General features: G+C 46.4%; 101 protein-coding genes, 12 tRNA genes, 11 rRNA genes, 1 other RNA gene and 1 other annotated feature (2 of these 126 only partly in view). Of the genes, 101 read left to right on the top strand and 24 right to left on the bottom strand.

Annotated elements, in window-relative coordinates; genetic code table 11:
- Window positions 1–95, top strand: partial view of a YtoQ family protein gene (locus DMO16_RS16375; protein ID WP_061973127.1) — the 3' portion only. It extends 349 nt beyond the left edge of the window; 95 of the gene's 444 nt are visible here — the last part of the coding sequence; its start codon lies off the left edge, out of view; it ends in the stop codon at window positions 93–95.
- A 191-nt stretch (window positions 96–286) separates the two neighbouring features.
- Here the strand turns inward: DMO16_RS16375 and rpsR are convergent, their stop codons facing one another.
- The 6 genes from rpsR to DMO16_RS16345 all read right to left on the bottom strand — a co-directional run bounded on the left by rpsR (window position 287) and on the right by DMO16_RS16345 (window position 3,948).
- On the bottom strand, window positions 287–520 hold the full coding sequence (rpsR, locus tag DMO16_RS16370; RefSeq protein WP_053356327.1) for a 30S ribosomal protein S18: 234 nt from the start codon (window positions 518–520) through the stop codon (window positions 287–289).
- Between the two features lie 58 nt (window positions 521–578).
- Entirely contained in the window at window positions 579–1,088 is a 510-nt protein-coding gene (gene ssb, locus DMO16_RS16365; RefSeq protein WP_061973125.1) for a single-stranded DNA-binding protein, read from the bottom strand.
- Between the two features lie 27 nt (window positions 1,089–1,115).
- A complete protein-coding gene (gene rpsF / locus DMO16_RS16360; protein WP_061973123.1) occupies window positions 1,116–1,403 on the bottom strand; it encodes a 30S ribosomal protein S6 in 288 nt (95 codons plus the stop codon).
- Window positions 1,404–1,594: 191 nt separating this feature from the next.
- Window positions 1,595–2,692, bottom strand: coding sequence for a redox-regulated ATPase YchF (gene ychF / locus DMO16_RS16355; protein WP_129478637.1), 1,098 nt, complete (start codon window positions 2,690–2,692; stop codon window positions 1,595–1,597).
- Window positions 2,693–2,874: 182 nt separating this feature from the next.
- The gene (locus DMO16_RS16350) at window positions 2,875–3,072 is read right to left on the bottom strand and encodes a DUF951 domain-containing protein (protein WP_061973117.1); all 198 of its coding nucleotides are present in this window, start codon (window positions 3,070–3,072) and stop codon (window positions 2,875–2,877) included.
- A gap of 75 nt (window positions 3,073–3,147) precedes the next feature.
- Window positions 3,148–3,948, bottom strand: a complete 801-nt coding sequence (locus tag DMO16_RS16345) for a mechanosensitive ion channel family protein (protein ID WP_082635877.1) — start codon at window positions 3,946–3,948, stop codon at window positions 3,148–3,150.
- 386 nt (window positions 3,949–4,334) lie between these two features.
- Between DMO16_RS16345 and yyaC the strand changes: the two genes are divergently transcribed.
- Window positions 4,335–4,976, top strand: a complete 642-nt coding sequence (gene yyaC, locus DMO16_RS16340) for a spore protease YyaC (RefSeq protein ID WP_061973114.1) — start codon at window positions 4,335–4,337, stop codon at window positions 4,974–4,976.
- A 76-nt stretch (window positions 4,977–5,052) separates the two neighbouring features.
- Here yyaC and DMO16_RS16335 read toward each other — a convergent pair whose 3' ends face one another.
- The 13 genes from DMO16_RS16335 to rpmH form a co-directional block, all read right to left on the bottom strand.
- Window positions 5,053–5,532, bottom strand: coding sequence for a GNAT family N-acetyltransferase (locus tag DMO16_RS16335; protein WP_129478635.1), 480 nt, complete (start codon window positions 5,530–5,532; stop codon window positions 5,053–5,055).
- Between the two features lie 81 nt (window positions 5,533–5,613).
- Window positions 5,614–6,348, bottom strand: a complete 735-nt coding sequence (locus DMO16_RS16330; RefSeq protein WP_061973108.1) for a DUF554 domain-containing protein — start codon at window positions 6,346–6,348, stop codon at window positions 5,614–5,616.
- A gap of 67 nt (window positions 6,349–6,415) precedes the next feature.
- A complete protein-coding gene (locus DMO16_RS16325) occupies window positions 6,416–7,261 on the bottom strand; it encodes a ParB/RepB/Spo0J family partition protein (RefSeq protein WP_061973105.1) in 846 nt (281 codons plus the stop codon).
- Window positions 7,242–8,015: a ParA family protein gene (locus DMO16_RS16320; protein WP_061973102.1), complete on the bottom strand. Its 774-nt coding sequence runs from the start codon at window positions 8,013–8,015 to the stop codon at window positions 7,242–7,244. The genes DMO16_RS16325 and DMO16_RS16320 overlap by 20 nt, the downstream gene beginning before the upstream one ends.
- 159 nt (window positions 8,016–8,174) lie before the next feature.
- Window positions 8,175–9,029, bottom strand: coding sequence for a nucleoid occlusion protein (noc, locus tag DMO16_RS16315; RefSeq protein ID WP_061973100.1), 855 nt, complete (start codon window positions 9,027–9,029; stop codon window positions 8,175–8,177).
- A 134-nt stretch (window positions 9,030–9,163) separates the two neighbouring features.
- The gene (rsmG, locus tag DMO16_RS16310; protein ID WP_129478633.1) at window positions 9,164–9,880 is read right to left on the bottom strand and encodes a 16S rRNA (guanine(527)-N(7))-methyltransferase RsmG; all 717 of its coding nucleotides are present in this window, start codon (window positions 9,878–9,880) and stop codon (window positions 9,164–9,166) included.
- 16 nt (window positions 9,881–9,896) lie between these two features.
- Complete coding sequence (gene mnmG / locus DMO16_RS16305; protein ID WP_061973095.1) at window positions 9,897–11,783, bottom strand: tRNA uridine-5-carboxymethylaminomethyl(34) synthesis enzyme MnmG; 1,887 nt, start codon at window positions 11,781–11,783, stop codon at window positions 9,897–9,899.
- A gap of 15 nt (window positions 11,784–11,798) precedes the next feature.
- Window positions 11,799–13,175 (bottom strand): tRNA uridine-5-carboxymethylaminomethyl(34) synthesis GTPase MnmE, encoded by a 1,377-nt coding sequence (mnmE, locus tag DMO16_RS16300; protein WP_129478631.1) that lies wholly within the window; start codon window positions 13,173–13,175, stop codon window positions 11,799–11,801.
- A 235-nt stretch (window positions 13,176–13,410) separates the two neighbouring features.
- Window positions 13,411–14,031 carry an RNA-binding cell elongation regulator Jag/EloR gene (jag, locus tag DMO16_RS16295; RefSeq protein ID WP_129478629.1) on the bottom strand — a complete coding sequence of 207 codons (621 nt, stop codon included), beginning with the start codon at window positions 14,029–14,031 and terminating at the stop codon, window positions 13,411–13,413.
- Complete coding sequence (gene spoIIIJ, locus DMO16_RS16290; RefSeq protein ID WP_061973087.1) at window positions 14,028–14,801, bottom strand: YidC family membrane integrase SpoIIIJ; 774 nt, start codon at window positions 14,799–14,801, stop codon at window positions 14,028–14,030. Before spoIIIJ ends, jag begins: the two co-directional genes overlap by 4 nt.
- Window positions 14,802–14,835: 34 nt before the next feature.
- Window positions 14,836–15,060 (bottom strand): membrane protein insertion efficiency factor YidD, encoded by a 225-nt coding sequence (gene yidD, locus DMO16_RS16285; RefSeq protein ID WP_061973085.1) that lies wholly within the window; start codon window positions 15,058–15,060, stop codon window positions 14,836–14,838.
- Window positions 15,057–15,416, bottom strand: coding sequence for a ribonuclease P protein component (rnpA, locus tag DMO16_RS16280; RefSeq protein ID WP_061973082.1), 360 nt, complete (start codon window positions 15,414–15,416; stop codon window positions 15,057–15,059). Before rnpA ends, yidD begins: the two co-directional genes overlap by 4 nt.
- 140 nt (window positions 15,417–15,556) lie before the next feature.
- Window positions 15,557–15,691: a 50S ribosomal protein L34 gene (gene rpmH / locus DMO16_RS16275; RefSeq protein WP_007201576.1), complete on the bottom strand. Its 135-nt coding sequence runs from the start codon at window positions 15,689–15,691 to the stop codon at window positions 15,557–15,559.
- 755 nt (window positions 15,692–16,446) lie between these two features.
- On the opposite strand from rpmH, the gene dnaA reads away from it, so the two are divergent.
- From dnaA to rrf (DMO16_RS16225), 10 genes are all read left to right on the top strand, one after another.
- Complete coding sequence (gene dnaA, locus DMO16_RS16270; protein ID WP_061973079.1) at window positions 16,447–17,799, top strand: chromosomal replication initiator protein DnaA; 1,353 nt, start codon at window positions 16,447–16,449, stop codon at window positions 17,797–17,799.
- 212 nt (window positions 17,800–18,011) lie between these two features.
- A complete protein-coding gene (dnaN, locus tag DMO16_RS16265; protein WP_129478627.1) occupies window positions 18,012–19,154 on the top strand; it encodes a DNA polymerase III subunit beta in 1,143 nt (380 codons plus the stop codon).
- Window positions 19,155–19,261: 107 nt separating this feature from the next.
- Window positions 19,262–19,474 (top strand): S4 domain-containing protein YaaA, encoded by a 213-nt coding sequence (yaaA, locus tag DMO16_RS16260; protein WP_129478625.1) that lies wholly within the window; start codon window positions 19,262–19,264, stop codon window positions 19,472–19,474.
- Between the two features lie 14 nt (window positions 19,475–19,488).
- Window positions 19,489–20,610, top strand: a complete 1,122-nt coding sequence (gene recF / locus DMO16_RS16255) for a DNA replication/repair protein RecF (protein WP_061973071.1) — start codon at window positions 19,489–19,491, stop codon at window positions 20,608–20,610.
- A gap of 8 nt (window positions 20,611–20,618) precedes the next feature.
- Entirely contained in the window at window positions 20,619–20,894 is a 276-nt protein-coding gene (gene remB, locus DMO16_RS16250; protein WP_061973069.1) for an extracellular matrix regulator RemB, read from the top strand.
- Between the two features lie 54 nt (window positions 20,895–20,948).
- On the top strand, window positions 20,949–22,871 hold the full coding sequence (gyrB, locus tag DMO16_RS16245) for a DNA topoisomerase (ATP-hydrolyzing) subunit B (protein WP_061973066.1): 1,923 nt from the start codon (window positions 20,949–20,951) through the stop codon (window positions 22,869–22,871).
- A gap of 102 nt (window positions 22,872–22,973) precedes the next feature.
- Window positions 22,974–25,532: a DNA gyrase subunit A gene (gyrA, locus tag DMO16_RS16240; protein ID WP_129478623.1), complete on the top strand. Its 2,559-nt coding sequence runs from the start codon at window positions 22,974–22,976 to the stop codon at window positions 25,530–25,532.
- A gap of 356 nt (window positions 25,533–25,888) precedes the next feature.
- A 16S ribosomal RNA gene (locus tag DMO16_RS16235) occupies window positions 25,889–27,436 on the top strand.
- Between the two features lie 216 nt (window positions 27,437–27,652).
- Window positions 27,653–30,591, top strand: a 23S ribosomal RNA gene (locus DMO16_RS16230).
- A gap of 191 nt (window positions 30,592–30,782) precedes the next feature.
- A 5S ribosomal RNA gene (gene rrf, locus DMO16_RS16225) occupies window positions 30,783–30,898 on the top strand.
- Together the 16S, 23S and 5S rRNA genes form the textbook arrangement of a ribosomal RNA operon.
- Before the next feature lie 182 nt (window positions 30,899–31,080).
- On the opposite strand, the gene DMO16_RS16220 is transcribed toward rrf (DMO16_RS16225), so the two are convergent.
- The gene (locus tag DMO16_RS16220; protein ID WP_129478621.1) at window positions 31,081–32,052 is read right to left on the bottom strand and encodes a YaaC family protein; all 972 of its coding nucleotides are present in this window, start codon (window positions 32,050–32,052) and stop codon (window positions 31,081–31,083) included.
- A gap of 131 nt (window positions 32,053–32,183) precedes the next feature.
- On the opposite strand from DMO16_RS16220, the gene guaB reads away from it, so the two are divergent.
- The 6 genes from guaB (at window position 32,184) to DMO16_RS16190 (ending at window position 38,730) form a co-directional block, all read left to right on the top strand.
- On the top strand, window positions 32,184–33,641 hold the full coding sequence (gene guaB, locus DMO16_RS16215) for an IMP dehydrogenase (protein ID WP_129478619.1): 1,458 nt from the start codon (window positions 32,184–32,186) through the stop codon (window positions 33,639–33,641).
- A 159-nt stretch (window positions 33,642–33,800) separates the two neighbouring features.
- The gene (locus DMO16_RS16210; protein ID WP_164989020.1) at window positions 33,801–35,093 is read left to right on the top strand and encodes a serine hydrolase; all 1,293 of its coding nucleotides are present in this window, start codon (window positions 33,801–33,803) and stop codon (window positions 35,091–35,093) included.
- A gap of 145 nt (window positions 35,094–35,238) precedes the next feature.
- Window positions 35,239–36,123 carry a pyridoxal 5'-phosphate synthase lyase subunit PdxS gene (gene pdxS, locus DMO16_RS16205; protein ID WP_061976015.1) on the top strand — a complete coding sequence of 295 codons (885 nt, stop codon included), beginning with the start codon at window positions 35,239–35,241 and terminating at the stop codon, window positions 36,121–36,123.
- 18 nt (window positions 36,124–36,141) lie between these two features.
- Complete coding sequence (pdxT, locus tag DMO16_RS16200) at window positions 36,142–36,726, top strand: pyridoxal 5'-phosphate synthase glutaminase subunit PdxT (protein WP_129478615.1); 585 nt, start codon at window positions 36,142–36,144, stop codon at window positions 36,724–36,726.
- Window positions 36,727–36,765: 39 nt separating this feature from the next.
- Window positions 36,766–36,980 (top strand) — a binding site (T-box leader).
- 165 nt (window positions 36,981–37,145) lie between these two features.
- Window positions 37,146–38,420, top strand: coding sequence for a serine--tRNA ligase (serS, locus tag DMO16_RS16195; protein ID WP_061976019.1), 1,275 nt, complete (start codon window positions 37,146–37,148; stop codon window positions 38,418–38,420).
- 217 nt (window positions 38,421–38,637) lie between these two features.
- A tRNA-Ser gene (locus DMO16_RS16190) sits at window positions 38,638–38,730 on the top strand.
- A gap of 96 nt (window positions 38,731–38,826) precedes the next feature.
- Here DMO16_RS16190 and DMO16_RS16185 read toward each other — a convergent pair.
- The 3 genes from DMO16_RS16185 to DMO16_RS16175 all read right to left on the bottom strand — a co-directional run bounded on the left by DMO16_RS16185 (window position 38,827) and on the right by DMO16_RS16175 (window position 40,864).
- On the bottom strand, window positions 38,827–39,495 hold the full coding sequence (locus tag DMO16_RS16185; RefSeq protein WP_061976021.1) for a deoxynucleoside kinase: 669 nt from the start codon (window positions 39,493–39,495) through the stop codon (window positions 38,827–38,829).
- Complete coding sequence (locus DMO16_RS16180) at window positions 39,492–40,133, bottom strand: deoxynucleoside kinase (protein ID WP_129478613.1); 642 nt, start codon at window positions 40,131–40,133, stop codon at window positions 39,492–39,494. The genes DMO16_RS16185 and DMO16_RS16180 overlap by 4 nt, the downstream gene beginning before the upstream one ends.
- A gap of 128 nt (window positions 40,134–40,261) precedes the next feature.
- Window positions 40,262–40,864, bottom strand: a complete 603-nt coding sequence (locus DMO16_RS16175) for a cysteine hydrolase family protein (protein ID WP_061976025.1) — start codon at window positions 40,862–40,864, stop codon at window positions 40,262–40,264.
- 115 nt (window positions 40,865–40,979) lie between these two features.
- Here DMO16_RS16175 and tadA point away from each other — a divergent pair, with 115 nt between their 5' ends.
- The 20 genes from tadA to rsmI all read left to right on the top strand — a co-directional run bounded on the left by tadA (window position 40,980) and on the right by rsmI (window position 57,886).
- Entirely contained in the window at window positions 40,980–41,483 is a 504-nt protein-coding gene (gene tadA / locus DMO16_RS16170; RefSeq protein WP_061976027.1) for a tRNA adenosine(34) deaminase TadA, read from the top strand.
- An 88-nt stretch (window positions 41,484–41,571) separates the two neighbouring features.
- Window positions 41,572–41,837, top strand: an RNA gene (ffs, locus tag DMO16_RS16165) — signal recognition particle sRNA large type.
- Between the two features lie 115 nt (window positions 41,838–41,952).
- Complete coding sequence (dnaX, locus tag DMO16_RS16160; protein ID WP_129478610.1) at window positions 41,953–43,638, top strand: DNA polymerase III subunit gamma/tau; 1,686 nt, start codon at window positions 41,953–41,955, stop codon at window positions 43,636–43,638.
- Window positions 43,639–43,658: 20 nt separating this feature from the next.
- Window positions 43,659–43,982, top strand: coding sequence for a YbaB/EbfC family nucleoid-associated protein (locus DMO16_RS16155; protein WP_061976031.1), 324 nt, complete (start codon window positions 43,659–43,661; stop codon window positions 43,980–43,982).
- Between the two features lie 11 nt (window positions 43,983–43,993).
- Entirely contained in the window at window positions 43,994–44,590 is a 597-nt protein-coding gene (gene recR / locus DMO16_RS16150; protein WP_061976033.1) for a recombination mediator RecR, read from the top strand.
- A 19-nt stretch (window positions 44,591–44,609) separates the two neighbouring features.
- Window positions 44,610–44,834, top strand: a complete 225-nt coding sequence (locus DMO16_RS16145) for a YaaL family protein (RefSeq protein ID WP_061976035.1) — start codon at window positions 44,610–44,612, stop codon at window positions 44,832–44,834.
- Between the two features lie 68 nt (window positions 44,835–44,902).
- A complete protein-coding gene (locus DMO16_RS16140; RefSeq protein WP_061976037.1) occupies window positions 44,903–45,169 on the top strand; it encodes a pro-sigmaK processing inhibitor BofA family protein in 267 nt (88 codons plus the stop codon).
- 316 nt (window positions 45,170–45,485) lie between these two features.
- Window positions 45,486–47,033, top strand: a 16S ribosomal RNA gene (locus tag DMO16_RS16135).
- A 216-nt stretch (window positions 47,034–47,249) separates the two neighbouring features.
- Window positions 47,250–50,188: ribosomal RNA gene (locus DMO16_RS16130) — 23S ribosomal RNA — on the top strand.
- A 66-nt stretch (window positions 50,189–50,254) separates the two neighbouring features.
- Window positions 50,255–50,370, top strand: a 5S ribosomal RNA gene (rrf, locus tag DMO16_RS16125).
- Between the two features lie 388 nt (window positions 50,371–50,758).
- A complete protein-coding gene (locus DMO16_RS16120; protein WP_061976004.1) occupies window positions 50,759–50,956 on the top strand; it encodes a sigma factor G inhibitor Gin in 198 nt (65 codons plus the stop codon).
- Window positions 50,957–51,062: 106 nt separating this feature from the next.
- The gene (locus DMO16_RS16115; protein ID WP_129478608.1) at window positions 51,063–52,505 is read left to right on the top strand and encodes an aminotransferase class I/II-fold pyridoxal phosphate-dependent enzyme; all 1,443 of its coding nucleotides are present in this window, start codon (window positions 51,063–51,065) and stop codon (window positions 52,503–52,505) included.
- Window positions 52,502–53,143 (top strand): dTMP kinase, encoded by a 642-nt coding sequence (tmk, locus tag DMO16_RS16110; RefSeq protein WP_164988942.1) that lies wholly within the window; start codon window positions 52,502–52,504, stop codon window positions 53,141–53,143. Before DMO16_RS16115 ends, tmk begins: the two co-directional genes overlap by 4 nt.
- Before the next feature lie 25 nt (window positions 53,144–53,168).
- Complete coding sequence (locus DMO16_RS16105; RefSeq protein WP_061975998.1) at window positions 53,169–53,498, top strand: cyclic-di-AMP receptor; 330 nt, start codon at window positions 53,169–53,171, stop codon at window positions 53,496–53,498.
- Window positions 53,499–53,515: 17 nt separating this feature from the next.
- Window positions 53,516–53,956: a YaaR family protein gene (locus tag DMO16_RS16100; protein ID WP_129478604.1), complete on the top strand. Its 441-nt coding sequence runs from the start codon at window positions 53,516–53,518 to the stop codon at window positions 53,954–53,956.
- A gap of 9 nt (window positions 53,957–53,965) precedes the next feature.
- Complete coding sequence (gene holB / locus DMO16_RS16095; RefSeq protein WP_129478602.1) at window positions 53,966–54,952, top strand: DNA polymerase III subunit delta'; 987 nt, start codon at window positions 53,966–53,968, stop codon at window positions 54,950–54,952.
- A 6-nt stretch (window positions 54,953–54,958) separates the two neighbouring features.
- Entirely contained in the window at window positions 54,959–55,786 is an 828-nt protein-coding gene (locus DMO16_RS16090; protein ID WP_129478599.1) for a PSP1 domain-containing protein, read from the top strand.
- Between the two features lie 15 nt (window positions 55,787–55,801).
- A complete protein-coding gene (yabA, locus tag DMO16_RS16085; protein WP_061975991.1) occupies window positions 55,802–56,155 on the top strand; it encodes a DNA replication initiation control protein YabA in 354 nt (117 codons plus the stop codon).
- A 64-nt stretch (window positions 56,156–56,219) separates the two neighbouring features.
- Window positions 56,220–56,963 (top strand): tRNA1(Val) (adenine(37)-N6)-methyltransferase, encoded by a 744-nt coding sequence (locus DMO16_RS16080; RefSeq protein WP_129478596.1) that lies wholly within the window; start codon window positions 56,220–56,222, stop codon window positions 56,961–56,963.
- A gap of 20 nt (window positions 56,964–56,983) precedes the next feature.
- Window positions 56,984–57,886: a 16S rRNA (cytidine(1402)-2'-O)-methyltransferase gene (gene rsmI / locus DMO16_RS16075; RefSeq protein ID WP_129478594.1), complete on the top strand. Its 903-nt coding sequence runs from the start codon at window positions 56,984–56,986 to the stop codon at window positions 57,884–57,886.
- A gap of 34 nt (window positions 57,887–57,920) precedes the next feature.
- On the opposite strand, the gene DMO16_RS16070 is transcribed toward rsmI, so the two are convergent.
- The gene (locus DMO16_RS16070) at window positions 57,921–58,205 is read right to left on the bottom strand and encodes an AbrB/MazE/SpoVT family DNA-binding domain-containing protein (RefSeq protein WP_061975985.1); all 285 of its coding nucleotides are present in this window, start codon (window positions 58,203–58,205) and stop codon (window positions 57,921–57,923) included.
- Between the two features lie 592 nt (window positions 58,206–58,797).
- On the opposite strand from DMO16_RS16070, the gene metG reads away from it, so the two are divergent.
- The 63 genes from metG to DMO16_RS15760 all read left to right on the top strand — a co-directional run.
- Window positions 58,798–60,759, top strand: a complete 1,962-nt coding sequence (metG, locus tag DMO16_RS16065) for a methionine--tRNA ligase (RefSeq protein WP_129478592.1) — start codon at window positions 58,798–58,800, stop codon at window positions 60,757–60,759.
- A gap of 205 nt (window positions 60,760–60,964) precedes the next feature.
- Window positions 60,965–61,732 (top strand): TatD family hydrolase, encoded by a 768-nt coding sequence (locus tag DMO16_RS16060; RefSeq protein WP_129478590.1) that lies wholly within the window; start codon window positions 60,965–60,967, stop codon window positions 61,730–61,732.
- Between the two features lie 198 nt (window positions 61,733–61,930).
- The gene (locus DMO16_RS16055; RefSeq protein ID WP_129478588.1) at window positions 61,931–63,163 is read left to right on the top strand and encodes a G5 and 3D domain-containing protein; all 1,233 of its coding nucleotides are present in this window, start codon (window positions 61,931–61,933) and stop codon (window positions 63,161–63,163) included.
- A gap of 140 nt (window positions 63,164–63,303) precedes the next feature.
- Window positions 63,304–63,861, top strand: coding sequence for a ribonuclease M5 (rnmV, locus tag DMO16_RS16050; RefSeq protein ID WP_061975977.1), 558 nt, complete (start codon window positions 63,304–63,306; stop codon window positions 63,859–63,861).
- The gene (gene rsmA, locus DMO16_RS16045) at window positions 63,858–64,733 is read left to right on the top strand and encodes a 16S rRNA (adenine(1518)-N(6)/adenine(1519)-N(6))-dimethyltransferase RsmA (RefSeq protein ID WP_129478586.1); all 876 of its coding nucleotides are present in this window, start codon (window positions 63,858–63,860) and stop codon (window positions 64,731–64,733) included. The genes rnmV and rsmA overlap by 4 nt, the downstream gene beginning before the upstream one ends.
- Before the next feature lie 86 nt (window positions 64,734–64,819).
- The gene (gene yabG / locus DMO16_RS16040) at window positions 64,820–65,695 is read left to right on the top strand and encodes a sporulation peptidase YabG (protein WP_061975973.1); all 876 of its coding nucleotides are present in this window, start codon (window positions 64,820–64,822) and stop codon (window positions 65,693–65,695) included.
- A gap of 241 nt (window positions 65,696–65,936) precedes the next feature.
- Window positions 65,937–66,197, top strand: a complete 261-nt coding sequence (veg, locus tag DMO16_RS16035) for a biofilm formation stimulator Veg (protein WP_061975971.1) — start codon at window positions 65,937–65,939, stop codon at window positions 66,195–66,197.
- A 118-nt stretch (window positions 66,198–66,315) separates the two neighbouring features.
- Window positions 66,316–66,492, top strand: a complete 177-nt coding sequence (locus DMO16_RS16030) for a small, acid-soluble spore protein, alpha/beta type (protein ID WP_061975969.1) — start codon at window positions 66,316–66,318, stop codon at window positions 66,490–66,492.
- 128 nt (window positions 66,493–66,620) lie between these two features.
- Window positions 66,621–67,520: a 4-(cytidine 5'-diphospho)-2-C-methyl-D-erythritol kinase gene (gene ispE, locus DMO16_RS16025; protein ID WP_061975967.1), complete on the top strand. Its 900-nt coding sequence runs from the start codon at window positions 66,621–66,623 to the stop codon at window positions 67,518–67,520.
- A 118-nt stretch (window positions 67,521–67,638) separates the two neighbouring features.
- Complete coding sequence (gene purR, locus DMO16_RS16020; RefSeq protein WP_129478584.1) at window positions 67,639–68,478, top strand: pur operon repressor; 840 nt, start codon at window positions 67,639–67,641, stop codon at window positions 68,476–68,478.
- Entirely contained in the window at window positions 68,471–68,848 is a 378-nt protein-coding gene (locus DMO16_RS16015; RefSeq protein WP_061975964.1) for a RidA family protein, read from the top strand. The genes purR and DMO16_RS16015 overlap by 8 nt, the downstream gene beginning before the upstream one ends.
- A 166-nt stretch (window positions 68,849–69,014) precedes the next feature.
- Window positions 69,015–69,305 (top strand): septation regulator SpoVG, encoded by a 291-nt coding sequence (gene spoVG / locus DMO16_RS16010; RefSeq protein ID WP_053356264.1) that lies wholly within the window; start codon window positions 69,015–69,017, stop codon window positions 69,303–69,305.
- A gap of 461 nt (window positions 69,306–69,766) precedes the next feature.
- Complete coding sequence (gene glmU / locus DMO16_RS16005; protein WP_129478582.1) at window positions 69,767–71,146, top strand: bifunctional UDP-N-acetylglucosamine diphosphorylase/glucosamine-1-phosphate N-acetyltransferase GlmU; 1,380 nt, start codon at window positions 69,767–69,769, stop codon at window positions 71,144–71,146.
- Window positions 71,147–71,197: 51 nt separating this feature from the next.
- Entirely contained in the window at window positions 71,198–72,151 is a 954-nt protein-coding gene (locus tag DMO16_RS16000) for a ribose-phosphate diphosphokinase (RefSeq protein WP_061975960.1), read from the top strand.
- Between the two features lie 101 nt (window positions 72,152–72,252).
- Window positions 72,253–72,924, top strand: a complete 672-nt coding sequence (locus tag DMO16_RS15995; protein ID WP_129478580.1) for a 50S ribosomal protein L25/general stress protein Ctc — start codon at window positions 72,253–72,255, stop codon at window positions 72,922–72,924.
- 147 nt (window positions 72,925–73,071) lie between these two features.
- Window positions 73,072–73,632 (top strand): aminoacyl-tRNA hydrolase, encoded by a 561-nt coding sequence (gene pth / locus DMO16_RS15990; protein WP_277873780.1) that lies wholly within the window; start codon window positions 73,072–73,074, stop codon window positions 73,630–73,632.
- A gap of 77 nt (window positions 73,633–73,709) precedes the next feature.
- A complete protein-coding gene (locus DMO16_RS15985; RefSeq protein ID WP_061975955.1) occupies window positions 73,710–73,940 on the top strand; it encodes an anti-sigma-F factor Fin family protein in 231 nt (76 codons plus the stop codon).
- Window positions 73,941–74,103: 163 nt separating this feature from the next.
- Window positions 74,104–77,637: a transcription-repair coupling factor gene (gene mfd / locus DMO16_RS15980; RefSeq protein ID WP_129478576.1), complete on the top strand. Its 3,534-nt coding sequence runs from the start codon at window positions 74,104–74,106 to the stop codon at window positions 77,635–77,637.
- Between the two features lie 159 nt (window positions 77,638–77,796).
- Window positions 77,797–78,333, top strand: coding sequence for a stage V sporulation protein T (spoVT, locus tag DMO16_RS15975; protein ID WP_129478574.1), 537 nt, complete (start codon window positions 77,797–77,799; stop codon window positions 78,331–78,333).
- Between the two features lie 153 nt (window positions 78,334–78,486).
- The gene (locus tag DMO16_RS24630) at window positions 78,487–78,687 is read left to right on the top strand and encodes a hypothetical protein (protein ID WP_206738114.1); all 201 of its coding nucleotides are present in this window, start codon (window positions 78,487–78,489) and stop codon (window positions 78,685–78,687) included.
- Between the two features lie 67 nt (window positions 78,688–78,754).
- Entirely contained in the window at window positions 78,755–80,344 is a 1,590-nt protein-coding gene (locus tag DMO16_RS15970; protein ID WP_164988940.1) for a putative polysaccharide biosynthesis protein, read from the top strand.
- Window positions 80,345–80,346: 2 nt separating this feature from the next.
- A complete protein-coding gene (gene mazG, locus DMO16_RS15965; RefSeq protein WP_129478570.1) occupies window positions 80,347–81,798 on the top strand; it encodes a nucleoside triphosphate pyrophosphohydrolase in 1,452 nt (483 codons plus the stop codon).
- 113 nt (window positions 81,799–81,911) lie between these two features.
- Window positions 81,912–82,184: an HU family DNA-binding protein gene (locus DMO16_RS15960; protein ID WP_061975945.1), complete on the top strand. Its 273-nt coding sequence runs from the start codon at window positions 81,912–81,914 to the stop codon at window positions 82,182–82,184.
- Window positions 82,185–82,466, top strand: coding sequence for an RNA-binding S4 domain-containing protein (locus tag DMO16_RS15955; RefSeq protein WP_061975943.1), 282 nt, complete (start codon window positions 82,185–82,187; stop codon window positions 82,464–82,466).
- A 99-nt stretch (window positions 82,467–82,565) separates the two neighbouring features.
- Window positions 82,566–82,871 (top strand): sporulation protein YabP, encoded by a 306-nt coding sequence (gene yabP / locus DMO16_RS15950; RefSeq protein WP_061975941.1) that lies wholly within the window; start codon window positions 82,566–82,568, stop codon window positions 82,869–82,871.
- Window positions 82,868–83,470 (top strand): spore cortex biosynthesis protein YabQ, encoded by a 603-nt coding sequence (gene yabQ, locus DMO16_RS15945; protein ID WP_129478568.1) that lies wholly within the window; start codon window positions 82,868–82,870, stop codon window positions 83,468–83,470. The genes yabP and yabQ overlap by 4 nt, the downstream gene beginning before the upstream one ends.
- 10 nt (window positions 83,471–83,480) lie before the next feature.
- Window positions 83,481–83,861, top strand: coding sequence for an FtsB family cell division protein (locus tag DMO16_RS15940; protein ID WP_061975937.1), 381 nt, complete (start codon window positions 83,481–83,483; stop codon window positions 83,859–83,861).
- A 73-nt stretch (window positions 83,862–83,934) separates the two neighbouring features.
- Window positions 83,935–84,426 (top strand): S1 domain-containing RNA-binding protein, encoded by a 492-nt coding sequence (locus tag DMO16_RS15935; protein ID WP_061975935.1) that lies wholly within the window; start codon window positions 83,935–83,937, stop codon window positions 84,424–84,426.
- A gap of 338 nt (window positions 84,427–84,764) precedes the next feature.
- Window positions 84,765–84,841: transfer RNA gene (locus DMO16_RS15930), tRNA-Met, on the top strand.
- A gap of 24 nt (window positions 84,842–84,865) precedes the next feature.
- Window positions 84,866–84,940, top strand: a tRNA-Glu gene (locus DMO16_RS15925).
- 204 nt (window positions 84,941–85,144) lie between these two features.
- Complete coding sequence (spoIIE, locus tag DMO16_RS15920) at window positions 85,145–87,640, top strand: stage II sporulation protein E (RefSeq protein WP_061975933.1); 2,496 nt, start codon at window positions 85,145–85,147, stop codon at window positions 87,638–87,640.
- Between the two features lie 83 nt (window positions 87,641–87,723).
- Window positions 87,724–88,470, top strand: coding sequence for a VWA domain-containing protein (locus DMO16_RS15915; protein ID WP_129480410.1), 747 nt, complete (start codon window positions 87,724–87,726; stop codon window positions 88,468–88,470).
- Complete coding sequence (locus DMO16_RS15910; protein ID WP_129480409.1) at window positions 88,436–89,413, top strand: serine/threonine protein kinase; 978 nt, start codon at window positions 88,436–88,438, stop codon at window positions 89,411–89,413. The genes DMO16_RS15915 and DMO16_RS15910 overlap by 35 nt, the downstream gene beginning before the upstream one ends.
- A 69-nt stretch (window positions 89,414–89,482) precedes the next feature.
- Complete coding sequence (gene tilS / locus DMO16_RS15905) at window positions 89,483–90,928, top strand: tRNA lysidine(34) synthetase TilS (protein ID WP_129478566.1); 1,446 nt, start codon at window positions 89,483–89,485, stop codon at window positions 90,926–90,928.
- Window positions 90,929–90,942: 14 nt separating this feature from the next.
- Entirely contained in the window at window positions 90,943–91,482 is a 540-nt protein-coding gene (hpt, locus tag DMO16_RS15900) for a hypoxanthine phosphoribosyltransferase (protein WP_061975927.1), read from the top strand.
- Between the two features lie 69 nt (window positions 91,483–91,551).
- A complete protein-coding gene (gene ftsH, locus DMO16_RS15895; RefSeq protein ID WP_061975925.1) occupies window positions 91,552–93,459 on the top strand; it encodes an ATP-dependent zinc metalloprotease FtsH in 1,908 nt (635 codons plus the stop codon).
- 63 nt (window positions 93,460–93,522) lie between these two features.
- Window positions 93,523–94,293: a type III pantothenate kinase gene (locus DMO16_RS15890; RefSeq protein WP_129478564.1), complete on the top strand. Its 771-nt coding sequence runs from the start codon at window positions 93,523–93,525 to the stop codon at window positions 94,291–94,293.
- Window positions 94,294–94,335: 42 nt separating this feature from the next.
- Complete coding sequence (hslO, locus tag DMO16_RS15885; RefSeq protein WP_129478562.1) at window positions 94,336–95,217, top strand: Hsp33 family molecular chaperone HslO; 882 nt, start codon at window positions 94,336–94,338, stop codon at window positions 95,215–95,217.
- Window positions 95,218–95,326: 109 nt separating this feature from the next.
- The gene (gene cysK / locus DMO16_RS15880; RefSeq protein ID WP_061975918.1) at window positions 95,327–96,259 is read left to right on the top strand and encodes a cysteine synthase A; all 933 of its coding nucleotides are present in this window, start codon (window positions 95,327–95,329) and stop codon (window positions 96,257–96,259) included.
- Window positions 96,260–96,385: 126 nt separating this feature from the next.
- Entirely contained in the window at window positions 96,386–97,843 is a 1,458-nt protein-coding gene (pabB, locus tag DMO16_RS15875) for an aminodeoxychorismate synthase, component I (RefSeq protein WP_129478560.1), read from the top strand.
- A 26-nt stretch (window positions 97,844–97,869) separates the two neighbouring features.
- Window positions 97,870–98,466 (top strand): aminodeoxychorismate/anthranilate synthase component II, encoded by a 597-nt coding sequence (gene pabA, locus DMO16_RS15870; protein ID WP_061975916.1) that lies wholly within the window; start codon window positions 97,870–97,872, stop codon window positions 98,464–98,466.
- On the top strand, window positions 98,454–99,314 hold the full coding sequence (gene pabC / locus DMO16_RS15865; protein WP_129478558.1) for an aminodeoxychorismate lyase: 861 nt from the start codon (window positions 98,454–98,456) through the stop codon (window positions 99,312–99,314). The genes pabA and pabC overlap by 13 nt, the downstream gene beginning before the upstream one ends.
- A 14-nt stretch (window positions 99,315–99,328) precedes the next feature.
- On the top strand, window positions 99,329–100,192 hold the full coding sequence (gene folP, locus DMO16_RS15860) for a dihydropteroate synthase (RefSeq protein WP_129478556.1): 864 nt from the start codon (window positions 99,329–99,331) through the stop codon (window positions 100,190–100,192).
- A complete protein-coding gene (folB, locus tag DMO16_RS15855) occupies window positions 100,185–100,547 on the top strand; it encodes a dihydroneopterin aldolase (protein ID WP_129478554.1) in 363 nt (120 codons plus the stop codon). Before folP ends, folB begins: the two co-directional genes overlap by 8 nt.
- Window positions 100,544–101,074 (top strand): 2-amino-4-hydroxy-6-hydroxymethyldihydropteridine diphosphokinase, encoded by a 531-nt coding sequence (gene folK / locus DMO16_RS15850; protein WP_129478551.1) that lies wholly within the window; start codon window positions 100,544–100,546, stop codon window positions 101,072–101,074. The genes folB and folK overlap by 4 nt, the downstream gene beginning before the upstream one ends.
- Complete coding sequence (locus DMO16_RS15845; RefSeq protein WP_129478549.1) at window positions 101,026–101,241, top strand: helix-turn-helix domain-containing protein; 216 nt, start codon at window positions 101,026–101,028, stop codon at window positions 101,239–101,241. Before folK ends, DMO16_RS15845 begins: the two co-directional genes overlap by 49 nt.
- A gap of 15 nt (window positions 101,242–101,256) precedes the next feature.
- A complete protein-coding gene (dusB, locus tag DMO16_RS15840; protein WP_061975904.1) occupies window positions 101,257–102,252 on the top strand; it encodes a tRNA dihydrouridine synthase DusB in 996 nt (331 codons plus the stop codon).
- Window positions 102,253–102,382: 130 nt separating this feature from the next.
- Window positions 102,383–102,805 (top strand): GreA/GreB family elongation factor, encoded by a 423-nt coding sequence (locus DMO16_RS15835; RefSeq protein ID WP_061975902.1) that lies wholly within the window; start codon window positions 102,383–102,385, stop codon window positions 102,803–102,805.
- Window positions 102,806–102,814: 9 nt separating this feature from the next.
- Window positions 102,815–104,308, top strand: coding sequence for a lysine--tRNA ligase (lysS, locus tag DMO16_RS15830; RefSeq protein ID WP_129478547.1), 1,494 nt, complete (start codon window positions 102,815–102,817; stop codon window positions 104,306–104,308).
- 372 nt (window positions 104,309–104,680) lie between these two features.
- A 16S ribosomal RNA gene (locus tag DMO16_RS15825) occupies window positions 104,681–106,228 on the top strand.
- A gap of 216 nt (window positions 106,229–106,444) precedes the next feature.
- Window positions 106,445–109,383: ribosomal RNA gene (locus tag DMO16_RS15820) — 23S ribosomal RNA — on the top strand.
- A gap of 191 nt (window positions 109,384–109,574) precedes the next feature.
- Window positions 109,575–109,690 (top strand): 5S ribosomal RNA (gene rrf, locus DMO16_RS15815).
- A 9-nt stretch (window positions 109,691–109,699) separates the two neighbouring features.
- Window positions 109,700–109,775 (top strand) — tRNA-Val (locus DMO16_RS15810).
- 7 nt (window positions 109,776–109,782) lie between these two features.
- Window positions 109,783–109,858: transfer RNA gene (locus DMO16_RS15805), tRNA-Thr, on the top strand.
- Window positions 109,859–109,866: 8 nt separating this feature from the next.
- Window positions 109,867–109,942 (top strand) — tRNA-Lys (locus DMO16_RS15800).
- An 18-nt stretch (window positions 109,943–109,960) separates the two neighbouring features.
- Window positions 109,961–110,045, top strand: a tRNA-Leu gene (locus DMO16_RS15795).
- Window positions 110,046–110,052: 7 nt separating this feature from the next.
- Window positions 110,053–110,127 (top strand) — tRNA-Gly (locus DMO16_RS15790).
- Between the two features lie 13 nt (window positions 110,128–110,140).
- Window positions 110,141–110,229, top strand: a tRNA-Leu gene (locus DMO16_RS15785).
- A gap of 17 nt (window positions 110,230–110,246) precedes the next feature.
- Window positions 110,247–110,323: transfer RNA gene (locus DMO16_RS15780), tRNA-Arg, on the top strand.
- 3 nt (window positions 110,324–110,326) lie between these two features.
- Window positions 110,327–110,403 (top strand) — tRNA-Pro (locus DMO16_RS15775).
- Between the two features lie 10 nt (window positions 110,404–110,413).
- Window positions 110,414–110,489 (top strand) — tRNA-Ala (locus tag DMO16_RS15770).
- Between the two features lie 169 nt (window positions 110,490–110,658).
- Window positions 110,659–112,206, top strand: a 16S ribosomal RNA gene (locus DMO16_RS15765).
- Between the two features lie 216 nt (window positions 112,207–112,422).
- Window positions 112,423–115,343 (top strand): 23S ribosomal RNA (locus DMO16_RS15760); it runs 18 nt beyond the window's last position.

Below are 115,343 nucleotides of genomic sequence, written 5' to 3'. Positions count from 1 at the left end.
ATCACCCGTTAAAAGAGCTTTCCAACCATGCCAGCCTCGTGGTCGAAACCCCGGAACAGGCAGTCAGAGCCCTCTCCTATATCTTTGAATCGTAATAAAGAAAAGCGGCAAAAATCCAATGGATTTGGCCGCTTTTTTTTGTTGTTCTTTACTTGTTGATTTCCGTTCCAGGATGCTCGCTTTTCCCGTCGGAGTCTCGCACCTTGCACTTCGATCAAAACTTTTCCCGTACAATTAAAAAACACAGCAAAGACTGATCTTTACCGTGCTTTTTAAAAACTGAAATTTATTCAGTTACATATGGTAGCAGCGCCATGAAACGTGCACGTTTGATAGCACGAGTCAATTGACGTTGATATTTAGCAGATGTTCCTGTCACACGACGAGGAAGAATCTTTCCGCGCTCAGATACGAAACGCTTAAGAAGATCCACATCTTTGTAGTCGATGTAAGTGATTTTGTTTACAGTGAAGAAACAAACCTTACGACGCTTTTGGCGTCCACCGCGACGTCCAGCCATGTTTATTTCCCTCCTTCTAATTGAGTTTTTATATGTTGCCGTTCAATGTATGTTTGTCTTAGAATGGCAAATCGTCATCAGAGATGTCGATCGGAGTGCCATCATTGGCAAATGGGTCATCATTAAAGTTACTGCGCTTTTGGTTCTGGTTTTGGTTCTGTTGCTGTCCATAACCGCGGTCACCTGATGGCCCGCCAAAGTTGTTTCCGCCCTGGCTTTGGTACTGTTGTCCTCCGCCCGCATTCGCACTCTTCGGCTCAAGGAACTGGACACTCTCAGCCATAACCTCAGTCACGTATACACGCTGTCCCTGGTTATTGTCATAAGAACGTGTCTGGATGCGTCCGTCTACTCCGGCAAGTGAACCCTTCTTCAAGAAGTTGGCCACATTTTCAGCCGGCTTACGCCAGATTACACAATTGATAAAATCTGCTTCGCGCTCACCCTGCTGATTTGTAAATGTACGATTTACTGCCAAAGTAAAGTTTGCAACTGCCACACCGCTTGGGGTATAGCGCAATTCCGGGTCCTTCGTTAAACGTCCAACAAGGATTACACGATTTAGCATTAGAACCTCTCCTTCAACGTTAAAAAATTATCTCTCGTCTGCAATTGTCATGAAACGAAGAACATCTTCGTTGATCTTCATAAGACGGTCGAATTCATTGATCGCTTCTACAGGAGCATTGATGGTCAATAGCGTGTAATATCCATCACGGTAGTCGTTGATTTCATATGCTAGACGCTTTTTACCCATTTCTTTCTCGTTAGCGATTTCCGCACCATTATCAGTAAGGATCGTCTTCGCTCTTTCTTTCACAGCTTTAAGAGCATCCTCTTCAAGATTTGGACGGACGATGTACATGATTTCGTACTTTTTCATTCCGGTCACCTCCTTTTGGTCTAAACGGCCCAACAATAGGGCAAGGAGTAAACTATCAACATTTCTATACAATCGATAATTAACTCACAATAATGAATTATAGCAAATACCCGTACAAAACACAAGGACATTCAAGGATTAATAGAAAAAAGGAAAAGCAAAAACGCTTTTCCTCTCAAAAACCCACGATATTAAACGTTGAAACGGAAGTGGACGACATCTCCATCTTTCATTTCGTATTCTTTTCCTTCAAGACGCACACGGCCTTTTTCTTTGGCAGCCGCCATGCTGCCGGCGCTCATCAAATCATCATAAGCAACCACTTCAGCACGAATAAATCCGCGTTCAAAGTCCGTATGGATGATCCCCGCACACTGTGGAGCCTTCATGCCCTTGCGGAATGTCCATGCACGCACTTCCTGTACACCAGCTGTAAAGTACGTTGCCAGCCCAAGAAGAGAATAAGACGCACGAATCAGCTGGTCAAGGCCTGCTTCCTGAATACCGAGCTCTTCAAGGAATGCACTCTTTTCGTCACCCTCAAGCTCTGCGATTTCCTCTTCGATCTTGGCGCAAATCACGATGACTTCAGCATGTTCGCGGGCAGCATACTCCCTTACTTTCTCCACATGCTCATTTCCGCCTTCCAACAGATCCTCTTCACTGACGTTTGCCGCATAAAGGATCGGTTTCATGGTAAGCAAGTGAAGGCCATATACAATTTTACTTTCTTCAGGCGTCAGTTCCACGCTTCTTGCCGGAAGTTCATTCAGCAATGCTTCTTTAATTTTCAAAAGAACGCTATGTTCAGCGACAGCTTCTTTGTCTTTTGACTTCGCCAATTTTTCAACCCTGGCAATCCGCTTATCGACGGTTTCCATGTCTGCAAAAATAAGCTCAAGATTGATGACTTCAATATCATCAATCGGATCGACTTTTCCGGAAACGTGCGTGATGTTCTCATCTTCAAAACAACGAACTACCTGAAGGATCGCATCCACCTGGCGGATGTGAGAAAGGAACTTGTTGCCCAGACCTTCCCCTTTGCTTGCACCTTTAACGATACCGGCAATATCCGTAAATTCAAATGCTGTCGGAACCACTTTTTTAGGCTGAACCATCTCTGTCAGCTTGTGCAGGCGGTCATCCGGCACCTCAACAATCCCTACGTTGGGGTCGATCGTACAGAACGGATAGTTTGCAGATTCCGCGCCAGCCTGTGTGATGGCATTAAAAAGCGTCGATTTCCCTACGTTGGGAAGACCGACAATTCCAGTTGTTAAAGCCATTTATTCCACTCCTCATTGATTTCAATCATCATATATTTTGTCGTTCAGTTACTTGTTAGCACATCTTTCATCATTATAGGGTGTTGGCAGGCAAAAAACAAGTTATACAAAAAAGCAGAACCTTCGCTTGAGTACGTCGGTTCTGCTTTTTTTGTTCCACGTGGAACACAGGAAGTATCTTTTTATTCCTGGTTGGATACCAGGACCTTTTTCATTTTCTTCACAAAGTCTCTTCTGGGAATTAGAACACTATGCTGGCAGCCCAAGCATTTAATCCGGATGTCAGCCCCCATGCGGATAATTTTCCAACGGTTGGTTCCGCATGGGTGTGGCTTTTTCATTTCCACTTCATCATTCAAAAAGAACTCTTTTCCTTCCAAGTCCATCACTCCCCAAACGCTCTGCTTTTATATTATTTTATAGAGAAAACCACTTTGACACAATAACTATTATGTTTATTCATGTTCTGCAAGTGTTGTTTTATGATAAGAGACAAGCTTTTGAAAGGGAAGTTCAATGCCTTCCTCATCCAAACGGATTTTGATGGCTTTCTTCAGTTCTCTTGTTATTTTGAAGTGGGTCATGGGAAGCACTTCTGCTGTCACCCGGATCACGACTTCCGTTGCCCCGACTGACTGAATACCGAGTACTTCCGGCTCAGCTACCATTTCTGGATACTCGACGGTTTTTTGTTTCACGACTTCTTCAATGATGTCCTGGGCCCGGTTCACATCCTCTTCATAGGCAATACTGACATCCACAACAGCAATGCTGTTATTAATGGAGAAGTTCGTCACTTCTGTGATGGACGAGTTCGGTATGATATGAAGCTCACCTGTCCACTGTTTGACTTTCGTCGTTCTCAGCCCGATTTCTTCCACCGTACCTTCGAATGCGTTGATTCTTACATAATCCCCTACTGCAAATTGCTGCTCAAATATGATAAAGAAGCCGGTGATAATATCCTTTACCAGACTCTGCGCACCAAAACCGATAGCCAGTCCGACCACACCCGCTCCAGCAAGCAGTGCCTTAACATCAATGTTAAATTCGGTCAGCACCATAAGCAGCGCAATAAAATAAATAAGATAGGCAGCCACATTATCGAGAAGCCGGATCAGTGTATTTTCACGTCGCTCCGACATCCGCAACGGGCTTTTCATCCTGATTTTAAATATATTTGCGATGGTCGCCCTTACAATTTTAACAACGATGGCAGCCCCGAATAAAATAAGGACAATCTTCAGCACTTTCATGCCCAGGTTGATCCATAAATCGCCATTACCAACCTGCTTGTACACTTCCTCTGCCTGCTGGGCAATATTGAGTAGTTCCACTCCGCTCCAACCTCCATATAAATCTTAGCTATGCCTTAATGTACCCAATTTCGGTTGAATTTTCAACGATTAACACATCTTTAAAAGAACCATGGCTTAGAATCCGGAGGAAGGGGGTATAAAACATTTAACTAAAGGAAAGCCAAAAGGCATTACGGGACCAGAAGCACAGCCTGCTCCGACTAAAACTGAATCCTACTCGTTCTGGCGCGTTGAAAAAATGATGGCAGCTAAGTCCTTACTCGATGTATAGTATTGCCAAACAGTCCGTATACTGGTAGTAACATTTTAAAGGAGTGGATTTTATGTTCCTTAAAAGGAAGCTCGTTCCCGATAAACCTTTTCAATATAAAATGCACCATGAGGAAAAAGAAGCTTGTATGCTCATCACAGAAAAAATTGGGAACCTTCTTCCTAATACGCAAACCACTCCAGTGGTTGTGGTTTGCATTGGGACAGATCGTTCCACCGGGGATGCCCTTGGCCCATTGGTGGGTACCAAGCTTCATACCATCAAAGCCTTTCCGTTTCATGTGTACGGGACGCTGGACGATCCGGTACATGCGGTCAACCTGAAAGATAAGCTGAAAATGATTGAACAAAAGCATCCGGATGCTTTTATAATAGGAATTGATGCGTGCCTCGGAAAACTCAACCATGTGGGAATGGTCTCCATTGGGGAAGGACCGGTCAAACCAGGTGCCGGTGTCAATAAGGAGCTTCCGCCGGTTGGCGACATGCATTTAACCGGTATCGTGAACGTCAGCGGATTTATGGAATATTTCGTTCTCCAGAACACCCGCTTAAGCGTTGTTATGAAAATGGCCGAATTGATCGCGGATTCTTTGTATTTCGCATCCATGAGCCAGCGGGTGAAAAAGAACATCACACCGCTTCCCATTAAAGAAGATCTATACGCGATCAATAAAAAGAAGCCCGCCTTTTAACAAATTGAAGTTACACCCATATATAGGTAAATCAAAAACGACCAGATCGCCGTCTGGTCGTTTTCATATGCCTTTATCATTTGATCAAGTTATACCATGTTACACCGCCGTGTTTGGATTCAGAAATGCCATGGTTAACAAATCCCAATTTTTCATAAAAAGAGACTAACTCTTGTTTACACGTTAACGTAATTCCTTCTCTTTCGTTCTCTTTCATAAGCTCTTCCATTTTCTCGATTAAAAGCTTCGCAATCCCTTGATTTCTTGCCTGTTTAGAGACTGCTAATCCCAATACACTCTGATAACCGCCTCTTTTCGGATTTTCTATGATTTCCTTGAAAAGGCCATCGGTGATGTAAGGCTGGTTAATAACAGGTCCATTAATAAACCCTAGAATCTTCCCATCCGTTTCTGCCACAATAAAGGTGTCAGCGATTCGTTGAATCCTCTCCGCAAGCGCTTCTTTTGTCGCAGCTTCTTCTCTCGAAAAGCCTTCGTTCTCGATAACTAACAGCTGCTCTAAATCTGCAGGGTGAACTTTTCTTAAAGAAATCATTTATCAATAACTCCTATCCTGATTGGATTGATTCGCAGCAAAAACACACTCGTCTTCCTTCAAAAAAGTACTAGCATTCTTTTAAAAGGTTCCTCCTGCAAAGGCCGAAAGTTTGTCCCAATAGTAGATAATGCATACGATCAGAATGGTGAACAGCAACGCCGGCAGCAGGTTGGCCACCCGGATGGTGGTGAGGCGGAGAATGTTCAGACCAATCGCAAGGATCATGATTCCGCCTGTTCCGGTAATTTCGATGATAATCTGCTGCATGAGCGCATCCGGGACAAACCGGTCAATCTGGGTGGCAAACAGGGCAATCAGCCCTTGATAGAGCACCACAGGCACAGCTGAGAAAATGACGCCAACTCCAAGTGCTGATGTGAAAAAGATCGCACAAAATCCATCAATCATTGATTTAGTATAAAGTACTGCGTGATCATGTCGCAGTCCGCTATCCAGTGCCCCCACAATGGACATGGCCCCGATCACAAATACGAGCGTGGCGGTCACAAAAGCATTGGCAATGCCGCCTTTTTCCTTGCCGCCGAGCTTGGCCTCAAGCCAGTGTCCCAGTTGGCCAAGCTTTCCTTCCAGATCAAGTTTCTCACCCAGCACACCTCCGATCGCCAGACTGGCGATAACAATTAAAAATTGCTTGCTCTTTAAGCCCATGCCAATTCCAAGAATAATAACAGCCAGGCCCATCGCCTGCATGATGGTTGTTTTTGTTTTTTCGGGAATGTTTCTCCAAAAAAGCCCCAGCAAGCTCCCGATAATAATGGCCAGGCCATTGACCAGTGTCCCTAATAATGCCACTTTTCTTTCCCGCCTTTACCCATGATGTTTTAAAAGTACAAAAAGAAAAACCACCGCTTCGATGGTTTTACTGCTTTCCGATGAGATCGAGGATCCGTTCCAGATCTTCATCGGAGAAAAATTCAATTTCTATTTTGCCTTTTCGTTTTGTCCGTTTAATAGAAACTGAAGTGCCGAAATGGTCTCTGAGTGTTGATTCCTTTTCGACGATAAAGACACTTTTATCCTCGCTTTTTTTCTTTGTTTCACGTGGAACGTTAAGATTCACCTGTTGGATCAGCTTTTCAAGTTGGCGGACGTTGAGCTTTTCATTCACGCATTTCTCGACAACCGCCTGCATCTTTGCTTTCTTTTTCAATCCAAGCAGTGCCCGCCCGTGCCCCATGGAAAGCTCCCCTTGGGACATCATGTCCTGAACAGGATCCGGCAGCTGAAGCAGTCTCACAAAGTTGGCAATGTGCGGTCTGCTTTTGCCCACACGGCTTGCCAGTTCTTCCTGGGTGATTTTCAAATGCTCCATGAGCTTCTGGTAAGCCTGAGCTTCTTCGATAGGATTCAAATCTTCACGCTGAAGATTTTCAATCAGGGCAATTTCCATCATCTTTTGCTCTGTAAATTCCTTAACGATTACCGGCATCCGTTCCAATCCGGCTTCCTTTGCTGCCCTAAAACGGCGTTCTCCTACCACGATTTCATAGCCTTTAATGCTTTTTCTTGCAATGATCGGCTGCAGAACTCCATGCTCCTTGATGGACTCTGTCAGTTCTGCAATAGCTGATTCATTAAACACTTTCCTCGGTTGATAGGGATTGGGACGCAGTTCGGTTATTTTGATTTCAGAGACCGTATCTTCATTTTCAAAATCCGTGCCCGGAAAAAATGCATTAATTCCTTTACCTAACCCTTTCGCCACTGCCAATCACTTCCTTCGCTAATTCTAAATAAACTTCTGCACCTCTGGATTTAGGGTCGTAAATAATAATCGGTTTTCCATGGCTTGGCGCTTCAGATAGACGAACATTTCGAGGAATAATGGTGGTATAGACTTTATCCTGAAAGTACTTTTTCACTTCTTCAATAACCTGGATTCCCAAGTTGGTTCTGGCATCGAGCATTGTCAGCAGAACACCGTCAATGGTCAAATCCGTATTCAAATGCTTTTGTACGAGGCGGACCGTATTCAGCAACTGGCTCAAACCCTCGAGCGCATAATACTCACATTGTACCGGTATAACCACTCCGTCTGCTGCTGTGAGTGAGTTAATGGTCAATAGTCCGAGAGAAGGAGGGCAGTCAATAATGATAAAGTCATACTGGCGTTCAACAGACGAAAGGGCCCGTTTCAGCCTTACCTCCCTGGAAATGGTCGGCACCAGTTCAATTTCAGCACCAGCCAGTTGAATGGTCGACGGCAATATATGTAATCCTTCGCAAATCGTTTCCATAATGATGTCTTTTACTTCTGCGTCGTCGACAAGCACGTTATAGATGCATTGATCCACATCGCCTTTATCGACGCCAACTCCGCTCGTAGCATTCCCCTGCGGGTCTATATCAACAAGTAAAACCTTTTTGCCGAAATAAGCTAAACATGCTCCGAGGTTCACGGATGTCGTTGTTTTTCCAACCCCACCCTTTTGATTGGCAATTGCAATGGTTTTAGCCACGATGACACCTACCTCAATTCTTTACGAGAGTTCATTTCTTTCATCATATCATGAATTCCTCTTTTTTCTTACGGAAAATTCATAAAAAAGCGCAGAAAAATGTTCGGTTTTCACCCACAAAAAAGCTCCCTTCAGGATGGCTGAAAGGAGCTGTGACGGTTACTTTTTCGGTATGCGGATCGTGAATTGGTAGAATTCCTCATGATCCTCTTCTTCTGTATTTATGGTAAGGCCGCTTTGGAGAACCATATCCACGGACTGGCGGACAGTATTGATGGCCAGCCGCGTGTCCTTGCTGTAGGATTTCCTTTTCGCCACAGGTTTCTTTTCCTGGTTTTCTCCCTCAATCAGCTTTTTCACACGTTCTTCCGTCTGTTTGACGTTCAGGTGTTTTTCCAGAATCTCATTCAGGACGGCTTCCTGCTTATCGGGGGATTTAAGGATAATGAGAGCTCTTGCATGGCGTTCAGTGATTTGCTTTTGCAGCAACGCATCCTGGATGGGCTGGGGAAGTTTCAGCAAGCGGAGTTTGTTCGCTACCGTTGACTGTCCTTTTCCAAGCTTCTGTGCCAGACCTTCCTGGGTAAGGCCGTGAATCTCAAGAAGTTTGGCATAGGCCATCGCTTCTTCAATGGCTGTCAGTTCTTCGCGCTGCAGATTCTCTATAAGTGCAACAGAAGCCGTCTGACCATCATCAAATTCCTTGATGATCGCCGGAATGGCTTCCCAGCCAAGCTTTTGAACGGCTCGCCACCGGCGTTCTCCGGCAATAATTTCATAGGAACCATTTTCGGATGTTCTGACCACAATCGGCTGGATAATTCCGTGCGTTTCAATCGTTTGTGATAATTCTTCAATTCGTTCATCTATAAAAACGGTACGGGGCTGGAATTGGTTCGGGTGAATATTTTTCACCGGGAGCTGCACTATTTCTTCGTTATCGTTTTTCTCTTCAACTTCAGCTGTCTGATTTTTTTCGCCGATGCCGAATAAACGTGAAAAAGGATGTTTCATATGAATGACACCACCTTTTGTTATCTATCTTAGATTTTCGCTCTGCCCATCTGTTTTCCTGCCGGTTTTTGAAAAATTCTTTGGTATGCCAGCGTATGTATGCCAATGTTTCACGTGAAACATTGGCTTGCAGATTATGAAAGAGGACTCTTGTTTGGTGTCCCTGGCTTTCTTGGATATTTTTTTGGTGTGGCTTTTTCTTTGTCCACCAGAACGATGAATCTGTCGCTGTTCTCTTCAGGCAGCTTAAAGGAAAAAACATCGTTTACCTTTCCGCCCAATAGCTGGACAGCCTTTTTGCTGTCTTTCATCTCTTCCGGAAGCTGAGCGCCCTTCATCGCGAGAAAATGTCCGCCCTTTTTGGCAAGGGGAAGACACAATTCACTTAAAACAGACATTCTTGCCACTGCACGGGCCAGTACAAGATCATATTCCTCGCGTGTTTCTGGACGGTGTCCGAAGGTCTCTGCCCTGTCATGATAAAGTGATACATCACTTAATTCCAGCTTTTGTGTTAAGTGCGCCAAGAAAGTAATTCGTTTTTTCAATGAATCGCAGATTGAAAGCTTAATATGGGGAAAACAAATTTTCAGCGGGATGCCCGGAAAACCTGCTCCTGCACCCACATCGCAAACCGACAGCTCCTGATTAAAATCGAAAAAGAAGGCCGCAGACAGTGAATCATAAAAATGCTTCAGGTAAACTTCCTCTTTGTCCGTAATCGCGGTCAGGTTCATTTTCTCGTTCCATTCCACGAGAATGTGAAAATAGTCTTCAAACTGCTGAAGCTGGCGGGAAGAAAGGCGGATGCCCTTCTCCCCGAGTTTTTCTTCAAAGGTTGTTATATCCATTTCGTCCTCCAAACGCTTAATCTGCGGTTTTGGCCAGTTTCCCCTGCTCCAGGTAAACAAGCAAAATTGAAATGTCTGCAGGATTCACACCGGAAACCCGGGAAGCCTGGCCAACAGACAATGGACGGACTTCAAGCAATTTTTGTTTCGCTTCGGTTGCCAGTCCGTTAATGGCCATATAGTCCAGATCAACTGGCAGCTTTTTGTTTTCCATTTTTCTCATTCGTTCCACTTGAGCGAGCTGCTTGTCGATGTATCCGGCGTATTTCGCCTGGATTTCCACCTGTTCGGCAATCACTTCATCCACAGCCGGCTCGGCAGGATGAATTTGTGCCACCACATCATACGTGATTTCCGGCCGTTTTAAAAGGGTAGCTGCTGTCATCGGTTCTTTTAGAGGTGAGCTTTTTGCCCCTGCAAGAATGTCCTGTACTTCAGGCGTAGGTTTGACGGTAACATGCTCAAGACGTTCAATTTCCTGGCGAACCTTTTCTTTTTTCACCAAAAACCGGTCATACCGTTCTTGAGGAATCAAGCCGATTTCATAGCCTTTTTCCGTGAGCCTCAAGTCTGCATTGTCGTGGCGGAGAAGCAGACGGTATTCGGCACGTGAAGTAAGCAGGCGGTACGGCTCATTTGTGCCTTTTGTAATGAGATCGTCGATGAGTACACCAATATAGGCTTCGGACCGGTCCAGAATCAGAGGGTCTTTGCCCTTCACTTTTAACGCAGCATTGATCCCCGCCATAACTCCTTGCCCGGCAGCTTCTTCATAGCCGCTCGTACCGTTTAGCTGTCCGGCAGTGAAGAGTCCTTCAACGAGCTTCGTTTCAAGGGACGGCCACAGCTGGGTTGGAACGATGGCATCATATTCAATCGCATAACCGGCACGCATCAGTTCAGCTTTCTCGAGGCCAGGAATGGTGGCAAGAATTTTCCGCTGTACATCTTCTGGCAGACTTGTAGAAAGACCTTGTACATAAACTTCTTCAGTATTTCTTCCTTCCGGTTCCAGAAAAATCTGGTGGCGCGGCTTATCGTTAAAACGAACCACTTTATCTTCAATGGAAGGGCAGTACCGGGGTCCGGTTCCTTCGATCATTCCCGAGTACATTGGGGAACGGTGAAGGTTTCCATTAATGAGTTCGTGTGTTTCAGGACTGGTATAGGTCAGCCAGCATGGAAGCTGGTCTGTAATATACTTCGTTGTTTCATATGAAAAAGCACGGGGTACCTCATCACCTGGTTGAATTTCTGTAACAGAATAATCAATGGTTTTGCTGTTAACGCGCGGAGGAGTACCTGTTTTAAAGCGGACCATTTGAAAACCAAGCTCTTGAAGATGGTAAGAAAGATTAACCGATGGCTGCATGTTGTTTGGACCGCTCTCGTAAGAAAGCTCACCAATGATGATTTTCCCTCGGAGGTAAGTTCCTGTGGTCAGAACCACGGCAGAAGCGCGATATTCTGCTCCCGTTTTGGTGATTACACCTTTACAAACGCCATCTTCCATCAAAAGGCGTTCAACCATGCCTTGTCTCAGTGTCAGGTGTTCGGTGTTTTCCATGGTCTTTTTCATTTCATTCTGATACATAAACTTATCGGCCTGGGCTCTGAGCGCACGAACCGCAGGTCCTTTTCCGGTATTCAGCATACGCATTTGAATATGCGTTTTATCAATATTTCGAGCCATTTCCCCACCGAGCGCATCAAGTTCGCGCACGACGATTCCTTTGGCAGGACCGCCGACAGACGGGTTGCACGGCATATAGGCAATGGTATCCAGGTTAAGGGTTAAACAAAGGGTTTCAGCTCCCATTCTTGCAGAAGCAAGTGCGGCTTCAACCCCTGCGTGGCCGGCTCCAACGACAATCACGTCAAATTGGCCTGCATCATATCCCATTATTTCTTCCTCCTTTTATTTCCCTAAACAGAACTGGGAGAACAACTGGTCGATCAGACTCTCGGAAACGGTGTCTCCAACAATCTCACCAAGAATCTCCCATGCCCTTGTTATATCAATTTGTACCATATCGATTGGCAAACTCATTTCGATGCCGTTCAGGGCCTCATCGATATGGCGAATAGTTTGCTGCAGGAGCGCAATATGTCTTGAATTCGAAACATACGTAATGTCCTGCGCTTCAATGCCTCCCTGGAAAAACAACTGGGCAATCCCCTCTTCAAGGCGATCCACCCCTTCTTCATGAAGAAGGGAGGTTGTGATCACAGGATGAGGTCCTGCCAGTTCCTTTACCCGGCTCATATCTATTTTTGGCTCCAGGTCTGTCTTATTGACGATCACGATAACATCAAGACCTTTTACCGCTTCAAAAAGGTTTTCATCCTCAGCGGAAAGAGATTCATTGCTGTTGATAACCAGCAATATCAAATCCGATTCTTTCAGCACTTTCCTGGATTTTTCAACCCCGATCCGTTCCACGATGTCTTCAGTCTCCCGAATCCCAGCGGTATCTACAAGGCGAAGGGGAACACCTCTAACATTTACGTACTCCTCAATCACATCGCGGGTCGTGCCGGCAATTTCCGTAACGATCGCTTTATTTTCATGAACAAGCGCATTCATCAGTGAAGATTTCCCCACGTTTGGGCGGCCGATAATGGCGGTTGAAAGACCCTCCCGCAAAATCTTCCCTTGCTGTGCCGTTATCAGGATTTTCTCTACTTCATCTTTTACAAAACCAAGCTTTTCATTTAAAAGCGCGTGCGTCATTTCCTCAGCGTCATACTCCGGATAATCGATGTTCACTTCCACATGGGCAATGGTTTCAAGCAGTGTCTGCCTTAATTTACCCACCAGCCTGGAAAGCCGGCCTTCCATTTGATTCAATGCGACATTCATGGCCCGGTCCGTTTTGGCACGGATCAAGTCCATGACCGCTTCCGCCTGGGACAGGTCAATACGTCCGTTTAAAAAGGCCCGTTTCGTAAATTCACCCGGCTCGGCAAGCCTTGCGCCGTGGTTTAAGACAAGCTGCAGCACCCGGTTGACCGAAACAATACCGCCGTGGCAGTTGATCTCAATCACATCTTCTCTAGTGAAGGTACGCGGGCCACGCATGACGGAAACCATGACTTCCTCGACGGCTTCTTCCGTTTTTGGCTCGATGAGTTTTCCGTAATGAATCGTATGTGATTCTGCATCCTGCAGCTTCATTTTTCCCTTATATATAGAATCGGCAATCGAGACCGCTTCGCTGCCGCTTAACCTGACAATTGCGATAGCACCTTCCCCCATCGGTGTGGAGATCGCCGTAATTGTATCGTATTCCATCCTTCTCACCTCTCTTTGAAACCCAAAACTTACTGTATCTATACTATTATTTCCGTTATTTGCGTTTCTAACTATCCACAGTGGATAACTTTGTTACAAACGAATACATATTTATCCACAATACCTTTTAGTTTAACCCAGTTCGACTGCAAAAGGCAATGAAAAAACCCGCCTTCCCTTGTAAAAATAAAGGATGGCGGGCAGATACAGCGGGCGGTGCCCTGCTATAGTATCGTCAGTTCTTCGCGGGGCGGATGATGACCTTTCGGAACGGTTCTGCCCCTTCTGAAGATGTTTCGATTTTTTTATTGTTTCGAAGGGCCATATGTATGGCTTTTCGCTCATTGGACGGCATCGGATCAAGGGCAACGCCTTTTCCTGTCGCAGCCACTCTCTGGGCAGTGTGCATGGCCAGCCGTTGGAGCGATTCGCGGCGCCGCTCTCTGTAGTTTTCAGCATCGAGTATGATCCTGAGATAATTACTCGAATGATTATTGGCTACGAGATTGGTCAAGTACTGCAGAGAGTTAAGGGTTTGTCCCCTTTTTCCAATCAGAATGGCGATTTTTTCACCTGAAAGCTCAAAAATCGTTTCTTCACGGTTTTCTTTAAGTGAAATGGTAACAGGCACACCCATTTTATCGGCGACTTCCTGTAAAAAAGCAACAGCGGTCTTGATTGGATCCGGCTTGATGGAAACCTCGATGAGCGCAGGTTTGCCGCCAAAACCCAAAAAACCTTTTTTCGATTCTTCAAGAACTTTTACCTCAACCTCTTCTTTGGAAGCCTGAAGTTCGGCCAGTGCTGCTGAAACTGCTTCTTCAACTGTTTTTCCCGTTACCTGAATCTGTTTCACTTTTTAGCTCCCCTATCCAATTGGTTTGTCTTTTTCCTGTTCGGGGCTGTAATAAAATATGTCTGTACAATCATGAACATGTTACCAATTACCCAATAAAGCGATAATGCTGCCGGGAAGTTAATGGCAAAGACAACAATCATAACCGGCATGATGTAGAGCAGCATTTTCATCTGTGGATTTGGATTGTTTGTACCGCCCATCATAATCTTCTGCTGAAGGAAGGTCGTGATTCCGGCAATAATCGGCAAAGCATATACAGGATCTGGATTTCCCAGGTCAAACCATAAAAAGCTGTGGTTTTTGATTTCCTGAGTACGCATAATGGCATGATAGAAACCAAGCAAGATCGGCATTTGGATCACCAAAGGCAGACAACCTGCAAGCGGGTTTACCCCCTGGGACTGGAACAACTGCATCGTTTCCTGCTGGAGTTTTTGCTGTGTAGTCGCATCTTTTGAACTGTATTTTTCACGAAGCTTCTGCAGTTCAGGCTGAATATCCTGCATTGCTTTTGAGCTTCTTGTCTGTTTGATCATGAGCGGCAACAACGCAAGACGGATCAAAATGGTAACAACCACAATGGACAGCCCGTAATTGTTCCCCATCATCTCGGCGAATTGAGTAATTACCCAGGATAACGGATAAACAACGTACTCATTCCAGACTCCGGTACTTTCTGAAGTTATTGGTGTTTTTACAGAACTACAGCCAGACAATAAAAGCATTAAACTGGCCAGAGCAAACGGTATTCCTAATTTCTTTCGCACTCCTCATCCTCCTTAAAGCATTGTTTCTATATTTTCAGCGCTTCTTCTTTTCGGGTACAGGATCAATCCCTCCAGGATGGAAAGGATGGCATTTTAAAATCCTCTTTAACGTCAGCCACGATCCCTTAATGGCCCCAAATCGTTGAAGCGCTTCAATTCCATAATGCGAACATGTGGGATAAAAACGGCAGGTCGGCGGGGTCAACGGTGAGATAAACCGTTGGTAAAAACGAAAAATCAGGATCAAAAGCCGTTTCATTTACGCTTATCCCTTGACTGTCTGAACAAACCGGCACGCTGCAGCACATGCAGAAGGCTTTTTTCCATCTCAAAGTAATCCATGTCAGCTGTTGGATTCCGGGCAATAACAATATAATCCCTGCTGGATGCAATCTCCTCTTCGTGCTTCATAAATATTTCTTTCACTACTCGCTTGATTCGGTTGCGGGTTACGGCTTTTCCCACCCGCTTGCTTACTGACAAACCCAATCTTAAATGAGGCTGATCGTTTTTTTCCAGCGCATATATTACAAATTGGCGGTTGGCAGACGATTTTCCTCTTTTAAACACTTCTTGAAACTCTTCATTCTTTTTTAAGCGCTTTTGCTTTTCCATCCGGCAACACTCCACCTGGATCTCAATACTTCTCTAATACATTCCATTCTTATCATTAACAGTATCGGCTACTTCATTTTATTTAAACAATTATCAACTTTTCCCTTATATCAGAAAAAAGACCACTGATTGTCAGTGGCCTATGCAGATAATACTTTTCTTCCTTTTTGGCGGCGGCGAGCTAGAACTTTACGGCCGTTCTTTGTTGCCATACGCGCACGAAAACCATGTACTTTCTTACGTTTACGGTTATTTGGTTGAAACGTTGGTTTCATTATATATTACACCTCCCTGAGGATATATCAAAAAGACAGTCTAAGTAAGTATAAGGATTCAACCCTCTGTTTGTCAAGACTTCTTGAAATTTATTTAAGGAACAAGAATATTACGCTCCAGGATGTCTTTTGCCGATCTTCTCCCTTATTTTTTTAATTCGACACGCTGTGGATAGTTTTTTCGACACGATTTTCATTATCCACACCCTTTATCGACAAGTTTTACACAAAATCTTGTGCTGTGGACAACACCTTTACACAAGTTGTAGGGGTTGTGGATAAGTACGAGAAACTCATTGCATTCATGGTATTTTTTTGATATGATTGTTGTGTTTTAACTCGTTGATAACTTCATGCGACAATATTTTTATCCACATGCTGTGGATAAAGTTGTGGACATTTAAAATAAGATGTTTATAAGGTTGTCCACATCCTCTGAATGAAACGCCTTATACTGATTTTCTACTATATTAATAGATTGTGCACGTTTGCTGTGAATAGAATAATTATGCGTACGTATACATACGGCTGTACAACGCTTATACATCATGGTGTATTCTTCAGCAACTGTGCCCTCATCAAAACCTCAAGATCCATTTAGTCAAAGCTTTTTTATCATTTTGAACATCGATTTCGATTTTCATTCGCTAAAACAGCCTTTGACTAATCTTGGGGTTTGCTTTCGCTAGTCCACAAAAGAGCAGCAATTTTATGGAATATCTTCGTTTATATAAATTACTTAGGAGGTACTGTTGGTGGAAAATATTAATGACCTATGGAACAAAGCATTGGCTGCCATGGAAAAAAAGGTCAGCAAACCCAGCTTTGAGACATGGTTAAAGTCCACAGCGGCGCACGCACTGCAAAATGATACGCTCATCATTACAGCACCGAACGAGTTTGCCCGTGACTGGCTGGAATCCCGTTATTCCACCTTGATTTCCGAAACTCTTCAGGATGTGACAGGGGCTGCGCTGGATGTCAAATTCATTATTCCTCAAAATCAGATGGAAGAAGAAGTTGACTTTGAAAAAGTATTGAAAAAAACGCAAAAAGTGAACGTGGAGCAGCAGGAGGAAGTTGCCCAGAGCATGATGAACCCAAAGTATACCTTTGACCGGTTCGTTATCGGATCGGGCAACCGGTTTGCCCATGCGGCATCTCTGGCTGTAGCAGAAGCACCGGCCAAAGCATACAATCCGCTCTTTATTTACGGAGGAGTCGGCCTGGGAAAGACCCACTTGATGCATGCGATCGGCCATTATGTGGTTGACCATAAGCCGAATGCAAAGGTGGCTTATCTGTCATCTGAAAAGTTCACTAATGAATTCATTAACTCGATTCGTGACAATAAAACGGTCGAATTTAGAAATAAATTCAGAAGTGTCGACATTCTTCTTATCGATGATATTCAATTTCTTGCCGGAAAAGAACAAACTCAAGAAGAATTTTTCCATACATTTAACGCGCTTCACGAAGAAAGCAAGCAAATCGTCATTTCAAGTGACCGCCCTCCCAAGGAGATCCCGACGCTTGAGGACAGGCTTCGTTCCCGCTTCGAATGGGGATTGATCACGGACATCACTCCGCCTGATCTTGAAACAAGGATCGCCATACTGCGCAAGAAGGCGAAAGCGGAAGGTCTGGATATACCGAATGAAGTGATGCTGTACATCGCCAATCAAATTGATACCAATATTCGTGAGCTGGAGGGGGCTTTGATTCGTGTAGTCGCCTACTCTTCACTCATCAACCAGGATATGAATGCAGATCTTGCAGCCGAGGCACTTAAGGATATTATTCCTTCCTCCAAGCCGCGCATGATTACCATTCACCACATCCAAGAGATTGTCGGGCGGCATTATAACATCAAGCTTGAAGATTTTACTGCGAAAAAGAGAACAAAATCGGTTGCTTTTCCCCGCCAGATTGCCATGTATCTTGCAAGGGAACTAACCGACAATTCTTTGCCCAAAATTGGAGAAGAATTTGGCGGAAGAGACCATACTACCGTGCTTCATGCTCATGAAAAAATTTCGAACCTAATGGTTTCTGACCAGCAGCTGCAAAAAAGTATCAAAGAAATCCACGATCAGTTAAAATCGTAATACTGTTCCATATGTCTTTTTGCTGGGGATTTTGTGAATAACTTGTTCGCTCTTATGCACAGTCTGTCCACATGTGGATAGGCTGTCTTTCCTTGCATTTCACATACTTATCCACAGATTCACAGGCCCTACTATTACTACGACTGTTTTTTATTTAAAAAAATTAATAATATAACCGAATTCCAATAAGAAAATTGTTCAGGGGGATGATCATGAAATTTCAGATTAACCGAAGCCAGCTAATTGAAGGTGTACAGGATGTAATGAAGGCTGTATCTTCAAGAACGACGATACCGATTTTGACGGGTATAAAAATGGTGGTTCACAGTGAAGGGATGACACTGACTGGAAGTGACTCCGATATTTCCATCGAACGCCTGATTCCAATGGAAGAAAATGGGGAAGTCAATCTTGAGGTCCAAAAACCAGGAAGCATTGTTCTTCAGGCAAGGTATTTTTCCGAAATCGTAAAAAAAATGCCGAATGATACCGTGGAAGTTGAAGTGGGAGAGCGTTTTGAAACAAAACTCCGCTCCGGAGCTTCCGAATTCAGCCTTGTTGGTCTGGATCCAGAAGAATATCCCCGCCTTCCGCAGATTGAAGAACAAAACGTGTTCAGTATCCAGGGAGATCTGCTTCGCCAAATTATCAGACAAACTGTCTTTGCGGTGTCCACGTCAGAAACACGTCCTATATTAACCGGTGTGAACATTAATCTTGAAGACAATGTTCTCAGCTGTGTAGCGACAGACAGCCACCGACTTGCACAGAGGACCGCAAGAATTGAAAGCAATACAGAAGGGCTTTCGTTCCAAAACGTAGTGATTCCAGGAAAAAGCTTAAATGAATTGTCCAAAATTGTTGAGGAATCTGCAGAGCTAGTGCAAATCGTTGTTACAGACAATCAGGTTTTATTTAAAACAAAAAATACGTTATTCTTTTCAAGACTGCTTGACGGAAATTATCCGGATACAAGCAAATTGCTTCCAAGTGAAAGCAAAACAACGTTAGGTTTATCGACGAAAGATTTTCTTCAGGCAATTGACCGGGCGTCTCTGCTTGCACGCGAAGGACGAAACAATGTGGTGAAACTTGCCACGCTCGATAACCAGACCATTGAAATTTCATCCAATTCTCCGGAAATCGGTAAAGTGTACGAACATGTCGTCACGGAATCCATGGAGGGTGAAGAGCTGAAAATTTCCTTCAATGCGAAATATATGATTGATGCATTAAAAGCGATGGACTGTTCAGAGATTCAGGTTTTGTTTACAGGAGCCATGAGGCCTTTCCTCATTACCCCGGTGGACAACGAAATCATCAAACAGCTGATCCTGCCTGTCCGAACATATTAAAATTTAAGTATGACAACGATAAAAAAAGCTGCTGGTTCTCCGGCAGCTTTTATGCCTTTCATAAAGGGTTGAAAATAGAGAATACTAGTCTGAAAAGGAGTGTTATGATGGAGAACGTGCAAATAACCACTGAATACATTACTCTGCAGCAGCTGCTCAAACATGTAGATGCCATCTCAAGTGGGGGAATGGTAAAATGGTATTTAGAAGAAAATGAAGTGCTGGTTAATGGTGAGCGGGAAAACCGCCGGGGAAGAAAGCTTTACGAGGGAGATAAAGTTTCTGTTCCCGAATTGGGCGAGATCACTGTTTCCAGATAAATGGGGGTATCCCGTTGTATATTGAACAATTGGACATAAGAAATTACAGAAACTATTCATCCCAGCATCTTGATTTCGAAAACAAGGTCAATGTGTTTTTGGGTGAGAATGCTCAGGGGAAAACAAATGTGATGGAAGCCATCTACGTTCTGGCCATGGCAAAGTCCCATAGAACTCCCCGCGATAAAGAATTAATCTATTGGGACGAAGAATATGCTAAAATAGAAGGACGGGTTCAAAAAAGGACCGGTCCATTCAGTTTAAGCCTGGTTGTTTCACAAAAAGGCAAGAAAGCAAAAGTCAATGGACTGGAACAGCGGAGATTGACTGACTATATAGGGGCGTTAAATGTCGTCATGTTTGCACCTGAGGATTTGAATCTTGTTAAAGGGAGTCCCCAGGTGCGACGTCGTTTTATTGATATGGAGATCGGGCAGGTTAATCCGGTCTATCTTCATTATTTATCGCAATATCAAAAGGTTCTTGCCCAGCGCAATTCTCTTTTGCGGGACATGCAGCGCAGCCGTTCCAAAGAAAATACGGTCATGCTTGATATTTTGACAGAACAACTGATACAGGCGGCAGCACGGGTAACGGAAAAGCGAGTGAGTTACATGAAACTCCTCCAAAGCTGGGCCGATCCCATACACCACGGCATCTCCAGAGGGCTGGAACGCCTTGAAGTGATATATAAACCGACTGTAGAGGTATGTGAAGAGCAAGAATTGTCGAAAATGATAGAAGCATATGAAGAAAAGTTTGTTAAAATAAAAGACAGAGAAATAGAACGCGGCACCTCTTTGTTCGGCCCGCACCGCGATGATCTGCTTTTTCATGTGAATGGGAAAGATGTACAGACGTTCGGTTCACAGGGCCAGCAGAGGACCACGGCGCTGTCGATCAAATTAGCAGAGATTGATCTTATTCATTCAGAAGTCGGAGAGTACCCGCTGCTCCTGCTGGATGATGTTTTGTCAGAACTTGATGACTACCGGCAATCTCATTTGCTGAATACAATACAAGGCAAAGTACAGACCTTTGTTACCACAACAAGCGTGGAAGGCATACACCATGAAACGCTCGATAAGGCAGCAACGTACCATGTTGAACAAGGTGCGATTGAACGGATAAGGTGAGGTGGACTATGTTATTGCATATTGGCGAAGAAGCGGTTATTCAGCAAAAGGAAATTGTGGCGATTCTTGATTACCGTGCGCTTGAGAGCTCGGAATTAATGAGTGCCTTTTTAAGACAGCATAAAGAAATGAAAAGCATGGTGAACTTATGCCATACCAATCATCATCCCAAATCTGTCATCATTACAAAAGAACATGTCTATATCTCCCCTCTATCCTCAATCACGTTAAAAAAGCGGGCAGGAGAACGGATTGATTTTGCCCATAGCTCGTACGTCAAGTAAGACAGGCAATCGTTTAAAAATGTTCCCGAAACCGAAATGTAGGTGAAGAAAAAAATGAGTACTGATCAAGAATTAGAACAGCATTATGATGAAAGTGATATTCAGGTATTAGAAGGACTGGAAGCTGTCCGCAAACGCCCGGGTATGTATATTGGCTCCACCAATGTGAGAGGATTGCACCATCTCGTATGGGAAATTGTCGACAACTCCATTGATGAAGCGCTTGCCGGATACTGTGATGAGATTACAGTAACGATCGAAAAAGACAACAGCATCACCGTAACCGATAACGGGCGCGGAATCCCGGTCGGAATCCATGAAAAAATGGGACGTCCGGCTGTGGAGGTCATCATGACGGTTCTTCATGCCGGCGGTAAATTCGGCGGCGGAGGCTATAAAGTATCCGGTGGCCTGCACGGGGTAGGTGCATCGGTTGTTAACGCGCTGTCCAGTGAAATGGAAGTTACCATTTACCGTGACGGAAAGATTCACTATCAGAAATATCACAGGGGAATTCCTACTGCTGACCTTAAAGTGATCGGCGAAACGGAAGACAGGGGTACAAGAACTCATTTTGTGCCGGATACAGAAATTTTCACAGAAACCATTGAATATGATTTTGAGACTCTGTCCCAGCGGATCAGAGAATTGGCCTATCTCAACCGTGGCATTAAAATTGTCGCCATCGACAAACGTGAAGAAGAACCTGTGGTACAGGAATATCACTATGAAGGCGGAATTAAATCCTACGTTGAACATATCAACCGCTCGCGTGAAGCGATTCATGAGCCGATTTTTATTGAAGGTGAAAAAGAAGGCATTTCTCTTGAAATTGCCTTGCAGTATAACGACAGCTATACAAGCAATATTTACTCGTTTGCCAACAATATTAATACACATGAGGGCGGTACGCATGAATCCGGATTTAAAACCGCCCTGACCCGTGTAATTAACGATTATGGCCGACGTAATAATATTTTTAAAGACAGTGATACGAACCTTTCCGGTGATGATGTACGTGAAGGCTTGACGGCGATCATCTCCATCAAGCATCCGGATCCGCAGTTTGAAGGACAAACGAAAACAAAGCTCGGCAACTCTGAAGCAAGAACGATCACCGAATCACTGTTTTCCGAACAGTTTTCTACCTTTATGCTTGAGAACCCTGATGTGGCACGGAAAGTAGTGGAAAAAGGGATGATGGCGCTCCGTGCCCGCGTGGCTGCGAAAAAAGCGCGTGAGTTAACCCGAAGAAAAAGCGCACTGGAGGTTTCTTCTCTTCCAGGAAAGCTTGCCGATTGCTCATCCAAGGATGCCAGCATCTCCGAGCTGTACATCGTTGAGGGTGACTCAGCGGGCGGATCCGCCAAACAGGGGCGTGACCGTCACTTCCAGGCCATTTTGCCATTGCGCGGTAAAATCATTAACGTGGAAAAAGCGCGTCTTGATAAAATTCTCTCAAACAATGAGATCCGTGCCATCATTACAGCACTTGGCACCGGGATTGGAGAGGACTTTGACATTACCAAAGCCCGCTATCATAAAGTCATCATCATGACGGATGCCGATGTCGACGGCGCGCACATTCGTACACTGCTTCTGACGTTCTTCTATCGTTACATGCGGCCGATCGTGGAAAACGGCTATGTCTATATTGCCCAGCCGCCTTTATACAAAGTGCAGCAGGGAAAACGGATTGAATATGCTTATAATGATAAAGAAATGGAAAGAATTATGGGTGAGCTTCCGCAGAATCCGAAACCTGGCGTTCAACGTTATAAAGGTCTTGGAGAAATGAACCCTGCACAGTTATGGGAAACCACAATGGATCCGACTACGCGGACATTGCTGCAGGTTGAACTGAAAGATGCAATTGAAGCGGATCAAACCTTTGATATTCTGATGGGAGATAAGGTTGAACCCCGCCGCGATTTCATTCAGGAAAACGCCCATTATGTAAAAAACTTGGATATTTAACATCAGTGGAAACAGGGGACACCCTGTTTCTCTTACCGTTTTTATAGATCTTTATTTAAGTAAAAAGTAAATGGAACATGCAGTAAATGGAGGTTAGAATCAATGTCTGAAGCAGATCAATCCCGGGTGAAGGAAATAAATATCAGCTCGGAAATGCGTACTTCTTTTATGGATTATGCGATGAGTGTTATTGTCAGCCGTGCTCTTCCGGATGTCCGGGATGGCCTGAAGCCTGTTCACCGGCGTATTCTTTATGCCATGAACGACTTGGGCATGACCGCAGATAAAGCATACAAGAAGTCAGCGCGTATCGTCGGAGAAGTAATCGGTAAGTATCACCCGCACGGCGACTCTGCCGTGTATGAAACCATGGTCCGTATGGCACAGGATTTCAACTACCGCCACATGCTTGTTGACGGACATGGTAACTTTGGATCCGTTGACGGTGACGCCGCAGCGGCCATGCGTTATACCGAAGCCAGAATGTCCAAGATTGCCATGGAAATTGTCCGTGACATCAATAAAGACACCATTGATTACAAAGATAACTATGACGGCTCGGAAAGAGAACCCGTTGTTATGCCTTCCCGTTTTCCAAACCTGCTTGTTAACGGTACATCGGGAATCGCGGTGGGTATGGCAACGAACATTCCTCCTCATCACCTTGGAGAAGTCATTGACGGTGTGCTTGAACTTAGCCAAAATCCTGACATCTCAATTCCTGAGCTTATGGAATTTATTCCTGGCCCGGATTTCCCGACAGCAGGTGAGATCCTTGGTCGTGAAGGAATCAGAAAGGCCTACCAGACAGGAAGGGGTTCCATCATTATCCGTGCCAAAGCGGAAATTGAAGAACAATCCAATGGCAAAAACTTCATCATTGTCAGCGAACTTCCTTATCAGGTCAACAAAGCCCGATTGGTAGAAAAAATTGCTGAATTAGTAAGAGACAAAAAAGTCGATGGCATTACTGATCTTCGTGACGAATCCGACCGTAACGGGATGAGAATTGTTATTGAAGTCCGCCGCGATGCTAATGCCAATGTGCTGTTGAATAACCTGTACAAGCATACGGCACTGCAAACAAGCTTTGGAATTAACATGCTTGCCCTTGTCGATGGGCAGCCGAAGGTCCTTAATTTAAAGGAATGTCTGCATTATTATTTGAAACATCAGCAGGTTATTATTCGCAGAAGAACCGAATTTGAGCTTCGCAAGGCTGAAGCCAGGGCACACATTCTCGAAGGTTTGCGCATTGCGCTTGATCATCTGGATGAAGTCATTGCGTTGATTCGCGGATCAAGAACTACAGACATTGCACGTGACGGTTTGATGGAAAGGTTTGGTCTAAGCCTTGAACAGGCCCAGGCAATCCTGGAAATGCGCTTGCAGCGTCTGACCGGTCTGGAACGCGATAAAATTGAAAATGAATATAAAGAGCTTGTTGCTTTAATTGCCGAACTCCGCGCGATACTGGCGGACGAGGAAAAAATCCTTGAAATCATCCGTGAAGAACTCACCGAAGTTAAAGAGCGTTTTGCGGATGAGCGCCGAACCAATATTACGGTTGGCTTTGATATGATCGAGGATGAAGATTTAATTCCAAGAACAAACGTAGTTATTACTCTGACCAACAATGGCTATATCAAACGACTTCCGATCTCAACGTACCGCTCACAGCGACGGGGAGGAAGAGGTATCCAGGGTATGGGCACAGGTGATGAAGATTTCGTGGAACACCTGTTCACCACGAATTCCCATAACACGATCTTGTTCTTCACCAACAAAGGGAAGGTATATCGTCTAAAAGGATACGAAATCCCTGAGATGAGCAGAACTGCAAAAGGAATTCCAATTATCAATATGCTTCAGGTTGAACGCGGAGAAACGATTTCTGCTGTTATTCCGGTGGAAGAATTTGAAGATACCTGGTATCTCAACTTCATGACACGACACGGGATTACCAAGCGTTCACCGCTTTCCCAATTTGCCAATATCCGCAAAGGCGGTTTGTTTGCCATTACCTTGCGTGACGAGGATGAATTGATGGGCGTCAAACTGACCGATGGCAACAAAGAAATCATTGTCGGAACAAGCAAAGGTATGGCGATCCGTTATAAAGAGGATGATGTGCGGTCCATGGGCCGTACAGCTGCAGGTGTAAAAGCCGTCACTCTTGGCAAAGACGATTATGTTGTCGGCATGGAAGTACTTGATGAAGGGCATGAGGTCCTGATTGTTACGGAAAATGGCTTCGGCAAACGTACGCCGATGGAAGAATACCGACTGCAGTCCCGTGGCGGTAAAGGGATTAAAACATGCAATATTACCGAAAGAAATGGCGATATCACTGCCCTTAAAACCGTTACAAACGATCAAGATCTGATGATCATTACCGCAGACGGCATTCTTATCCGTATGAATGTGGAAGGCATCTCTTCCATGGGCCGAAACACACAAGGTGTGAAGCTGATCTCCATGCAGGAAGGCAATCACGTGGCCACGGTAGCAGTCGTTGAAAAAGAAGAAGAATTGGATGAAGCCATTGATGAGGCCATCGAAGAAACAATGGAACCCAGCGCTGATGAACAAGAAGTAAAAATGGAAACAAATGAAACTGAAGTACATGACGAAGACAGCGATACCGATCCAGAAGAATAAGCAATACAGTAAAAAGGCTGTTAAAAGTGAATCCACTTCTAACAGCCTTTTTTTCTTTGATTCATTTCTTTTCAGTAGAAATACATTTTTTATAAAAAACACTTGCAATGTATATAATAAGATGGTATATTTATTTAGCTTCTTGTTAAGCCTGTTCGGCAGGCAAATCTTTGAAAAAACTTTTTAGAGAAAATGGTTGACTTGATAGATGCTAATATGGTATTCTAATAAAGTCGCCAAAACGAGCGGCGCAAACAAAATGTTCTTTGAAAACCAAACAAAAGCCAGAGTAAGTCAGGGATTTTACAATCCCATCAATTTCTTATTTTTAAACATTAAGAGCTATATCAAACACTTTATTGGAGAGTTTGATCCTGGCTCAGGATGAACGCTGGCGGCGTGCCTAATACATGCAAGTCGAGCGAATGACGAGGAGCTTGCTCCTCTGATTTAGCGGCGGACGGGTGAGTAACACGTGGGTAACCTGCCTGTAAGACGGGGATAACTCCGGGAAACCGGAGCTAATACCGGATGATAACGAGAAGCGCCTGCTTCTTTTTTGAAAGTCGGTTTCGGCTGACGCTTACAGATGGGCCCGCGGCGCATTAGCTAGTTGGTGAGGTAACGGCTCACCAAGGCGACGATGCGTAGCCGACCTGAGAGGGTGATCGGCCACACTGGGACTGAGACACGGCCCAGACTCCTACGGGAGGCAGCAGTAGGGAATCTTCGGCAATGGACGAAAGTCTGACCGAGCAACGCCGCGTGAGCGATGAAGGCCTTCGGGTCGTAAAGCTCTGTTGTCAGAGAAGAACAAGTACCGGAGTAACTGCCGGTACCTTGACGGTACCTGACCAGAAAGCCACGGCTAACTACGTGCCAGCAGCCGCGGTAATACGTAGGTGGCAAGCGTTATCCGGAATTATTGGGCGTAAAGCGCGCGCAGGCGGTTTCTTAAGTCTGATGTGAAAGCCCACGGCTCAACCGTGGAGGGTCATTGGAAACTGGGAGACTTGAGTGCAGGAGAGAAAAGTGGAATTCCACGTGTAGCGGTGAAATGCGTAGAGATGTGGAGGAACACCAGTGGCGAAGGCGGCTTTTTGGCCTGTAACTGACGCTGAGGCGCGAAAGCGTGGGGAGCAAACAGGATTAGATACCCTGGTAGTCCACGCCGTAAACGATGAGTGCTAGGTGTTGGGGGGTTCCACCCTCAGTGCTGACGTTAACACATTAAGCACTCCGCCTGGGGAGTACGGCCGCAAGGCTGAAACTCAAAGGAATTGACGGGGGCCCGCACAAGCAGTGGAGCATGTGGTTTAATTCGAAGCAACGCGAAGAACCTTACCAGGTCTTGACATCCTCTGACCACTTGAGAGATCAAGCTTTCCCCTTCGGGGGACAGAGTGACAGGTGGTGCATGGTTGTCGTCAGCTCGTGTCGTGAGATGTTGGGTTAAGTCCCGCAACGAGCGCAACCCTTGACCTTAGTTGCCAGCATTCAGTTGGGCACTCTAAGGTGACTGCCGGTGACAAACCGGAGGAAGGTGGGGATGACGTCAAATCATCATGCCCCTTATGACCTGGGCTACACACGTGCTACAATGGGTGGTACAAAGGGTTGCGAAGCCGCGAGGCCGAGCCAATCCCAAAAAGCCACTCTCAGTTCGGATTGTAGGCTGCAACTCGCCTACATGAAGCCGGAATTGCTAGTAATCGCGGATCAGCATGCCGCGGTGAATACGTTCCCGGGCCTTGTACACACCGCCCGTCACACCACGAGAGTTTGTAACACCCGAAGTCGGTGGGGTAACCTTTTGGAGCCAGCCGCCGAAGGTGGGACAGATGATTGGGGTGAAGTCGTAACAAGGTAGCCGTATCGGAAGGTGCGGCTGGATCACCTCCTTTCTATGGAGACATGAGCACTCAGGTGCCTCATGAATCTTACTCTGAGCTTTTGTTTGGTTTTGAAAGAACATCGTTTCTTTCAATTCATAAAGGTTACACATTTGATGTGGCCATGTTCCTTGAAAACTAGATAACGAAACATCCAAACAAGCCAACTAATTCATTAGTTGTGCGCTGATTTAGTGATTTTTTTACGATCTTACGATCGTGTTTAAAGGTTAAGCTAGAAAGGGCGCACGGTGGATGCCTTGGCACTAGGAGCCGAAGAAGGACGGGACGAACACCGATATGCCTCGGGGAGCTGTAAGTAAGCGTTGATCCGGGGATTTCCGAATGGGGGAACCCACCATCCGTAATGGGATGGTATCCATATCTGAATACATAGGATATGAGAAGGCAGACCCGGGGAACTGAAACATCTAAGTACCCGGAGGAAGAGAAAGCAAATGCGATTTCCTGAGTAGCGGCGAGCGAAACGGAAACAGCCCAAACCAGAGGGCTTGCCCTCTGGGGTTGTAGGACACTCTACATGGAGTTACAAAGGAACGGGGTAGATGAAGCGGTCTGGAAAGGCCGGCCAAAGAAGGTAACAGCCCTGTAGTTGAAACTTCGTTCCCTCCTGAGTGGATCCTGAGTACGGCGGGACACGTGAAACCCCGTCGGAATCCGGGAGGACCATCTCCCAAGGCTAAATACTCCCTAGTGACCGATAGTGAACCAGTACCGTGAGGGAAAGGTGAAAAGCACCCCGGAAGGGGAGTGAAAGAGATCCTGAAACCGTGTGCCTACAAGTAGTTGGAGCCCATTAACGGGTGACAGCGTGCCTTTTGTAGAATGAACCGGCGAGTTACGATAACGTGCAAGGTTAAGCCGAGAAGGCGGAGCCGCAGCGAAAGCGAGTCTGAATAGGGCGCCATAGTACGTTGTCGTAGACCCGAAACCGTGTGATCTACCCATGTCCAGGGTGAAGTTCAGGTAACACTGAATGGAGGCCCGAACCCACGCACGTTGAAAAGTGCGGGGATGAGGTGTGGGTAGGGGTGAAATGCCAATCGAACACGGAGATAGCTGGTTCTCCCCGAAATAGCTTTAGGGCTAGCCTCGCGGCTAGAGTCCTGGAGGTAGAGCACTGATTGGACTAGGGGCCCCCACAGGGTTACCGAATTCAGTCAAACTCCGAATGCCAGAGACTTATCCGCGGGAGTCAGACTGCGAGTGATAAGATCCGTAGTCAAGAGGGAAACAGCCCAGACCATCAGCTAAGGTCCCAAAGTATACGTTAAGTGGGAAAGGATGTGGAGTTGCCCAGACAACCAGGATGTTGGCTTAGAAGCAGCCACCATTTAAAGAGTGCGTAATAGCTCACTGGTCGAGTGACTCTGCGCCGAAAATGTACCGGGGCTAAACGTATCACCGAAGCTATGGATTGTACCATCAGGTACAGTGGTAGGGGAGCGTTCGAAGTGCGGTGAAGTCAGACCGGAAGGACTGGTGGAGCGCTTTGAAGTGAGAATGCCGGTATGAGTAGCGAAAGACAAGTGAGAATCTTGTCCATCGAAAGCCTAAGGTTTCCTGAGGAAGGCTCGTCCGCTCAGGGTTAGTCGGGACCTAAGCCGAGGCCGAAAGGCGTAGGCGATGGCCAACAGGTTGAAATTCCTGTACCACCTCCTTTCCGTTTGAACGACGGGGGGACGCAGGAAGGTAGGGAGAGCGCGCGAATGGAAATGCGCGTCTAAGCAGTTAGGCTGATTGTGAGGCAAATCCCGCAATCGTGAAGGCTGAGCTGTGACGGCGAGGGAAATTACAGTACCGAAGTCCCTGATCCTACACTGCCAAGAAAAGCCTCTAGTGAGGAAAGAGGTGCCCGTACCGCAAACCGACACAGGTAGGCGAGGAGAGAATCCTAAGATGATCGGGAGAACTCTCGTTAAGGAACTCGGCAAAATGACCCCGTAACTTCGGGAGAAGGGGTGCTCTGGTAGGGTTTATCGCCCGAGAGAGCCGCAGTGAATAGATCCAAGCGACTGTTTAGCAAAAACACAGGTCTCTGCGAAGCCGCAAGGCGAAGTATAGGGGCTGACACCTGCCCGGTGCTGGAAGGTTAAGAGGAGGGGTTATCCCTTAGGGGAGAAGCTCTGAATTGAAGCCCCAGTAAACGGCGGCCGTAACTATAACGGTCCTAAGGTAGCGAAATTCCTTGTCGGGTAAGTTCCGACCCGCACGAAAGGTGTAACGATTTGGATACTGTCTCAACGAGAGACCCGGTGAAATTATAGTACCTGTGAAGATGCAGGTTACCCGCGACAGGACGGAAAGACCCCATGGAGCTTTACTGCAGCTTGATATTGGATTTTGGTACAGTTTGTACAGGATAGGTAGGAGCCTGAGAAGTCGGAGCGCCAGCTTCGATGGAGGCGTCGGTGGGATACTACCCTGACTGTATTGAAATTCTAACCTGGAACCGTGATCCGGTTCGGAGACAGTGTCAGGTGGGCAGTTTGACTGGGGCGGTCGCCTCCTAAATCGTAACGGAGGCGCCCAAAGGTTCCCTCAGAATGGTTGGAAATCATTCGCAGAGTGTAAAGGCACAAGGGAGCTTGACTGCGAGACCTACAAGTCGAGCAGGGACGAAAGTCGGGCTTAGTGATCCGGTGGTTCCGCATGGAAGGGCCATCGCTCAACGGATAAAAGCTACCCTGGGGATAACAGGCTTATCTCCCCCAAGAGTCCACATCGACGGGGAGGTTTGGCACCTCGATGTCGGCTCATCGCATCCTGGGGCTGAAGTAGGTCCCAAGGGTTGGGCTGTTCGCCCATTAAAGCGGTACGCGAGCTGGGTTCAGAACGTCGTGAGACAGTTCGGTCCCTATCCGTCGCGGGCGCAGGAAATTTGAGAGGAGCTGTCCTTAGTACGAGAGGACCGGGATGGACACACCGCTGGTGTACCAGTTGTTCCGCCAGGGGCATAGCTGGGTAGCTACGTGTGGACGGGATAAGTGCTGAAAGCATCTAAGCATGAAGCCCCCCTCAAGATGAGATTTCCCATCACGTCAAGTGAGTAAGACCCCTTAGAGATGATGAGGTTGATAGGTCTGGTGTGGAAGCGTGGTGACACGTGGAGCTGACAGATACTAATCGGTCGAGGGCTTATCCTTAATTAAATCAGTAAGTTTGGATGAAGTTATCTAGTTTTGAGGGAATATGCCTCAAAAACAAAAGGTTTGTCAGCGACAAGAGATTCGAGGAAGCAAAACGAGGACTCTCCGGAGTGTACTTTACCGTACATGAGGAAGAGGAGGAGTGAAGCTGACGAAGAAAATCGCCGTTGATCACAAACCGATAGATGTCTGGTGGCAATAGCGAAGAGGTCACACCCGTTCCCATACCGAACACGGAAGTTAAGCTCTTCAGCGCCGATGGTAGTTGGGGGCTTCCCCCTGTTAGAGTAGGACGTTGCCGGGCAAATGAAAGCACTGCTGAACATTCAGCGGTGCTTTTTTGTTTTGTCGAAAGATGAAAATGACGTGATTTACAAGTGTTCTTTGTCGAACTGCAAGTAACGCAACGATTAGAAGACCAGGATATCCTCAAAGCCATGAATCACCCCTCGCCACAATATCCAATTAGTCCTTTGCCTTTAAAAATCAATAGCCCTCTCCCTGTAAATCCTTCCTGCGCAAATACTCACCCAGCAGATAAGGCACTTTGTACTGTGTAACGGCGAGAAACTCTTTAATAAAAGGGAGATCATTGGTCGTGTAGGAGTGGAAGATGTCACTCCACCATTCGGTTTCATAGCGGCACAACATACTCAGGTTGTAGAGTACCGCGTAATGAATCATACATTCATTCAATTCCTTCATTTCCCGCCTGCTGCCATACAAGTAATATTGACCGTTACTATGGTAACTGAATGGCTCGCACTCAAGAGGATGCAGCTCCTTGGATGAGTGTACAATGATGTGTTCCTTTGTTTCTTTTAATAACTGATACGTAATGGCTGGATTTTCATTCAGGAAAAGGAGGAACCTTTCCGTATTCATGTACAGACCGTCAAGGACCTCAACTGGAATCATCAGTTCCTGGTCCTTTCTGCAGACGGCTACATTTACCGATTCATTTTGCACATGCCAAAACAGATCTCTTAATTCAGGAATAAGAGGCATAATGTCGTTCATTTTCAGCTTTTCTCCTTCAGCATGTTTCACATGAAACAATTCAGTAGAAAAGTGATTAAAAAGGCCGCTTCTTTGGATTCTCACTTCATCATGAAGGAATTCATAATACTTCTTTTTCCGTTTCCTTGTCGTCACCCCATGGGCAAGCACGGAGCTGTTTTCCGGATAGCCGGGATCGACCGTCAGGATGCAGGCTTTAAGCAGCTGGATCATACCATAGAACAAAAGAACAGGCTGCAGCTCTGTAGGAGCTGTGCCCGCAAGATCATAATATTTTTTTCCGTGTTCGAGAAAATAGATAAAGGGGTAGCAGTTCTGGTAACTTTTGCTTTCTGCCTGCTCAATCCCTTTGCTGAAGTAACAAGAATAAAGATATTTTTGAGCCCTGCTTGAAGAGAGGAAGCTGCTGTACATAGACCAAATATTATGAGTTGACATGAGTGTGCTCCTCTCCTGTTATTTTTTGAAAAGTTAGACTTATTGTTCCTTCCTTGACAGTAGTTTATCCAGTTGTTAATCTACAAATAATATTTTACAGGAAGAAAATTGATGAGAAGGGTGGAGTAAGCATGTGGGAGAGCAAGTTTGAGAAAGAAGGATTAACGTTTGATGATGTACTGTTGGTTCCGTCAAAGTCCTCAGTACTGCCAAAGGATGTCTCTTTAAAGACACGTCTTTCTGACTCTGTACAACTAAATGTACCGATTATTAGTGCAGGAATGGATACCGTAACAGAAGCTGAAATGGCAATTGCGATGGCACGCCAGGGCGGGTTGGGTATTATCCATAAAAACATGTCAATTGAACAGCAAGCGGAACAAGTGGACAGGGTCAAGCGTTCTGAGAGTGGGGTTATCACAGATCCTTTTTACCTGACTCCTGACCATCAAGTATTTGATGCTGAGCACCTTATGGGGAAATACAGAATTAGCGGTGTACCCATTGTCGATGGCGACAAAAAATTAGTCGGCATTCTCACCAACCGTGATCTTCGCTTTATTGAAGATTACTCCATCCAGATTTCAGATGTCATGACAAAAGAGAACCTTGTTACCGCACCTGTTGGAACAACGCTTAAAGAAGCTGAACAATTGCTTCAAAAGCATAAGATTGAAAAGCTTCCATTGGTTGATGATGAAGGAACTCTTCAAGGATTAATTACCATAAAAGATATTGAGAAAGTGATTGAGTTTCCGAACTCTGCAAAAGACAGCCAGGGACGTTTGCTGGCTGGTGCAGCAGTAGGTGTGACGAAGGATGCGATGGTTCGTATCGACAAGCTTGTGGAAGCTGGCGTGGATGCTATCGTTATTGATACCGCTCATGGCCATTCTGAAGGCGTACTGACTAAAGTCAGGGAAGTCCGTGCCAAATATCCGGACCTTACGATTATTGCCGGTAATGTGGCTACTGCCGAAGCGACAAGGGATCTTATTGAAGCAGGCGCTAGTGTGGTTAAAGTAGGTATTGGTCCAGGGTCTATCTGTACTACACGCGTTGTGGCAGGAGTTGGCGTTCCACAGATTACAGCTGTTTATGATTGTGCGACAGAAGCCCGAAAGCACGGGATTCCAATCATTGCGGACGGTGGCATTAAATATTCCGGTGACATCGTAAAAGCACTGGCTTCTGGAGGATATGCCGTTATGCTGGGCAGCATGCTTGCCGGTGTGTCAGAAAGCCCGGGAGAGCGTGAGATTTATCAGGGACGTCAGTTTAAGGTATACCGGGGAATGGGATCCATCGGCGCCATGGAACAAGGAAGCCGCGACCGATATTTCCAGGAAAATAACCAAAAACTTGTTCCGGAAGGCATTGAAGGACGAGTACCTTACAAAGGACCGCTGGCCGATACCTTGTTCCAGCTAGTCGGAGGTATTCGTTCCGGTATGGGATATTGCGGGACACCAACAATCGAAGATCTTCAAAATAATTCCAAGTTTGTTCGGATTACAGGTGCCGGGCTTCGCGAGAGTCATCCTCACCAGGTTCAGATTACCAAAGAAGCACCAAATTATTCAGTCTAAAGATAGATTTTTGAAAAAAAGTGGACAGAGGTTATTCCTCTGTCTATTTTTTTGTATATTGCTATGGTACAATTACGTTTGTGTGTAAATTGTATGGAGGTGTCAGTGTTGTTCGGCAACAAAATTAAAGGTATTACGTTTTCTGCTGTTTTGGTTTCGATGTTATCAGCCAGTATGTTTGGATATTCAGATAAAGCAAGTGCTGCTCCTGTGCTTAAATCCAGTTCAGAGACCGCGATTTTAGTTGATGGAGATACAGGAAAGGTTTTATATCAAAAGAAAGCCGAGCAAGTATTGCCGCCTGCCAGTATGTCAAAAATGATGACAGAATACCTGGTAAATGAAGCAATTAAAAAAGGTAAAATTAAGTGGGATCAAAAAACTGCCATCAGTACATATGCCCATAAAATTTCTCAAAACCGTTCACTATCAAATGTCCCATTACGCAGTGACTATAAATATTCGGTAAAAGAACTTTACGAAGCGATGGCGATCTATTCTGCCAACGGTGCATCTATTGCGCTTGCAGAGCTAGTCGGCGGGTCTGAAGAAAAGTTTGTTAAAATGATGAATGACAAAGCCAAGGAAATGGGAATCAAGGATGCCCGTTTTGTTAACTGTACAGGTTTGAATAACAATGACCTGCAAGGATTTGACTCTGTTGGAAGCAAAACAGATGAGAATAAAATGTCCGCAAAATCCGTTGGTATTCTTGCTTACAAGCTGATCAATGATTATCCGGAAGTTCTGGATATCGCAAGTATTCCTACTAAATGGTTCCGTCCAAATACCGATGACAAAATCCTTATGAAAAACTGGAACTGGATGCTTCCGGAACTTGTATACGGATATAAAGGTGTAGATGGTCTTAAGACAGGTACCACTGACAGCGCCGGTTATGCCTTTGCTGCTACTGCTAAACGCGATGGAACAAGACTTATCTCTGTTTTAATGAAATCAGACAGCTACAAAGGCCGTTTTGACGAAACTAAAAAGCTGCTGAGTTATGGATTTGAAAATTATTCTAAAGAAACATTATTGCCTAAGGGCTACGAGCTCAAAAACAAAAAAACCCTTCCTGTTATTCAAGGCAAGGATAAAGAAGTAGGAATTAAAACAAAAGAACCGGTAACCATGCTGGTGAAAAACGGTGAAAAAGAAAACTACAAGCCTGTACTTGTGATCGACAAAAAACACCTCGATAAAGACGGGAAATTGAAAGCCCCTCTTAAGAAAGGTGAAGCGATCGGACACATCGAGCTGAAGTATACAGGTAAAGAAAAGGATCAGGGCTATTTGCTCAATGATGGATCCGGCAAAGGACAAGCCAGTGTGGTAACAACCAAAGCGGTCGAAAAAGCCAATTGGTTTGTACTGTCCATGAGAAGCACGGGTCATTTCTTTGGCGGTGTCTGGGATTCTGCCATGGATACGGTAAAAGGCTGGTTCTAATGTCATATCATACTCTTCGAAAGCATTGCTTTTGGAGAGTATTTTTTTAAACCCTATGAATTTTATCGGTTTTACGTTAAAATAAGTGTGAATTTGATTATTACAAAAACTCAGATTTGAGTTAATAAATAGGGGGATATGTAGCATGTTGAAAACAGGTACAGATCGTGTAAAACGCGGAATGGCTGAAATGCAAAAAGGCGGAGTCATCATGGATGTCATCAATGCAGAGCAAGCCAAAATTGCTGAAGCTTCCGGTGCAGTAGCCGTTATGGCGCTTGAGCGTGTTCCGGCTGATATTCGCGCAGCAGGCGGAGTGGCTCGCATGGCTGACCCTACCATCGTAGAGGAAGTACTCAATGCAGTAAGTATCCCCGTTATGGCGAAAGCAAGAATCGGCCACATTGTCGAAGCTCGTGTTCTTGAATCCATGGGAGTAGACTACCTGGATGAAAGTGAAGTACTGACTCCTGCCGATGAAGTGTTCCACTTAAACAAACGTGATTTTACCGTTCCATTTGTATGTGGGGCACGTGACCTTGGAGAAGCATCCCGCCGTATTGGTGAAGGAGCATCCATGCTTCGTACGAAAGGTGAGCCAGGAACAGGCAACATCGTTGAAGCGGTTCGCCACATGCGCATGATTCAAGGCCAGATCCGCAAAGTATCTGCAATGAGTGAGGATGAATTGATGACAGAGGCGAAAAACCTTGGGGCACCTTATGAAATTCTTCTTCAAATCAAAAAAGACGGCCGTCTTCCAGTCGTTAACTTTGCAGCCGGCGGTGTAGCTACACCAGCGGATGCCGCATTAATGATGGAGCTTGGAGCTGACGGTGTGTTTGTTGGATCCGGAATCTTCAAATCAGCAAACCCCGAAAAGTTTGCCCGTGCGATTGTAGAAGCAACTACTCATTACAGAGATTATGAGCTGATTGCAGAATTGTCCAAAGGACTTGGAACAGCAATGAAAGGAATTGACATCTCCACGCTTCTTCCTGGAGACCGTATGCAGGAGCGAGGCTGGTAAGAAGGGAACGCTGCATAAATGACTAAGATAGGTGTACTTGCTCTGCAAGGCGCTGTAAGGGAACATATTAAAGCTTTACAGGAAAGCGGCGCAGAAGCAGTAAGCGTAAAGCGAATTGATGAGCTAAACGACCTTGATGGCCTGATTATCCCGGGTGGAGAAAGCACGGCCATGAGGCGTTTAATCGATAAATATGAATTTCTTGAACCACTCAAAGCATTTGCAAAGGAAAAACCGGTTTTTGGCACATGTGCAGGTCTCATCCTGATGGCGAAAAGCATTCAGGGACAAGATACCGCCCACCTCGAGCTGATTGATATGACGATTGAACGCAATGCATTCGGCCGCCAAAAAGAAAGCTTTGAAGCAGTGCTTGAAATCAAAGGTGTGGGTGAGGACGTAAATGGTGTATTTATCCGTGCTCCTTACATTGTGAATGTTGGTGAAGACGTTGAAGTTCTTTCCGTTCACAATGACCGCATTGTAGCTGCCAGACAGGGACATTTCCTTTGTGCAGCCTTTCATCCGGAGCTAACGGATGACTATCGCCTGCATCAATTTTTTGTGCAGATGGTGGATGAAACGAAAAAAGTCATTGCATAAAAAAAGAAATTGTTGTACATTACTATACAAACATTATTTGTTAAATCGAAGACAGGAATCAGTAGCAACATGATTTTTGACCAGAGAGTCGGTGGCTGGTGAAAACCGATCAAAATCTGTTGCGAATCCATCCTTGAGTGGAAAGCTGAAATGTTACGTAGGCTTTCACGGTCCACATTGTCCGTTATCAATGCCGAGCGGCAGGCAATCGCCTGCAACCAGGGTGGCAACGCGGGTTAACTCTCGTCCCTTTCTACTTTATGCGTAGTGAAGGGACGGGAGTTTTTTATTTTGTACGCCGTTTTAAAAATTGCGAATTACTTCGTTGGCTTTGGTTTTGCGGAGCCATATGGACTTTTCCTTTTGGATGGATGGAACATTAGTTGTTGTGTAAAGGTGAAATAAAGGAGGATAAAAACATGCTGGATTTGAAATTTGTACGAGCGAATTTTGATGAAGTAAAAGAAAAACTAAGCAAACGAGGAGAAGATTTATCCGGTCTTGACCGTTTTCTCGCGTTGGATGAACGCCGCCGTCAATTGATTGGTGAAACGGAGACGCTGAAGTCCAAGCGGAATGAAGTATCCAAACAGGTAGCGGAATTTAAGCGTGAAAAGAAGGATGCGGATCATCTGATTAAAGAGATGCGTGAAGTGGGCGACAGGATCAAAGCAATTGATGAGGAGCTCCGCACGACTGAAGAAGATTTGAATCACATCATGCTGACTTTGCCAAATCTTCCACATGAGAGCGTACCTGTTGGTGAAACAGAGGATGATAACGTGCCGGTCCGCCATTGGGGAGATATTAAAGAATTTTCCTTTGAGCCTAAGGCACATTGGGACTTGGCAACGGACCTTGATATTGTAGACTTTGAAAGAGCAGCCAAAGTAACCGGCAGCCGTTTTGCTTTTTATAAGGGAGCGGGTGCACGTCTGGAACGTGCTTTGATCAACATGATGATGGATTATCATGAAGACCACCATGGTTATACGGAGATTTTACCGCCATATATGGTAAACCGGGAAAGCATGACAGGTACCGGGCAGCTTCCTAAGTTTGAAGAAGATGCGTTTAAAATTCGTGAAGAAGATTACTTTTTAATTCCTACAGCGGAAGTCCCTGTAACAAACTTGCACCGCAACGAGATTTTAACAGCTGATGAATTGCCAAAAGGTTATGTGGCCTACAGCGCGTGCTTTCGTTCTGAAGCAGGTTCTGCAGGAAGAGACACACGCGGCCTGATCCGCCAGCATCAGTTTAATAAGGTTGAGCTTGTACGCTTTGTTAAACCGGAGGATTCTTATGAAGAACTCGAAAAGCTTACAGGTCATGCTGAAAAAATTCTTCAGCTCCTGAAGCTTCCTTACCGGGTGCTCAGCATGTGTACGGCTGACTTAGGATTCACGGCAGCTAAGAAGTACGACATTGAAGTATGGATTCCGAGCTATGGAACGTACCGTGAAATTTCTTCTTGTTCCAATTTTGAAGCCTTCCAGGCGAGAAGAGCACAAATCCGCTTCCGTCGTGAAGCCAAAGGAAAACCGGAATACGTTCATACGTTAAATGGATCCGGACTTGCGATCGGCCGAACCGTTGCTGCAATTTTGGAAAATTATCAGCAGGAAGACGGAAGCATTGTGATTCCGGAAGTGTTGCGTCCTTACATGGGGAACAAGGAAATCATCCAATAATAAGCTTGAACAGAGGAAGGGAGAACTCAATCTCCCTTTTTCTCTTTTTTAAAGGACAAGATCTTTCTTTATGTCTTCCTCCCCCTTTTTATTTAATATACCGTGCTATTTTGCCGGTGGAATGCATAGAATGAATAAGGGGAATATTTTTGTAAAAAGCGGTTGACTTTATAGGTAGTCACATGGTAATATATTTTTTGTCAGTAGAATTGAACATGGAGGTATACCCAAGTCTGGCTGAAGGGACCGGTCTTGAAAACCGACAGGGGTGTAACAGCTCGCGGGGGTTCGAATCCCTCTACCTCCTCCATACATAATGAACACACCTGCCTCGCGCAGGTGTTTTTTATTGCTCTCATTTATAAGAAAGAAAAAATCCTCCCCAAGCATCCTGGGGAGGATTTTATTATAGACGTACTTCTCGTTTGGTTTCGATCTTCTGTGCAATCTTGGCGACAATTTGCTCAATGGATGACGGGTCCTGAATAAGATCATAATCATTGATGTTCACACGAAGAACAGGACAGATATTAAAGTTGGAAATCCATTGTTCATACCGCTCATACATTTCAATCCAGTAGTCGACCGGGGTATCCTGTTCCATTTGGCGTCCGCGGTGTTTGATCCGCTCGAGGATATCTTCCAGCGGACCTTCCAGATGGATCAGCACATCCGGATGAGGGAAGTATGGAGTCATTACCATGGCCTCGAACAACCGTGTATACGTATCATAGTCCATTTTTGACATGGTTCCCTTGTCAGCGTGCATTTTTGCAAAAATACCGGTATCTTCATAAATCGAGCGGTCCTGTACAAAACCGCCGCCATATTCAAACATTCGTTTTTGTTCCTTGAAACGCTCGGCCAAAAAGAAAATCTGAAGATGGAAGCTCCATCGTTCAAAGTCCTTGTAAAATTTGTCGAGGTACGGATTGTTGTCTACCTTCTCCATCGATGTTCTGAAGTTTAAAGCTTCAGCCAGTGCAGAAGTCAGTGTGGATTTACCTGCGCCCACTGTACCTGCCACCGTAATCACAGCATCTAAAGGAATGTTGTATTTCTGTGCTAAATTCATCTGCTTAATTCTCCTTTATGCAGGGTGGTTTCTATTTCGGCAAAGATGCGCTCTTTGTCACTGCTGTTTGCAACAAAATCCAGATCATCTCCGTTAAAGGTGAGGACAGGGATCTCAGGATGTTCCTTTTGAAAAGCGGTCATGAACAGTTCATAGTCGGAAACCAGCTGCATGAGATAAGCAGGATCCATTTGCTTTTCAATATTTCGGCCGCGAAGCTCAATGCGTTCAAGCAACGTTTCCAGTCCAGCATTCAAATAGATGATCATGTTCGGAACCGGCATGTCTTCGGTTAAGATCTCAAATATTTGCATGTATTTTTCGTAATTTTTGCCTGTAAGCGTCCGTTCGGCAAAAATTCGGTTCTTAAAAATATGGTAATCAGCCACAACCGGGATGTTTTGGTTTAGATAAAGTTTCTGTATATCCTCAAGCTGCTTGTAGCGGTTACAGAGAAAAAACATTTCTGTCTGGAAGCTCCACTCATCAATGTTTTCATAAAACTTTCCCAAAAACGGGTTCTCTTCTACAATCTCTTTTAACAGTTTAAACCTGTAGTGTTCTGAGATGGCTTTTGCTAATGATGTCTTTCCAACACCAATCGGCCCTTCAACTGCAATAAAAGGGGTAGAATTCATGCTGCGTTCCTCCCTAACTTCACTTACAAAAAAATAACAGACAGAAGATATTGTAGCATATGAAGAGCGGAGGGAATAGAACAAAATCATTTATGAGGATGTTTGTCAAAACATCCTGGGGCAGGTTATCAAAACATCGTTCGTTTTTTGTTTTCTTCCGCTTCTTTTATGATCTTTTCCAGGTCCAATTCATTCTCCTTGGTTATATCGGCGCTAAGTGTGTTTTTCATAAGCAAAATAGCACGTTCATTATCTTCGGCAATATTGGATGCGGAACAATCTTCCGGTATATAAAGAGTAAAATCGCGCATGAAGGCATCATTGGCAGAGAAGAGCACGCAAATATTTCCGGCAAGGCCAGTCATGATCAGGCTTGTGATTTTCATGTCATGCAAAAGGGTGGATAATGGAGTTGAAAAGAAAGCGGAGTGCATTGGTTTGATAATGAAAAAATCATCTTCTTCCGGTGTAAGCTGCTCCACAAATTCTTTCCCTCTTTCTCCGAGGCAATAATCCACAAGTTTATGTTTATCGGATTGCCATTTACCGAAATTATCATTAACATAAATCACGGGAATTCCTTTTTCCTTAGCCCTTTTTTTCAAGTTGGCGATATGAGGGGCGATAGGAAGGGATTGCTCAATGAGCATCTCTCCCTCAGGGAAATCAAAATCATTGATCACATCTATGATTAACAGAGCTACAGGGGGATAAGATGGTGATGAGGACAAAGAAAACTCACTCCTTTTTAAAGTCACTCTCAGGTACTCATATCTATTCCTTTCTTTATTATTAGCAAAACCTTTTGTATAATCACATCAAATACAAAGATGGAGTCTGAAAACAATGCTTCAACAAGAAAAAGACGAGTATTATATGTCACTGGCCCTTAAAGAAGCTAAGAAGGCTGAAGAAATAGGTGAAGTGCCAATCGGTGCCGTTCTGGTGAAGGATGATGAGGTGATTGCTGCAGCCTTTAACCGCCGCGAGACTGAACACCGTGCCGTTGCTCATGCAGAACTGCTGGCGATCGATCAGGCGTGCCGCAAGCTTGAGGCCTGGAGGCTTTCGGGCAGTACGCTTTACGTTACCCTTGAGCCGTGCGCCATGTGTGCGGGAGCGCTTGTCCTCTCAAGAGTCGACCGGGTGGTCTATGGTGCATCAGACCCCAAAGGCGGCTGTGCCGGCACATTGATGAACCTTCTGGAGGAAGAACGGTTTAATCATCAATGCGAGGTTGCAGCAGGGGTTCGTGGTGAGGAATGCAGCGAGATGCTTTCTGCTTTCTTTCGGGGGCTCAGAAAACGGAACAAAGAACAGAAGAAGTTGCAGGACCGCCAAGAATTGTAAATATCTGGTCCGGGTTGATTTTTTAACGCTGGCGTTGTATACTTAATCTTGCACATTTGATATGTGCCTAACAATGTTATACACTTTGTCGCGCTAGGCGGGGAGGTAGCGGTGCCCTGTACTCGCAATCCGCTGTAGCGAGGCTGAATTCCTCTCCTCGGTTAGTCCAACGTACGGCCTGACCCACGTAAGTGGTGTTGACATTCGGGTCCTGCGCAACGGGGACCCATGAACCCTGTCAGGTCCGGAAGGAAGCAGCAGTAAGTGGTCATCTTCGTGTGCCGCGGGGCAGCCTGGATCGAGCTAACTGCCTGGGTAACGCGTAGGTTGGCTATTCCAAAGAGAGGTGCGCGGCATTTTATATACTTAAAACAATAACTCACTCCTTATGGGGTGAGTTTTTTGCTGATTTTCAGTATAATAGAGGATAGAGAACTTATTTTTAAACATGAATGAAGGAGGGCATGGGATGAGCTATCAAGCGCTTTACCGTGTCTGGCGGCCTCAGTCCTTTCATGATGTGGTCGGACAGGAACATATCACCAAGACAATCCAGAACGCACTTGTCCAGGACAAGCTTTCCCATGCCTATCTGTTTTCAGGGCCACGGGGAACGGGGAAAACAAGTGCGGCGAAGATTATTGCTAAGGCTGTAAACTGTGTTCATGCACCAACAGCAGAACCTTGCAATGAATGCGATCACTGTATGGGAATTACAAACGGGTCCATTTCCGATGTACTGGAAATCGATGCGGCTTCCAATACAGGAGTCGACGACATCCGGGATATACGAGATAAAGTGAAATTTGCACCATCGGTTGTCCGTTATAAGGTCTATATTATTGATGAGGTTCATATGCTTTCAACTGGAGCGTTCAACGCCCTGCTTAAAACATTGGAAGAGCCTCCACCCCATGTTATTTTTATTCTTGCTACAACAGAACCACATAAAATTCCACTGACTATTATTTCGCGTTGCCAGCGGTTTGACTTCAAGCGGATCTCCAGTGATTCCATCGTTAACCGAATGAAGACCATACTGGATTCCAACAGCATCATTCCGGATGATGATGCCCTCCACCTTCTTGCCAGGGCTGCTGAAGGGGGAATGCGGGATGCGTTAAGTCTGCTCGATCAGGCGATTTCCTACAGCGAGGATGAAGTGAAGGTCGAGGATGTGCTCGCGGTTACCGGGGCCGTTTCGCAAGGCTTTTTATCACAGGTGGCCAAAGCCTTTAAGGAGAAGGACGTAGCGAAAGCTTTGAATGTGGCGGGCCGGCTTATGTCGGAGGGGAAGGATCCTGTACGCTTCCTTACCGATCTCATTTATTACTACCGTGACATGCTTTTATACCAGACGGCTCCGAATCTTGAAGAAATACTTGACCGGGTAAAAGTGGATGATGAATTCAAAGAACTTGCAGAGGAAACGGACCGTACGTGGATTTACAAAGTAATCGAGCTGTTGAATCAGTCACAGCAGGAAATGAAGTGGACCAATCATCCTAAGATTTTTCTGGAGCTTTCCCTGATCAAAATCTGCCAGGAAGAACGGCAGGAAACAGCAGGAGTGAGCCAGGACTTGTTTAAGAAAATAGAAGACCTCGAGCATGAAGTCCGAATACTGAAGGAAAAAGGTGTGGCGCTTGCACCTTCCTCATCCGATGCCCCCCCTGTCCAGGAAAAGAAAACATTCAGGACATCGGGAAAAGGAAGCGGAACAAATACCGGCCGGGTGAAAGAGATGCTGAAAAAAGCGGCCAAGCCGAATTTGGTCCAGGTGAAAAACAACTGGGGAACCATCATGGAGAAGATCAAGGCGGAAAAAGTAAGTGTCTTTGCTCTTTTATCTGGTGCAGAACCGGTTGCATGCTCAGACAAAGATGTGCTTCTCTCCTTCCAACATGAAATTCACAGCCAAATGGCGTCGTCCGACAACATTCGCAGCTGTGTGGAAAACGTAATATATAGTACAATAGGGAAGTCCCTAACCATGCTAACCATCCTCCAGCCTGAATGGGAGACCGTAAAAAAGGAGTTCATTCAGCAGCAGCAGCGGAGCGATGGAGGACAGGGCGAGGCGGAAGCGGAAGATCCACTAATTGCAGAAGCCAAAAAGCTCTTTGGAGAAGAATTAATTGAAATAAAAGAATAAACCTTAGGAGGAAGATATTTATGATGCGTGGCGGCGGAAACATGAACAATATGATGAAACAAATGCAGAAGATGCAAAAGGAAATGGCAAAAGCCCAGGAGGACCTTAAGGATAAAAAAGCGGAAGGCACTGCTGGCGGCGGTATGGTTACCGTGATTGCTAACGGACATAAAGAAATTCTGGAAGTTAACATTAAAGAGGAAGTCGTAGATCCTGAAGATATTGAAATGCTTCAAGACCTTGTGCTTGCTGCTACCAACGAAGCACTTAAAAAAGTAGATGAGCTTGTATCACAGGATATGGGCAAATTCACTAAAGGGCTGAACATACCGGGATTATTCTAGGGGGCTAACATATGCATTACCCAGAGCCGATATCAAAGCTGATAGACAGCTTTATGAAATTGCCAGGAATCGGGCCCAAAACAGCGGTCCGTCTGGCATTTTTCGTATTAGACATGCGTGAAGATGATGTGCTCGATTTTGGTCGTGCTCTTGTGAACGCCAAAAGGAACTTAATATATTGTTCCAATTGCTTTCATATTACAGACCGTGATCCGTGCATGATCTGTGATGATTCCAGCAGGGATCATACCACCATCTGTGTGGTGCATGATTCCAAGGATGTTATCGCCATGGAAAAAATGAAGGACTTCCGGGGCCTCTACCATGTGCTGCACGGTTCCATTTCCCCGATTGAAGGGATTGGACCGGAAGACATCAAAATTGCGGAACTTTTAAAACGGCTGGCCGATGACAACATTCAGGAAATCATCTTGGCGACGGATCCCAATATTGAAGGTGAAGCTACAGCTATGTATATTGCCCGGCTGTTAAAGCCGACCGGCATTAAGGTTACGCGGATTGCTCATGGACTCCCTGTAGGCGGGGATTTGGAATATGCCGATGAAGTGACACTTTCCAAAGCCATGGAAGGCAGACGTGAAATATAATTAAAAGGAGACATACCGTATGTTCTTCTCCCGAAAAGGGCGTTTGCGAAAAGAAGGAGATCAACGTCTTTTAGAATCCCTTCAGCAAATCAAGACTGTCTGGGCCAATCAGAAAGCCATGGTAGAACGAAGCGTCGAGCCTTCGGATCAGGTTTTGTGTGAATTGAAGCTGGCAGAAGCCAAATATTTGTTCCTGCTAAAGGAAGCGAAAATTAGAAAAGTCACAACAGGGAGGCTGAAATAGGCCTTCCTGTTCTTTTTTTGGGACATCCTCCATACATTAGCTATATATGAAGGGTAGGGAGGATGAGTATGCAACCTGTTATGGTCATTTCCATTATAGGAAGTGCAATCTTGCTGTTACTATTGATCGGAGCTCCGTTAAAGCCGCTAAGGTGGACAGGGCAGCTGCTGATACGCCTGTCGATTGGAGCTTTGCTGCTGTTCTTTCTGAACACCGCAGGGGCCTCCTACGATATCCACGTACCGATCAATGCGGCCACTGTCTTTATTTCCGGTTTGCTCGGTCTGCCTGGGCTTGCTTCACTGGCAGCCATACAGTATTTTATTGTGGGCTGATCCTCTTCCTGCTGAGCTTTTGTTCGGCAAAAGAGGATTCTTTTTTTATTTTGATAAAAACTCTTGCCAACCATTAGCTGCCGTGGTATATTAATTGAGCTGCTTCTTTGCTTGCTGATTTGGCAAGTAGCCAAGAAAAAACTTTTTAAAAAAAGTGTTGACTTGATCGGCAGATAAGTGATATACTAATAAAGTCGCCAAAACAAGCGACGCAAACAAATGTTCTTTGAAAACCAAACAAAAGCCAGAGTAAGTCAGGGATTTTACAATCCCATCAATTTCTTATTTTTAAACATTAAGAGCTATATCAAACACTTTATTGGAGAGTTTGATCCTGGCTCAGGATGAACGCTGGCGGCGTGCCTAATACATGCAAGTCGAGCGAATGACGAGGAGCTTGCTCCTCTGATTTAGCGGCGGACGGGTGAGTAACACGTGGGTAACCTGCCTGTAAGACGGGGATAACTCCGGGAAACCGGAGCTAATACCGGATGATAACGAGAAGCGCCTGCTTCTTTTTTGAAAGTCGGTTTCGGCTGACGCTTACAGATGGGCCCGCGGCGCATTAGCTAGTTGGTGAGGTAACGGCTCACCAAGGCGACGATGCGTAGCCGACCTGAGAGGGTGATCGGCCACACTGGGACTGAGACACGGCCCAGACTCCTACGGGAGGCAGCAGTAGGGAATCTTCGGCAATGGACGAAAGTCTGACCGAGCAACGCCGCGTGAGCGATGAAGGCCTTCGGGTCGTAAAGCTCTGTTGTCAGAGAAGAACAAGTACCGGAGTAACTGCCGGTACCTTGACGGTACCTGACCAGAAAGCCACGGCTAACTACGTGCCAGCAGCCGCGGTAATACGTAGGTGGCAAGCGTTATCCGGAATTATTGGGCGTAAAGCGCGCGCAGGCGGTTTCTTAAGTCTGATGTGAAAGCCCACGGCTCAACCGTGGAGGGTCATTGGAAACTGGGAGACTTGAGTGCAGGAGAGAAAAGTGGAATTCCACGTGTAGCGGTGAAATGCGTAGAGATGTGGAGGAACACCAGTGGCGAAGGCGGCTTTTTGGCCTGTAACTGACGCTGAGGCGCGAAAGCGTGGGGAGCAAACAGGATTAGATACCCTGGTAGTCCACGCCGTAAACGATGAGTGCTAGGTGTTGGGGGGTTCCACCCTCAGTGCTGACGTTAACACATTAAGCACTCCGCCTGGGGAGTACGGCCGCAAGGCTGAAACTCAAAGGAATTGACGGGGGCCCGCACAAGCAGTGGAGCATGTGGTTTAATTCGAAGCAACGCGAAGAACCTTACCAGGTCTTGACATCCTCTGACCACTTGAGAGATCAAGCTTTCCCCTTCGGGGGACAGAGTGACAGGTGGTGCATGGTTGTCGTCAGCTCGTGTCGTGAGATGTTGGGTTAAGTCCCGCAACGAGCGCAACCCTTGACCTTAGTTGCCAGCATTCAGTTGGGCACTCTAAGGTGACTGCCGGTGACAAACCGGAGGAAGGTGGGGATGACGTCAAATCATCATGCCCCTTATGACCTGGGCTACACACGTGCTACAATGGGTGGTACAAAGGGTTGCGAAGCCGCGAGGCCGAGCCAATCCCAAAAAGCCACTCTCAGTTCGGATTGTAGGCTGCAACTCGCCTACATGAAGCCGGAATTGCTAGTAATCGCGGATCAGCATGCCGCGGTGAATACGTTCCCGGGCCTTGTACACACCGCCCGTCACACCACGAGAGTTTGTAACACCCGAAGTCGGTGGGGTAACCTTTTGGAGCCAGCCGCCGAAGGTGGGACAGATGATTGGGGTGAAGTCGTAACAAGGTAGCCGTATCGGAAGGTGCGGCTGGATCACCTCCTTTCTATGGAGACATGAGCACTCAGGTGCCTCATGAATCTTACTCTGAGCTTTTGTTTGGTTTTGAAAGAACATCGTTTCTTTCAATTCATAAAGGTTACACATTTGATGTGGCCATGTTCCTTGAAAACTAGATAACGAAACATCCAAACAAGCCAACTAATTCATTAGTTGTGCGCTGATTTAGTGATTTTTTTACGATCTTACGATCGTGTTTAAAGGTTAAGCTAGAAAGGGCGCACGGTGGATGCCTTGGCACTAGGAGCCGAAGAAGGACGGGACGAACACCGATATGCCTCGGGGAGCTGTAAGTAAGCGTTGATCCGGGGATTTCCGAATGGGGGAACCCACCATCCGTAATGGGATGGTATCCATATCTGAATACATAGGATATGAGAAGGCAGACCCGGGGAACTGAAACATCTAAGTACCCGGAGGAAGAGAAAGCAAATGCGATTTCCTGAGTAGCGGCGAGCGAAACGGAAACAGCCCAAACCAGAGGGCTTGCCCTCTGGGGTTGTAGGACACTCTACATGGAGTTACAAAGGAACGGGGTAGATGAAGCGGTCTGGAAAGGCCGGCCAAAGAAGGTAACAGCCCTGTAGTTGAAACTTCGTTCCCTCCTGAGTGGATCCTGAGTACGGCGGGACACGTGAAACCCCGTCGGAATCCGGGAGGACCATCTCCCAAGGCTAAATACTCCCTAGTGACCGATAGTGAACCAGTACCGTGAGGGAAAGGTGAAAAGCACCCCGGAAGGGGAGTGAAAGAGATCCTGAAACCGTGTGCCTACAAGTAGTTGGAGCCCATTAACGGGTGACAGCGTGCCTTTTGTAGAATGAACCGGCGAGTTACGATAACGTGCAAGGTTAAGCCGAGAAGGCGGAGCCGCAGCGAAAGCGAGTCTGAATAGGGCGCCATAGTACGTTGTCGTAGACCCGAAACCGTGTGATCTACCCATGTCCAGGGTGAAGTTCAGGTAACACTGAATGGAGGCCCGAACCCACGCACGTTGAAAAGTGCGGGGATGAGGTGTGGGTAGGGGTGAAATGCCAATCGAACACGGAGATAGCTGGTTCTCCCCGAAATAGCTTTAGGGCTAGCCTCGCGGCTAGAGTCCTGGAGGTAGAGCACTGATTGGACTAGGGGCCCCCACAGGGTTACCGAATTCAGTCAAACTCCGAATGCCAGAGACTTATCCGCGGGAGTCAGACTGCGAGTGATAAGATCCGTAGTCAAGAGGGAAACAGCCCAGACCATCAGCTAAGGTCCCAAAGTATACGTTAAGTGGGAAAGGATGTGGAGTTGCCCAGACAACCAGGATGTTGGCTTAGAAGCAGCCACCATTTAAAGAGTGCGTAATAGCTCACTGGTCGAGTGACTCTGCGCCGAAAATGTACCGGGGCTAAACGTATCACCGAAGCTATGGATTGTACCATCAGGTACAGTGGTAGGGGAGCGTTCGAAGTGCGGTGAAGTCAGACCGGAAGGACTGGTGGAGCGCTTTGAAGTGAGAATGCCGGTATGAGTAGCGAAAGACAAGTGAGAATCTTGTCCATCGAAAGCCTAAGGTTTCCTGAGGAAGGCTCGTCCGCTCAGGGTTAGTCGGGACCTAAGCCGAGGCCGAAAGGCGTAGGCGATGGCCAACAGGTTGAAATTCCTGTACCACCTCCTTTCCGTTTGAACGACGGGGGGACGCAGGAAGGTAGGGAGAGCGCGCGAATGGAAATGCGCGTCTAAGCAGTTAGGCTGATTGTGAGGCAAATCCCGCAATCGTGAAGGCTGAGCTGTGACGGCGAGGGAAATTACAGTACCGAAGTCCCTGATCCTACACTGCCAAGAAAAGCCTCTAGTGAGGAAAGAGGTGCCCGTACCGCAAACCGACACAGGTAGGCGAGGAGAGAATCCTAAGATGATCGGGAGAACTCTCGTTAAGGAACTCGGCAAAATGACCCCGTAACTTCGGGAGAAGGGGTGCTCTGGTAGGGTTTATCGCCCGAGAGAGCCGCAGTGAATAGATCCAAGCGACTGTTTAGCAAAAACACAGGTCTCTGCGAAGCCGCAAGGCGAAGTATAGGGGCTGACACCTGCCCGGTGCTGGAAGGTTAAGAGGAGGGGTTATCCCTTAGGGGAGAAGCTCTGAATTGAAGCCCCAGTAAACGGCGGCCGTAACTATAACGGTCCTAAGGTAGCGAAATTCCTTGTCGGGTAAGTTCCGACCCGCACGAAAGGTGTAACGATTTGGATACTGTCTCAACGAGAGACCCGGTGAAATTATAGTACCTGTGAAGATGCAGGTTACCCGCGACAGGACGGAAAGACCCCATGGAGCTTTACTGCAGCTTGATATTGGATTTTGGTACAGTTTGTACAGGATAGGTAGGAGCCTGAGAAGTCGGAGCGCCAGCTTCGATGGAGGCGTCGGTGGGATACTACCCTGACTGTATTGAAATTCTAACCTGGAACCGTGATCCGGTTCGGAGACAGTGTCAGGTGGGCAGTTTGACTGGGGCGGTCGCCTCCTAAATCGTAACGGAGGCGCCCAAAGGTTCCCTCAGAATGGTTGGAAATCATTCGCAGAGTGTAAAGGCACAAGGGAGCTTGACTGCGAGACCTACAAGTCGAGCAGGGACGAAAGTCGGGCTTAGTGATCCGGTGGTTCCGCATGGAAGGGCCATCGCTCAACGGATAAAAGCTACCCTGGGGATAACAGGCTTATCTCCCCCAAGAGTCCACATCGACGGGGAGGTTTGGCACCTCGATGTCGGCTCATCGCATCCTGGGGCTGAAGTAGGTCCCAAGGGTTGGGCTGTTCGCCCATTAAAGCGGTACGCGAGCTGGGTTCAGAACGTCGTGAGACAGTTCGGTCCCTATCCGTCGCGGGCGCAGGAAATTTGAGAGGAGCTGTCCTTAGTACGAGAGGACCGGGATGGACACACCGCTGGTGTACCAGTTGTTCCGCCAGGGGCATAGCTGGGTAGCTACGTGTGGACGGGATAAGTGCTGAAAGCATCTAAGCATGAAGCCCCCCTCAAGATGAGATTTCCCATCACGTCAAGTGAGTAAGACCCCTTAGAGATGATGAGGTTGATAGGTCTGGTGTGGAAGCGTGGTGACACGTGGAGCTGACAGATACTAATCGGTCGAGGGCTTATCCTTAATTAAATCAGTAAGTTTGGATGAAGTTATCTAGTTTTGAGGGAATATGCCTCAAAATTAAATATGTCTGGTGGCAATAGCGAAGAGGTCACACCCGTTCCCATACCGAACACGGAAGTTAAGCTCTTCAGCGCCGATGGTAGTTGGGGGCTTCCCCCTGTTAGAGTAGGACGTTGCCGGGCAAAAATTAAGCACTGTTGAGAAATCAGCGGTGCTTTTTTGTTTTTTCGAAAGATGAAAATGACGTGATATGCAAGTAAATCGTGTCAAACCGCACAAAAAACTCCTCAATTAGTCCTTTCCTTTTCAAAAAAACTAAAAACTTATCTCAGAGAGCCCTGACTTGTCCAAACCTTTCCTTATCCAAAACCTCAAATCCACACCAACCATCAGATAAAAGAATCAGCATAAAACCTGAAAAAGGCTTTAATTTTCGGAGACAGACACGAACAAATTCCGGGTTACATACATTGAACTAGAGCCCAAGAAGAAAAAACGAGTTTAGTAAGGTACGAGAGTATAGAGAAGCTTCGCCCTGGGAAGAATGGGAGTAACGGAGGTGGATAAACAATGGAATCATCAAAACAGCAAGCAGGGGAACTGTGCTTAGTTTGCGAAGAAAGGAAGCAAATAGGCATTCACATTTTACATCAGTACATTTGTATGGATTGCGAAGAAAAAATAGTTTCTGCCGAGACCAATGACGAGTATTATAAGCACTATCTGAATCAATTACGAAAACTGAAACTGGTAAAATCCTCTGTCTAAACAGGCCGCCAACGGCCTGTTTTCTCTTTGGACGTAAAGCAGACGATATGAAGTTATGCTAAAATAAAGCTAAGCAAAACATTTAATGACCAAAGGAATAAACAGGATGCGACAACAACAAACACCATTGTACGATGCCCTTGTGCGGCATCGTGACCATACAAAATGGTCTTTTCACGTACCAGGCCACAAGAACGGGACTGTAGGATTTCAGCTGACCGAGGCGTTTTCATCTGTGCTTCCCTTTGATGTGACAGAACTGTCGGGACTGGATGATCTTCATGAACCGACAGAAGCGATCCATGAGGCACAGCAGCTGACCGCTTCTTTTTACAGCGTAAAGCACAGTTACTTCCTTGTTGGTGGGAGTACCGCAGGAAATCTAGTCATGCTGTTTTCGGCTTTTAAGGAAGGGGATGTTGTCTTCATTCAGCGGAATTGCCATAAGTCCGTGTTAAACGGGCTTGAGCTGGCTGGATTGAAGCCTGTTTTTTTATCTCCTGAAGTAGACCGGGCAGGGCAGTTTGCGACAGGTATTTCCTTTGCAAGTGTGAAGAAGGCACTGGACAAGTATCCAGATGCCAAAGGAATCCTTCTCACTTCTCCAAACTACTATGGTATGATTCCTGATCTGACTGAAATCGTTGAGTATATGCATCATAAAGATCTGGTTGTGCTGGTGGATGAGGCGCATGGTGCTCATTTGGGGCACAGTGAATACTTTCCGGATGGTGCGATAAGCGCTGGAGCGGATATGGTTGTGCATTCGGCTCATAAGACCCTCCCGGCGATGACAATGGGCGCGTACCTGCACTCCAACAGTTTTCGAATTGACGAAAAAAGGGTAAAACATTACTTACAAGCCCTTCAGTCAAGTTCACCTTCCTATCCCATTATGGCCTCTCTTGATCTGGCCAGAGCGTATACCGCAAATCTTTCTACTGGTGATTTTAAAAAAATCAGGCAGAATGCAGATCATTTTCGCCGCTCCTTAACTGATCTTTCTGGACTTCATGTGCTGGAGGCTTCACCAGGATGCAGAGTGGATCCATTGAAAGTTACGGTACAGAGTACGATGGGATTATCGGGATATGAACTACAGCATATATTTGAGAGACAGGGAATTTACACTGAACTTGCTGATCCCTTCAATGTATTGTTTGTTCTACCATTGAAAGAGGTTCAGGATTCAACGACAATCATTCAAACGATACAGGATGCTCTTTCGGAAGAAATGTTTCACAAGGAACAATTTCGACAAACTCCGGTAACCGTCCAGTCGGCTGAGATTAGTGCTCTTGAAAAGAGTTACAAGGAATTGGCGCAAATGGAGACCCAGTTTGTGTTTCTTGAAGAGGCAGCAGGTTTTATTGCAGCAGAAGCGATTATACCGTACCCGCCAGGCATTCCTTTGATTGCAAAAGGTGAACGGATCACAGAAGCTATGATTAAAGAATATCAGTACTTGTCCAGCCAGGGTGCAAGGTTTCATGGAGGACAGGAACATAAAATATACGTATTTGCAGAACAGAAGGAAGAGTGCTTGTGAACGGATTATTTATAACTATTGAAGGACCTGATGGCTCAGGCAAATCCACTCAAATCAAAAAGTTGGCGGAGTTTTTACAGGGAAATTCAGTTCCCTTTATTTTAACCCGGGAACCGGGGGGAACCGCGGTAAGCGATAGAATCCGGTCATTAATCCTGGATCCGGCCCATCCGGAGATGGCGGATGAAACGGAGGTACTGCTGTACGCCGCATCGCGTGCACAGCACGTAAAGGAAAAAATCGTCCCTGCACTTCAGGAAGGAAAATTGGTTCTGTGCGACCGGTTTGTGGACGCTTCCGTCGCTTATCAGGCGTATGGCCTCGGTATTCCTGTAGAGGATGTGACGCGCATCAACCGATTTGCAACAGGGGGATTAAAGCCGGACCGCAGCTATCTTATTGATGTTGCACCCGAGATCGGGAGACAGCGCATGGTAAGCCGTTACTCAGGGGAAGGGCTTGACCGTATTGAGCAGAAAGAGCTTGATTACCATGAACGGGTCCGATCCGGTTTTCAAAAGATTTATGAAGAAAACATGGAGCGTTTCCTGCTTGTCGATGGAAATCAGACGGTAGACGAAGTTTTTGATGAAATCATAAAGGATATTAAATTGCTTCTAGCGAACCGATATAAATAATACAAAAGCAGGAGGGATACAAAGGATGAAGATGATCATTGCAGTTGTACAGGACAAAGACAGCAACCGGTTGGCAGATGCCCTTGTCAAACATGAATTTCGTGCGACCAAGCTTGCGACCACAGGAGGGTTCCTGAAGGCAGGCAACACGACGTTTATGATTGGTGTGGAAGATCAGCAGGTAGATCGGGTCATGGAAATTATCAAAGAAAACTGCAAGAGCCGCAATCAGCTGGTTGCTCCTGTATCTCCTATGGGCGGCAATGCTGATGCGTATGTCCCTTATCCTGTTGAAGTTGAAGTTGGAGGCGCAACGGTGTTTGTTCTTCCGATCGAAAGTTTTCAGCAGTTTTAAACAATGGAGGAATGGAAATGAAAATCGGCCAGGATTCCCGTACGGTGGTTGAGACCAGGATTGCAGAAACCAGAGAAAACGGGAAAAACGGTCTTTCGTTTAGGGAAGCCGTAGCGACTCAACAGAAAAAGCTTCAAAGAGAGCAATTGGGAACGCTTTTTAAAGATGTGGAAAAACAGGGCGAGCGGCTCATTCGGAGCCAGACATTGAAAGATTTCACGCAATACAAGCGGCTTGTTCAGCGATTTGTCAAAGAAGCCGTAAGTTTTGGCATGAATCTTAAACAACACAAAGGGTGGAACAGCCAGGGAAGATTGCAGACATCACGGCTGGTTCAGGAGATTGACACGAAACTGCTCGAAATGACCGATACGATGATAAAGAAAGAAGAAAAATCAATCAGCCTCCTTGATCAGGTTGGCGAAATGAAAGGGCTATTGATTAATCTATATATGTAGGTGGAAAAAATGAGCTGGGAACAATTAAGTAAGCGTCAGCCAAGGGTTGTTAAAACGTTAACAAACACTGTCAGGAAAGACCGTCTTGCTCATGCTTATGTATTTGAGGGGGGTCATGGCACCGGCAAGATGGACGTGGCCCTGCAGCTTGCAAAGACATTTTTATGCAGGGAGAAAACAGATGTTGAACCTTGCGGAGAATGCAGGGATTGCAGACGGATCGATTCAGGCAATCATCCCGACGTTCATGTGGTTCAGCCGGACGGGCAATCTATTAAGATCGATCAAATACGCGGTCTGCAAAAAGAATTTGCCTATCATGGCATGGAATCGGAAAAGAAGGTTTATATTGTCGAACATGCCGACCGAATGACGGTCCAGGCAGCCAACAGTCTGCTGAAATTTCTGGAAGAGCCTACGTCTTCCACTATCGCCATTTTGCTGACTGAACAGATGCACCGGTTGCTTGAAACGATTATGTCACGCTCACAGGTGCTTTCTTTTTCACCGCTTCCCTCCGACCAGCTGATCGGTGTTCTTCAGAACGAGGGAATTTCCCTGCCGATGGCATCCATGGCAGCGGCTCTGACGAATGATACGTCAGAAGCGCTCGAAATTTGTAGGGAAGAGTGGTTTGCACAAGCACGAGACAAAGTGATACAATTAACTGAAGAGTTGAGGAGTCGTCCCAACCAGGCTCTTGTTTCATTACAGGAAAACTGGTTGTCGTTTTTTAAGGAAAAAGATCAACTCGACAACGCATTAAGCCTTTTATTGATCTGGTACAAAGATCTTTTATTTATACAGCTTTCGGAGCCGGAGCACCTGGTATTAGTCGATCAGCGGCAGGCGTTGGAGCAACAAGCTCTACATACCTCACAGAAACGAATCAGTGAGAACATGCTGGCGGTATTAACAGCCAAGCAACGTCTAGGTGCAAACGTAAACCCACAGCTCCTCATGGAGCAGCTGGTTTTACGATTACGGGAGGGATAAAAGCCTGTGTATGAAGTAGTTGGTGTCCGTTTTAAAAAAGCGGGAAAAATATACTATTTCGATCCTGGCGACCTTGAAATCTTAAAGGGTTCATTCGTAATTGTCGAAACAGCACGCGGTATTGAGTACGGGAAAGTCGTTATAGACAAGAAGCAAGTTGGGGAGAATGATGTTGTACTTCCTTTGAAAAGAGTCGTAAGAAATGCAAACGAAAAAGATACTCTTGCGGTGGAAGAAAACAAAAAAGCTGCCCAACAAGCCTTTCATCTTTGCACTGAGAAAATCACCGAGCATAAGCTGGATATGAAATTGGTGGATGTTGAGTATACATTTGACCGAAATAAAGTTATTTTTTATTTCACAGCAGATGGACGCATCGATTTCCGTGAACTTGTTAAAGATCTTGCTTCCATTTTCAGAACACGGATTGAACTTCGTCAAATCGGTGTTCGCGATGAAGCCAAAATGCTTGGCGGAATCGGTCCATGCGGAAGAATGCTTTGTTGTTCAACTTTTCTTGGTGACTTTGAACCCGTCTCAATCAAGATGGCCAAAGATCAGAATCTCTCGCTGAACCCAGCGAAAATTTCCGGACTTTGCGGCCGTTTAATGTGCTGTTTGAAGTATGAAAACGACTACTATGAAGAAGTCAAAAAAGAACTTCCGGATGTTGGAGAGTATATTGCTACTCCTGACGGAAGAGGTCGCGTGGTAGGATTGAATATGCTCGAGAAACTTGTGCAGGTTGATCTGCCTGAACTTGAAAAAGTAACAGAATATACAATTGATGAGCTCATGAAAGAAAAGGAATTATTTACGCAAGCTACAGAATAATGAGGTGGAAAGCACGTGGAGAAAGATCAAATTTTTTCCCGGGTGACCCATATGGAGCAGCAATTGGCAGCTTTAACGGAGCAAATTGGAGACTTAAAAGCAGACCTTGTCGCCTTATTGGAACAGAATCACAACCTGCAAATGGAAAATTACAATTTGCGAAGTGCTCTGAAACCACAGGAAAAAAAGGGATCCAAATCCTCTGTTAAAAAGCGGTCACTGTCACAAGAATCGGCAGATATCGGGGAAGGCTATGACAACTTGGCCAGGCTGTATCAAGAAGGATTTCATATTTGCAATCTGCATTACGGAAGTGTACGAACAGAGGGCGACTGCCTGTTCTGTCTTTCCTTCCTTAATAAAAAATAAGAGTCTTTCCAATGGGGAAGACTCTTTTCTGTTGTAAGGGTAAAACTACGAAAAGAGTGATGAAATGGAGAGCCGGTTACAAGGAGACGAACGTCTGGATTATCTGGTGGATGAGTCCCTTAAAATTATTCAAAGCCCCAGCGTTTTTTCTTTTTCCCTGGATGCTGTATTGCTGAGCAGGTTTGCCTATATTCCCATCCAAAAAGGAAGGATTATTGACCTTTGCAGCGGGAATGGAGCCGTGGCACTGCTTTTAACCCAGCGTTCCAAAGCCCAAATTACAGGCGTGGAAATCCAGGAGCGGCTGAGCGATATGGCAAAAAGGAGTATTGTGCTGAACGGCCTTGAGGATCAGGTCAGCATGGTGACGGACAACATTGTCAATCTCCCGGAAAAATTGGGCCACGGCCGGTTTGATGCCGTCGTATGCAATCCTCCCTATTTTCCATCAGCTAATCGAAAAGACCATAATGAAAATGAACACCTAGCTGTTGCCAGGCATGAAATTTACTGTACGCTGGAAGATGTCGTCTCGGTCAGCAGTAAACTCGTGAAACAGGGCGGGAAGGTCACCTTTGTACATCGGCCGCAGCGTTTAATGGATATTTTAAGCACCATGAGGGCGTACCGGCTGGAGCCAAAGAGACTGCAATTCATCCATCCGAAAAAAGGCAGTGAAGCCAATATGCTGCTGATTGAAGGCATGAAGGATGGCAGTCCGGATCTTCACATTCATTCGCCGCTTACTGTTTATGGAGAAGATGGCCAGTACACGGAAGAATTGAAAACTGTCTTTTACGGAAAATAAGAAGGAAGGAGGAATGAGTCATGTGGCAGCAAAAGAGCTATCAGGAACAACATGAAACAGGCGTACTCTACCTGGTTCCCACACCGATCGGCAATCTGGAGGATATAACATACCGTGCCATTCGGATTTTGAAGGAAGCCGATTACATAGGGGCGGAAGACACACGGCAGACCAAAAAGCTTTGCAATTATTTCGAGATACAGACACCGCTTCTCAGCTATCATGAGCATAATAAAGAAGCAAGCGGCGTGAAGATGATCGACCGGTTAAAGGAAGGGAAGACCATCGCAATCGTATCCGATGCGGGAACGCCCGCCATTTCGGATCCAGGCTATGAGCTGGTGGTCAGCGCCTTAAAGGAGAACATTCCTGTGATTCCTTTGCCTGGAGCCAATGCGGCTCTGTCCTCTTTGATTGCGTCGGGGCTGGATACAAAGGACTTTTACTTCTATGGATTTCTTCCACGCGGAAAAAAAGAGAAGCGGGAACAGCTGGAGCGGTTGAAGTTCTATCCGTTTACCATAATCTTTTATGAATCTCCTCATCGATTAAAAGAAACGCTCTCAGTTTTGCATGAAGTGCTCGGAGATCGCCAGCTTTCGATGGCCAGAGAATTAACGAAGAAATATGAAGAGTTTATCAGAGGTACTTTGACGGAAGTTCTGGAATGGGCGAAAAACACAGAGATCCGAGGGGAATTTTGCCTCATTGTAGAAGGCTCGGAAAATGGACCGGGTGAAGAGAATGGTGAGACCGAATGGTGGGAACCGCTCACTATGGTTGAGCATGTCGAGCATTACATCGAACAGGAACAGCTAAAAAGCAAAGATGCGATCAAACGGGCCGCCGCAGACAGGAACGTATCCAAGAGAGAAGTCTATCAGGCTTATCACGTCGAACAAGAACAAAATAACGGTATATAAAAAAGCCTCCTGATCGACAGGAGGCCATTTTTTATTATTTTGAAGTTTGAAGTTGTTTTTGAAGTTCGTTCATGATTTCTTTTGCACCTTCTGGGCTAAGAATGATTTTCCCGCCAGCTAGTGAGTAGTTATCATCAGAAACTTCACCTGTAACAGCACATGTCATGTTTGGCTTATATTTTTTGAGGATGATGCGGTCATCATCAACATAAATTTCCAATGCGTCTTTTTCAGCAATTCCAAGAGTACGGCGTAATTCGATTGGAATTACCACACGTCCTAGCTCATCAACTTTACGAACAATACCTGTAGATTTCATTTTAGTAATCTCCTCCCGAATAGTAGAATATCTAAACCTAATTTTTATCTATATTTATATAATCGTCAGAATTCGACAAAATCTTACGGATTCATCATAACAATATTTCCAGATTAGGTCAACTATTTTGTAAATAAAAATTTCTCTATCTATTTACCTTGTTTTCCATAGATTCAATCATATCAGAATGTTGAAGAAAAAAGGTAAAAAAAGGCTTAGAATTTTATGTTTTATTTTCAAAATTATTACTGGAAATTACGCTTGATAAATTCGTCATTTTTCGACAAAACTGACTTTTAAAAAATACCCTCTTAGCCTGTTCTTCCCTGCTCATCCTGTTTACCTTGACATCACTTTGTGGTATTAGGTATATTTTGAGTGAAGAAAAGAGCATAATGAAGATATTTACATAAAGTGATTTCGCACCTGCTTTGTATTTTATGTCCCAGAAGAAACATTTTTTTACACTTTTTCTTATTTACCCAATCGAATAGGTGCGCTTTATCCTCACTTTTCCTGTAAATAACATGTCCCTCCTTCTGCAGGGGCTTTTTTCATAGTTTATTAAATTTTTATACCGGAGGAATTTATTATGGGAGAAAAAACATTTTATATTACAACGCCTATATATTACCCTAGCGGAAAACTCCATATCGGGCATGCATATACAACCGTTGCGGGTGATGCTCTTGCACGGTACAAGCGCTTAAAAGGCTACGATGTCATGTATTTGACAGGAACCGATGAACACGGCCAGAAGATTCAGCAAAAGGCAGAAGAAAACAATGTAAGTCCGCAGCAGTATGTGGATGAGATTGTTACAGGAATCAAGGAGCTGTGGGAAAAGCTTGATATTTCCTACGATGATTTCATTCGCACCACGGAAGTCCGACATAAGGAAAGTGTCGAAAAAATCTTCAAACAGCTGCTTGATCAGGGAGATATTTACCTTGGCGAGTATGAAGGCTGGTACTGTACGCCGTGTGAGTCCTTTTTTACGGAGACTCAGCTTGTTGACGGAAAATGCCCGGATTGCGGGCGAGAAGTTAAACGTGTAAAAGAAGAAAGCTATTTCTTTAAAATGAGCAAATATGCCGACCGGCTCCTTCAGTTTTATGAAGAGAACCCTGAATTTATCCAGCCTGAATCCCGAAAAAATGAAATGATTAATAACTTTATCAAGCCGGGTCTGGAGGATTTGGCGGTTTCCCGTACGTCTTTTGATTGGGGCGTGAAGGTTCCGGGCAATCCGAAGCATGTGATCTATGTGTGGATTGATGCATTGTCCAACTATATTACAGCTCTTGGGTACGGCTCTGAAAATGACGAGAAGTATAAGAAATTCTGGCCGGCGAATGTCCATCTGGTGGGTAAAGAGATTGTGCGTTTCCATACTATCTACTGGCCGATCATGCTGATGGCACTCGATCTGCCGCTTCCGAAAAAAGTGTTTGCGCACGGATGGCTATTAATGAAGGACGGAAAAATGTCCAAGTCCAAAGGGAACGTGGTGGATCCGGTTACGCTGATCAACCGCTATGGCCTGGATGCGCTCCGCTACTATCTGCTTCGCGAAGTTCCGTTTGGTTCAGATGGGGTATTCACACCGGAAAGCTTCGTAGACCGAATCAACCACGACCTTGCCAATGACCTTGGTAACCTTCTCAATCGAACGGTTGCCATGATCAACAAGTATTTTGACGGAGCACTTCCTGCCTATCAGGGCAATGTAACGGATTTTGATCAGAACCTTGTTGATTTTGCTGAGGAAGCCATCAGGAAAACGGAAGAATCTCTTGAAAACATGGAATTCTCAGTAGCGTTAAGCAATATTTGGCAGCTAGTCAGCCGTACGAATAAATATATTGATGAAACACAGCCTTGGATTTTGGCTAAGAACGAAGAAAGCAAGCAAGCCTTGGGTTCAGTAATGTACCACCTGGCGGAATCCATCCGTATCGTCTCCATCCTTATTCAGCCATTCCTGACCAATGCGCCTGCAAAGATCTGGAACCAGCTTGGCATCCAGGAAGGAGAGCTGACAGAATGGAATACAGTGTTTGAGTTTGGTAAGCTTCCTGGAGGAACTACTGTCCAAAAAGGAAACCCGATCTTCCCTCGCCTGGAAACAGAAGAAGAGGTCAGTTACATTAAACAATCAATGGGTGGTGCTCCTGCAGCGAAAGAGGAAGAAAAAGCAGAGGTTCCTGTAGTTGAAAAAGAAGAATCCGCTGAGATTTCGATTGATGATTTCATGAAAGTCGATCTTCGGGTGGCACAGGTCATTGAAGCAGAACCGGTAAAGAAGGCGGACAAGCTTTTAAAGCTTCAACTTGACTTGGGCTATGAAAAAAGACAGGTTGTATCAGGAATCGCAAAATTCTACCGTCCTGAAGACCTTGTTGGACAAAAAGTCATCTGTGTGACAAATCTCAAACCGGTTAAATTGCGCGGGGAATTGTCAGAGGGCATGATCCTTGCCGGTTCGGCCGGTGACCAGCTTACATTGGCAACCGTTGATCAAAACTTGCCGAACGGTGCAAAAGTAAAATAGAACAGCGTCGAATGGGAAGCCTAAAAGGGCTTCCTTTTTTTGTATAAAAACGAAGAAAAAGAAGGGATAGGGCAGATTAATCCCTATATTTACCGCTGAATTTCCAGTATGTAATCATTCTGTAATGCAATTGTTATACGTACGACTTGGTGTTATAGGACAAAGGTATGATAAACTGTGAAAGTGTTATGGGAGGGTTATCTTCATGTTTGATACACACGCACATTTAAATGCAATTCAGTTTGAAGAAGATCTTGAAGACGTGATTCAAAGAGCTTTGGATGAAGGAATTTCACATATCGTGGTTGTCGGGTTCGATCAGCCGACAATCAAAGGCGCTCTAAAATTGGCTGATACATATGATTTTATCTATGCAGCTGTAGGATGGCACCCTGTTGATGCAGTGGATATGACACCGGAGGATCTGCAATGGATTGAAGAGCTTGCGGACCATCCGAAGGTCGTAGCCATTGGCGAAATGGGGCTGGACTATCATTGGGACAAATCACCGAAGGACGTGCAGAAGCGCGTGTTCCGGCAGCAGATTCAACTGGCGAAAAAAGTGAAGCTACCGATTATCATTCATAACCGCGAGGCGACACAGGACGTGGTTGATATTCTGAGAGAAGAAGGAGCCGAAGAAGTCGGCGGAATCATGCATTGCTACAGTGGCAGTCTTGAAGTGGCAAAGGAATGCATGGATATGAACTTTTATATTTCGTTTGGCGGTCCCGTGACCTTTAAAAACGCGAAGAAGCCAAAGGAAGTAGCCAAGGAGATTCCGATTGACAGGCTTTTGATTGAAACGGATTGCCCTTACTTAAGTCCTCACCCGCTCAGGGGAAAACGAAACGAACCATCCTATGTAAAGTATGTGGCGGAGGCCATAGCAGAATTAAGAGAAATACCTTTGGAAGATTTAGTTAAAAAAACGACCGAAAATGCGAAGCGCCTGTATCAGATCAGCGACTGAGTGCTCGGTCACATCAACGTTGAAAATCCAGCAATAGCAAGGGATGAGTGAAGGAAACGATAGGGAGGTTTCCCCGCTCTTCCTGCCCTGATTCAATCGATTAGTGGATATTTGCCAATCAATTGAATATGAGGAGGGATTTGACAACGAAAAAATCTGCGATTATACTTCAATCTTTGTGAAGGGGGAATAGGTGACATGAACAGGAGCAAAGGAAAGCTTTTTTATGAATTTTTGACGAAAAAGCTCGTATTGGCTGCTGCCGCTATCATCGTTCTGGCTGTGACAACAGGTTTCGTAAGCTATGAAACTTCGAAAACAGATGTTTCCATCATGGTTGACGGAAAGAAGAAATCGTTTAGTTCGCACGCTGAAAATGTTAGGGATGCACTTTCTGATTATGGAATTAAACTAAACCGCCATGACGCGGTCACGCCAGGATTAAATGAGCCGCTCAAAGACGGCATGCAGATTGAATACACGCCTGCACACCGGGTGAACTTTACAGTTGACGGGGAAAAGCAGTCCGTGTGGTCAACAGCCGATACAGTAAAAGAATTTTTTGGTGAACGAGAAATCAGCGTAAACCAGCACGATAAATTACAACCAGCATTAAATACACCAATTGAAGACAAGCAGGAAATCAACCTGCAGCAAGCTGTCTCTGTGGACCTTGTTGTGGGAGGCAAGAAAAAGCAAGTTTGGACCACCTCGACTACGGTCGCTGACCTTTTAAAACAAGATAAAGTAAAATTGGGAGATCTTGATCGCGTGAAACCTGCGAAAAAGACCGAACTTAAAGACGGATTGAAGATTAACGTAACCCGGGTGAAAAAGGTCACCGATGTAGTGGAGGAAGATACACCGTTTGCCACAGTTAAACACCAAGACGGAAAGTTGGCAAAGGGCAAGGAAAAAGTAGTGAAAGAGGGCTCAAAGGGCCGGCTTTCCAAAAAGTATGAGGTCGTACTTGAAAACGGGAAGGAAGTATCCCGCAAACTAAAAAGCAAAAAAACCCTGAAAGATAGCAAAGACAAAGTGATCGCTGTGGGAACAAAGATCGCACCAAAACCACAACCGAAGCCGAAAGCAAAACCGGTTGTTGTATCCCGCGGAAAAAGCAGCCCATCTTCCTCTGGAGATAAGGAGCTGTATGTAACAAGCACAGCATATACAGCAAACTGTGCAGGGTGCACCGGTAAGACCGCAACAGGCGTGAACCTGCATGCGAACCCGAATGCGAAAGTAATTGCGGTCGACCCGAGCGTGATTCCGCTTGGCAGTAAAGTATATGTAGAAGGTTATGGTTACGCGGTTGCCGCTGATACAGGCGGAGCAATCAACGGAAACCGAATCGATGTATTCTTCTCCTCTCAGTCTCAAGCCGAACAATGGGGAAGAAAATCAGTAAAAGTAAAAGTTATTAAATAGATAATAAACAAAAGGAAGCAGGGGAGAGGCGTCCAACCCGGATCGGCGGGCACGGGCGGCAATCCTCTGCTTTTTATTTTCCTAAAAGGAAAGTATGGGTATACTAGAAAGTAGTTTTTTGCATCATCTGGGAGGTAATTATGAAAATTAAAGAAGTAATCGTGGTAGAAGGAAAAAGTGATACCACTGTGATACAGAATGCAGTCAATGCGGATACCCTTGAAACAAATGGCTCTGAAATCAGTGAGGAGACGATTGAGCAAATCCGGCTTGCCCAGGAAAAGCGGGGAGTGATCATTTTTACCGATCCCGATTACCCCGGTGAACGCATTCGTAAAATCATCTCAAACAACGTACCAGGCTGCAAGCATGCCTTTCTTCCGAAACAAGAGGCCATCGCAAAGAATAAAAGAGGGCTCGGTGTGGAGCATGCATCCAAGGAATCCATCAGGGAAGCGCTCGATAATGTAAAGGAAGAATATATTGAAGAAGTGGAACGGATCACCTGGAATGATCTTGTTTCGGCCGGCCTGATCGGCGGACCAAAGGCAAAGGCCAGAAGAGAAAAACTGGGAAGGCGATTAAGGATTGGCTATATGAATGGCAAGCAGCTTCACAAGCGATTGATGATGTTTCAGATCACGGAAGAGCAGTTTGCTGATGCTATACTTGAAATACAACAGGAGGAGCGGGAATAATGAAGGATATCTCGAATCCGCAAAGCATGAAAGCCATTTTGAAGAAGCATGGCTTTACATTTAAAAAAAGTCTCGGTCAAAATTTCTTGATCGATCGCAATATATTGAATAACATCGTTGCTCAGGCAAACCTGACGGAACATTCCGGAGCGATTGAAATCGGACCTGGAATTGGTTCGCTCACCGAGCATATTGCCCGTCAATCACAAAAGGTCGTAGCGTTTGAAATTGACCAGCGGCTGTTGCCTATTTTAAGTGAAACACTCGCACCTTATCCTCACGTTAAAGTCATTCATTCGGATATTCTGGAAGCTGACGTGAATAAAGTGATTCAGGAAGAGTTTTCCGGCATTGAGGATATTATGGTGGTGGCGAACCTTCCTTATTATGTGACTACGCCCATCATCATGAAATTGCTTACCGAAAAGCTGCCCATCAGGGGGATTGTCTGCATGATTCAAAAGGAGGTAGCGGACAGGCTTGCGGCGAAACCGGGGACAAAAGAGTACAACTCCCTGTCCATCGCCGTCCAGTATTATGCGGAAGCTGAGACCGTCCTGAAGGTGCCGAAAACGGTTTTTGTGCCTGCACCGAATGTGGACTCGGCTGTGATCCGTCTGACGCTGCGTAAGGAGCCTCCGGTTCAGGTGCAGGATGAAGATTTCCTCTTTGAAGTCATTCGTTCTTCCTTTGCACAGCGACGGAAAACTCTTTGGAACAATCTCCTCAATAACCTTCCACTAAAAGAGAAGCGTGAAGAGCTCGAAAAGGTGTTCGGACACATTGAGATTGACCCTAAACGAAGGGGCGAGACCCTGACCATTCAGGAGTTTGCCAAGCTCGCAGATGCGTTGGCTCCTCTTTTAAAATGAGACTCATGTTTCGAATCCCGGTTACATATCTTTAATAAGAATATGGTAACTGGGATTTGTACTTTTTCCCAAACAGGGGGAGTTTGATGAAACTTGAGATTGGTGCAGTGGTTGGCAGAACATCTTATAATTGTGATTTGTTGTTCCGCATCGTAGGTTTTAATGAAGATAAAACAGTAGCTGACCTGGCAGGAGAGGAAATGCGTCTCTTGGCCGATGCTCCTGTCGCTGATCTCGTGACCATGTCGCAGCAGCAGCAGCATGAGAGGCGTCAGGAGGGCCAGGCAAAGGAAGAGTCTTCTTACAAGCTGTTCCGGCAGGATTATTATCTGCTCCGGCAAAAAAGGGAGTACCTCTCGACGAACGGTTACGAATATGATCAATCTTATTTTGAACTGCCCGGACGAGTGCTGCATGTGGATGGTGATCCTCTTTACCTCAGCAAATGCCTGGAATTATATAAACGGCTGGGTGTGCCGGTGTACGGAATTCATATCAAAGAGACGGAGATGCCGGAGAAAGTTCCGGCCCTTGTGGATGAGGTCCGTCCTGATATTCTTGTCATTACCGGACATGATGCGTATATGAAAAGCAAAGGCTCCATTGAGGATATGCAGGCCTACCGCCATACTAAGTTCTTTGTTCGGACGGTTAGGGAAATCCGCCGGAAATACCCGCAACTCGACCATCTCATGATATTTGCCGGTGCCTGTCAGTCCCATTTTGAATCGTTGATCAAAGCCGGCAGCAATTTTGCAAGTTCACCCGCACGAATTAATATTCATGCTCTGGACCCGGTCTATATTGTTTCAAAGATCAGTCTTACGTCGTTTATGGATCATGTGAATGTGATGGACGTCCTGAGAAACACCCTTACGGGAAGGGAAGGTCTGGGCGGGGTCGAAACGAAAGGCTTCTTGAGGACTGGCATGCCGATCAAATCACAGACCTATATGCAATAAAAAGGCTTCCAGCCTGCAAAGAGCGGCCTGACTTATGCTGCTCCTCGCTGGAGGCTTTTTTGTGTTTTTTTAAAGTTTTTTGGTGTTCATACATAATTTTTACATTTGTCCACATAATAAAAGTGAAAAAAAGGATAATTTTTCATTGACATCCGAACTTCAAAATTGCTATAATTTTAGTTTTAATTTGACAAAAAGTAGCGATTTATGTTACAATTTGTCTAAGTGAGGTGGAGCCGATATGGGTAAAACAATAGTGGACATTAGACGAATTTTGGAGTCTAACGTGGGTAAAAGACTTTCTCTGAGAGCTAACGGAGGTCGTCGCAAAACGATTGAACGACTTGGTACCTTGGAAGAAACATACCCTGCCGTATTTATTATTAAACTGGATCAGGACACCAACGCTTTTGAACGTGTTTCTTACAGCTACGCTGACGTATTAACGGAAACCGTTGAACTTACTTTCTTAGAAGAATCCCAGGTGGTTAGCGGGCAGTAAGAATTCTTACTGCTTTTTTTTATGCTTTTTTTCAAGCCGCCTATTCATACATAACCATACCCCAATCGTAAAATACTAATCCATATCGCTTATTTTTTATATGAGAGGGGTTTGCATCATGAGCAGAAGACGTGGAATGATGTCTGAGCAATTCAAGATGGAGCTTGCCAAAGACCTTGGGTTTTATAATACGGTCCAGCAGGAAGGCTGGGGCGGCATCAAGGCCAAGGATGCAGGCAATATGGTGAAGCGTGCAATTGAGATCGCACAGCAGAACCTGTCCCGACAGCAATAAATACGCGAGTGCCGGAGCCATGCTCCGGTTTTTTTGTAGACCCTTTGCCGCAGTCTCTTTTCCATATAGAGGCTGCTCCGGATTTGTGATAGTATCAAATTATATATTAATGATATAGGGGAATCTTTATGAATGATAAAAAGATATCCATCAAAGCTCCGGCAAAAATCAATTTGTCTCTTGATGTTCTCGGTAAGCGGGAAGATGGGTACCATGAAGTTAAGATGATTATGACTACAGTGGATCTGGCGGACCGTGTGGAACTGACCCTCCTTGAGGAAAATAAAATTACGATCGAATCCACAGGCGGATTTGTGCCTCTTGACCAGCGGAATTTAGCATATCAGGCAGCAATGCTGCTAAAAGAGACGTTTGGGGTAAAGAAAGGTGTCGGAATACATATTTCCAAAAATATTCCGGTGGCCGCAGGACTGGCAGGGGGAAGCAGTGATGCCGCCGCAACACTGAAGGGCCTGAATGAACTCTGGGATCTGGGACTGACGATTGACGAAGTGGCTGTTCTCGGCGCGAAAATCGGTTCTGATGTTTCTTTTTGCGTGTATGGAGGCACAGCCATTGCAACCGGAAGAGGAGAGCATATTCAGCATATTAAACCGCCGCCGCCTTGCTGGGTGCTCCTGGCCAAGCCGCCAATCGGGGTTTCCACAGCTGAGGTCTACCGCAAGCTCAATGTTCAAAATATCGAGCATCCCGACATTGATGCAATGGTTCAGGCGATCGAAGGCTATGATTACGAGGCCATCTGCAGGGAGCTCGGGAATGTTCTTGAAACGGTCACTCTTCCACTGTATCCGGAAGTAAAGCAAATTAAGGATCAGATGCACCGGCTCGGCGCAGACGGAGTGCTGATGAGCGGCAGCGGCCCTACCGTATTTGGGCTGTTTCAGCATGAATCCCGTGTGAACCGTGTCTATAACGGACTGAGAGGATTTTGTACGGAAGTATATGCTGTACGTCTATTGGGTGAAGGACAGGAAGACTTTAAGGACTCCATTCGGGAAAAATAGTGAAGCAGAACAACCATTTAAATTCCCGCTTAATTTTAAGGATTTCCATTTCTTTGTTGATAAAAACCGTATGAAAATGGTATATTAACTTCAAATATTCGGTTTTTGGAGGAAAAGGATGAAATTAAAAAGAAGCGGAAGAATGGTTGATCTCACCACTTATTTATTGCAGCATCCGCATCAGTTAATTCCACTGTCTTATTTTGTAGAACGGTATCAATCTGCCAAATCATCCATCAGTGAGGATCTGGCCATCATCAAGGAAAACTTTGAATACCAGGGAATCGGCTCAATCATTACCGTTGCCGGTGCGGCAGGCGGTGTTAAATACATTCCGTCGATTTCAAAGGAAGAAGCGTCAGGTATCATCCATGAAATCATTGATATGCTTGAGGATCCGGAACGGCTGTTGCCAGGAGGATATTTATATTTAACAGATATCATCGGTAATCCCAACCTGGTAAATCAAGTGGGGCGCCTGTTTTCCTCTGTCTTTTCCCACCAAAAGATTGATGCAGTCATGACCGTGGCAACAAAGGGAATTCCACTCGCCTATGCAGTGGCTTCGCAGCTTAATGTTCCTGTAGTGATCGTAAGAAGCAACAGCAGGGTTACAGAGGGCTCCACGGTAAGCATCAATTATGTTTCAGGTTCCACAAAGCGCATCCAGACCATGGCGCTGGCGAGAAGAAGCATCCAAAAAGGCGCCAATGTCCTGATCATTGATGATTTTATGAAAGCCGGCGGAACGATTCGTGGCATGATTAGTCTGATCAAAGAGTTTCAGGCTGAAGTTGCGGGAATTGGCGTGCTTGTGGAAGCACAGGATGGGGCAGAACGACTGGTGGACGATTATGTGTCACTCACCAGACTGGCAAGTGTTAATGAAAAAGAACAGCGAATAGAGGTCGAAGAAGGGAACTATTTCAACCAAAAGGAGACGAATAACAATGAATAAGGTACAGACTGAAAAAGCACCAGCAGCCATTGGTCCATATGTACAGGGAATGGTTGTGAACAATCTTTTCTACAGTTCGGGACAAATTCCATTGACCGCAGAGGGGGAAATCGTTGAGGGAGGTATTGAAGTCCAAACTCACCAGGTATTCAAAAATTTGGCTGCTGTGCTGGACGCAGCAGGCTCTTCCTTTGACCAGGTTGTGAAAACGACCGTCTTTATTAAAAATATGGATGACTTCGGTAAAATCAACGAAATCTACGGAGAATATTTCTCGGACCATAAACCTGCCCGCTCTTGCGTGGAAGTGGCACGCCTGCCAAAGGACGTTCAAATTGAAATCGAAGTCATTGCACTCGTCAGGTCCTAAAAAAGATGATCTAGAAGATAGGAAAACAGCACCTTTTCATTTGAAAAGGTGCTGTTTTTTATTTCACAAAATTTTTTAAAAATTTTCATATTAATAGAAGGATTATGCAAGGAAATGAAGAAATGTTGTTATACGTTCTTATTTATGGAAAAAGGTGGTGTTTGGAATGGAAGTGACTGATGTACGACTAAGAAGGGTGAACACTGAGGGCCGAATGAAAGCGATTGCTTCAATTACAATCGATCATGAGTTTGTTATTCATGATATACGTGTGATTGATGGAAACAACGGAATGTTTGTTGCTATGCCTAGCAAAAGAACCCCGGATGGGGAATTTAGAGATATTGCTCACCCAATCACGTCGAGTACACGCGAGAAGATTCAAAACGCGGTATTGACGGAGTATCACAGAATGGGTGAAATGGAATCTGCTTTTGAAGAAGCAGGAGCGTCCTGATAATTAATGATTAAAAGAACTCCTTACCAAAATGGGGGTTCTTTTTTTTAGTGTTCTTTACGCCCTTTTTGCCGTCCGCCTTCCAGACTGTGCCAGCGGCCTTCCGCTTAACGAATCGAGCTCCAGCGCCCAAAGCCTTTGCCGTTTCGCACTCCCAACACAACACAAAGAACGTGTTGATGAGTGAGTCCTCCAACGTCTATCGGCTTTAAACGGTCGCTTCCGCTTTTTAACGAATCCAGCTCCAGCGCCTAAAAGCTCTGCCGTTTCGCTTTCTCACAAAATACAGAAGAACGTATTGTGTTCGAAAACTCCAACGTCTGTCGCTTTTGAGCAAGGCGCTTCCGCTTTTTAACAATCCCTTGACAACTTCTGCACATTCCTTGAAATGGCTTTGATTATAAGATATATTCGTAATGGAATATTACCAGAATAATAGTAAATACTAGTGGAGGTCATTTATGAGTAATCGCTATGCAGTAGTGTTAGCTGCAGGTCAAGGAACAAGAATGAAATCCAGTCTATATAAAGTACTACATCCTGTCTGTGGCAAACCGATGGTACAACATGTGGTCGATCAGATCTCTCAGCTGGACATGAAGAAGATCGTAACAGTGGTAGGCCACGGAGCTGAAAAAGTAAAAGACCAGCTAGGAGACGCTTCAGCGTATGTTCTTCAGGAAGAGCAGCTTGGAACGGCACATGCTGTAATGCAAGCGGAAGAAACGTTGTCCAACGAGGAAGGCATTACGCTCGTGGTATGCGGAGACACGCCTCTGATTACTGCACAGACCATGCAAAAACTGATTGATGAACACCAGGCTGCCGGAGCAAAAGTCAGCATTTTGACTGCAAAAGCGGAAGATCCTGCAGGCTACGGCCGAGTGCTTCGCAATGCAAGCGGGACGGTTGAGCGGATCGTAGAGCACAAAGACGCAACAGATGAAGAGAAATTGGTGCAAGAAATCAATACTGGAACCTACTGCTTCGATAACAAGTCCTTATTTGAGGCTCTTTCTTCTGTCAACAATGATAATTCCCAAGGCGAATACTACCTTCCGGATGTCATTGAAATCATTCAGAAGCAGGGTGAAACCGTAGCGGCTTACCAAACACCTTCGTTTGATGAAACGCTTGGTGTTAATGACCGTGTCGCACTTTCGCAAGCAGAGAAAACGATGAAAAAACGAATTAATGAAAACCACATGAAAAATGGTGTCACACTCGTGGACCCGGATCAGACCTATATTTCTGCAGATGCTGTCATTGGCAGGGATACCGTTATTTATCCAGGCACCATGATTACCGGAACCTCGCGAATTGGCGATAACAACATCATTGGCCCAAACAGCGAGATCAAGGACAGCACGATTGGAAATGGCAACACCATCAAGCAATCAGTGGTCCATGACAGTGAAGTGGGGAATAAAGTCAGTATCGGGCCATTTGCCCATGTACGTCCGGCATCTTCCATTGAAGATCAAGTGAAAATCGGGAACTTTGTGGAAGTGAAAAAATCAGTAATGGCTCAAGGCAGCAAGGCATCCCACCTTACCTATGTGGGAGATGCAGAAATTGGCAGAGATGTTAACCTTGGCTGCGGCACAATTATGGTAAACTATGATGGGGTAAACAAACACCTCACCAAAGTGGAAGACGGCGCATTCATTGGCTGCAATTCCAATTTGATTGCTCCTGTGACAGTGGGGAAAAATGCGTATGTAGCCGCTGGATCTACCATTACGGAAGATGTTCCCGCGGAGGCACTTTCAATTGCCAGAAGCCGTCAGACGAACAAAGAAAATTATGTTTCCAAATCCAGAAACAACAATAAAGCGTAATGCTTTCAAAATAATTGAGCAAGCAGTTAAAAACGGAAGGAATAGGTGTTAATGGCTACTAGTTATGTTGATTCTACGTTAAAGGTTTTTACGTTAAATTCCAATATCGAACTCGCCCAGGAAATTGCAAAGCATATCGGTATTGATCTTGGAAAAAGCTCCGTCACTACCTTCAGTGATGGCGAAGTTCAAATTAATATTGAAGAAAGCATCCGTGGCAGTGAGGTTTATATTATTCAATCGACAAGCGACCCGGTGAACGAGCATCTGATGGAACTTCTTATCATGATTGATGCACTCAAGCGTGCTTCAGCGAAAACGATCAATGTGGTTATTCCGTACTACGGATATGCACGACAGGATCGTAAAGCGCGCGCCCGTGAACCCATTACAGCAAAACTAGTAGCAAACCTTCTTGAAACCGCTGGCGCAACAAGATTGATTACGATCGATCTTCATGCTACCCAAATTCAAGGCTTTTTCGATATTCCGGTGGACCAGCTTCTTGGTGTTCCGATTCTTGCCAATTATTTTGAAGATAAAAAACTTGAAGATATTGTTGTCGTTTCACCGGACCACGGTGGTGTGACACGTGCCCGTAAAATGGCAGATCGCCTGAAAGCTCCGATCGCCATTATTGATAAGCGCCGTCCGCGCCCGAATGTGGTAGAGGTCATGAATATTGTTGGTAATATTGAAGGCAAAACAGCCATTTTGATTGATGACATTATTGATACCGCCGGAACGATCACGCTTGCAGCAAATGCACTTGTGGAAAATGGGGCGAAGGAAGTATATGCCTGCTGTACCCACCCGGTGCTCTCTGGTCCGGCCATTGAGCGTATTCAAAACTCACGCATCAAAGAGCTTGTAGTTACCAACACGATCGTATTGCCGGAAGAAAAACGCACAGACAAAGTGACACAGCTTTCTGTGGCGCCATTGCTTGGTGAAGCAATTATTCGTGTGCATGAGCAGCTTTCCGTTTCCAAATTGTTTGATTAAGGCGGGTAATCTTTAGGTCAAGGTTTTTTGCTTGCTTGTTTTAAACTTGGATAAATAGGGTAATTCTTATAGAGACTTATATTTAGGAAGGGTGAAATAATATGGCAACAGAACTCAAAGCCAATCAACGAAATACCACAAAACGTTCTTATATCACTCAACTAAGGCAAAAAGGAAATGTGCCTGCAGTAGTGTATGGAAGCGGCACAGAACCTCTGTCAGTAGCGGTTATTGAGACCGAATTTATAAAAGTATTAAAAGAACAGGGACTGAACGGGGTAATTGACCTTAATACCGATGGTAAAAAGCAGTCCGTTATGGTTCAGGAGATTCAGCGGGACCATTTGAAAAATGAAGTGACCCACGTTGACTTCATCGTGGTTGACCTTAAGAAGGAAATTGAGTCCGATGTGCCTCTTACGGTTACAGGAGAATCACCGGGAGTAAAAGAAGGCGGCGTTCTTCAGCGTATCCTTCATACGGTAACGGTTAAAGCCAAACCGAATGACTTCCCGGATCACATCGAAGTTAATGCTGAAAATCTTAACATCGGCGATTCCTTCCTCGTGAAAGATCTTCCAACTTCATCTTCCTACGAAATTATCGATGACGAGGAAGAAGTGGTTCTTACCGTAACACCTCCGACCGTTGCTGAAACCGAAGATGAGAACGCAGAAGATGCGGAAGAAGCTGAAGCGGATGCAGGCGGAGATGCAGAAGGCAAAGCCGTGGACGAAGAGGATAAAGATAACAGCGGCGAAACAAAGGAATAAGATAGCCTCAAATCTACTCGAACGGTGCAGCTTACAGGCTGCACCGTTTGTTTATGATAACAGGCGTCTTAATTAATGAGTGACAGAGTTTCGTGTATAATAAAAGTAGCAAAAAGGGCTTTTGTTTCAGAAAGTGAGGATTTCATGGTGAAATGGTTTGTAGGTCTCGGCAACCCAGGCCGAGAATATGAAAAAACCCGCCACAATGTCGGGTTTTGGGTAATTGACGAACTGTCCCGGCGTTTCAATATTCCCTTAAACCAATCAAAGTTTAGAGGGATATATGGATCGGGCGTTATAAACGGAGAAAAGGTTTATTTGTTGAAGCCTTTAACATATATGAATTTATCGGGTGAATGCGTTCGTCCCTTTATGGATTATTTTAAACTGTCGGTCGAGGATATGGTTGTGATTTACGACGATTTGGATACTCCGGCAGGGAAACTCAGGCTAAGGGAAAAAGGAAGCGCCGGAGGGCATAACGGAATGAAATCCATCATTGCCCATATCGGCACGCAGGAGTACAACAGGGTCAGGTTCGGTATTGGCCGTCCGAAAAATGCCCAGCCTGTTCCCGACTATGTACTGAGCCCTTTTTCAAAGGAAGATGTTCCTTTTGTCGAGAAGACAGTGGAACGCTCTGCTGATGCCTGTGAAGCCTTTCTTTCCATGCCATTTACACGTGTCATGAATAAGTACAACGGCTGAATAGAATCCCCCTGTTCCGTTCATAATGGTAGTAACATATCTTATGCTAGTGAACCGGATAAGGGGGCTGAAAAAACGTGGCCATTCATTACCAGTGCCGCCATTGCGGAAAACACGTCGGGCGTTTGGATCAGAACAGTCTGACGGCTGAGCAGCTTGGCTTTCATGAGCTGTCCGCAGAAGACAGGCAGACGATGATCGAGTATGACAAGCAAGGTGAAATTCACGTCAAAACCATTTGCGAGGATTGTCATGAAGCGCTCGAAAGAAACCCGGATTATTACGCGCTCCATTCTTTTATTCAATAAGAAAGACGCTTTGGCAGCAAGCCAAGGCCTTTTTCTATTTTCAGGACGGTTGAGCATACTTGGCGTGTAAAAGGGGAAAAAAGCAAGAAATACGAAGAAGAAGCATATACAACATAGTACTGAGGAATACGGAGAATAGTATTTCGTCAGGGGGGAGGTTTACATGTTAGGATTGAAGCAGCATTATCGCCAGGGCGATGATTTTCAGGCGGTATTGACCGGCCTGAAGGAGAATTTGAAAGAGCAGCTTGTGGCGGGACTGTCCGGATCGGCAAGAACACTGCTGATTGCCTCTTTGTATGAAGAGACAGGCAAAACCCAATTTGTGATTACTCATAATTTGTACCAGGCTCAAAAGCTATATGAAGACCTTTGCAGCCTTCTTCCGGAAGAAGATGTTCTTCTATATCCCGTCAATGACCTTATTTCTTCGGAAATAGCCATTGCGAGCCCGGAATTAAAGGCACAGCGCCTGGAAGTATTGAACTTTTTAACCTCTCGTGACAAAGGTGTGGTTGTTGCGCCGATCGCGGGAGTACGGCGTTTTTTACCGCCAAAAGAGGTTTGGAAAATGTCCCAGCTGCCTTTTGAAACCGGAATGGATATAGACGTTGAACACGTTTTAAATACATTGGTAGCCATCGGCTATGAGCGGGTGAGCATGGTATCGGCCCCCGGTGAATTCAGCATGCGGGGCGGCATTCTTGATATATATTCATTAACCGAACGGATGCCCATCCGGATTGAGCTCTTTGATACGGAGATTGATTCCATACGCTATTTCGAAGCAGATACACAGCGGTCGGATGAAAAAACAGAAAAAATCACCATCGGGCCAGCACAGGAAATCCTGCTTTATGATGAACAATTTGATGGGGTCGTTAACAAGATGGAAGCGGGCATCGCATCCACGCTGAAAAAGGTAAAAGACAAGCAGGTGAAAGAATCCCTTGTCGAGCACATGAACTACGAAATGGGGCAATTCAAGGAAAGGCAGCGGTTTCAGGGGATGTATAAATATATTTCCCTGTTTTATGATGAGCCTGCCTGTCTATTGGATTATGTACCGGATGACAGCATTATTGTCATGGATGAAGTGAGCCGTGTGGAGGAAATGTCCAATCAGCTTGAAAAAGAAGAAGCCGAATGGCATACTTCCATGCTGATGCAAGGTGAGATTCTTACAGATATCCGCCTGTCTCAAGATCGCGACATTCTTCAGCATACGCCTTATCAAAAAATCTACCTTTCTCTTTTCCTGCGCCATGTTCCACATACGAATCCGCAAAACATCTTGAATGTTGAAAGTAAAAGCATGCAAAATTTCCATGGACAGCTTAATGTACTGAAGGGTGAGCTGGAACGATGGAAAAAAACGAACTATACGATTGTCTTTCTTGCGGCGAGTGAAGAACGGGCAAAGCGTCTGGAACGGGTGCTTGCGGATTACGATATGGATGCAAGTCTGATTTCAAGCGACAAAGCATTGAAGCCAAAAGTGAACCAAATTCTGATTGGAGACCTCTCCAGCGGCTTCGAATCACCAAAGCAAAAGCTAGCGGTGATTACGGAAGAGGAAGTTTTCACAAAGAAAGCTAGGCGTCCCGTCCGCTCTCAGAAAATGTCCAATGCCGAGCGGATCAAGAGCTATTCCGAGCTTAAGGTCGGAGATTATGTTGTCCACGTGAATCACGGGATCGGAAAATATCTGGGGATTGAAACCCTGGAGATCAAAGGTGTTCACAAAGATTACCTGCATATCCGGTACGCGGGCAACGATAAACTTTACGTGCCGGTTGAGCAAATCGACCAGGTACAGAAATTTGTCGGGTCCGAAGCGAAGGAACCGAAAATTTACGCACTGGGCGGCAGCGATTGGAAGAAGGTTAAGAACAAAGTTAAGTCCTCGGTGCAGGATATTGCCGATGACTTGATCAAGCTGTATGCGGAACGGGAAGCAAGTGTCGGCTATGCCTTCGGAAAAGACGGGGCCGAACAGCAGGAATTTGAGTCCTCATTCCCGTACCAGGAAACAGACGACCAGATCCGGGCCATCAACGAAATCAAAACGGATATGGAACGGACCCGGCCGATGGACCGCCTACTGTGCGGAGACGTGGGCTATGGAAAAACTGAGGTTGCAATCCGTGCTGCATTTAAAGCGGTTATGGACGGCAAACAGGTAGCCTTTTTGGTACCGACGACCATCCTGGCGCAGCAGCACTATGAAACTTTTCGCGAGCGGTTTGCCGAATTCCCAATAACGATCGGATCACTCAGCCGGTTCCGCTCAAAAAAAGAACAAACGGAAGTGACAAAAGGATTGAAGAACGGGACGGTCGATATTGTCATCGGTACACATCGCCTTCTTTCCAAGGATGTCCAATACCATGACCTTGGTCTTCTTATCATTGATGAAGAGCAACGGTTTGGTGTGACCCACAAGGAAAAAATTAAACGGCTAAAAGCCAATGTTGACGTATTAACGTTAACGGCGACGCCAATCCCGAGAACCCTCCACATGTCGATGCTGGGTGTCAGAGATCTGTCGGTTATTGAAACTCCGCCGGAAAACCGTTTCCCGGTTCAGACGTATGTGGTGGAATATAATGCGTCGCTTGTCAGAGAGGCGATTGAACGCGAGCTTGGGCGCGGAGGACAGGTTTACTTTTTATATAATCGGGTCGATTCCATTGACCGGATGGCCGAGCAGATTTCGTCTCTCATACCGGATGTTAAAGTCGGTGTCGCCCATGGCCAAATGTCGGAAAACGAACTGGAATCCGTTATGCTTGATTTCCTTGAAGGCAACACAGATGTTCTGGTGTCAACGACCATCATTGAAACCGGTGTGGACATTCCAAACGTGAACACATTGATTGTTTATGATGCGGATAAAATGGGACTTTCCCAGCTGTACCAGTTAAGAGGACGTGTCGGCCGTTCAAACCGTGTCGCTTACTCCTACTTCACCTACCAGCGGGATAAAGTGCTGACGGAAGTAGCAGAAAAAAGACTTCAGGCCATAAAGGAATTTACTGAACTCGGTTCCGGATTCAAAATCGCCATGAGGGATTTAACCATCCGCGGAGCAGGTAACCTGCTTGGAGCACAGCAGCACGGGTTCATTGATTCTGTTGGTTTCGATCTTTATTCCCAAATGCTACAGGAAGCCATTGAAGAACGAAAAGGTGGAACACCGAAGGCAGCGGCGCCCGTTATCGATATTAACGTGGAAGTGGATGCTTATATTCCTGCTTCCTATATTGAAGACAGCAAGCAAAAGATTGATATGTATAAGCAATTTAAAGCAGCAAGCTCCCTGCAGGATGTGGATGAGCTGCATGACAGCCTGATCGACCGTTTTGGCGATTATCCGGTGGAAGTGGAATGCCTGCTTTTCATTGCACGCATTAAAGAGCTCGCCAAGCGGGAGAAAGCAGAAAGCATTGAACAAAAAGGCGATACAGTTACGATACTCCTGTCAGAGGAAGCAACAGAAAAAGTAGATGGAGCCAAGCTGTTTGAAATCGTCAATAAAATCGGCCGCTTCATTAACCTGGGTGTGGAAAAAGAAAAGCTCAAAATCGTATTTAATAAAAAACGTATTTCCGATAAAGAACTGCTCCAAGCCATGGAGAAAGTATTGAAAAAGTTAAAAAGCGCAAAAAAAGATAAAGCGAAGGCAAGGTCATAAACGAGATAACCCCCGGCTAAAAAACAAAAGTGCATTTCATGAATAGAACTCGCAAGGAAACAAATAATAACAGCAGAGAATGGAACAATCTTCAAAAGAAGGTTTCATTTATGCAATACATCCAGTGATTACATCTCATGAAAGCGAGGGCACTATTCAATGAAAGCAACAGGCATTGTACGCCGTATTGATGACCTTGGCCGGGTTGTTATTCCAAAAGAGATTCGCCGCACGCTTCGTATCAGAGAAGGCGATCCTCTTGAGATTTTTGTGGACCGGGACGGGGAAGTCATACTGAAAAAGTATTCGCCGATTAATGAGCTTGGCGATTTTGCGAAAGAATATGCAGAATCTCTGGCTGACAGCTCCGGACATATCGTTCTTATCGCCGATCGCGACTCTTATATTGCTGTGGCAGGAGGATCCAAGAAAGATTACTTGAACAAAGGAATCGGAAAAGTCGTAGAGAATTCCATGAACGACCGCAAGTCGGTGCTTGAGGCCAACAGCACGACCGTGGAAATGGTTGATGGAAATACAGAGTCTTCATCTTATGTTATTGCTCCCATCGTAGCGAGCGGCGACCCTATTGGTGTCGTCACCCTTCTCTCCAAAGAAGGCAAAAAAATGACAGAGCTAGAGCAAAAGCTTGCAGAAACAGCAGCCGGCTTTCTTGCCAGGCAAATGGAACATTAAAAAAGAAGGGTGCCTCGGCTCCTTCTTTTTTTCGTCCTTGTTGGACTCGATCATTTCGGCCTCCTTGCAGAAAACAAAAAGCGTTTTATGCAGAAGTCCTCCAATGCCTGTCGTCTCTGAACAGCGGCTTCAGCCTTTCCTGATCCAGCTTCAGTGACCAGAGATTCGATTGCTTCGTTCTCCCGATTCAACAAGCGTGTTGTGACGGGAGAACTCCAGCGCTTTTCATCTCTAAACGGCCACTTCAGCCTTTCCATGCTCCGGCTTCAGCCGCTAGAGACTCGATCATTTCGGCCTCCTGCAGAAAACAAAAAGCGTTTTATGCAGAAGTCCTCCAATGCCTGTCGTCTCTGAACAGCGGCTTCAGCCTTTCCATGCTATAATACGTTGTACGTTATGTTGTTTTTTGTTAGGAGAAGGTATGGACGATCAATCGAAACGGATATGGCAGGGTGCGATTGTGCTGGCGCTTGCCATGGTTATTGTAAAAATATTGAGTGTGGTTTATCGCATTCCTTATCAGAATATAACGGGGGATACCGGGTTTTATGTGTTTCAGCAGGTGTACCCTTTTTACGGAATAGCTTCAACCTTTGCATTGGCCGGTTTCCCGGTCGCGCTTTCACGTATATTGTCTGAATCGGGAGAGATGGCCACCCATCGAAAAAAGAGGGTTCAGGAGGCGTTTACTGCGTTTTTCGCTGCAGGTATCCTTTTGTTTGTTTTGCTTTTCTTCGGTTCGGCTCACATTGCCAGCTGGATGGGTGATGCCCGTTTGCAGCTGCCGATTCAAGCTACATCCTTTATTTACTTGCTTGTGCCTTTTGTCGCCGTGTTCAGAGGAATTTTTCAGGGAGTGGAACAGATGAAGCCGACTGCCTACTCCCAGGTGGTTGAGCAGTCGATCCGTGTTTTGTGCATTATTGGGTTTTCCTATTACTTCATGTCACAGGGATACAGTGTTTATACAGCAGGTGCGGCTGCGACCTCAGGCTCGGTTGTGGGGGCACTGGCGGGACTGCTCGTCTTATTCCTCTTTTTCAGTAGAGAGCAAAAGGAACGAAGATGGATGCGCCCTCGCTTCATCACGCCAGGAAAAGGCAGTGTTCAACTGCTGTCTGCAGGATTGCTGCTGTCCCTTTGCTCCATGATTCTGCTGCTGTTTCAGCTCGCAGATGCGTTTACCTTTGTCAATTTTCTCAGTAAAAGCGGTATCGCTTTAGAGAGTGCCCGGAAAATCAAAGGGATATTTGACAGAGCACAGCCGCTTCTTCAGCTTGGAACGGTGATCGCAACGTCGCTTTCCCTCGCCGCTGTTCCGGCGGTGGCAGCAGCAAAAAGGCGTGGAGATGCTACGAGTGTACGCAAAATCTGCGGCCTGTCGATCAAGGTTGTTTTTATTATTGGACTGGCTGCTGCTGCCGGCCTTGCCGTGATTATTGAGCCGGTCAATATGATGCTGTTTGAAAATAAAGAAGGATCTCTGGAAATCGCCGTGCTCGGCCTGTCGATTTTGCCGGTTTCCCTGTTCTTGACCTCAACCGGTTTGCTCCAGGGGCTTGGATCGACCATATACCCTGTCATCAGTGTCTTGTTGGCGTTTCTACTTAAAATTGCGGGAAACGCGGTTCTAATGTCATCTCTTCACGAGCTAGGAGCAAGTGCAGCTACCGTTCTTGCTTCCTTTTTAGCAGCAGGCATAAATCTTGTTTTTCTTGAAAAAAGGACCAGGTTTGCCGCAGCGGAAAAGTTTTACGGCATGCGCATCGGAAGTGCAGTCGCCCTTATGGCATTGTCCGCCTGGCTTATCAAATCAGGACTAGCTGCAGCGCTGCCCGAGACCCGTACAGCGAGCGCTGTGATTTCCCTGGGTGCCAGTGCAGGCGGGGGAATCGTGCTGTTGGCCGCATTGCTGCTGGCCAAGGTGTTTAGAGCCGATGACCTTATGCGTATTCCAAAATTACAAAAAATCCGGCACATATTGAGCCGCTGGAAAGAAAGAAGGAGTTAAACGTGTCTCGTACGATTACGATCGTTGGTTTAGGAGCAGGGGATCTTGATCAGCTCACCATGGGAGTGTACCGTCTGCTGCAGAAGACGGATCATTTGTATGTCCGCACAAAAGATCATCCGGCAGTAGAGGAGCTTCAAAAAGAAGAAATTCACATGACGTTTTTTGATGATATCTATGAAAAGCATGATGGTTTTGAAGCGGTTTACCGGGAGATTACCTCTGTCCTTTTTGAAAAAGCACTGGAAGACGACATCGTCTATGCAGTGCCGGGGCACCCGCTTGTTGCCGAGCAGACCGTTCAAATCCTGCTAAAAGAAGCAGAGGGCAAGGAAATCCAGGTGAAAGTCGCCGGAGGAAAAAGCTTTCTGGATGAAATGTACACGGCTCTGAAAATCGATCCAATCGAAGGGTGCCAAATACTCGATGGAACTAGTTTGAAGAAAGAGCAGATCCAGGTTCGCAACCACCTTATTATTGTTCAGGTGTATGACGGGTTTATTGCGTCCGATGTAAAACTTACGCTGATGGATAAGTACCCAGACGATTTTGAAGTTGCGGTCGTAACGGCTGCGGGAAGTACCAGCGAGTCCGTTCACTATGTTCCGCTGCACGAATTGGACCGTTCGGTGGAACTCAATAATCTGACAGCGGTTTATGTTCCGCCTGTTCGGGATAACATCATGATGCTCAAGGATTTTGAACATTTGCGGGGCGTTATTGCCACATTGCGCGGGCCCGACGGCTGCCCATGGGATAAAAAGCAGACACATGAATCCCTTAAACGCTATTTAATAGAAGAAGCGTACGAAGTCATTGAAGCCATCGACGAAGAAGACGATGAGCATCTGGTGGAAGAGTTGGGAGATGTGCTGCTTCAGGTGCTGCTGCACGCCCAAATCGGAGAAGATGAGGGCTATTTTTCCATTGATGATGTGATTTCCGTCCTGGCTGAGAAAATGATCCGGCGTCATCCCCATGTTTTTGGGGATGTTCAAGCAGAGACAGCGGATCAAGTGCTGAAAAATTGGGAGGAAATCAAGTCGGCCGAAAAAGGCAACGCCCACCGGACCTCTCTTTTGGATGGCGTGGCCAAAGGACTACCTGCCCTTCATAAAGCCTATGATTATCAAAAAAAGGCAGCAAAAGCGGGCTTTGACTGGGATGAGATTACACCGGTCATAGACAAGCTGAGGGAAGAATTTGACGAATGGAAAACTGCCCAGTCTGATGAGGAACGCAAAAAAGAATTTGGGGACATGCTGTTTACCATGGTCAATCTTGGCCGTTTTTATGGCATTGATCCAGAAGAGGCCCTGTCCCTAACAAATCAAAAATTCTACCAGCGGTTCCGGTACATTGAAACGGAGCTTGCGAAGGAAGGGCTAACCCCTCAGGACACAACGCTGGAAAAGATGGATAAACTCTGGGATCAAGCAAAAGAAAATTTATAAAACCCGGAAGGAATCCCTTTTTTCTTAGAGAATATTGTTCAGAGCAAGCGGAACCCTTAAGTTTTCTGGACTTTATCCGAATCTTTTGAAAGAATGCTAAGGAGGCTATTAAAATGAACAGAAATGAACTGGTTACCAATATTGCTGAAAAATCAGGTTTAACAAAGAAAGACGTTGAAGTGGTTGTAAGTGGACTTGTTGATGAGATTACAGAAGCGCTTAAGAGCGGAGATAAAGTACAATTTGTTGGATTCGGAACGTTCGAAACGAGAGAGCGTTCAAGCCGTACAGGACGCAATCCTCAGACCGGGGAAGAGATCAGCATCCCTGCGTCAACGGTTCCTGCTTTCCGTCCGGGAAATAAACTGAAGGAAGCTGTAAAGTAAATGCGTCTGGATAAATTTCTTAAAGTCTCCCGACTGATTAAACGCAGGACGGTGGCAAAAGAAATTTCTGATCAAGGGCGAATTGCCGTTAACGGCAAACAGGCAAAGTCCTCTTCGGTTCTGAAAGCCGGGGATGAACTCAAGATCCGCTTTGGCCAGAAGCTTGTCACGGTCCGTGTGGATGAGCTGAAAGAGTTCACGAAAAAAGAGGATGCTGCCGGGATGTATACCATCATCAATGAAGAATCACTTCAATCAACGGAAGAAGGGCCTAAATTTTAGGCTCTTCTTTTTATTGGGCAGGTTTTTGATTCATAAGATGTGATCTGTTCTAAAGTTGTCCCCCTTTTCATAAACATATAGCGAAAGAGGGGGATTAAAATGGACCAACACTATGATTATGGCTCATTAAATAAAAACACGAACCCGGATCATGATGTGAAGATGGTAGGACGGAAAAAGCTGGAGATCACCGGTGTGAAACAGGTGGAGAGCTTTGATAACGAAGAATTTCTTCTCGAGACAACGATGGGGTTTCTGGCTATTCGGGGTACAAACTTGAAAATGAAAAACCTGGATGTGGAGTCCGGCATGGTGTCCATTGAAGGAAAAGTGTTCGATCTGGTTTACCTGGACCAGCAGAGCGGAGAAAAAACTAAAGGATTCTTTGGCAAGCTCTTCAAATGACTCTTTCTGTACAGTTTCAAACCATGCTGGCCATGGCAGCCGCGGGAATTTGGATCGGAATGGCCATTGATACCTATGGCCGCTTCGTCCATGAACGCAGGAAATGGTACTGGCTGCATTTCATCAATGACACCATCTTTTGGCTGCTGCAGGCCCTGATCGTTTTTTATGTGCTGCTTCATGTAAACCATGCCAATCTCCGTTTGTATATTTTTATTGCCCTTCTGTGCGGTTTTAGTATGTACAAGGCCCTTTTTCAGACAAGCTACAAAAAGGCACTGGAAGTGCTGATCACGTTAATAAGCAATTTGTATCGTTTTATTGTGCGGCTGCTCTTTGCTCTTATCGTCCATCCCGTAAAATGGGTCATCTCGATCATTTTTGCGCTGGTTCTATTGGCTGTACGGTGGGTCTGGGCCCTCGTCCGGCTTGTTCTTAAAATCATTTTTTTACCGGTAAAATGGTTATTCAGCCTGATTTTACGTTTCATTCCCAAGCAAACATGGTATAATTTAAAAGGTAAATGGCTAAAAAAAGCAGGGATTCTTATTTCTCTGAAGAATACAGTCAAAAATTGGTTCCGCAAGAAGGAGAAATAGGAGGTTGTACATGGTCCAGTTTAGTAAAGAGAACATCACTGAATTAAATACGGGCTACGTAAAGGAACATCATCTCCAGCAAAAGATTGACGCAAAGAGGAAACGTGGTTTATACCGCAGGCTGGCGGCTTTCCTGGTCATTTTTTCAGTTCTTGCGTTTGCCATGCTTTCAACCATCACATCACAAATGTCTACCCTTGCCGAGAAGGGGAAGCAGGAAAAGCAGATGAAGTCCAAGTTAGCGCAAACTAAGGAAAAGAAGGCACAACTGAAAGAGGAAGCGCATAAACTAAAAGACGTTGATTATATCGGGGAAATCGCGCGGCGTGATTTATTCATGTCCAAGAAGGGGGAGATCGTGTTTAAAACACACGGATCTTCGTCGGATTGACATCCCGAATTTTACACATGTATAATGTATAATAAAGTAAACTTATGAATACCTAAGGAGGAGCATTTTCTTCATGTCAATTGAAGTAGGCAGCAAGTTGCAAGGTAAGGTTACAGGGATTACTCATTTTGGAGCGTTTGTCGAGCTGCCAGGAGGAACTACCGGACTTGTGCACATTAGTGAAGTTGCAGACAATTATGTTAAAGACATCAATGACCACTTAAAAGTCGGAGATGAAGTCGAAGTTAAAGTCATGAATATCGAAAAAGATGGCAAAATCGGCTTATCCATTAAAAAAGCAAAGGATAACCCGGCACCGACGAGAAGCAACTACGGAGCGAACAAAGGAAACTATGGCGCACCGAAAAGCGGTGGGTTTGGACCGTCAAAAGGCGGATTCAATAAACAGCGCAAAGGTTCACCTCGCGGCAATGGTGGTTTTAACACGGCTGTAACATTTGAAGATAAAATGAGTAAATTCTTAAAAGACAGTGAAGACCGTCTGGCAACATTAAAACGCCAAACTGAGTCAAAACGCGGCGGACGCGGAGCGCGCCGAGGATAGCAAGCTGCTGATTTGAATGCTCAAGCTTCACGACCTTATATTATATATCCAAGGCTTCTCTTGAAAAAGAGAGGCCTTTTCTTTTCGCGCTAACCTTTGTAATTGTGAGTTGTTGATTTACGTTTCAGGATGCTCGTTTTTACCCGCATCTCTCGCACCTTGCATTACAAACTACGGATCAACGATGATTTTAAAGCCTCACCATTAGAGAACTTTTTAAAAATCTTAAAAAATCCTGTGCCAAAAACTGTGCTGTTTCAACTTTTTATTTAATTCTTTTTTAAAAGCGTTGACAAGGGGGGCCCCTTCTTGTAATATACTATTTGTGTCTTTAACATGGCGGTGTAGCTCAGCTGGCTAGAGCGTACGGTTCATACCCGTGAGGTCGGGGGTTCGATCCCCTCCGCCGCTACCATTTTTTCTACAAAAAGCACAAGCTGGCCCGTTGGTCAAGCGGTTAAGACACCGCCCTTTCACGGCGGTAACACGGGTTCGAATCCCGTACGGGTCACCATACATATAGAATGATACACCCTGCATTTTGAGGAGAAGCCCTTCTCTGCAAATGCAGGGTTTTTTGTATTTGTTCAATGCAAATACATGATTTTTGTATTTGTTCGTCGAGAAGTTTTTGGGGGATGCTCTAACCGTTTGACAAAAAATGTGAATACCCTGTGGTTATAATGGGACACACAAAACTAAACGGGTGGTGTGGAGGATGTATCAAAAGGCGGACAGGAATGTAATGGAACCCATGCGGGCGATGGTTTGGCTGGAGAAAACACAAAGTGTGTCAAACGGTATTTGCAAGGGCTTCATGAGCAAGCTGGAAGGCGTACTGTTGAATTGGAGACTGTTGTTGTTTGCGATCGGCTTCTTACTTGGACGAGCCATGATATTATCAGAAATCACTCCTTTTGCTCTGCCATTGATCGCTTCTGTATTTGTTCTGCGCAAGGAGCGAACTGGATTTGCTATATTGGCGCTCGTAGCCGGCGCATTGTCTCATGTCCCCATGAATGCATTTTACATATTGGCGGGTGTTGTGGTGTATGCAGTCTATCAGAAAACGGCCGACATGTTTACAAAGAACCGCATGAGATGGGCGCCGGCTGTTGTATTCCTGAGCAGTTTTACGGCCAGGATCGGAACCGTCTTCTTTACTTCTGGGCCTCCTCAGATCAGTGAATATATGATGGGTGCAGTAGAGGCGGGTCTTTCTCTTGTGCTGACCTTGATCTTTTTACAAAGCATTCCTTTATTGAATTTAAAAAGGATCCCTCAATCCTTAAAGAACGAGGAAATTATCTGTTTTATGATTTTGCTGGCTTCTGTCATGACCGGGACCATCGGGTGGGAAATCCATCATTATTCTGTGGAACATATAGTTTCTAGATATTTGGTACTGATGTTCGCGTTTGTGGGCGGAGCTGCCATTGGTTCAACTGTTGGTGTGGTAACAGGCTTGATTCTAAGTCTGGCAAATGTAGGCAGCCTCTATCAGATGAGCCTCCTGGCCTTTTCAGGATTGCTGGGCGGGTTGCTGAAGGAAGGAAAGCGGCTCGGTGTGGGCATCGGGCTGTTAATCGGAACGCTGCTGATCGGCCTCTATGGGGAAGGGAATGTTGCCATAGCCAAAACGCTGATTGAATCTGCCATTGCAATTGGGGTCTTTTTGCTGACGCCCCAGGCGGTAATACACAGCATTGCCCGCTATGTTCCGGGTACAAGGGAGCATTCCAATGAACAGCAGCAATATGTAAAAAAAATCAGGGATGTCACAGCTAACCGGGTGGAGCAGTTCTCGAGCATGTTTCAGGCTCTTTCCCACTCCTTTGCTTCGTACAATGAAAGTGCCTATGATGAATATCAAGATCATGAGGTGGATTTGTTTTTAAGCAATGTGACCGAAAAAACCTGCCAGACTTGTTTTAAAAAAGAACAGTGCTGGGCTGTGAATTTTACTAAAACCTATGAAATGATGACCCAGATTATGACTGAGCAGGAACAATATCAGGAAATTAAAGACCGAAGGCTAAAGCTGGAGTGGGAGAAGCACTGTGTGAAACCACAAAAAATTACAGAAGCCATCTCCAAAGAGCTTTCACAATACCAGGCAAGCCAGAAGCTGAAGCAGCAGGTTCAGGAAAGCCGGAAGCTGGTGGCCAACCAGTTGCTCGGCGTGTCACAGGTAATGGGGGACTTCGCCAAAGAAATCCAGCGGGAACATATCAATCACCAGGTGCAGGAAGAGCAGATCAAAGAGGCGATTCAGAGTGCGGGAATTGAGCTGGGACATATTGATGTCTACAGTTTGGAAGCTTCGAATGTAGATATTGAGATGAGTCTCCCCAGTTGCAACGGCAGCGGAGAGTGCGAAAAAATAATTGCTCCTCTTCTGTCTGATATTTTGCAGGAAACCATTGTGGTGAAAAAAGAGGATTGTAATTTTTATCCGAATGGCTACTGCCATGTGGCGTTTGGTTCGGCGCGCGAATTTGTCATCGAAACCGGTATTGCGTCTGCGGCAAAGGGAGGAGCATGGCTTTCAGGAGACAGCCATTCAACCATGGAGCTAGGCGGCGGAAAATATGCGGTGGCGATCTCTGATGGAATGGGCAATGGCGAACGGGCCTTCAGGGAAAGTAATGAGACACTGGAGCTTCTGCAAAAGATTCTCAAATCGGGCATTGATGAGGAGGTGGCAATTAAGTCAGTTAATTCGGTGCTTTCACTCCGTACAACTGATGAGATTTTTTCGACACTGGATCTCGCCATGATCGATCTGCAGGATGCCTCGCTGAAATTTTTAAAGATCGGCTCTTCGCCAAGCTTTGTGAAACGGGGAGACCAGGTGAGGATCATCGAGGCAAGCAACCTTCCGATCGGCATTATTGAGGAGTTTGATGTGGATGTTGTGAGCGATCAGTTAAAAGCCGGGGATCTGCTCATCATGATGAGTGACGGCATTTATGAAGGTCCGAAGCATGTTGAGAACATCAACGCTTGGATGAAGCGTAAAATCAAGGAGATTGGCACCGATGATCCCCAGGTGGTCGCAGACCTGCTGATGGAGGAAGTCATACGCACTGGGTCCAACACCATAGAAGACGATATGACCGTTGTCGTCACCAAAATCAACCGGAACATTCCGAAATGGGCCTCCATCCCCCATTTCCCGAAAATCAACATCAAACGGCCAAAAGCGCAATAAATTTCAAAGATCAAAAGTATATTTCCTCTGATCGATGACAAGGATGATAACAGCATTCGATGAGAGGAGTTTTTTAAATGGAAATGAAAAAAGGTACCCTGCGTCAAGTGTTGCTGATTACCGATGGCTGCTCCAATCACGGAGAGGACCCCATCGCCATGGCGGCGCTCGCGCGTGAGCATGGCATTACGATAAATGTAATTGGAATCTTGGAAGAAAACAGCCCTGAATACCATCAGAAAGGGCTTCGGGAAGTAGAGGAGATTGCTTTGTCCGGAGGCGGCGTCAGCCAAATTGTGTATACGACCCAGCTGTCACAGACCGTGCAGATGGTAACCAAAAAGGGAATGACTCAGACCATTCACGGTGTCATCAACAGTGAGCTTCAGCAGATACTGGGTAAAGAATCGACCATCGAAGACCTGCCTCCTGAAAAGCGGGGAGAGGTAATGGAAGTGGTGGATGATCTTGGTGAAACCATGGACCTGGAGCTGATTATTCTCGTGGATGCATCAGGCAGCATGGAAAAGAAGCTTGCCACGGTTCAGGAATCACTTATTGATCTTTCCATCTCGCTGAACTCGAGGATCGGCTACAATCAATTTGTGCTGTTTGCGTTCCCGGGTAAAAGAGACGAAACCGAGCTTTTGATAGATTGGACGCCCAAGCTGAATTCACTGACCCAGGCCTTCACCAAAATTTCGTCAGGCGGCATTACACCGACTGGTCCGGCCATTAAGGCTGCGATCAATGAATTTACGAACAGACGTTCAAAAAGGAGATTGATCACTGGTGATGAAGAAGAATACTCCGAAGGGTCAGGTTTCTAAACTTAATTCCGGAGACATTATTTCCGGGAAATGGCACCGCAACGAGTATTCCATCATCAGAGAACTTGGTTCGGGAGCCACAGGCACAGTGTATCTTGCTTCAGGTAAGGGCGGAAAAGTAGCGGTCAAAACCGGCCATGACAGCATGGCAATCATCTCAGAAGTGAACGTGTTAAAGCATTTTTCGAGGGTCCAGGGCAGAATCCTTGGGCCTTCTTTAATCGATGTGGATGATTATGTGATGAACGGCAGGCAGGTTCCCTTTTATGTTATGGAATACCTTAAGGGAGACTCTCTCTTTCAATTTATGAAAAACCATAGTGAGGAATGGGCAGGAATTCTCCTCGTGCAGCTGCTGACTGATTTGAGTATGCTTCACCGCGCGGGATGGGTGTTTGGTGACCTTAAACCGGATAATCTTTTGGTGGTTGGCCCACCGTCACGCATCCGTTGGATCGACGTTGGGGGAACCACGCAAATCGGACGGTCGATCAAAGAGTATACAGAGTTTTTCGACAGAGGCTATTGGGGCCTGGGCACACGTAAGGCAGAACCTTCCTATGATTTATTTTCCGCCTGTATGATCATGGTCAACCTGGCTTTTCCAAGCCGCTTTGAAAAAAAGAAAGACGGGCGGCAGCAGCTGAAGGAAGTTATTCGCAGCAACCCTCTTCTTGCAAACTATCAATCCATCTTGTTCAAAGGGCTGTACGGTAAATATCAAAGTGCTGAAGAGATGCGAAATGATCTGGTTTCTTCCCTGAATAATAAGGGAAGAAGCAAAGTGTCAGCTCCCTCCCAGACGTCGTCTGGCGCAAGCCGGCGGTCGGTTCATAAAAAAATAAAAAAGAAGAAAAAAAGAGCGATGATGTTTGAAACCGTTCTTTTGGGCTCATTTCTGTTTATTGTTTATCTGTTTTATCTCATCAGCCAATCCATGTAACGCAAATGGCAAATCCTTTAAGCCGCGGTCTCCTTTTGTTATACTTACGGAAGGTTTAAAGTAAAAAAAATGGGCGAAGCATATCAGGATGCGCCGGATAAGGAGAGAAAGGAAATGCTTCAGGCCGTCGATCAATTTATTAAAAAACATCAGCTCATCAAGCAGGGGCAGACGATAGCTGTCGGCGTTTCCGGCGGACCGGATTCCATGGCACTGCTTCATTATTTATGGAACAGGGGAAAGGGGGAGAGCCTGAAGATCGTTGCTGTGCATGTGGATCATATGCTGAGAGGCAATGAATCCTACGAAGACCTTCTGTACGTCCAGACGTATTGCGAAAAGAACGGCATTCCGTTCGAAAGCACCCGGGTGGATGTAGCAGCCTATAAAAAGGAGAATGGCCTGACCAGTACGCAATCAGCCGCAAGAGAATGCAGGTATGCCTTCTATGCGGAAGTCGTTTCGCGCTTTGGTGCAGATTCGGTTGCACTTGCTCACCATGGCGATGACCAGACGGAAACCGTTCTGATGCGGATGACAAGAGGAAGTTCAGGAACCGCCCTTGGCGGAATGCGGGCCAGCCGGCCATTTGGAGACTCGCGCATTATTCGGCCGTTTCTAGGAATAACAAAGGCCGAAATAGAGCACTATTGTAGAGTACATAAGATTTTCCCAAGAAGGGATCCGAGCAACGAAACGGACGATTATGTCAGAAATCGATTCAGGCACCATGTTCTTCCCTTTTTAAAAAAAGAAAATCCAAATGTTCATCTTCGTTTTCAACAAATAAGTGAAACTTTTTATGAGGATGAAACGTATTTAACCGAGCAGGCCGGAAAAGGCCTGGAAGCGGTTGTTTCAGAGAAAGATGCTTCCTTGGTCGAGGTCTCTGTAAGCAAATTTCTGGGCATGCCAATTCCTTTACAAAAAAGGGCGATTACACTAATATTAAACTATCTATATAAGCAAACACCTTCATCTCTTTCCTCCATACATAAGGAAAGCTTTTTAACTTTACTCAGGAGTGACCATCCTTCCGGCCGACTTCATTTTCCGCAGGATTTACACGTCATCCGTTCCTATGACCGTTGCAGGCTCGCTTTTAGCCCGTCCGAAAGACAAGCAGGCTATCAGTTGGAATTGAAGATCCCGGGAAAGCTGGAGTTTCCTGTTGGAGTGATTACCGCTGGGTATAAAGAAGAGTATCCGAATGAGAAAAGGGGAAAAGATGTTTTTGTATGTGATGTAAAAAGTGTAAGTCTGCCAATCATTGCGAGAACACGCAAACCCGGTGACCGTATGGCGCTGCCGGGAGAGGGCGGGACTCGGAAGGTAAAAGATATTTTTATTGACCAGAAGCTTGAAAGGGAGAAACGCGATGTGTGGCCCATCCTGCAAGACGGGGAGGGGAACATTATCTGGATTCCGGGTATAAAGCATGGCGAAGTTCGACCATCAGGCGATCCCAAGCAATGGTTAGTTTTACAGTTTCAAAATTTCTGCCAGGACGTCTAGGAGGCCAAAGCAGCATGCATGATGAAATTAAAGAAGTATTAATTTCCGAGGAAGCGCTTCAGGAAAAGATTAAGGATCTCGGAAAGCAGTTATCTGAGGATTATCAGGACCGGTTTCCGCTTGTAGTCGGAGTGTTAAAGGGTGCCCTGCCTTTTATGGCCGATCTGATCAAACGGATGGATATTCATCTTGAAATTGATCTCATGGCGGTATCCAGCTATGGGGCATCAACCGTTTCTTCAGGAGAGGTCAAAATTATTAAGGACCTTGATACATCCCTTGAAGGACGCGATGTCATCATTGTCGAAGATATTATAGACAGCGGCCTTACGCTGAGCTATCTTGTCCAGCTCTTTAAACACCGCAATGCCAATTCGGTGAAGATTGTGACCTTGCTGGATAAGCCGACGGGCAGAAAAGTGGACATTAAACCGGATCTGACCGGATTTATCGTACCTGATGCCTTTGTAGTCGGTTACGGGCTGGATTACATCGAGCGCTACCGCAACCTGCCATATATCGGGGTATTAAAACCTGAAGTATATGAAAAGTAATTCTGTGTTTTATTTAACATGCAATAATAAATGTAATGGATCGTCTCATTGTCGTTGAGGAGGTAAGGAATGAATCGGATCTTCCGGAACACCATATTCTATTTGTTGATCTTTTTAGTTGTAGTTGGTGTCGTCAGCTTTTTTAACGGAACCAACAATGAAGTAAAGAAAATTCGTTATGACCAGTTAACGCAGTACATTCAGGATGGACGTGTGGAAAGCATTGAATACCAGCCTGAAGGCGGCGTTTTCGTCGTCAGGGGTAAGCTGGACAACTACAAGCAGGGAGAGGTTTTTGAAACCTATACCCCGGATTCAGATGAATCCATGAAGCAGCTTACTGCGCTTACGAACAAAGCGAAAATTGATTTCAAACCAGAAGAACAAACAAGCGGGTGGGTAACATTCTTCACATCCATTATCCCGTTTGTCATCATCTTCATCCTGTTTTTCTTCCTGCTCAACCAGGCTCAGGGCGGCGGCAGCCGTGTAATGAACTTCGGTAAAAGCAAAGCGAAACTGTACAATGAAGAAAAGAAAAAGGTAACGTTCAAAGACGTTGCCGGAGCGGATGAGGAGAAACAGGAACTTGTTGAGGTAGTTGAGTTCCTGAAAGATCCGCGCAAATTCGCCGCTCTTGGCGCACGTATTCCTAAAGGGGTTCTCCTTGTGGGACCTCCGGGAACAGGTAAAACATTGCTTGCCCGTGCAGTTGCAGGGGAAGCAGGCGTTCCTTTCTTCTCCATTTCAGGTTCTGATTTTGTTGAAATGTTTGTCGGGGTCGGTGCATCCCGTGTACGTGACTTGTTTGAAAACGCCAAAAAGAATGCCCCTTGTATTATCTTCATTGATGAGATCGATGCAGTAGGACGCCAGCGTGGTGCTGGACTTGGCGGCGGACATGATGAACGCGAACAAACGCTTAACCAGTTGCTTGTTGAGATGGATGGATTCGGTGCCAATGAAGGTATCATTATCATCGCCGCAACCAACCGTCCGGATATTCTGGACCCTGCCCTTCTTCGTCCGGGACGTTTTGACCGCCAGATTACGGTTAACCGCCCAGATGTAAAGGGACGCGAAGAGGTGCTTGGTGTACATGCCCGGAACAAGCCTCTAAGTGAAGAAGTGAACCTGAAAACCATCGCGATGCGCACACCTGGTTTTTCAGGTGCGGATCTCGAGAACCTGCTAAATGAAGCGGCACTTGTCGCGGCAAGGCAGAATAAAAAGAAAATCAATATGGACGATGTGGATGAGGCGATTGATCGCGTTATCGCAGGTCCTGCAAAGAAAAGCCGTGTTATTTCTCAAAAAGAAAAGAATATTGTGGCCTACCACGAAGCGGGACATACCGTTATCGGCCTTGTGCTTGAAGGCGCAGACACCGTTCATAAAGTAACTGTAGTTCCTCGCGGCCAGGCGGGCGGATACACCGTTATGCTTCCGAAAGAGGACCGCTACTTTATGACAAAACCTGAGCTGCTTGATAAGATTGTTGGTCTCCTTGGCGGACGTGTAGCAGAGGAAATCACATTTAATGAAGTCAGCACTGGTGCTCATAACGACTTCCAGCGTGCGACAGGCATTGCCCGCCGCATGGTAACCGAATTCGGTATGAGTGACCGATTGGGGCCAATGCAGTTTGGTTCCAGCTCCGGCGGACAGGTATTCCTTGGCCGCGACTTTAACAACGAGCAAAACTACAGTGATGCGATCGCCCATGAGATTGATATGGAAATCCAGAACATTATCAAGGACTCTTATGAGCGTTGTAAGCAAATTCTTACAGAGCATAACGAAAAGCTCGAAATCATTGCTCAAACGCTACTCAACGTAGAAACACTTGACGAGGAGCAAATCAAGGAGCTTGTAAAAACCGGTAAGCTACCTGAGCGAAAAGTGATCTCTTCTCCAGAAAATGATGTGAAAGTTACCATCCACAAGAAGGAAGAAGAAGAACACAAAGAAGATTAAAATCACAAAAAGGATGTCTCTCATCGCAGAGGCATCCTTTTTGAAAGTTAGCGGGGATTTTCCATGATCTTGTGTTTTGATGTAGGAAATACGAATATCGTGCTGGGCTTGTATGAAGCAAATGAATTGAAGCATCATTGGCGGATCAGCACCTCCCGGGAAAAAACCGAGGATGAATACGGCATGCTGATTCTAAGCCTTTTTCACCACGCTGAAATTCAACCGGAAGCGGTGGAAGGCATTATTCTTTCTTCAGTAGTGCCGCATATTATGGCAACGCTGGAGCGGATGTGCATCAAGTTTTTTCATAAAAAGCCGCTTGTTATCGGTCCTGGCATCAAGACAGGGCTGAACATTAAATACGAAAACCCCAGGGAAGTGGGAGCCGACAGGATTGTCAATGCGGTGGCGGCGATCCATTATTACGGGTCACCGCTTGTTGTCGTGGATTTCGGCACCGCCACCACGTATTGCTACATCAATGAGCGAAAGGAATACATGGGCGGCGCAATTGCCCCGGGCATCAATGTTGCTACAGAGGGTTTGTATAAAAATGCGGCCAAGCTTCCTAGAATTGAATTCGCCAAGCCGGATAATATTATTGGGAAAAATACAGTCAGTGCCATGCAGTCGGGACTTATATTTGGATATGTTGGACAGGTTGAGGGAATTGTTAAAAGAATAAAAGCTCAGGAAAAAAGCAATCCAAAGGTCGTGGCTACCGGAGGAATGGCCGGTCTGATTGCCGAGGAATGCCAGCAAATCGATATTGTAGACCCCTATTTGACATTAAAAGGGCTTCAACTCATATATACAAAAAACCGCAGAACGTAATAGCAAAACTTCTGAGCGAAAAGATAAGGACAGGTGATAAAAATGCAGGATTATTTAATCAAAGCTCTGGCTTTTGACGGGCAAATTCGTGCCTACGCAATGAGAGGAACAGAAATGGTCGGTGAAGCTCAGCGCAGGCACCAAACATGGCCGACCGCGTCTGCGGCACTTGGCCGTACGATGATGGCAAGCACTATGATGGCCTCCATGCTGAAGAGCGACAAGCACAAAATTACGGTAAAGATAGAAGGGGGAGGCCCCATCGGAGCGATCATTGTGGATGCTTATCCAAGTGGGCAATCAAGGGGGTATGTTACAAACCCTCAGGTCCACTTTGATTTGAACCAGCATGGCAAACTGGATGTTGCCCGTGCGGTAGGGAAAGATGGCTTTCTTTCCGTTGTTAAGGATTTGGGACTGCGTGATAACTTTACAGGGCAGGTGCCTCTGGTTTCCGGTGAAATCGGGGATGACTTCACGTACTATTTTGTTGCATCCGAACAGGTGCCTTCCTCTGTAGGAGTGGGTGTGCTGGTTAATCCGGACAACAGCATTCTGGCAGCTGGCGGATTTGTGATACAGGTGATGCCGAATGCTTCAGATACGATCATCGACCTTTTGGAAGAGCGGATATCAGCCATTCCCCCGATCTCAAAGCTGGTGGAAAAGGGGCTTACCCCGGAAGAAATTCTTTTTGAACTGCTTGGAGAAGAAAATGTGAAGCTGCTTGAAAAGATGCCGGTGTCGTTTCAATGTACTTGTTCGCGTGACCGCATTGCCAATGCGCTCATATCATTAGGTAAAGAGGAAATCAGGGCAATGATTGAAGAAGACGGCCAGGCAGAAGCTCACTGCCAATTTTGCAATGAGACGTATTTGTTCTCTGCTGAAGATCTTGAGGAGCTCTATACCGAAAGCAAATAGTTTGAAATTTGCAGGTCTAAAGATGGGCAGAATAATTGACAGACGATTCGTATTATTGGTAAACTTAATCCAATAAAAATACTCGGGATTATTTAGGAGCGTGATTAAGTTGGCAAGAATAGCAAATTCAATTACAGAACTAATCGGAGAAACACCCGTTGTCAAACTGAACCATTTGGCAGGTGAAGATGCTGCAGACATTTATCTGAAGCTTGAATTCATGAATCCGGGAAGCAGTGTAAAGGACCGAATTGCTCTCGCCATGATTGAAAAAGCGGAAGAAGAAGGCGCATTAAAGCCTGGCGATACATTGATTGAACCAACGAGCGGCAATACGGGAATCGGTCTTGCCATGGTGGCGGCAGCCAAAGGGTATAAATCGGTAATTGTTATGCCGGATACAATGAGTATGGAACGCAGAAACCTTCTTCGCGCTTTTGGAGCTGAGCTTGTTTTAACTCCGGGAGCTGAAGGAATGGGAGGAGCCATCCGTAAGGCAGAGGCATTATCCCAGGAAAATGGATACTTTTTGACTCAGCAGTTTAAAAACCAGGCGAATCCGGAAATCCACCGCAAGACAACAGGTAGAGAGATTATTGCTCAATTCCCGGATGGTCTTGACGGGTTCATTTCAGGGATTGGAACTGGCGGAACGATTACGGGTGCCGGTGAAGTCTTAAAAGAATCTTTCCCTGATATCAAGGTTTATGCAGTGGAACCAACAGATTCACCTGTCCTTTCAGGCGGAAAGCCGGGGCCTCATAAGATTCAGGGTATCGGTGCCGGATTTGTACCGGATACGCTAAATACATCCGTGTATGATGAAGTTCTACAAATTACCAATGATGAAGCGTTTGAATATGCACGCCGTGCTGCCCGGGAAGAAGGAATCCTCGGAGGTATTTCTTCAGGTGCAGCGATTGCAGCTGCACTTAAAGTGGCGAAAAAGCTTGGCAAGGGTAAGAAAGTGCTCGCTATTATTCCGAGTAACGGCGAACGTTATCTGAGCACACCTTTGTACCAATTTGACGAAGCGGAGTAAATCACTTGAAAGCCGACATATTGTCGGTTTTTTTTTTATGAACAATTTCCTGTTTGGTTTCCATAAAATTGCAGGATTTTTATCACCACTTTCATGACATCATCAGTTACAATAGTATCCATAAGAATGATCAGGAGAGTGAAGGGTGTGCCTAACCAAAACAAGTCAGATCGGCACGTTATTTTTGAGACGCTGGCCATGCCGAAAAATGAGTGGTTTAGACGGTATAAAGCTCTTTCGGCAGAAGAACCACACCATGTGTTTCTCGAAAGCGGGCGGAGCGGAAGATACAGCATCGCGGGTCTGTCGCCAGTGGCTTTTATTTCAGGGAAAAACAACAAGGTGAGCATTATGTATAAAGGGAAAACTATCACAAAGAAAGGCAATATGCTCCCTATCATAAAAGAATGGCTATCCTCGTTTCATACTGCAGCTGTTCCCGGCCTTCCGGATTTTAAAGGAGGCGCCATCGGATATTTCAGTTATGATGTTGCGCGTGAAATCGAAAAGCTTCCGGAACAGGCGGAGGATGATCTGAACCTGCCCGATGTTTCGCTTCTCGTATTTGACGATGTGTTTGTTTATGACCATGAAAAGGAACAGCTTTTTATTATGGTTCATTTCGCGGAAAAGGACCGAAGCAGCGCGGAACGCAAATTGATGCAATATGTGCAGCTATGGAGTGCGCCGCACCAGCAAGAGCAAAGAACAGCGTTGGAAAAAGTTCATTTTCCGTTCCTTCAGGAATCCGTATCAATGTCTGAGGATTGTTTTGTGGAAGCTGTAAAAACGGTAAAGGAATATATTGCTGCCGGAGATGTGTTTCAGGTTAATCTTTCTGTTCGTCAGTCCAAGCCGCTAATGTCGCAGCCTTTTCAAATTTATGAAGAGCTTCGCCGTTTCAATCCCTCTCCTTACATGGGGTATCTTCACACACCGGACTTTCAGCTCGTTAGTGGTTCACCGGAACTTCTGGTCAAAAAAAGGGGAGATGAGATCAGCACCCGCCCAATTGCAGGAACCCGCTCAAGAGGCAAAACAGAAGAAGAGGACCGCAGGCTTGCGATGACATTGATCGAAAATGAAAAAGAATGCGCGGAACATGTAATGCTCGTCGATCTGGAACGAAACGACCTTGGGAAAGTAAGCGAATATGGAAGTGTTGAAGTGGATGAGTTCATGACCATTGAAAAGTACTCGCATGTCATGCATATTGTTTCCAATGTAAAAGGGAGACTGCGCAAGGAATGTGACGCGTTTGATCTCATTGCAGCAACCTTTCCGGGGGGGACAATTACCGGTGCCCCAAAAATCAGAACGATGGAAATTATTGAAGAACTTGAGCCTGTGCGGCGAGGGGTATATACTGGCTCTATCGGATGGATTGGGTTTGATGGAGATGCAGAATTGAACATCGCGATCCGGACGATGGTCTGCAAGGACGGTATGGCACATGTCCAGGCTGGAGCCGGCATTGTTATTGACTCCGATCCAAAAGCGGAATATAAAGAGTCCTTGAAAAAAGCCGCTGCGCTATGGCGGGCAAAGGAATTAAGCGAAGAAAAAAGTTGTGAATTAGTTTAGCAGAGCTTAGAGGAGGAAGATGAGAAATGATTTTAATGATCGATAATTATGATTCATTCACGTACAACTTGGTGCAATATTTGGGAGAACTTGGAGAAGAATTGGTCGTCAAGAGAAACGATGAAATTACACTTGAAGAGATTGAAGCACTTAAACCGGATTACCTGATGATTTCGCCTGGCCCTTGCTCGCCGAATGAAGCAGGTGTCAGCATGGATGTCATCAAGCGGTTTTCAGGAAAAATTCCTATATTCGGTGTTTGTCTTGGCCATCAGTCCATTGCACAGGTGTTCGGAGGAGACGTGATTCGCTCGGAGCGTTTGATGCATGGTAAAACATCTGCGATCCTTCATGATGACAATACGATTTTCAGCGGTGTGGAGAATGGGTTTACAGCAACAAGATATCACTCTCTTACCGTAAAAAAAGAAACGCTTCCTGACTGTTTTGACATTTCGGCATGGACGGCTGACGATGAAATCATGGCCATCAGGCATAAAACGCTGCCTGTGGAAGGCGTACAGTTTCATCCCGAATCCATAATGACAGGAGCGGGCAAGCAGCTGCTCCGTAATTTTATCGATCAATACAAAAATAAAGGGAACAAGGTATGTACCTCTTAATAGATGGAAAACTTGTAAGTAAAAATGAAGCATCAATCTCTCCGTTTGACCACGGATACATGTATGGGCTTGGAGCCTTTGAAACCGTCCGGGTCTATAATGGACATCCGTTTTTGTGGGAAGACCACATGAATCGTCTCCGGCAGGCACTCGTCGAGCTTAACATCAAGCATGAGCTGGACAGCTCGGCAGCCTGGATGGAGACCAAGCGATTAATGAGGCGCAATAAATGGAAGAATGCCTATATACGATTTAATATTTCGGCGGGAATCGGCGAAATTGGTCTTCAAACAGAGCCTTACACAAAACCAACCATTATCATTTACGGAAAACCGCTTCCTGAACAAGGACCATTTAACGAAAAAGAGCTGGTGGTTCTGCAGACGCGAAGAAATACACCGGAAGGCAGAATCCGCCTGAAATCCCATCACTATCTGAACAGCATTCTTGGAAAAAGGGAACTGAAGGAGCCTGTTGAACAGGAAGGGCTTTTTTTAACAGAGGACGGTTTTGCCAGTGAGGGAACGGTCTCCAATGTATTCTGGGTAAAGGATGGAAGGTTGTACACTCCTTCGCTCGGCACCGGCATATTGAACGGCATTACGCGGCAGTTTATTATGGCTGCGGCTGCCAAGCTTGATATGGATGCAGAAGAAGGATTCTACACACCACAGGATTTGCTTGCTGCCGATGAAATTTTTCTCACCAACTCCATTCAGGAAATGGTGCCGGTTAAAAGATTTGAAGGAAAAGATTTTCCGGGTGCCGAGGGAAAGGTGTTGCATTCGCTATTGTTTTTATACCATTCATGCAGCAAGGATTTATGGAGTATTGATGAATTAGCATAAAGGGGGAGCCTATAATGGGACAAGCAATCACAACAAAGAGTTTTAACCATCTCATTTCCTGCGGCCCGTATACACTTGATCTGTCAAAAAAGACGCATGTGATGGGGATTTTGAATGTGACTCCTGACTCATTTTCCGACGGAGGAAAATTTAACTCGATCGAAACAGCCATACAACACGCCCGGCAAATGGTGGCTGAAGGGGCAGATATCATTGATATCGGCGGAGAATCAACCCGACCTGGCGGTGAAAAGATAGGGGCACAAGAAGAATTGCGCCGTGTCATTCCCGTGATTGAAGCGGTCTCCCGTTCAGTTCAGGTTCCTTTATCCATTGACACCTATAAAGCGGAGGTGGCGGAGAAAGCGATTCTGGCGGGGGCCCACATTATCAACGATGTGTGGGGAGCGAAGGCGGATGACAAGATGGCTGTAACCGCGGCCCGCCTCAATGTTCCGATCATCCTGATGCATAACCGGCCTGACCGCGATTACGATGAGCTGATGCCCGACATCATCGCTGACTTAAATAAGAGTATTGCTATCTGTATGAAAGAAGGCGTCAACCCGGAGAATATCATTTTGGACCCGGGAATCGGTTTTGCCAAAACCTATGAACAAAACTTGGAGACGATGCGCAATCTAAATCAGATTGTGGATATGGGGTATCCGGTCCTTCTCGCCACGTCGAGGAAGTCCATGATCGGCAATGCGCTCGACCTTCCTGTCAATGAGCGTATGGAAGGGACAGGCGCCACGGTCTGTCTCGGAATTGAGCGGGGCTGTTCCATCGTCCGGGTTCATGATGTTAAAGAAATGAGCCGCATGGCCAAGATGATGGATGCCATGCTTGGAAAAGGAATGAGTCCACTTGGATAAAATATATATGAAGGGTCTTTCGTTTTATGGGTATCACGGTGTTTTTCCGGAAGAGAATAAGCTCGGGCAGCGGTTCAGGGTGGATCTGATCCTGGAGATGGATCTTCAATCTGCCGGAACAACCGATGATCTGGAGCACACGGTCAACTATGGTGAGGTTTATGCAACGGTGAAGGAGATCGTGGAAGGCGAACCGAAAAAGCTCGTGGAAACCGTGACTGAAAGCATTGCGACCACCCTTCTTTCCAGTTATCCGCTCGTTCAGCAATGCACCGTAAAAGTAGTCAAACCCGACCCTCCTATTCCAGGCCATTATGATTCGGTTGCTATTGAAATAACGAGGGGCAGAGCATGAAGAACACCGTCTATCTTTCACTCGGTTCCAATCTTGGCAACCGGGAGGAATACATTCGTCAGGCGGTACAAGAACTGGAGAACCATCCGGACATCGAAGTCAGCGTTGTTTCGTCCCTGTATGAGACAGATCCTGTGGGCTATACCGATCAGCCCCCTTTCCTGAATGTGGCGGTTCAGCTGCAAACGTGCCTTTCTGCAGAAGAGCTGTTGAGCATAACCCAGAAAATTGAAAACAGACTGGAAAGAATCAGGGAAATCAGATGGGGGCCCAGAACAATAGACCTTGACATTTTGTTGTATAATAGTGAACGTATACATTCAGACACACTGCACATTCCGCATCCACGCATGCTGGAACGTGCTTTTGTACTGATTCCGTTGCTTGAGATTGCTCCAGATCTCACATTCCCCGGTACAGAAAAAGTGCCACTCGGGGTTCTCTTCAAACAGCTGCAGAATAAAGAAGGTGTACACAGATGGAAGAAGAAAAGTGGGGCAGAAGAATCCGGGCCTTTCGAAAGTTAAAAGGCTTTACACAGGAGGGCCTTGCGAGGGAATTGGGCATTTCCGTTTCCATACTTGGAGAAATCGAGCGCGGAAACAGGAAGCCGAAGGAAGAACTGATCACAAAGATTGCTACAATCTTTCAGGTTTCTATAGATGAATTAACGCAACACTATGTTCGAAGATAAGGTGAGGTGATATACGTGTTAGAAATCGGCGGAATTAAGATGAAAAACCCGGTGGTGCTTGCTCCAATGGCAGGTGTATGCAATCCGGCTTTCCGTCTGATCGCAAAGGATTTTGGTGCGGGACTTGTTTGTGCCGAAATGGTCAGCGACAAAGGAATTCTGCTAGAAAACGAAAAATCGCTGAAGATGCTCTATGTCGATGAGCGGGAAAAACCGCTAAGCCTTCAGATTTTTGGAGGGGAGCGGGAATCGCTTGTTGCTGCGGCAAAGTATGTAGACAAGAACACAAATGCCGATATTATAGATATTAATATGGGATGCCCTGTTCCTAAGATTACAAAGTGTGATGCCGGAGCAAGATGGCTGCTGGATCCGGATAAAATCTATGAGATGGTGGCAGCCACTGTTGATGCGGTACAAAAACCGGTCACCGTTAAAATGCGTGTCGGCTGGGATGAGGACCACATTTTTGCCGTCGAGAATGCCCAGGCGGTCGAGCGTGCCGGCGGTGCCGCAGTAGCAGTTCACGGACGCACCCGTGTTCAGATGTATGAAGGAAGAGCAAACTGGGATATCATTAAACAAGTAAAAGACAATGTTTCCATTCCGGTCATCGGAAACGGAGATATTGCTACACCGCATGATGCAAAGCATGCGCTTGAAGCGTACGGCGTGGACGGCGTGATGATCGGCCGCGGAGCACTCGGTAATCCATGGATGCTGTACCGTACCATCAAGTTCCTGGAAACAGGAGAGATTCCTCAAGAGCCGACGCCAAGAGAAAAAATCGACATCTGCATGCTGCACATGGACCGCCTGATTGACCTTAAAGGGGAGTATGTGGCGGTTCGCGAAATGCGCAAGCATACTGCATGGTATCTTAAAGGACTTCCAAAAACCGGCTCTGTCCGTAACGAAGTGAATATAAAAACAACAAGGGAAGAAATGCGCAAGCTTCTTTATGATTATATTGAAGAAGTAGAAGCAAAACCGGCTGACAAAGTAAGCTGATCATTCAACCCTGATAGGAAATAACACCAGCCAGAACTATTTCTGGCTTTTGTTGCACTTATATTATCTAAATCCTGCTCCCTGGTGTTTTCACAAGATATTATTTATTAATGATATGGAGGAGAAGCAAATGACCCAAGAAACGGTTTTGCTTACGAATGAAGGCACCAGGAGGCTTAAACATGAGCTGAAAAGCTTGATCGACGAAAAGGAAGCCTGCACAGTGGAGGAAAAAGGACAATTTTTGGATAAGAGAATCAAACAGCTCGAGCATGTGCTTCTTCATGCCCGAATTCTTTCAAACCAGAAAGAGCCCGGCCATACCGCTGAAGTCGGTTCCACTATTACATTGCTTGAACTCGAATTTCAGGACGAAATGACCTATACAATAGTACATCCTTTTGAGGCTGATCCGAGGGAATTCAAGATTGCCTCCGATTCTCCGGTAGCCAAGGCTGTTCTTGGCAAACCGCTGAACTCAAAAATCTATATCTCCCTTCCCGGGGGACAAATATCATATGAAATCATTAATATACAAAACTGCAAAAGATAGGAGAATTCCATGAGCCAGGATATAGAATTAAATGATTTGCTGCGGGTACGCAGAGAAAAAATGAACAACCTCCGCGAAAGCGGTAAAGATCCATTTGGTACAAAGTATGTCCGTACGCATAGTGCCAAGGACATACTCGAGCAGTACCAGGAGCTCTCAAAAGAAGAATTGGATGAGAAAAGTATTGAAGTGACAATCGCCGGACGCATCATGACCAAGCGCGGAAAAGGAAAAGCAGGTTTTGCTCACGTTCAGGACCTTACAGGACAAATCCAAATCTACGTAAGAACCGATGCGGTTGGGGAAGAACAGTATGAACTGTTCAATACCATTGATATCGGGGACATTGTCGGGATTACAGGTACTGTTTTTAAAACCAAAGTAGGCGAGCTTTCCGTAAAAGCAAAAGATTTTCAGCTTCTTACAAAGTCGCTTCGTCCGCTTCCTGACAAATTCCATGGCCTGAAGGACGTCGAGCAGCGATACCGACAGCGTTACGTTGACTTGATCATGAATCCTGAAGTAAAGGATACCTTTATTGCCCGAAGTAAGATTATTCGTTCCATGAGACGCTACCTGGATGACCATGGCTATTTGGAAGTGGAGACTCCAACCATGCACTCAATCCCGGGCGGAGCTTCGGCACGTCCGTTCATTACCCACCACAACGCGCTTGATATGGAACTTTATATGCGTATTGCTATTGAGCTTCACTTGAAGCGGCTCATTGTGGGTGGCCTGGAAAAGGTTTATGAAATTGGCCGTGTATTCCGCAATGAGGGTGTATCTACACGCCATAACCCTGAATTTACAATGATCGAGCTATATGAAGCGTATGCGGATTATCACGACATCATGGAGCTTACAGAAAATCTGATCGCACACATTGCAAAGGATGTTCACGGAAGCACAACCGTAAAATACGGCGAGCATGAAGTAAACCTTGAACCACGCTGGAAAAGAATCCATATGGTTGATGCGGTTAAAGAAGCGACAGGCGTCGATTTCTGGCCTCAGATGAGCAGGGAAGAAGCTCTTGCTCTTGCAAAAGAGCACAAGGTTCCTGTAACAGAAAATATGTCCTACGGGCACATTGTCAACGAGTTCTTTGAACACTTTGTTGAAGAAACGTTGATTCAGCCTACCTTTGTCTACGGACATCCTGTAGAAATCTCGCCGCTTGCCAAGAAAAACCCTCAGGATGAGCGGTTCACTGACCGATTTGAACTGTTTATCGTTGGCCGTGAGCATGCTAATGCCTTCTCTGAGCTGAATGATCCAATCGATCAAAGAGAACGTTTTGAGGCACAGCTCCAAGAGCGGGCGGCAGGAAATGACGAAGCCCATATGATGGATGAAGATTTTGTAGAAGCACTTGAGTATGGTATGCCTCCTACCGGGGGTCTCGGGATCGGGATCGACCGTCTAATCATGCTTTTGACCGATTCACCATCCATCCGTGATGTACTGTTATTCCCGCAAATGCGCCATAGTGAAAAGTAAAAACACGACGGGATCAGAACAGCCTGCAAGGACTTGCGGGCTGTTTTTCTTTATTTATAAAGAAAATCAAACTTTTTTCTAAAAAGGTATTGCAAGTGAATTAAATAGGTGGTATATTAGTATTCGTCGCTGAGGCGTTTTACTAAAAAGCATCAACAAAATGATTTAAAAAACTTTTAAAAAAGATTGTTGACAAGCCTAGAACGACATGATATGATAATAAAGTCGCCAATGAGCGACGGCGAGCGGCTTTAACAATGAAGTTGTTCGGCAAAATGTTCTTTGAAAACCAAACAAAAGCCAGAGTAAGTCAGGGATTTTACAATCCCATCAATTTCTTATTTTTAAACATTAAGAGCTATATCAAACACTTTATTGGAGAGTTTGATCCTGGCTCAGGATGAACGCTGGCGGCGTGCCTAATACATGCAAGTCGAGCGAATGACGAGGAGCTTGCTCCTCTGATTTAGCGGCGGACGGGTGAGTAACACGTGGGTAACCTGCCTGTAAGACGGGGATAACTCCGGGAAACCGGAGCTAATACCGGATGATAACGAGAAGCGCCTGCTTCTTTTTTGAAAGTCGGTTTCGGCTGACGCTTACAGATGGGCCCGCGGCGCATTAGCTAGTTGGTGAGGTAACGGCTCACCAAGGCGACGATGCGTAGCCGACCTGAGAGGGTGATCGGCCACACTGGGACTGAGACACGGCCCAGACTCCTACGGGAGGCAGCAGTAGGGAATCTTCGGCAATGGACGAAAGTCTGACCGAGCAACGCCGCGTGAGCGATGAAGGCCTTCGGGTCGTAAAGCTCTGTTGTCAGAGAAGAACAAGTACCGGAGTAACTGCCGGTACCTTGACGGTACCTGACCAGAAAGCCACGGCTAACTACGTGCCAGCAGCCGCGGTAATACGTAGGTGGCAAGCGTTATCCGGAATTATTGGGCGTAAAGCGCGCGCAGGCGGTTTCTTAAGTCTGATGTGAAAGCCCACGGCTCAACCGTGGAGGGTCATTGGAAACTGGGAGACTTGAGTGCAGGAGAGAAAAGTGGAATTCCACGTGTAGCGGTGAAATGCGTAGAGATGTGGAGGAACACCAGTGGCGAAGGCGGCTTTTTGGCCTGTAACTGACGCTGAGGCGCGAAAGCGTGGGGAGCAAACAGGATTAGATACCCTGGTAGTCCACGCCGTAAACGATGAGTGCTAGGTGTTGGGGGGTTCCACCCTCAGTGCTGACGTTAACACATTAAGCACTCCGCCTGGGGAGTACGGCCGCAAGGCTGAAACTCAAAGGAATTGACGGGGGCCCGCACAAGCAGTGGAGCATGTGGTTTAATTCGAAGCAACGCGAAGAACCTTACCAGGTCTTGACATCCTCTGACCACTTGAGAGATCAAGCTTTCCCCTTCGGGGGACAGAGTGACAGGTGGTGCATGGTTGTCGTCAGCTCGTGTCGTGAGATGTTGGGTTAAGTCCCGCAACGAGCGCAACCCTTGACCTTAGTTGCCAGCATTCAGTTGGGCACTCTAAGGTGACTGCCGGTGACAAACCGGAGGAAGGTGGGGATGACGTCAAATCATCATGCCCCTTATGACCTGGGCTACACACGTGCTACAATGGGTGGTACAAAGGGTTGCGAAGCCGCGAGGCCGAGCCAATCCCAAAAAGCCACTCTCAGTTCGGATTGTAGGCTGCAACTCGCCTACATGAAGCCGGAATTGCTAGTAATCGCGGATCAGCATGCCGCGGTGAATACGTTCCCGGGCCTTGTACACACCGCCCGTCACACCACGAGAGTTTGTAACACCCGAAGTCGGTGGGGTAACCTTTTGGAGCCAGCCGCCGAAGGTGGGACAGATGATTGGGGTGAAGTCGTAACAAGGTAGCCGTATCGGAAGGTGCGGCTGGATCACCTCCTTTCTATGGAGACATGAGCACTCAGGTGCCTCATGAATCTTACTCTGAGCTTTTGTTTGGTTTTGAAAGAACATCGTTTCTTTCAATTCATAAAGGTTACACATTTGATGTGGCCATGTTCCTTGAAAACTAGATAACGAAACATCCAAACAAGCCAACTAATTCATTAGTTGTGCGCTGATTTAGTGATTTTTTTACGATCTTACGATCGTGTTTAAAGGTTAAGCTAGAAAGGGCGCACGGTGGATGCCTTGGCACTAGGAGCCGAAGAAGGACGGGACGAACACCGATATGCCTCGGGGAGCTGTAAGTAAGCGTTGATCCGGGGATTTCCGAATGGGGGAACCCACCATCCGTAATGGGATGGTATCCATATCTGAATACATAGGATATGAGAAGGCAGACCCGGGGAACTGAAACATCTAAGTACCCGGAGGAAGAGAAAGCAAATGCGATTTCCTGAGTAGCGGCGAGCGAAACGGAAACAGCCCAAACCAGAGGGCTTGCCCTCTGGGGTTGTAGGACACTCTACATGGAGTTACAAAGGAACGGGGTAGATGAAGCGGTCTGGAAAGGCCGGCCAAAGAAGGTAACAGCCCTGTAGTTGAAACTTCGTTCCCTCCTGAGTGGATCCTGAGTACGGCGGGACACGTGAAACCCCGTCGGAATCCGGGAGGACCATCTCCCAAGGCTAAATACTCCCTAGTGACCGATAGTGAACCAGTACCGTGAGGGAAAGGTGAAAAGCACCCCGGAAGGGGAGTGAAAGAGATCCTGAAACCGTGTGCCTACAAGTAGTTGGAGCCCATTAACGGGTGACAGCGTGCCTTTTGTAGAATGAACCGGCGAGTTACGATAACGTGCAAGGTTAAGCCGAGAAGGCGGAGCCGCAGCGAAAGCGAGTCTGAATAGGGCGCCATAGTACGTTGTCGTAGACCCGAAACCGTGTGATCTACCCATGTCCAGGGTGAAGTTCAGGTAACACTGAATGGAGGCCCGAACCCACGCACGTTGAAAAGTGCGGGGATGAGGTGTGGGTAGGGGTGAAATGCCAATCGAACACGGAGATAGCTGGTTCTCCCCGAAATAGCTTTAGGGCTAGCCTCGCGGCTAGAGTCCTGGAGGTAGAGCACTGATTGGACTAGGGGCCCCCACAGGGTTACCGAATTCAGTCAAACTCCGAATGCCAGAGACTTATCCGCGGGAGTCAGACTGCGAGTGATAAGATCCGTAGTCAAGAGGGAAACAGCCCAGACCATCAGCTAAGGTCCCAAAGTATACGTTAAGTGGGAAAGGATGTGGAGTTGCCCAGACAACCAGGATGTTGGCTTAGAAGCAGCCACCATTTAAAGAGTGCGTAATAGCTCACTGGTCGAGTGACTCTGCGCCGAAAATGTACCGGGGCTAAACGTATCACCGAAGCTATGGATTGTACCATCAGGTACAGTGGTAGGGGAGCGTTCGAAGTGCGGTGAAGTCAGACCGGAAGGACTGGTGGAGCGCTTTGAAGTGAGAATGCCGGTATGAGTAGCGAAAGACAAGTGAGAATCTTGTCCATCGAAAGCCTAAGGTTTCCTGAGGAAGGCTCGTCCGCTCAGGGTTAGTCGGGACCTAAGCCGAGGCCGAAAGGCGTAGGCGATGGCCAACAGGTTGAAATTCCTGTACCACCTCCTTTCCGTTTGAACGACGGGGGGACGCAGGAAGGTAGGGAGAGCGCGCGAATGGAAATGCGCGTCTAAGCAGTTAGGCTGATTGTGAGGCAAATCCCGCAATCGTGAAGGCTGAGCTGTGACGGCGAGGGAAATTACAGTACCGAAGTCCCTGATCCTACACTGCCAAGAAAAGCCTCTAGTGAGGAAAGAGGTGCCCGTACCGCAAACCGACACAGGTAGGCGAGGAGAGAATCCTAAGATGATCGGGAGAACTCTCGTTAAGGAACTCGGCAAAATGACCCCGTAACTTCGGGAGAAGGGGTGCTCTGGTAGGGTTTATCGCCCGAGAGAGCCGCAGTGAATAGATCCAAGCGACTGTTTAGCAAAAACACAGGTCTCTGCGAAGCCGCAAGGCGAAGTATAGGGGCTGACACCTGCCCGGTGCTGGAAGGTTAAGAGGAGGGGTTATCCCTTAGGGGAGAAGCTCTGAATTGAAGCCCCAGTAAACGGCGGCCGTAACTATAACGGTCCTAAGGTAGCGAAATTCCTTGTCGGGTAAGTTCCGACCCGCACGAAAGGTGTAACGATTTGGATACTGTCTCAACGAGAGACCCGGTGAAATTATAGTACCTGTGAAGATGCAGGTTACCCGCGACAGGACGGAAAGACCCCATGGAGCTTTACTGCAGCTTGATATTGGATTTTGGTACAGTTTGTACAGGATAGGTAGGAGCCTGAGAAGTCGGAGCGCCAGCTTCGATGGAGGCGTCGGTGGGATACTACCCTGACTGTATTGAAATTCTAACCTGGAACCGTGATCCGGTTCGGAGACAGTGTCAGGTGGGCAGTTTGACTGGGGCGGTCGCCTCCTAAATCGTAACGGAGGCGCCCAAAGGTTCCCTCAGAATGGTTGGAAATCATTCGCAGAGTGTAAAGGCACAAGGGAGCTTGACTGCGAGACCTACAAGTCGAGCAGGGACGAAAGTCGGGCTTAGTGATCCGGTGGTTCCGCATGGAAGGGCCATCGCTCAACGGATAAAAGCTACCCTGGGGATAACAGGCTTATCTCCCCCAAGAGTCCACATCGACGGGGAGGTTTGGCACCTCGATGTCGGCTCATCGCATCCTGGGGCTGAAGTAGGTCCCAAGGGTTGGGCTGTTCGCCCATTAAAGCGGTACGCGAGCTGGGTTCAGAACGTCGTGAGACAGTTCGGTCCCTATCCGTCGCGGGCGCAGGAAATTTGAGAGGAGCTGTCCTTAGTACGAGAGGACCGGGATGGACACACCGCTGGTGTACCAGTTGTTCCGCCAGGGGCATAGCTGGGTAGCTACGTGTGGACGGGATAAGTGCTGAAAGCATCTAAGCATGAAGCCCCCCTCAAGATGAGATTTCCCATCACGTCAAGTGAGTAAGACCCCTTAGAGATGATGAGGTTGATAGGTCTGGTGTGGAAGCGTGGTGACACGTGGAGCTGACAGATACTAATCGGTCGAGGGCTTATCCTTAATTAAATCAGTAAGTTTGGATGAAGTTATCTAGTTTTGAGGGAATATGCCTCAAAAACAAAAGATTTGTCAGCGACAAGAGATTCGAGGAAGCAAAACGACGACTCTCCGGAGTGTACTTTACCGTACATGAGGAAGAGGAGGAGTGAAGCTGACGAAGAAAATCGCCGTTGATCACAAATCGATAGATGTCTGGTGGCAATAGCGAAGAGGTCACACCCGTTCCCATACCGAACACGGAAGTTAAGCTCTTCAGCGCCGATGGTAGTTGGGGGCTTCCCCCTGTTAGAGTAGGACGTTGCCGGGCATACATAATGGAGGATTAGCTCAGCTGGGAGAGCACCTGCCTTACAAGCAGGGGGTCGGCGGTTCGAACCCGTCATCCTCCACCATTATTTCGCCGGTTTAGCTCAATTGGTAGAGCAACTGACTTGTAATCAGTAGGTTGGGGGTTCAAGTCCTCTAGCCGGCACCACTTAAAGAGAGCCATTAGCTCAGTTGGTAGAGCATCTGACTTTTAATCAGAGGGTCGAAGGTTCGAGTCCTTCATGGCTCACCAGTTTTATAATTGTATATTGCGGGTGTGGCGGAATTGGCAGACGCGCTAGACTTAGGATCTAGTGTCTTATGACGTGGGGGTTCGAGTCCCTTCACCCGCACCATACGGATGCGGAAGTAGTTCAGTGGTAGAATACAACCTTGCCAAGGTTGGGGTCGCGGGTTCGAATCCCGTCTTCCGCTCCATTTTTTTCTGCCTGCCGGGGTGGTGGAATTGGCAGACACACAGGACTTAAAATCCTGCGGTAGGTGACTACCGTGCCGGTTCGAGTCCGGCCCTCGGCACCAATAGAATGTTTTTTTATGCGCCCTTAGCTCAGCTGGATAGAGTGTTTGACTACGAATCAAAAGGTCGGGAGTTCGAATCTCTCAGGGCGCGCCATAACGGGAAGTGGCTCAGCTTGGTAGAGCACCTGGTTTGGGACCAGGGGGTCGCAGGTTCAAATCCTGTCTTCCCGACCATCTTCACTTTGGGGCCTTAGCTCAGCTGGGAGAGCGCCTGCCTTGCACGCAGGAGGTCAGCGGTTCGATCCCGCTAGGCTCCACCATTAGAAAATGCTGTTGACATTTTCTTTTTTAGTCGGTATAATATAAAAGTTGCTGTTTTTAAAGCAGCATTGATGTTCTTTGAAAACCAAACAAAAGCCAGAGTAAGTCAGGGATTTTACAATCCCATCAATTTCTTATTTTTAAACATTAAGAGCTATATCAAACACTTTATTGGAGAGTTTGATCCTGGCTCAGGATGAACGCTGGCGGCGTGCCTAATACATGCAAGTCGAGCGAATGACGAGGAGCTTGCTCCTCTGATTTAGCGGCGGACGGGTGAGTAACACGTGGGTAACCTGCCTGTAAGACGGGGATAACTCCGGGAAACCGGAGCTAATACCGGATGATAACGAGAAGCGCCTGCTTCTTTTTTGAAAGTCGGTTTCGGCTGACGCTTACAGATGGGCCCGCGGCGCATTAGCTAGTTGGTGAGGTAACGGCTCACCAAGGCGACGATGCGTAGCCGACCTGAGAGGGTGATCGGCCACACTGGGACTGAGACACGGCCCAGACTCCTACGGGAGGCAGCAGTAGGGAATCTTCGGCAATGGACGAAAGTCTGACCGAGCAACGCCGCGTGAGCGATGAAGGCCTTCGGGTCGTAAAGCTCTGTTGTCAGAGAAGAACAAGTACCGGAGTAACTGCCGGTACCTTGACGGTACCTGACCAGAAAGCCACGGCTAACTACGTGCCAGCAGCCGCGGTAATACGTAGGTGGCAAGCGTTATCCGGAATTATTGGGCGTAAAGCGCGCGCAGGCGGTTTCTTAAGTCTGATGTGAAAGCCCACGGCTCAACCGTGGAGGGTCATTGGAAACTGGGAGACTTGAGTGCAGGAGAGAAAAGTGGAATTCCACGTGTAGCGGTGAAATGCGTAGAGATGTGGAGGAACACCAGTGGCGAAGGCGGCTTTTTGGCCTGTAACTGACGCTGAGGCGCGAAAGCGTGGGGAGCAAACAGGATTAGATACCCTGGTAGTCCACGCCGTAAACGATGAGTGCTAGGTGTTGGGGGGTTCCACCCTCAGTGCTGACGTTAACACATTAAGCACTCCGCCTGGGGAGTACGGCCGCAAGGCTGAAACTCAAAGGAATTGACGGGGGCCCGCACAAGCAGTGGAGCATGTGGTTTAATTCGAAGCAACGCGAAGAACCTTACCAGGTCTTGACATCCTCTGACCACTTGAGAGATCAAGCTTTCCCCTTCGGGGGACAGAGTGACAGGTGGTGCATGGTTGTCGTCAGCTCGTGTCGTGAGATGTTGGGTTAAGTCCCGCAACGAGCGCAACCCTTGACCTTAGTTGCCAGCATTCAGTTGGGCACTCTAAGGTGACTGCCGGTGACAAACCGGAGGAAGGTGGGGATGACGTCAAATCATCATGCCCCTTATGACCTGGGCTACACACGTGCTACAATGGGTGGTACAAAGGGTTGCGAAGCCGCGAGGCCGAGCCAATCCCAAAAAGCCACTCTCAGTTCGGATTGTAGGCTGCAACTCGCCTACATGAAGCCGGAATTGCTAGTAATCGCGGATCAGCATGCCGCGGTGAATACGTTCCCGGGCCTTGTACACACCGCCCGTCACACCACGAGAGTTTGTAACACCCGAAGTCGGTGGGGTAACCTTTTGGAGCCAGCCGCCGAAGGTGGGACAGATGATTGGGGTGAAGTCGTAACAAGGTAGCCGTATCGGAAGGTGCGGCTGGATCACCTCCTTTCTATGGAGACATGAGCACTCAGGTGCCTCATGAATCTTACTCTGAGCTTTTGTTTGGTTTTGAAAGAACATCGTTTCTTTCAATTCATAAAGGTTACACATTTGATGTGGCCATGTTCCTTGAAAACTAGATAACGAAACATCCAAACAAGCCAACTAATTCATTAGTTGTGCGCTGATTTAGTGATTTTTTTACGATCTTACGATCGTGTTTAAAGGTTAAGCTAGAAAGGGCGCACGGTGGATGCCTTGGCACTAGGAGCCGAAGAAGGACGGGACGAACACCGATATGCCTCGGGGAGCTGTAAGTAAGCGTTGATCCGGGGATTTCCGAATGGGGGAACCCACCATCCGTAATGGGATGGTATCCATATCTGAATACATAGGATATGAGAAGGCAGACCCGGGGAACTGAAACATCTAAGTACCCGGAGGAAGAGAAAGCAAGTGCGATTTCCTGAGTAGCGGCGAGCGAAACGGAAACAGCCCAAACCAGAGGGCTTGCCCTCTGGGGTTGTAGGACACTCTACATGGAGTTACAAAGGAACGGGGTAGATGAAGCGGTCTGGAAAGGCCGGCCAAAGAAGGTAACAGCCCTGTAGTTGAAACTTCGTTCCCTCCTGAGTGGATCCTGAGTACGGCGGGACACGTGAAACCCCGTCGGAATCCGGGAGGACCATCTCCCAAGGCTAAATACTCCCTAGTGACCGATAGTGAACCAGTACCGAGAGGGAAAGGTGAAAAGCACCCCGGAAAGGGAGTGAAAGAGATCCTGAAACCGTGTGCCTACAAGTAGTTGGAGCCCATTAACGGGTGACAGCGTGCCCTTTGTAGAATGAACCGGCGAGTTACGATAACGTGCAAGGTTAAGCCGAGAAGGCGGAGCCGCAGCGAAAGCGAGTCTGAATAGGGCGCCATAGTACGTTGTCGTAGACCCGAAACCGTGTGATCTACCCATGTCCAGGGTGAAGTTCAGGTAACACTGAATGGAGGCCCGAACCCACGCACGTTGAAAAGTGCGGGGATGAGGCGTGGGTAGGGGTGAAATGCCAATCGAACACGGAGATAGCTGGTTCTCCCCGAAATAGCTTTAGGGCTAGCCTCGCGGCTAGAGTCCTGGAGGTAGAGCACTGATTAGACTAGGGGCCCCCACAGGGTTACCGAATTCAGTCAAACTCCGTATGCCAGAGACTTATCCGCGGGAGTCAGACTGCGAGTGATAAGATCCGTAGTCAAGAGGGAAACAGCCCAGACCATCAGCTAAGGTCCCAAAGTATACGTTAAGTGGGAAAGGATGTGGAGTTGCCGAGACAACCAGGATGTTGGCTTAGAAGCAGCCACCATTTAAAGAGTGCGTAATAGCTCACTGGTCGAGTGACTCTGCGCCGAAAATGTACCGGGGCTAAACGTATCACCGAAGCTATGGATTGTACCATCAGGTACAGTGGTAGGGGAGCGTTCGAAGTGCGGTGAAGTCAGACCGGAAGGACTGGTGGAGCGCTTTGAAGTGAGAATGCCGGTATGAGTAGCGAAAGACAAGTGAGAATCTTGTCCATCGAAAGCCTAAGGTTGCCTGAGGAAGGCTCGTCCGCTCAGGGTTAGTCGGGACCTAAGCCGAGGCCGAAAGGCGTAGGCGATGGCCAACAGGTTGAAATTCCTGTACCGCCTCCTTTCCGTTTGAACGACGGGGGGACGCAGGAAGGTAGGGAGAGCGCGCGAATGGAAATGCGCGTCTAAGCAGTTAGGCTGATTGTGAGGCAAATCCCGCAATCGTGAAGGCTGAGCTGTGACGGCGAGGGAAATTACAGTACCGAAGTCCCTGATCCTACACTGCCAAGAAAAGCCTCTAGTGAGGAAAGAGGTGCCCGTACCGCTAACCGACACAGGTAGGCGAGGAGAGAATCCTAAGATGATCGGGAGAACTCTCGTTAAGGAACTCGGCAAAATGACCCCGTAACTGCGGGAGAAGGGGTGCTCTGGTAGGGTTTATCGCCCGAGAGAGCCGCAGTGAATAGATCCAAGCGACTGTTTAGCAAAAACACAGGTCTCTGCGAAGCCGCAAGGAGAGGTATAGGGGCTGACACCTGCCCGGTGCTGGAAGGTTAAGAGGAGGGGTTATCCCTTAGGGGAGAAGCTCTGAATTGAAGCCCCAGTAAACGGCGGCCGTAACTATAACGGTCCCAAGGTAGCGAACTTCCTTGTCGGGTACGTTCCGACCCGCACGAAAGGTGTAACGATTTGGATACTGTCTCAACGAGAGACCCGGTGAAATTATAGTACCTGTGAAGATGCAGATTACCCGCGACAGGACGGAAAGACCCCATGGAGCTTTACTGCAGCTTGATATTGGATTTTGGTACAGTTTGTACAGGATAGGTCGGAGCCTGAGAAGTCGGAGCGCCAGCTTCGATGGAGGCGTCGGTGGGATACTCCCCTGACTGTATTGAAATTCTAACCTGGAACCGTGATCCGGTTCGGAGACAGTGTCAGGTGGGCAGTTTGACTGGGGCGATCGCCTCCTAAATCGTAACGGAGGCGCCCAAAGGTTCCCTCAGAATGGTTGGAAATCATTCGCAGAGTGTAAAGGCACAAGGGAGCTTGACTGCGAGACCTACAAGTCGAGCAGGGACGAAAGTCGGGCTTAGTGATCCGGTGGTTCCGCATGGAAGGGCCATCGCTCAACGGATAAAAGCTACCCCGGGGATAACAGGCTTATCGTCTCCAAGAGTCCACATCGACGGGGAGGTTTGGCACCTCGATGTCGGCTCATCGCATCCTGCGGCTGAAGTAGGTCCCAAGGGTTGGGCTGTTCGCCCATTAAAGCGGTACGCGAGCTGGGTTCAGAACGTCGTGAGACAGTTCGGTCCCTATCCGTCGCGGGCGCAGGAAACTTGAGAGGAGCTGTCCTTAGTACGAGAGGACCGGGATGGACACACCGCTGGTGTACCAGTTGTTCCGCCAGGGGCATAGCTGGGTAGCTACGTGTGGACGGGATAAGTGCTGAAAGCATCTAAGCATGAAGCCCCCCTCAAGATGAGATTTCCCATCACGTCAAGTGAGTAAGCCCCCTTAGAGATGATGAGGTTGATAGGTCTGGTGTGGAAGCGTAGTGACACGTGGAGCTGACAGATACTAATC

Origin of the sequence: Fictibacillus sp. S7, assembly GCF_004127935.1 — a bacterium.
In the GTDB taxonomy this organism is placed as follows: Bacteria; Bacillota; Bacilli; order Bacillales; family Fictibacillaceae; genus Fictibacillus_C; species Fictibacillus_C enclensis.
This window is presented reverse-complemented; position numbering and strand designations above follow the sequence as displayed.

Coding starts and splice junctions, on each gene's coding strand:
- rpsR (WP_053356327.1), bottom strand. CDS start 520: ATGGCTGGACGTCGCGGTGGACGCCAAAAGCGTCGTAAGGTTTGTTTC.
- ssb (WP_061973125.1), bottom strand. CDS start 1,088: ATGCTAAATCGTGTAATCCTTGTTGGACGTTTAACGAAGGACCCGGAA.
- rpsF (WP_061973123.1), bottom strand. CDS start 1,403: ATGAAAAAGTACGAAATCATGTACATCGTCCGTCCAAATCTTGAAGAG.
- ychF (WP_129478637.1), bottom strand. CDS start 2,692: ATGGCTTTAACAACTGGAATTGTCGGTCTTCCCAACGTAGGGAAATCG.
- DMO16_RS16345 (WP_082635877.1), bottom strand. CDS start 3,948: ATGAAAGTGCTGAAGATTGTCCTTATTTTATTCGGGGCTGCCATCGTT.
- yyaC (WP_061973114.1), top strand. CDS start 4,335: ATGTTCCTTAAAAGGAAGCTCGTTCCCGATAAACCTTTTCAATATAAA.
- DMO16_RS16335 (WP_129478635.1), bottom strand. CDS start 5,532: ATGATTTCTTTAAGAAAAGTTCACCCTGCAGATTTAGAGCAGCTGTTA.
- noc (WP_061973100.1), bottom strand. CDS start 9,029: ATGAAACATCCTTTTTCACGTTTATTCGGCATCGGCGAAAAAAATCAG.
- rsmG (WP_129478633.1), bottom strand. CDS start 9,880: ATGGATATAACAACCTTTGAAGAAAAACTCGGGGAGAAGGGCATCCGC.
- mnmG (WP_061973095.1), bottom strand. CDS start 11,783: ATGGGATATGATGCAGGCCAATTTGACGTGATTGTCGTTGGAGCCGGC.
- mnmE (WP_129478631.1), bottom strand. CDS start 13,175: ATGGAATACGATACAATTACGGCGATCTCCACACCGATGGGGGAAGGT.
- yidD (WP_061973085.1), bottom strand. CDS start 15,060: ATGAAACGGCTTTTGATCCTGATTTTTCGTTTTTACCAACGGTTTATC.
- rnpA (WP_061973082.1), bottom strand. CDS start 15,416: ATGGAAAAGCAAAAGCGCTTAAAAAAGAATGAAGAGTTTCAAGAAGTG.
- rpmH (WP_007201576.1), bottom strand. CDS start 15,691: ATGAAACCAACGTTTCAACCAAATAACCGTAAACGTAAGAAAGTACAT.
- dnaN (WP_129478627.1), top strand. CDS start 18,012: ATGAAATTTCAGATTAACCGAAGCCAGCTAATTGAAGGTGTACAGGAT.
- yaaA (WP_129478625.1), top strand. CDS start 19,262: ATGGAGAACGTGCAAATAACCACTGAATACATTACTCTGCAGCAGCTG.
- remB (WP_061973069.1), top strand. CDS start 20,619: ATGTTATTGCATATTGGCGAAGAAGCGGTTATTCAGCAAAAGGAAATT.
- gyrB (WP_061973066.1), top strand. CDS start 20,949: ATGAGTACTGATCAAGAATTAGAACAGCATTATGATGAAAGTGATATT.
- gyrA (WP_129478623.1), top strand. CDS start 22,974: ATGTCTGAAGCAGATCAATCCCGGGTGAAGGAAATAAATATCAGCTCG.
- DMO16_RS16220 (WP_129478621.1), bottom strand. CDS start 32,052: ATGTCAACTCATAATATTTGGTCTATGTACAGCAGCTTCCTCTCTTCA.
- guaB (WP_129478619.1), top strand. CDS start 32,184: ATGTGGGAGAGCAAGTTTGAGAAAGAAGGATTAACGTTTGATGATGTA.
- DMO16_RS16210 (WP_164989020.1), top strand. CDS start 33,801: ATGTTATCAGCCAGTATGTTTGGATATTCAGATAAAGCAAGTGCTGCT.
- pdxS (WP_061976015.1), top strand. CDS start 35,239: ATGTTGAAAACAGGTACAGATCGTGTAAAACGCGGAATGGCTGAAATG.
- pdxT (WP_129478615.1), top strand. CDS start 36,142: ATGACTAAGATAGGTGTACTTGCTCTGCAAGGCGCTGTAAGGGAACAT.
- serS (WP_061976019.1), top strand. CDS start 37,146: ATGCTGGATTTGAAATTTGTACGAGCGAATTTTGATGAAGTAAAAGAA.
- DMO16_RS16185 (WP_061976021.1), bottom strand. CDS start 39,495: ATGAATTTAGCACAGAAATACAACATTCCTTTAGATGCTGTGATTACG.
- DMO16_RS16180 (WP_129478613.1), bottom strand. CDS start 40,133: ATGAATTCTACCCCTTTTATTGCAGTTGAAGGGCCGATTGGTGTTGGA.
- tadA (WP_061976027.1), top strand. CDS start 40,980: ATGCTTCAACAAGAAAAAGACGAGTATTATATGTCACTGGCCCTTAAA.
- dnaX (WP_129478610.1), top strand. CDS start 41,953: ATGAGCTATCAAGCGCTTTACCGTGTCTGGCGGCCTCAGTCCTTTCAT.
- DMO16_RS16155 (WP_061976031.1), top strand. CDS start 43,659: ATGATGCGTGGCGGCGGAAACATGAACAATATGATGAAACAAATGCAG.
- recR (WP_061976033.1), top strand. CDS start 43,994: ATGCATTACCCAGAGCCGATATCAAAGCTGATAGACAGCTTTATGAAA.
- DMO16_RS16145 (WP_061976035.1), top strand. CDS start 44,610: ATGTTCTTCTCCCGAAAAGGGCGTTTGCGAAAAGAAGGAGATCAACGT.
- DMO16_RS16140 (WP_061976037.1), top strand. CDS start 44,903: ATGCAACCTGTTATGGTCATTTCCATTATAGGAAGTGCAATCTTGCTG.
- DMO16_RS16120 (WP_061976004.1), top strand. CDS start 50,759: ATGGAATCATCAAAACAGCAAGCAGGGGAACTGTGCTTAGTTTGCGAA.
- DMO16_RS16115 (WP_129478608.1), top strand. CDS start 51,063: ATGCGACAACAACAAACACCATTGTACGATGCCCTTGTGCGGCATCGT.
- DMO16_RS16105 (WP_061975998.1), top strand. CDS start 53,169: ATGAAGATGATCATTGCAGTTGTACAGGACAAAGACAGCAACCGGTTG.
- DMO16_RS16100 (WP_129478604.1), top strand. CDS start 53,516: ATGAAAATCGGCCAGGATTCCCGTACGGTGGTTGAGACCAGGATTGCA.
- holB (WP_129478602.1), top strand. CDS start 53,966: ATGAGCTGGGAACAATTAAGTAAGCGTCAGCCAAGGGTTGTTAAAACG.
- DMO16_RS16080 (WP_129478596.1), top strand. CDS start 56,220: ATGGAGAGCCGGTTACAAGGAGACGAACGTCTGGATTATCTGGTGGAT.
- rsmI (WP_129478594.1), top strand. CDS start 56,984: ATGTGGCAGCAAAAGAGCTATCAGGAACAACATGAAACAGGCGTACTC.
- DMO16_RS16070 (WP_061975985.1), bottom strand. CDS start 58,205: ATGAAATCTACAGGTATTGTTCGTAAAGTTGATGAGCTAGGACGTGTG.
- metG (WP_129478592.1), top strand. CDS start 58,798: ATGGGAGAAAAAACATTTTATATTACAACGCCTATATATTACCCTAGC.
- DMO16_RS16060 (WP_129478590.1), top strand. CDS start 60,965: ATGTTTGATACACACGCACATTTAAATGCAATTCAGTTTGAAGAAGAT.
- DMO16_RS16055 (WP_129478588.1), top strand. CDS start 61,931: ATGAACAGGAGCAAAGGAAAGCTTTTTTATGAATTTTTGACGAAAAAG.
- rnmV (WP_061975977.1), top strand. CDS start 63,304: ATGAAAATTAAAGAAGTAATCGTGGTAGAAGGAAAAAGTGATACCACT.
- yabG (WP_061975973.1), top strand. CDS start 64,820: ATGAAACTTGAGATTGGTGCAGTGGTTGGCAGAACATCTTATAATTGT.
- veg (WP_061975971.1), top strand. CDS start 65,937: ATGGGTAAAACAATAGTGGACATTAGACGAATTTTGGAGTCTAACGTG.
- DMO16_RS16030 (WP_061975969.1), top strand. CDS start 66,316: ATGAGCAGAAGACGTGGAATGATGTCTGAGCAATTCAAGATGGAGCTT.
- ispE (WP_061975967.1), top strand. CDS start 66,621: ATGAATGATAAAAAGATATCCATCAAAGCTCCGGCAAAAATCAATTTG.
- purR (WP_129478584.1), top strand. CDS start 67,639: ATGAAATTAAAAAGAAGCGGAAGAATGGTTGATCTCACCACTTATTTA.
- DMO16_RS16015 (WP_061975964.1), top strand. CDS start 68,471: ATGAATAAGGTACAGACTGAAAAAGCACCAGCAGCCATTGGTCCATAT.
- spoVG (WP_053356264.1), top strand. CDS start 69,015: ATGGAAGTGACTGATGTACGACTAAGAAGGGTGAACACTGAGGGCCGA.
- glmU (WP_129478582.1), top strand. CDS start 69,767: ATGAGTAATCGCTATGCAGTAGTGTTAGCTGCAGGTCAAGGAACAAGA.
- DMO16_RS16000 (WP_061975960.1), top strand. CDS start 71,198: ATGGCTACTAGTTATGTTGATTCTACGTTAAAGGTTTTTACGTTAAAT.
- DMO16_RS15995 (WP_129478580.1), top strand. CDS start 72,253: ATGGCAACAGAACTCAAAGCCAATCAACGAAATACCACAAAACGTTCT.
- mfd (WP_129478576.1), top strand. CDS start 74,104: ATGTTAGGATTGAAGCAGCATTATCGCCAGGGCGATGATTTTCAGGCG.
- spoVT (WP_129478574.1), top strand. CDS start 77,797: ATGAAAGCAACAGGCATTGTACGCCGTATTGATGACCTTGGCCGGGTT.
- DMO16_RS15970 (WP_164988940.1), top strand. CDS start 78,755: ATGGACGATCAATCGAAACGGATATGGCAGGGTGCGATTGTGCTGGCG.
- DMO16_RS15960 (WP_061975945.1), top strand. CDS start 81,912: ATGAACAGAAATGAACTGGTTACCAATATTGCTGAAAAATCAGGTTTA.
- DMO16_RS15955 (WP_061975943.1), top strand. CDS start 82,185: ATGCGTCTGGATAAATTTCTTAAAGTCTCCCGACTGATTAAACGCAGG.
- yabP (WP_061975941.1), top strand. CDS start 82,566: ATGGACCAACACTATGATTATGGCTCATTAAATAAAAACACGAACCCG.
- yabQ (WP_129478568.1), top strand. CDS start 82,868: ATGACTCTTTCTGTACAGTTTCAAACCATGCTGGCCATGGCAGCCGCG.
- DMO16_RS15940 (WP_061975937.1), top strand. CDS start 83,481: ATGGTCCAGTTTAGTAAAGAGAACATCACTGAATTAAATACGGGCTAC.
- DMO16_RS15935 (WP_061975935.1), top strand. CDS start 83,935: ATGTCAATTGAAGTAGGCAGCAAGTTGCAAGGTAAGGTTACAGGGATT.
- spoIIE (WP_061975933.1), top strand. CDS start 85,145: ATGTATCAAAAGGCGGACAGGAATGTAATGGAACCCATGCGGGCGATG.
- DMO16_RS15915 (WP_129480410.1), top strand. CDS start 87,724: ATGAAAAAAGGTACCCTGCGTCAAGTGTTGCTGATTACCGATGGCTGC.
- DMO16_RS15910 (WP_129480409.1), top strand. CDS start 88,436: ATGAAGAAGAATACTCCGAAGGGTCAGGTTTCTAAACTTAATTCCGGA.
- tilS (WP_129478566.1), top strand. CDS start 89,483: ATGGGCGAAGCATATCAGGATGCGCCGGATAAGGAGAGAAAGGAAATG.
- hpt (WP_061975927.1), top strand. CDS start 90,943: ATGCATGATGAAATTAAAGAAGTATTAATTTCCGAGGAAGCGCTTCAG.
- ftsH (WP_061975925.1), top strand. CDS start 91,552: ATGAATCGGATCTTCCGGAACACCATATTCTATTTGTTGATCTTTTTA.
- DMO16_RS15890 (WP_129478564.1), top strand. CDS start 93,523: ATGATCTTGTGTTTTGATGTAGGAAATACGAATATCGTGCTGGGCTTG.
- hslO (WP_129478562.1), top strand. CDS start 94,336: ATGCAGGATTATTTAATCAAAGCTCTGGCTTTTGACGGGCAAATTCGT.
- pabB (WP_129478560.1), top strand. CDS start 96,386: ATGATCAGGAGAGTGAAGGGTGTGCCTAACCAAAACAAGTCAGATCGG.
- pabA (WP_061975916.1), top strand. CDS start 97,870: ATGATTTTAATGATCGATAATTATGATTCATTCACGTACAACTTGGTG.
- pabC (WP_129478558.1), top strand. CDS start 98,454: ATGTACCTCTTAATAGATGGAAAACTTGTAAGTAAAAATGAAGCATCA.
- folP (WP_129478556.1), top strand. CDS start 99,329: ATGGGACAAGCAATCACAACAAAGAGTTTTAACCATCTCATTTCCTGC.
- folK (WP_129478551.1), top strand. CDS start 100,544: ATGAAGAACACCGTCTATCTTTCACTCGGTTCCAATCTTGGCAACCGG.
- DMO16_RS15845 (WP_129478549.1), top strand. CDS start 101,026: ATGGAAGAAGAAAAGTGGGGCAGAAGAATCCGGGCCTTTCGAAAGTTA.
- DMO16_RS15835 (WP_061975902.1), top strand. CDS start 102,383: ATGACCCAAGAAACGGTTTTGCTTACGAATGAAGGCACCAGGAGGCTT.
- lysS (WP_129478547.1), top strand. CDS start 102,815: ATGAGCCAGGATATAGAATTAAATGATTTGCTGCGGGTACGCAGAGAA.